Origin of the sequence: Promicromonospora umidemergens, assembly GCF_024171995.1 — a bacterium.
Taxonomy (GTDB): domain Bacteria; phylum Actinomycetota; class Actinomycetes; order Actinomycetales; family Cellulomonadaceae; genus Promicromonospora; species Promicromonospora umidemergens.
On the sequence record NZ_JAMTCT010000005.1, the window covers coordinates 283,898 to 379,103 of the forward strand.

Below are 95,206 nucleotides of genomic sequence, written 5' to 3' on the forward strand. Positions count from 1 at the left end.
GGTGCACTCGGGCGCTCGGTCCGTGCATGGACCTGTCCATGTCAGAACGCGGCACCCTTGTCGGTGCTCTGCCTTGCCAGAGCACGGCAGGTCATATGTAATATATCGCATGCCCATCCCCGCGAACGCGTCCCCGATCGGCCGCCGTCTGCTGCGTGACGACGTCTACGCCCGCCTCCGCGACGCCATCGTCGACGGCAGCTTGGCGCCGGGCGAGCAGCTGCGCGACGGCGACCTCGCGGCCTGGCTCGGTGTGAGCCGCACGCCGGTGCGCGAGGCGCTGCTGCGCCTGGCCGAGGCCGGACTGGTCGTCGCGCGCCCCGGCAGCTCGACGACCGTGAGCTCGCTGGACCTGCGGGACGTGCGCGGCGCGCGCGACGTCGTCGCCGCGATGCACGAGGTCGCCGTACGGGAGGCGGTGCGGAGCCTCACGGAGGCCGACCTCGAGGCGATGCGTGCGGCCAACCGCGAGTTCCGCGCGGCGATCGAGGCGGGCGACGTCGAGGCGGCGCTCCGTGCCGACGACGCGCTGCACGACGTGCCGGTGGCCGTGGCGGCGAACCGGGCCCTGGCGTCCGTGCTCGACCAGTTCACACCGGTGCTGCGCCGCGCGGAACGTCTGCGGTTCTCCTCGCTGGGCGGTCGCGCGTCGTTCGCCCGGCACGACGAGCTGATCCGGCTGTGTGCCGCCGGGGACGCGGACAGGGCGGCGGCCGTCGCCTTCGACACCTGGTACACCCTGCCCACCGACGAGCCCACCGACCCGCCCGCCGACATGCCCGCCGACGAGGAGTAACCATGGCCCTGTCCGACTTCCCCCGCTACCCGCTGACCTTCGGGCCGAGCCCGGTCCACCCGCTGCCGCGGCTCACCGCCCACCTCGGCGGTGCCGCGGTCTGGGCCAAGCGCGAGGACTGCAACGCGGGCCTCGCCTACGGCGGCAACAAGACCCGCAAGCTGGAGTACATCGTCCCCGACGCCCTCGCGCAGGGCGCCGACACGCTCGTGTCGATCGGCGGGTACCAGTCCAACCACACGCGCCAGGTCGCCGCCGTCGCCGCGTCGCTGGGCCTGAAGGCGGTGCTGGTGCAGGAGAACTGGGTCGACTGGCCGGACTCCGTCGCCGACCGCGTCGGCAACATCATGCTCAGCCGGATCATGGGCGCCGAGGTGCGGCTCGACCCGGCCGGCTTCGGCATCGGGTTCAAGGACTCCTGGACGCGCGCGATCGACGAGGTCAAGGAGCGTGGCGGTACGCCGTATGCGATCCCGGCGGGCGCGTCCGACCACCGCCTCGGCGGGCTCGGGTTCGCCCACTGGGCGTACGAGGTCCAGCAGCAGGAGCGCGAGCTGGGCGTCTTCTTCGACACGATCGTCGTCTGCGCGGTCACCGGGTCTACCCACGCGGGCATGATCGCCGGGTTCGCCGCGCTGGAGGAGGCCGGTGGCCGGCCGCGCCGAGTGATCGGGATCGACGCGAGCGCGAAGCTGGACGAGACGCGCGACCAGGTGGCCCGGATCGCGCGTGCAACGGCCGAGCTCATCGGCGTCGAGCGGCTGCTGCGCGACGACGAGATCACCGTGCTGCCCGGCTGGGCCGGGGACAAGTACGGGATTCCGGTGGAGTCGACGCTCGACGCGATCCGGCTCACCGGCCGGCTCGAGGGCGTCATCATCGACCCGGTCTACGAGGGCAAGTCGATGGCTGGCCTGATCGACCTCGTCACCAGCGGTGAGATCCCCGCCGACGCCCAGGTGCTCTACGCGCACCTGGGCGGCCAACCGGCCCTGAACGCCTACAGCGGCCTGTTCACGGAGACCTGGGCCGGCTGATGCTCCTGGGCCGACCTCGGGTCACGCCCTCGCGATGATGCGGCCGGCGACCTCCGCCGCGCGGTCGATCGGCACGGCGAACCCGATCCCGATGTTCCCCGAGTCGCCGACCGTCGCGATGGCGGTGTTGATGCCGACCACCTGACCGCGCAGGTCGACCAACGGCCCGCCCGAGTTGCCCTGGTTGATCGACGCGTCGGTCTGGATCATCGGCCCGGGGTAGTCGCCGGAGCTGCGGTCGACGGCGCTGACGACGCCCGCCGTGACGCTGCCAGTCAGCCCGAGCGGCGAGCCGACGGCGATGACCGGCTGGCCGATCCGCAGCGCGGAGCTGCGGCCAAGGGCCGCGGCCGGAGTGTTGCCGAGGTCGGCCTCGATCACGGCGATGTCGTTGCGCTCGTCGGCGCCGAGCACGCGCCCGGTGACCGAGCGCCCGTCATCGAGCAGCAGCTCGACCGTCGAGGCGCCGACGACGACGTGCCCGTTGGTCACCACGTGGCTGCCGTCGATGATCACGCCCGACCCACCTCGGGACCCGGCCCGGACCTGCACGACGCTCGGCAGGGCACGCTGGGCGGCGCTCGCCGTCGTCGTGCCAGTGCCCTGGCCTACGGCTGCCGGTGGCGCGTGGGCCTGCTCCGGGGCGGTAGCCAGGCCGGTGACAAGGCCCGTCGTGGCCGATCCGAGCAGCGCACCCAGGGCCAGGGCGGTGGCCATGGTCAGCAGAGGCCGCGGACGGCGCAGCCGAACGGCGTCGCGCGGGGGCACGGGATCGGGCGGCAGGCCGAGCGGGTGGACCGGGCCGGACGCAGCAGCGGGCGGGAGCAGCCGGCTGCGGACCGGCTCCGGCTCGGGCGGCCGCGGAGCGACGGGTTCGCCGAGGACGAAGTGGCGCGGCCCGGCGGGCCGACCCAGGTCGACCGGAGCACGGTTGCCGCTCAGGGCACCACGGTCGGCCGGAGAGCCGACGCCGGTCGGGTAGCCGTTGAGGTGGGGGTCGGGGTTCGACAAGGGAACACTCCTTCGAACGGTTCAGACCAGCCGGGAGAACCAACGCAGGGACAGTGCGGTGGCGGTGATCGCGAGCGCGAGGCCGAGCAGGACCAGGGGCGTGGTGACCAGCGTGGTCTCGGTGCGCCAGCCGATCGCGGAGCCGATGTCCTCGTAGACCTGGTCCAGCTCGGCCCCGCTCTCGGCGCTGTAGAAGTGGCCGCCGGTCTCCTCGGCGATCAGGCGCAGGGAGTCGTCGTCGGCGGGTGCGGACTGGGTACGGAAGCCGTTGCCGATGACGCCGTCGGGCGTGCCGTACGCGATGGTGGAGACCGGCATCTGGGCGTCGAGCGCCGCCGGCACGGAGTCGGCGGGGCTGCGTCCGACCGTGTTGAACCCGTCGGAGAGCAGGACCAGCCGGGCCGGGATCAGCTCGTCGGGCCGGGTGTCGCCCCCGTCGTCGCCAGGTGCGCTGCTGCCGCCGTCCGACGGATCGCGGTCCGACGACTCGCTGTTCGCGGCCGCCTGCCGCACCACCTCCTCGGCGGAGGCAAACACGGCCTCGCCGATGGCGGTGCCGCCCCCGGCCTCCAGGCCTTCGATGGCGTTCTCGACGAGCACGCGGTCCGCGGTGACCGGGGCGACCAGCTCGGCCTCCTCGGCGAACGCGACGACGCCCACCTGGACCGTCTCGGGGAGCTCGCGGACGAACCGCACGGCGGCCCCCTTGGCGGCGGTCAGCCGGTCGGGCGGGACGTCCTGCGCCTCCATCGAGCCGGACACGTCGATGGCGACGATGACCGTCGCGCGCTCGTACGGCACGCGGAGCCGCATCTCCGGCCCGGCCGCCGCGGTGGCGAACGCCCCGAGCGCGAGCAGCACGAGGCCCGTCGCGAGGTGCCGTCGCCAGCGTGGGCGGGCGGGGGCGACCCGGTCGAGCATCGGCAGGGTCGCGAAGCGGACGGCGTAGCGGGTGCGGCGCCGCTGCAGCAGGACGTACGCCAGCGCGAGCGCGGCGACGGGCACGAGGGCGAGCAGGATCAGGGGATCGGTGAAGGTCACGGTGTCCTCCGGTGACGGCGGGCGGGGGCGCGACGGCGGTCCTTGACGAACCGGGCGAGCGCTGCCGCCCAGTCGTCGGCGGTGCTCACGCGCAGGTGTTCGGCGCGGGCGGCGCGTACCGCCGCTGCTGTCTCGTCGCGATGCAGGGCGGCGACCGTCGCGTAGGCGAGGCGCAGCTCCGGGTCGGAGGTGGAGACCTCGCGCTGCACGCCCGTCTCGGGGTCGAGGAGCACTACCTCGCCGACGTCGGGCAGCTCGCGCTCACGCGGGTCGTCGACCTCGACGACTATCACGTCGTGCCTCGCGGTCAGCCGCCGGAGCGGCCCCTCCCACTCGAAGGGCCGCTCGATCGCGCCGTCGGGCGCCACCAGGTCGGTGACGACCACGCACAGCCCGCGGCGTCGGGCCCGGGCGCCGAGCCCGCGCAGGGCGTCCGACAGGGAGAGCGCCGGGCTGCCCTGGCGGACTGCCGCGTCGAGCCGGGTGAGCGCTGCCGCGGCGGCGCGCCCGGGGCGCGGCGAGATCCAGCGCAGGCCTGCCTCGTCGATCAGGCCGATGCCCACGCGGTTGCCCGGCCCGGTCGTGAGCAGGCCGACGGCGGCGGCCACCTGCTCGGCGACGTCCACCTTCTCGGTCCGGGCGGTGCCGAAGGTCATGCTGGGGCTGCGGTCCACGAGGAGCCAGGTGTCCAGCTCGTGCTGGGCGCGGGTGCGCCACAGGTGCGGGTCGCCGGTGCGGGCGGTGACGTTCCAGTCGATCCGCCGCACGTCCTGCCCCGGCTGGTACCGGGTCAGCTCCTCCGGCTCGGAGCCGGGACCGAGCGCGTGCCCGTCGACGTCGCCCTGCAGCAGCCCGTCGACCCGGCGTCGGACGGTGAGCTCGAGCCTGCTGAACCTGCCCGCTGAGTCGTTCCGCGCAGAGTCGTTGCGCGCAGAGTCGTTGCGCGCAGAGTCGTTGCGTGGCGGGGCGGTCATCGCACGACCACCTCCTCCTCGGCGGGCGCCACGCGCGGCTGCGGTACGGCGGCCAGGACGGCGTCGACCACCGTGCGCGGGTCGACGCCGTCGGCAGCCGCGTCGAACGTGAGCACGAGCCGGTGGGCGAGGGTGTCGCCCGCGAGGTCGACGAGGTCCGCCGGCAGCACGTAGTCGCGCCCGCGCATGAGGGCCAGCGACCGCCCGGCGGCGATCAGGCCGAGGCTGCCGCGCGCGCTGACGCCGTACTCCAGCACGCCGTCGAGGTTGTGCAGGCCGTACTGGTGGGGCTTACGGGTGGCCATCACGACCGCCACCGCATACTGCGCGACGGCGTGGTGCACGAACACCTGGTCCGCCTCGCGCTGGAGCTGGCGGACCGTCGCGGGGTCGAGCAGCGGTTCCGCGCGCGGGGGTGCGGCGCTCATGCGCTGCACGATCGTCAGCTCCTCCAGCTCGTCGGCATGGTCGACGTCGACCTTGAGCAGGAACCGGTCGCGCTGCGCCTCCGGCAGGGCGTAGACGCCGTCGCTCTCGATCGGGTTCTGGGTGGCCAGGACGAGGAAGGGGTCCGGCAGCGCATAGGTGCGTCCGCCGATGCTGACCTGGCCCTCCGCCATCGCCTCCAGCAGGGCCGACTGCACCTTGGCGGGGGCGCGGTTGATCTCGTCGGCGAGGACGAGGTTGGCGAACACCGGGCCGAGCTCGACGTCGAACTCCTCCCGCGACGGCTTCCAGACACGGGTGCCGACGATGTCGGACGGCATCAGGTCCGGCGTGAACTGCAGGCGGGCGAACGAGCCCCCTGCCACGGTCGCCAGCGTGGGCGCGCACCGTACGGATGCGCCTGGCCCTGACCTACTCGGCGACGCTCTTCGGGATCACCGCCCTCATCCTCGCCGGGATCTACTTCGCGCTGTCCCAGAGCATCGTCGCGGCGCCCCTCGACCCCGTCACCGTCAAACGGTTCGAGAAGAAGTCCGACGGCAGCATCGCCTACAAGGCCGGCGAGCAGTTCCAGGCGGCAGACCTCGACACCGTGCAGCAGGCCGTGAACTACAGCGCGCTGCAGACCCTCCGGGACTACTCCGCGGTGGCGCTCGCGGTGATGTTCCTGCTCAGCGTCGCCGTGGGCTGGTGGGTCTCCGGACGCGCGCTGCGGCCCGTCGAGGCCATCACGCGCACCGCCCAGGAGATCGGGGCGACCGACCTGTCCCGGCGGATCGGCGCGACCGGCCCGCGCGACGAGCTGCGCACCCTCGCCGACACGATCGACGGGATGCTCGACCGCTTGGACCGGGCCTTTACCGCCGAGCGGCGGCTCATCGAGGACGTGTCCCACGAGCTGCGCAACCCCGTGATGGTGGTGCAGGCGAACGTCGAGGCGGTGCTCGGCAACGAGCAGGCCGACCGGGCGCAGCGGGCGGAGGCGACCGCCGTCGTGCTGGGCGCGACCAGCCGGATGTCCCGCCTCCTGGAGGATCTGCTCGCGACGGCGCGGTTCCGATCGGAGGCGTTTGCGGACCGGGAGGTGACCTCGCCGCGTTGGCGGAGTCCGCCGTCCGCGAGAACCGGGCGGTCGCCGAGCGGCGGGGGGTGTCGATCGTCGAACGGAGCCATCCCGGCCCGGTCGCCTACGGCGACGCGAACGCGCTGGGCCGTGCTGTCGACAACCTGCTGTCCAACGCGGTGCGGCTCGCGCCGGTGGGCAGCGCGATCACCGTGGGTGTGGGCAGCAGGCTGGGCTGGGCCTGGATCGCCGTGGCGGACGAGGGGCCGGGGGTGCCGGCCGAGGCGCGGGACCGGATCTTCGACCGGTTCTACCGCGGGGAGGACGGGAACGGGGCTGCTGCCGGGCCGGCCGACGGCGCTGCGCCGGCCGGCCAGGCGGAGCGGCCGGACGGCTCCGGCCTGGGGCTGGCGATCGCCCGCCAGGTCGCCGAGAGCCACGACGGCCACCTGCTGCACACGGACCACGGCACGAGCGGCAGCACGTTCACGGTCTGGCTCCCCGACCGGACGCTGGACCGTGCGACCGAACGCGGTGACACGCCGCCGAGCGGAGACCCGCTCGGTTCGTGACCGCCGGCCCAGGGTGCCGTTCGGCGCGCGGCGACCGGACGGTCATCAGCCGACGACCTCTCGGCCCACCGCCCGCAGCGCGTCCAGCACCGTCCTGACCGCGAGCCGTTCGGCCCGGTCGGGCCGCAGGATCGCGACGATCCACCGCGCGGCGTCCATGCCGTGCACCGGTCGCAGGACGATCCCCGCGCCGGGCGTGGTGCTGTACCGGGGAAGCACGGCGACACGGTCGCCGGCAGCGACGAGCGCCTCGACCAGCCGGTTGTCGCGGATCCGCTGGACCACCCGGACCGGGGTGCCGGTCGCTGTCTCGACGGCGATGCGCAGGTCGTCGAACGGGTAGCCGAGCGGCACGCCGTACCACTCGTGGAGCACGACGTCCCGGGCCGTGACCCGCGCCTTGGTCGCCAGCACGTGATCTGCCCGCATGGCGATGTCGAGCGGCTCGCGGAGCAGGGCCGCGGTGACCAGGTGTTCCGCTCCGGCGGGCACAGGCCCGGTAAAGCTGTGCCCGACGACGACGTCGTGGTCGGCGACCATCCCGGGATACTCCGACTCGGCGATGTCGACGTCGGTGCACTCGAGACCGACCGCCGTGTCCGCGAGCCGGCTCAGGACCTCGGGCAGCAGGACCGCCGCCGCGCTCGGCAGCGCCGCCAGACGCACGGTGCCGGACGCCGACCCCAGGTACGCATCCCATCTGGCCTGCACCTGGGCGATCGTCCGCGCGAGGTCGCGACCGCCGTCGGCCAAGAGCCTGCCCGCCTCGGTGAGCCGCACACCTCGGCCGTGCGGCTCCACCAGCGGGATCCCACCCAGCTCACGCTGCGCCGTGCGGAGCTGCTGCGACACGGCCGACGGCGTCCGATGGGTCGCCTCAGCGACCGCCGTCACGGAGTGCCGGTCGGCGAGCTCGCGGAGCAGGTCGAGGTGACGAGGGTCCATCCGGGACAGGTCGTGACCGCGCCGCCGGGGCTCTGCGTCCATGAAGGCAGCATCCATGAAGGCAACCTACAAGGACCTGTAGAAACTTTCGCTTGTCCTACAGAACCGCCGCCGCACAGACTCAGGCCATGCCGATCTCGCACCGCCTGCTCGCCGTGTCCGTCGCGGCCATGTGGGGTCTCAACTTCATCGCCATCGACGCCTCGCTCGGCCAGTTCCCGCCGTTCCTGCTCGTGGCGCTCCGGTTCGCGATCATCGCCGTACCGACCCTGCTCCTCGTACCGCGTCCGCGGGTGCCGGTGCGCTGGCTGCTCGGGTACGGCATCGGCTTCGGCACCCTGCAGTTCCTGTTCCTGTACTGGGGCATGGCCGTCGGCATGCCGACCGGGCTGGCGTCGCTGGTGCTGCAGTCGTCGGCGCCGTTCACCGTGCTGCTCGGCGCGGTCGCGTTCCGGGACCGGGTGCCCGCACGGCAGCTGGTGGGGCTGGGCGTGGCGACGCTGGGACTGGCAGTGGTGGGCTGGTCCCAGGCGCAGGCCGCCGCGTTCGCACCGTTCCTGCTGGTGCTGGCCGGCGGCTTCGGGTGGGCGATCGGCAACGTGTCCAACGCGCGGGCCAGGGCGGCGAACCCGCTGCACCTCACACTGTGGATGTCGGTGGTGCCGCCCGTGCCGATGTTCGCGCTGTCCCTGGCAGTGGAGGGTCCGGACGCGATCGCCGCGGCGTTCGTCCCCGGACCGCACATGGTCTCGGCACTGGTCGGGCTGGCCTACACGGTGCTGATCGGGACGCTCGTCGGATCCGGGATCTGGACCTGGCTGATGGCCCGGCACCCAGCAGGCGTCGTCGCGCCGTTCTCGATGCTGGTCCCCGTGGTGGGACTCAGCGCTTCGGCGGTGCTGCTGGGCGAGGACATCGAGGCGGCGACCGCGCTCGGCGCCGCGCTGGTGATCGGTGGGGTGCTCTGGGGCGCGTTGCGCAAGGCCAACGCTCCGACCCCGGTCGGAGCGGAGGGTCCTCCTGCCTCGACGCGCGAGAGAGTCGGGTCCTAAGGTGTCGACGAAGAATGAGCGACAGTGCGTCCCCGACTGGAGGAAATCGTGAAGTCAGGTCTGATCGTGCTCGGCGTCGTCCTCGTCCTGATGGGCGCCGTCTTCACCTTCCAGGGGCTCGGCTACCTCGCCGGCAGCGCGATGACGGGCGTGACGCTGTGGGCGGTCGTCGGGCCGATCCTCGCCGTCGTCGGGATCGTACTGATCGTCTGGGCCGCCCGAGCGGGCAGGTCCGGCGACGCCGGCTGACCTGGTCGTCTCCGGGTCTCCGGGTCTCCGGGCACGGCGCCTGTGCCGCGGGACGCGGGTCGTAGCACGTCGTCGAGAAACCGCGCGCGGCGTCCGAGCAAGGAGCTCAAGCCGCGTCGGCGTCGTCGAGATCCTCCGGGTTGGGCAGCCCCGCCAGGAACCGGAACGACACGAGCGCGATCAGCGTCGCGAGGCAGCCGGCCACCAGGAACGGCGCTCGCAGGTCGATCCGGCCCAGCAGCCCGCCCAGCAACGAGCCGAGCGGCATCGTGCCCCAGAGCAGCGTGCGCCAGGTGCCGTGGACCCGGCCGAGCAGGCGGCTCGGGATCGCGGCCTGGCGCAGCGACATGACGAGGATGTTCCACGCCGTCGTGCCGCCGGCTGACAGGAAGTAGCCGAACGCGACCACGCCGAGCACGGGAACCGCTCCCATCAGCACGAGCGCCGCCAGCGACAGGGTTTGTGCCACCGCCATCACGGGCCCCGCGCCGAACCGCACCTTGAGCCGGTCGGCGAGCGCCGCGGCACCGAGCGAACCGACGGCTCCGGCCAGGATGAACGCGCCGTACCAGGCCTCCGGCAGCCCGAGCCGGTTCAGCACGTAGAGCACGATCGTCGCCGTGGCGGCAGAGAAGCACAGGGCGATCGCCACGCTGATGATCCAGAGCCTGCGCAGCATGGGGTTGCTCATGATGTAGCGGAAGCCGTCGGTGAGCTGCCGGTACCAGGCGATGTGTGGTTCGCCGGTCGGGTCGGTGCGGTGGGCACCGGCGGCGGCGTGGGGGAGGAACACGGCCATGACGCCGGCGACCGCGTACGTCAGCACGTTGATCCCGAGCGGCACCACGACCGAGACCGCGAACAGGGCCGAGGTGAGCGGACCGGACAGGAACCGCTCGACGACGATCTCCCCGGCCTCGACCCGCGAGTTCGCCCGTGGCAGGTCGGGCCGGTCGACGATCGAGGGCAGGACGGCGCGGAGCGCGCCGTCGTAGATGGTCTCGAACGCCCCGTAGGCGAACATGACGACGTAGAGCCACCAGATGGTCAGGGTGTCCGTGGCGAACAGCGCCAGCAGCAGGGCCGCGAGCAGCGTCCGGACCCCGTTGGCGAGGGTCATGGCGCGTCGTCGGTCGATCCGGTCCAGCAGGATCCCGGCCGGGATGGAGAAGATCAGCCACGGCAGCATCGAGACCGCTGCGACGCCGGAGACGAGCAGCGGGTCGTCGGTCAGTCGCGCGGCCAGCAGCGGAGCCGCTACCTTCGCGATGCCGTCGCCGAGGCTCGAGCTGACGTTGGCCACGATGACGTTCCTCAGCGCCCGCCCGAGCGGCTGCCTGTTCCTCACCACACGCGGAGCCTATGGGGCGTCTGTGGCCGGGCCTGCGGCAACGACGTCAAGATACGCCGGCGCCCGGCGCCCGACGACCCGCGCCCTGCGCCCTGTCCTGGCCCATGACCCGCCGCCGAACGTAGGCTCCGTCGCTCTACTCGTCGAACGTAGGCATCGTCGCGGCATGAGGGCTGATAGAGCGACCAGCCCTACGTTCGACGCCGGGCGCGGGGCGCCGGAGGGGGCCGGGCGCCCGGGGGCGTCAGGTTGGCGGTTCCTTCGTTAGGCGGGCGGTGATCGTGGCCGTGATGTCGGCGAGCACGTCGAGCTGTTCCGGTGTGAGCGCGTCGATCACCAACCGCCGCGCCGTCGCGATATGCCCGGGGACGGAGTGGATCAGCTCGCGGCGGCCGTCGCCTGTCAGGCGCACGTTGGTGGCGCGGCGGTCCTCGGGGCAGGAGGAACGCTCGATGAGCCCGCGCTTCTCCAGCCGGCCGCAGACGTGGGACAGGCGCGGCAGGGTAGCGACGGTGGCCTCGGCGAGCGCCGTCATGCGCATCGTCGGCTCCTCGCTGAGCTGGAGCCTGGACAGCACGACGAACTCGAAGTGCGTCAGGCCCGAGTCGCGCTGGAGCTGCCGGTCCAACGCGGCCGGCAGGAGCTGGAAGACCGTCGTCAGGCCGAGCCAGGCCGCCGACTCCTGGTCGTTCATCCGGGGAACACGTCGCTTCACGAGCCCATCCTACCGTTTGGTTGACGCAACAAGTAAACGGTGCCACACTCGGGATGTTGGTTGTAGGAACAACTATCTGGGGAGTGCGCATGACCACGGTCACCGTCATCGGTGCAGGAAACTTCGGCAGTGTCGTCGCGGGCGTCGCGGCGAAGGGCGGTACGGGCATCCAGGTGCTTGCCCGTGACCCCGAGAAGGCGCGCGCTGTCGCCGGCCCCCACGGCGGCACGGCAGGCACGGTCGGCGACGAGGTGACGGGCGACGTCGTCGTGCTCGCCGTCCCCTACGGGGCCGTGACGGACGTGCTGGACGCCTACCCGGACCGGTTCGACGGCAAGATCGTTGTGGACGTCACCAACCCCGTCGACTTCAGCACCTTCGACGACCTCATGGTCCCCGCCGACTCGTCGGCCGCGAAGCTGCTGCAGGACGCAGCGCCCGGGGCGAAGGTCGTCAAGGCGTTCAACACCAACTTCGGTGGCACCCTCGCCACCGGCGAGATCGGCGCCGTGCCGACGACGGTGCTCGTCGCCGGCGACGACGCGGCCGCCAAGCAGACCCTCGTCGACCTCGTGACCGCGGCCGGGCTGCGCGGGGTCGACGCCGGCTCGCTCAAGCGGGCGCGGGAGCTGGAGGCGGTCGGGTTCCTGCAGCTGACTCTCGCCGGCGCCGAGAAGATCTCCTGGGCCGGCGGCCTCGCGCTGGTGTCCTGATGGGCGAGCAGCGGACCGTGCCGACGTGGCGGCAGGACAGTGTCGCAACGAAGGGGCTGGCGCCCGACGGCACCCGGATGAACACCGTCGAGCTGCTCGTGCGCGACCTCGACGTGATGACCGACTACTACCAGCAGGCGGTCACGCTCGACGTCCTCGACCACGCAGGCGCCACGACGACGCTGGGCCGCGGTGGGGTGCCGATCATGGTGCTGCGCCAGGAGCGGGACCTGCCGGGCGCCGACCCTCGCGGCGCCGGGCTCTACCACACGGCCATCCTCTTCGAGGACGAGCGGCGGCTGGCCGCGTCGCTGGCGTCCATGGCGCAGCGCGTGCCGCAGTCCTTCACCGGCAGCGCCGACCACCTGGTCAGCGAGGCGTTCTACTTCACCGACCCCGAGGGCAACGGTGTGGAGCTGTACCGCGACCGCCCCCGTGAGGAGTGGACCGTCCACCCGGACGGGACGGTGGCGATGGCCAGCGAGTACCTCGACCCGAACCAGTTCCTGCGGCGCTGGCACGACCCGGAGGTGCCCGACGCCGGCGCCTCCGCCGCGATCGGGCACGTCCACCTCCAGGTGGGCGACCTCGCCTCAGCGCGCCAGTTCTACGTCGACACGCTCGGGTTCGACGTCACCGCGCAGCTGGGGGACTCCGCCCTGTTCGTCTCGGCCGGCGGCTACCACCACCACATCGGCATGAACACCTGGCGCAGCGCCGGCGCCGCACCGCGCGCCGCGTCCCTCGGGCTGGGCGACGTGCGGATCCTCCTCCCCACCCGGACCGACGTCGAGGCCCTCGCCGACCGGCTCCGGTCCCACCGCATCCCGACCGCCGACGACGGGGAGACGCTCCGGTTCGCGGACCCGTGGAACACGCGGCTCGCCGTATCGCCGGAGAGCGAGGGCTGACGCCCCCGAGCGGCCGGGTCGCGCCGGCTGGGCCCGCGCGACCCGGCCCGCGCGGGCCGGCCGCGGTCACTGATGGGGGACCCGCACCCCGGCTGCGCGCAGCCTCGCCTCGACGAGCGCGGTCAGCCGGGCCGACGTCGGCCACTCCTCCTGCCCGTGGGTGTTGACCATCCCGTACCGCGTAGCGGTGTCGGGCTGGGCCCGGAACCCAGCAGGCATCGCGAGCAGCTCGGGCTTGGCCAGCAGGTTGTCGGCAAGTGCGGACGCCAGCTCTTCGACCCGCGGATCGTCCGGGTCCCAGGACAGCGCGTCCCAGCTGCGCTTGGTCAGGTCGACGAACTCCGGGTCGTCCAGCCGGTGCTCCAGCTGGGTCACGAAGCTGTCGAAACCCGCGGACACCAGCGCCCGGAACAGCACCAGGGCCTCGCGCTGGCCGGCGACGTAGTCGGGGCTGAAGCCGAGCCCGCGCATCCGGTCGAGGACCGCGCACGCGCGGTCGGGGAGCAGCGCCCGGTCGTCGGCGAGCCGGTGCAGCGTGTCGCGGCGGGCGATCAGGTCCTCGATCCGGTCGGTGAGCTGCTGCTCGACGTCGGTGAGCGCCACGGCGAACCGCTCGGCGTCGGCGTCGAGCAGCGTGCCGATGTCGGCGAGCTGGACGCCGGCGGCGGCCAGCGTCCGGACCTGGACCAGCCGCAGCAGGTCGTCCGACCCGTACCGGCGGTACCCGGAGCTGTCCCGGTCCGGCTCCTCGACCAGGCCGAGCTTGTGATAGTGCCGCACGGTCTTGATGGTGACCCCGGCGAACGCCGCCGCCTGGCCGATGGTGATGCCACCCGTCGTCCGTCCGCTCATCGCCCCAGTCTGCCCTGCGCTCGCGGTGCGGCGGCGAGCTCGCGCACGGCATCGGCGACGGCGGGGGAGTCCTTGCGCAGGATGCTGCCGTGGTTGCTGGAGACCTTCGCGCTGACCCGCAGGTTCGGGTTGTCGGCCAGCAGCGGGTCGAGGGCTTTGCGCATCTGCTCCTGCAGGTCGTCGCGGCTGCCCACCGCCTCCCCGGAGGCGACGACGTACCGCGTCGGGACGGTCAGGCCCGCCAGGGTCGGGCCGAGGGCGGCGTGCAGGTGGTGGGACTCGATGGCGAGCTCTGCGTGCAGCTCGGCCGAGAACCGCCCGGCCAGGCCGAGCAGGCGGGCCAGCGGCATCATCGGCTTCATCCGGCCGAACACCTTGCGGATCTCGGCGTGCCCGGCCTCGTCGGTCCAGCCGACCGGGTACGGACCGTCGACCCCCACGACGCCCAGGGTGCGCTCCGGGTTGCGGCTCGCCCAGTGCACCGCGAGCAGCGCACCGTAGGACCAGCCCACGAGCAGGGCGCTCTCGACGCCCCGGGCCGCGAGGACCGCGTCGATGTCGCGGACGCACACCTCGAACGAGTAGTCCGCCGACTGCTTCGACCGGCCGCGGCCGCGCTCGTCGAAGGTGATGTGCCGGTAGCCGCCGGCGAGGTCGGCGACCACGCGCCGCCAGTGCCGCTGCGAGGCGTAGGCACCGTTGAGGTAGACGACGGGGATGCCGGGGCCGCCGGAGTCGGTGACGGCCAGCGCCGTGTCGTCGACGGGGACCATGCCGGTCCAGGAGGCGCTGTTCGGACGGGGCGGGCTTGCGTCGAGGTTGCTCATGCGATGAGCCTCCACCTTGACCTCGGGTCAAGGTCAAGGCCCGGATCGGCGGCCGTTCCTGAGGCCTGTTCAGCAGGCTCTGGTGTGCCGGAACCACCGGGCTGGTGGTCGCCCAGAGCCTGTTGAACGGGAGTCAGCTCCGGACCTCGTCAGTCGCCGACGGCGACGGCGGCCGAGCGGGCGGCTGCCAGTGGGCGCCGCGCCGGTCCAGCTCAGCGGCCAGGTCCTCGAACGCAGCCCGGACGCGCTCCTCGTCGGCGGTGACCAGGAGGTCGACGAGCAGCCCGCGCAGCGTCGAGAGCAGCGACGTCGCCAGCGCGGTGGCCTCCGGTTCCGGGCAGCCGTGCCGCACCAGTCCCGCGGCCAGCAGAGCCGTCCGCTGCCGCATCGACCGGGCCACGGCGTCGCGCAGCCTCGGGTTGTCGTGCATGGCATGGCCGGTGATCGCGGTGAACAGCCGGATGTAGCGGCGTCCCGTGTCCGACGTCGCCCGCTGCCAGATCGTCTCCAGCGGTTCCGGGTCGTCGTCGGCCAGGTCTGGCAGCGCGAGCGACCGGGCAAGGACCAGGTCCACGATCTCGGCGACCAGCTCGTCCTTGGTCGAGAAGTGGTGCACCAGCGTCGCGTGGCTGACGCCGACCGTCTGGGCTACCTTGCGAAGCGACAGGCCGGCCAGGCCGTGGTCGAGGGCATGCTCGGTCGCGGCGCGCAGCACCTCGGCGCGGCGGTGCTCGAAGCGCAGCTTGCGGCCGTCCACGTGTTCGTTCACGGTACGACCCTAATCAGTGGGAGTGCATCAATCTCCGGAATGTCTTGACCACTTGGTAGAGCTACTTTATCGTCGGTCCCGTCAGTTGTTGTCTCACCGAACTCAAAGGGGCGATTCATGAGGCATCTGATCCGCAAGGCCGGTGCAGCGCTCGTGTCCGGGCTGCTGCTCGCCGGTACCGCCGTCGTCGGCATGCCGGTCGCGTCCGCCGCCGACAACCCGTACGAACGTGGTCCCGATCCGACCGAGGCGAGCATCGAGGCTCGCCTCGGTTCGTTCGATGTCGCGGAACGCAGCGTTTCGCGCTTGGCGGTCACCGGATTCGGTGGCGGCACCATCTACTACCCGACCAGCACGGCCGAGGGCACGTTCGGAGCGGTGGCGGTCGCCCCCGGCTACACCGCGTCGCAGTCCAGCATGGCCTGGCTCGGGCCGCGTCTGGCCTCGCAGGGGTTCGTCGTCTTCACCATCGACACGAACACCACCTCGGACCAGCCGTCCTCCCGTGGTGACCAGCTGCGGAGCGCGCTGGACTACCTGACGGCGCGCAGCGTGGTCAGCGGCCGGATCGACGCCGACCGGCTGGCCGTCATGGGCCACTCGATGGGCGGCGGGGGAGCGCTGGAGGCGGCGAAGGACGACTCGTCGTTGCAGGCGGCCATCCCGCTGACGCCGTGGAACACGGACAAGACGTGGCCAGAGGTGAGCACGCCGACCCTCATCGTCGGTGCGCAGGACGACTCGATCGCCTCGGTCCGCTTGCATGCGGAGCCCTTCTACGAGTCCCTGCCCGGTTCTGCCGACAAGGCTTACCTGGAGCTCCGCGGCGCCAGCCACTTCGCGCCGAGCACGAACAACACGACCATCGCCAAGTACAGCATCTCCTGGCTCAAGCGCTTCGTCGACGACGACCTGCGCTACGACCAGTTCCTGTGCCCGGCACCGTCCACGAGCACGACGATCAGCGAGTACCGCAGCACCTGCCCGTACTAGACCCGGTGGCTCGCCCTGGACGGGGGCGGGATCCGTCGAACGTAGGCCTGGTCGCTCTATGAACCCTCATAGAGCGACCAGGCCTACGTCGCGGTCCGGGGGGTGAAGAGCCGCGTCCCGCACGACGACGCGATCCGCGCAGCGGGCCGGGGCTGCCTCAGCCGTGGTTCCACGGGAAGTCGGCGTGCCACCAGCGGTGGTAGTGGTCGAGCCGGGCGGGGAACGTCGAGAGGATGCGCTCGTCGATCGCCCGGACAAGGCGCCGCAGCTCTTGAGCAGAACGTCGCGGCAGGCGATGGATCGCTTGCTCGAGGATGTCGCGGTCGTCGCGTGGGGCTCCGCAGCATCCGGAGATATCGCAGCCGTTGGATGGTCGGATCCAGGGATTGGTTCTGCGGGCTTCGCGTTCCCAATTCTGGAGCGAGTCATGGATCTGTCCGGGCCAGTCTTCGACGCGCGCGATGGCGGCGCTGGTCGAACCGGAGAGTCGGCCATCCCTGATCGGCGCCACGCGGAGATAGTGGCGCCGTGCGGCTGCGGATCGTCGCAGCGTGGAGGGACGCCTACGCGGCATGCCCCTTCGTCGTTATCTGCATGGCGCACATCCTGACACACCGGACGGTGGACCGGGGCCTGGCTCGTCCAAGACTGATCCGCCCGAGGAACCGGAGCCCGGGCCCCAGCCCGGTTCCGGTTCCTACCCGAGTCCAGGCCCAGCCCCGGATCCGGGTCCCGGCCTGAGTCAGAACCCAGGCCTCTACCCTGACCGGAGCCTACGTCGGAGGCCGAGATCTTGGCCTGTCCGGAGCAGGTGAAGTCCGGATCAGCCCAGGTGAAGTCCGGATCGGCCTCAGGGGACGCGCAGCGTCGGGCCGTCCACGTCCACCGGCCCGTGGGCGACCGGGTGCTCGATCTGCAGGTTGACGGTGCTGCGCGACGTCGGGATCACGGCGAGCTGGACCTCGTTGCCGCTGGTGTCGATGGCGCGCACGTGCAGGTGCCCGTCCTTGAGGCGGAGCGCGAACTGGTCGGCCCCGGCGACGAAGCGCACCTCGCTGTCGTCGGTGATCACGGTGGGGCTCGAGGGCAAGGTCTTCGGCATGCGTACAGCATGCCTGGCGTCGGGAGGAGCGCCCGTCGACGCCCACCGTCTGACACGAGCGCCCGACGGTCTTTTTGCGGCAGGCAGCTTGGACTACATGCTCGCGGGCGGGAGCGTGTCGAGGATCCCCTCCCACGGAAAGTCGTCCGCTGCGTCATCGCCCGACTCGTGCGGCTCGTTCGGGCCGATCACGACGTTCACGCCCCACTCCTTGAGGGTGGCCAGACTTCCCTGGTAGGTCGGGTGGTTGGCGAACCTGGCGTTGATGTAGGGCCCGACGGTGATGGGAATGTTGCGGCCGACCTGTTCGGCCAGGCGGGTCAGGACATAGGTGTCGGCGATGCCCAGGGCCCACTTCGTGACCGTGTTGTAGGTGGCCGGAGCCACGATCACGGCGTCAGGGTCCGGGAGCGAGTACCCGACCGTGGTGTGGAAGTCGGTCCGTACCGGACGGCCTAGGACCACAGCGATCTGCGCCACCGCCTCGGGGAAGTTGCGCGCCGCCTGATCGGTAGCGAGGACATACACGTCCCAGCCTCGCTCGAGAGCCAGTGGTACAAGCCGCGACGGTACGTGCCGGACCGCGCCGGCACCGGCTACGACGACGTACAGCACACCGGGGCTCATGGTCCGGAGGATACTTTGCCCGACGTCGTGGCCCGGCCCGGCGTGCCAAGTGCGACTCAGCGCCCCGCGATCGACCCGCCTCTGTCTGTCGCCAGAGCGACGTAGGACTCATTGATACTGTTCGTCCGGATGGGTAGATCGTTTCGCTAGGCCGAACAAGGAAGGTCCTTGCAGTGCGAGACTGACGATGGGTTCGGCATGGGCATGTACGGGATTGGTCGTCTCTCAGCCCGAAACAGCGGAGCGCACTTCTAAAGGCTGGTTCGATGAGCAACTCACCTGGTCGTGGCGACCGGTGCCGAATGATAGATCGGATTGATCGCGGGGATACGGTCGTCGCAACGAACTCTCTGCTCGAGCTGACTTATTTCGAGACGGATGTCGCGTGGCTGGAGGAATTCTTATCGCGTCAGGCGAGGGAGAATTCTGATGGAAACGTTCGTCAGCTTGCGGTCACGTGCATCGGGCATTCTGCGCGTATCAATAGGACCGTTTCGAGCGACTCGGTGTATCGCTCGCTGCGTGGCTTTATCATGGACCCGCAACTATGTGAGCGCGCGTTGAATGCGTTAAGTGACATCGATGTATTCACCGGGCGACACTGGGCGTCGGCCCAATGGATAATGCTCCAGGTCGCAGCTATGACGGTGCGGTTGAGAGCGGGCGACACAAGGTTCTGGATGAGTTGAACCTGCCGGGCATCGGAACTTCGGAAAGGTCGCCGGGGGCTCACTGCCGGTTCGGGGGCGGGCTGGTGATCGTGGTATTGGAAACGACGTTGCGAGGTTTGGATGAGTTTGATTGATCACTTTGAACAGCGCCTCGGGAGAATTTCCGGTGGAGTTCGTAAGATGGATGGGCTTCAGATCGCTCATTACGAGAACGGTCGGTTCCATGATGTCGAGTCATGGTCCACCCTCGGGATGAGCCGCCACATTCTCACTGTTCGGGGAACCGGCAATCGCTACGTGCTCGAGGCGTTCCTCGCAGTGCGCAAGATCCCAGAAGAGCTCACCGCTGACATGGGCCGGTGTGTCGAGTGGATTGCGAACGAGATGGTCGGCCGACATGAGGCACGCATCCGGGGCGATGTGCAGCAACTCCCCGGGGTCATCCACCCGCTTTCGGTGCTCGACAGCATATATTTTGCTAATCCAGTCTATTATGATGAAGAGTTCTACAGTGTTGAGCTAGAGCCCAACGGGCAGTCAGCCGGGATTGTTTGGCTGATTCCCGTTGGCCCTCGTGAGGCGAGATATGTTCGCGAACATGGCTGGCAGCGCTTCGAGGAGCAACTGGAACGATCCGACCCTGACCTTCTCGACGTAACGAGAAACGAGATAGTCTAGTTCCTGCGACGTCTTGCTTGGTGAACGGGTTCTTCATGGCCCGGTGGAGGCGAGGGCTGTCCCAATCTTCAAGGGTCCCGCCAGCCCCGTGGTCGACGAACGCGCAGGGGTTTGGAACGCAGGCACGTTGCATAGCCGATTATCCGGTCGGGGTTTCTGAACTGGCTGCCTTCCACGATCTCACCTGCGGGACGCGGCGAAGTCCGTACGGCCGAGCAGCGGGGGAGCGGATGGGGACGGCCAAGAACTGCGCGCAGTACGGCAACGAAGCCGGCGCGCCGGCGAGCTCGCCGCCTACCTGAAGAAGCGCCGCCGGTAGGGCAGCAGGGGCACGCGGTCGGCTGCGCCGAGATCGCGGCACCGTCGTACCGCCAATCGTCATCGGATCGTTCGGATCGTGTCATGACAAGGTAATGAGCGTCCAAGAATTGGCGTTCATGCCCCGGCGACCCGCTAGTGTGCCGCCATTGCCAGTTAGTGACCACACTCACAGGTCGCTTGCTGCCAAGATGCCAGTTGCGCGGTGCTACCGCGGACGCGCTGGTCACCGCTGGTGCGCTTGTCCGAATATTCCTACCCTGGAGTGACTATGAGCTTCGCCGATCGCATCGGCACCGCGAACGAGCTGATCTGGTCGATCCCGCTGATCGCCCTCTGCCTCCTCGCCGGTCTGTACTTCTCCGTCCGCACCGGTTTCCTCCAGGTCCGACACATCCCTGACATGCTCAACCAGCTCAAGAAGGGCGAGAAGTCGGAGGACGGTACTTCCTCCTTCCAGTCGCTGATGATGTCGCTGGCCGGCCGTGTGGGAATGGGCAACATCGGCGGCGTCGCCACGGCGATCGCCTTCGGCGGACCCGGCGCCGTGTTCTGGATGTGGACCTCCGCGTTCCTCGGCGCCGCCACCTCGTTCATCGAGTGCACCCTCGGCCAGATCTACAAGGAGAAGGACCCGGACACCGGTGAGTACCGCGGTGGCCCGGCCTACTACTTCGAGAAGGCGTACAAGCACAAGGCCCGTGGCCTGTCGCTGGCCTACGGGATCCTCTTCGCGATCGTCACCATCATCGCGATGAGCTTCTTCCTGCCGGGCGTGCAGGCCAACGGCATGGCCTCGGCGATCGACAACGCCTGGGGCATCCCCACCTGGGTCACCGCCATCGGCCTGGTGATCCTGCTGGGCTTCATCGTCATCGGCGGGGTCAAGCGCATCGCGCACTTCGCGGTGATCGTCGTCCCCGCGATGGCCCTGCTCTACGTCCTCATCGCGGTCATCGTCTTCTTCGTGAACTTCACCGAGATCCCCCGCGTGTTCGGGCTGATCTTCGGCAGCGCCTTCGGCGTCCAGCCGGTGTTCGGAGCGATCCTCGGCCTCGCCGTCAAGTGGGGCGTGCAGCGCGGCATCTACTCCAACGAGGCCGGCCAGGGCACCGGGCCGCACGCCGCTGCCGCCGCCGAGGTCTCGCACCCGGCCAAGCAAGGCTTCGCGCAGTCCTTCGCGGTGTACATCGACACCCTGTTCGTCTGCTCCGCGACCGCGTTCATCATCATCTCGACCGGCATGTTCAACACCTTCTCCGGGGAGGCCTGGCCGGGCGAGGCGATCTACGAGGGCAACGGCGGCCTGAGCACCGACGTCGAGCCCGGCCCGGGCTTCGTGCAGCAGGGTCTGGACTCGGTGTTCCCCGGGGCCGGCCCGACGTTCATCGCTATCGTCCTCTCGTTCTTCGTGTTCACCACGATCGTGGCGTACTACTACATGGCCGAGACCAACCTGAACTACCTCACCCGCAAGATGGAGAACCGTCTCGCGGCGCGGGCCATGCAGCGGGCGCTGCAGGCGCTGGTGCTGGTCTCGGTGGCCTACGGCGCCGTCACCACCGCCGGCGCAGCCTGGGGGCTCGGCGACATCGGTGTGGGCTCGATGGCCTGGCTGAACATCATCGGCATCCTGTTCCTCCAGGGCCCCGCTCTGAAGGCGCTCAAGGACTACCGCCAGCAGAAGCGGCAGGGCGTGGACCCGCAGTTCGACCCGCGCAAGCTCGGCATCGAGAACGCGACGTTCTGGGAGGTGCGCGCGGACAAGCAGCTCCAGGGCGGGACCGGCGGGGAGCCGTCCGCGAAGCAGCTCGACCGCGACTGACCCGCCCGTCCGACCACCACGCCGCGGAGTGGTGGTCGGACGTCGGCGGTGCGGGACCCGTCGAGCTCGGGTGAGCGGTGTCTCAGAGTTCGGGGGCTCTGCGTCGTCTGGCGACAGAGGCCCGCGCGATTCGCTCAACGGGACCCTCCAGGCCCATACCCACAGAGACAAGGGCACGGAACCCGTCCGGCGGCACGAGCGCTCCAACATGTCGCAACCGGTGCTCGGTGCCCCTGCGGTGCTTCTTCGTCACGACGTCGGAGCGTAGCCCTGGACGGTGGCGTGCCGGAGTGGATCTACCTCGCGCTGCGGCGCGGCGGGTTTCGCCGTGGTGTGATGACCACGTTCGGCAGCTCCGGTGCCGGGAGGCCTGGGAGCCGACGTCGCACGGGCTGCCGAAGTGCCCGGTCCGCGGCAGCTCGAAGGGGGCTGCGTGCGCGCCGCGTACGAAGCGATCGCGGCCGCGGGAGAGCGCGCCGATGCACCGGACGACGCGACGTCCGTCTCGCTTCGCGACGGTGCCGGTGCTGCCGCCGTCGCGGCTCGCGTCGCCGACGAGATCGGGGCAGGGGCGGGCGGAGCTCTGCGCGCCGCTGCCCGAGCGTGGTACCCGTACGCCGTCGAGAGCGAGAGCACCTCGTGGGAAGCCGGCCTGAAGGCCTTCAGCGAGACGTGCGAGAGCAACCACCAGGCCGACCAGGATCTCGTCGTGCGGGCCGTCGAGGCGGCGGGTAAGGCAGCGGGACACGACGACACCGCGACGGGGCGCGCGATACGCGCCTTCTCCGATGAGCTGAAGCGCAGGACCTCGCTCGGAGAGGACCTGCCGACGGCGTGGAGCGGCGCCGTTCGCCACACGGCCGAGGCAGCGCCCGACCCGGTCTTCCATACCGTGGCCGATGCGGTGCGGGGTGTGCTGAGGCCGTAGGACCGGCCCGACGGCGGCTCGGCTCCAGAATGGACGAAGCCCAGGTCGGAAACACCTTCTGACCCGTGCACGAGTTCCCGGTCCTTATGAGTCCCGGCCCCGCTGCGCCGTGAACTGCACGACTCCGACCACCGTGCCTGCCAGGTCCCGAACCTCGCTCAGGGTGGGGGACAGCTCGTAGGCGTGGTGGTGCACGGCACGGGAAAGTCGGGTCCATGCGGACTCCGCGTCGTCGGCGAGGTTCGGCGCGGTCTCGTCGTACAGCGCGCGCAGACAGATGAGGGCTGCCCTGTTGGAGGCGCTGCCGAGGTCCGCACCCTGTGCACCTACGAGTTCGCGGTACGTCTGCTCCAGCACGGACCGCAGCAACCAGCACACCATGCGCAGCGACTGATGGCCTACGGGCCCAGAGCCCTCCATCAGGCGCTGGGCCTGAGCGAGCTCCGCCACCCAAGGATCCGGGCTCATCGAGTGGCTCCGACGAGGTCCTCGATCGTCTTGCGGACGGCCTCCAGTGCGCTTGCCGGAGGGCCTTGCAAGCCGTCGTGCACGCCGGATCCCGCCACGCCGAGCGCCGCTCTGCGGTAGCTGTGTCCCGGCTCCTGGGACCAGGCCGTCGCGTCACCGCCGATGGCGAGCCCGACGCGCTCCCGGGTGCGGTGTGTCTGCTCCCAGGCTCGTTCGACGACAGTGTGCGGGACCCCGCCGGCGAGCGCGGCGGCAAAGTATCTGTCCCGAGCAGCCGCCTCGACCGCCATGCGCAGCAACCCCGGCAGGACCTTGCGAAGTGTCGCATCGGGAAGGCCCTGGTCCCTGCAGAGAGCCTTTGCGTCCTGGAGGAACCGCCTGGACGGCGTATAGGTGTTGACCACCTCCACGGCAGACGACGTACCGCGCGTCACCTCCAGGACGGTTGCCCGGATCGATGACCGGCGCACGGCCGCGGCCAACCGGTCGTCATGGGAGAAGACGACGACCTGGCGGGTCTCTGCGATCTCGGCCAGCACCTCGACCAGCCCGTCTACCTTCGCGGGGTCCATCGCCTGGACCGGGTCGTCCAGCACGACGAAGCGGAAGGGGCTGACGTCCATGGTCGCCCGCGGCAGGAAGAGAGCCAAGGACAGAGCGTGCAGCTCGCCCTGGCTGAGCACGGCGATCCCGGAGGCGTCCTCGCCGTCGACGGTGGCCTCGATCATCACACGCCGGCGAGTCGCGGTGCCGGACAGGGACAGCCCGGCGATCTCGACGTTGCTCTCCTGTCGCAGTCGTTCCCAGATGCGCGCAGCATGCTCGCTGATCGGGGCGAGCCGCTCGTTCTTCAGCGTCTGGTCATTCGCCTTGAGCCAGCTGAGGGCGGCCTTGGCGTTGTCGGCGTCGGGCTTGGCAGCGGCGACGTCGTCGGCCAGGTCGGCGAGGCTCCCGAGCCTGCTGGCCAGGGGAGCCCATGAGTCGTCGCGTGCGGTCAGGGCCGATGCAGCTGCTGCGCGCAGGTGAGCGACGGCGGTAGCGAGCCGTGGCAGGTGAGCTGTGATGTGGTCGGCCAGCGCCAGGTCGTCGCGGGGGGAGTCGGCCCACTCATCCCAGGCGCGGAGCGCGACGACTCGCTTGCTCTCGATGGCTGGGTCCGATGGCGAGGACAGCGCGACCGGCACACGCCGGATCACGGCACCGGCCGCATTGCGGGCCCGCTCGAGCCGCGCCGTCGCCGCGGCCAGTCTGCCGAGGGCAGCGTCGGCGGTGTCGGCCTCGGCGCGTAGGACCGAGGCACGGCCTGCGTCGAGGCTTCCGGTCCCGCACACCGGGCAGGCCATGTCGCCGTCGTGCTGGTGCGCCGTGAGCGCGGCGCGGATCACCGTGAGGCGGCGCTGCAGGGCGACCGAGGCCCCGTCAGCGATCCGTGCGCACGATGCCACGGCGGCGCGCAGCTCGGTCGCGGCCGCTTCAGCTGCGGCAGCGTCGAGACCGTTCAGGGTCGCGAGTGTGCGAAGGATGGTGATGCCTGCCTCGGGCGTGGCCTCCGTGCCGGTCGCCAAGGTGCGGAGGGCGGCAGTGTCAGGGGCGGTGCGCTTCAGCAGGGCGACAGCCTGGGCGATGCGCTGGTCGGCGCCGTCGTCGTGGGTGCGCAGGACGGTGAGCAGGTCGCTGCGAGCCTGCTTCAACGCGCGGGCCGGCTCCTCGAGAGCCTTGCGCTCGGCGTCGAGGCGCTTGATCGCCTCTGCGAGCTGACCGAGGCCCAGGACGGTGGACAGGGCGTCGTAGAGCTCGCTCGGCCGGGCGGCAAGGACCTGGCCGAGCTCCTCGTAGGTCAGCAGCGGGCGGAAGGTCCCCAGCGCGGACTCCCAGAGAGGGCTTCCGATGCCGATGTCGCCGGTCAGGGTCTGGCGCCGTGACTCGAAGTCGTCGTCGGCCCACTCGTTGACGAGTCGCGCCCTGTCACCGCCGTCGACCTGGAGCTGGACCTCGACCCGGGGTGGGGCGGCGCAGTGCAGGTTGCGCCACGGGCCCTGCCATTGGGCACTGCGGTTCCGCCAGCGGTAGGTGGTGCCGGTGAGCGCCACCTCCAGCGCTTCGGCGAACGAGGACTTCCCCGAGCCGTTGCGTCCCGAGACCACCGTCAAGCCGGGCCCGACGGGAATCTTGAGGTGGGTCTCCCTGCCGATGCCGCGGAAGGACCGGACCGTGATCCGGTCGAGGTAGACCCCGCCCGTCGTGTCTGTGCCCGCATCGCCGCCCGCCGACAGGCCGGCGCCGCTCGATGGTTCGCCCATCGGGTCGTCGACGGCGTCCAGCGCCTCCCGGACGCTCGAACGCACGGGTTCGTGCAGGTTGCCGTCCGCATCGAGGCGGCGGGCGACGAGTTCGGTCAGTTCGCTCATGGTGGTGCCTTCCTCTGCCGTGGCCGACCGGTGTCGGCTCCTGGGGCTCATGGAACCGGCGGGTGAAGCGCTTGGCGCGGACGAGCGGGAGAACCGGGGTTATCAGCCGACACCTCGTCATCTGTCGCGCATGTCGATTCGATGAGCGAGTTCGCACCACACCGAATTCGCACCACACCGAAGAGGAGCGCCACCATGTCCATCCCACCCGCATCCGAGCCTCAGGGGCCAGAACCCGTCACCAGGGCCCCCGGCCAGTGGCCCGCCGACCTCGCGTCGACCGCACCGTCGGCCTACCCCGCGCCGGCGTACCCGACCGCAACCGTGCAGCCGACGAACGGAGCGGCGACGGCGAGCCTCGTGCTCGGCATCGTCTCGATCGTCACGAGCCTGCTGTTCCTCCCCGCGATCATCGGCCTGGTCCTGGGCATAGTGGGCGTCGGCCGGTCCCGCCGCTCCAGGCCGCAGGTCGGGAGAGGCAAGGCGATCGCCGGGATCGTGCTGTCCACGATTGGCCTGCTCACAGGGATAGGGATCGTCAGCGCGCTCACGAGCGGCGACGACTCAGGGACGGGCAGCGCGCAGGCTCCCATCGTGCAGCCGCAGGAATCCGAGGACGGCAAGACGGAGGGCGGCGAAGCCACCGAGCCCACGGCAGCGGCAGAGGAACCCGTAGCGGAACCCGAGCTGCCCGGCGTCGGCGACGCCGTCCGCGACGGCAAGTTCGAGTTCACTGTCACCAAGGTCGAGCCCGGGGTGAAGGAGATCGGTGACGAGTTCCTCAGCCAGGAAGCGCAGGGGCAGTTCGTGCTCGTGCACCTCACGGTGGAGAACATCGGCGACGAGTCGCAGTACTTCGATGGCAACAACGTCACGGGCTACGACGCGAAGAACCGGGAGTTCGCGGCAGACACCGAGGCGGCGATCTACCTCGATGACTCCAACTCCTTCCTCAACGAGATCAACCCTGGGAACTCGGTGATGGGAGTCGTGGTCTTCGACGTACCTGCCGACGTCAAGCTGAGCCAGCTGGAGCTGCACGACTCGGCCTTCTCCGGCGGCGTCGAGGTGGCGCTGGGCTGACGCCCATGACGGCGCGGCCTGAGAGCTGGCGGTCCGTCGAACCGGCCGAGGCTGGTGCGGCGGACCGGCCGCTGGTGTGCGATTCACCCGGGTGACATTGCGTCAGCAGCGACGATATCGGATTTGAGCACCTGGACCAGATACCAGGATGAGCGGCGACGAGCTGCTGAACGGTCTGGGACTGGACGCCCGCCCGACGCCCGACCCAGCCGACCAAGAGGGCTGATAACCCGGGTTCACGAGGTCGCGCTCCTGCCCGCGTGGCTTCGGCCGCATCCTGGACGAGTCACACCGCACGGTACGCAACTAGGCTCACTGACCAGCACCTTCGTAGGGGAGGCACCATGCACGGCACGGAGTCCGAGTGGGAGCACCGCGCGCTGGAGTACCTCGGCACCTCCCTCATGTGGGAGCGTCTGCACGGTACGGAGATCGCGCCGGGCGCCACGTCCACGAAGGGCCACCCGCTGTTTGCGGCGTCGGGCGCCGCACTGCCGCAGCGTGAGTCGTGGGACGAGGTGGCGATCCCGTCGCGGCTGCGCGCCGCGATGGGCCGGCTGAACCCCGGCGTGCCCGCGCGGTTCCTCGACCAGGCGCTGCTGGAGATCCTCCGCCCGACGTCGCAGGACGCGATCACCGAGAACCAGCGGATCCACGACATCCTGACCAACGGGTACCCGCTGACGTACATCGAGGACGGGCGCGAGCGCACGCCGTCGGTCCGGCTGATCTCCGACGACGTGTCCGCGAACGAGTACCTCGCGGTGAACCAGGTGACGGTACGGGTCGGGGACGTGGAGCGCCGGTTCGACGTGGTGCTGTACGTGAACGGCATGCCGGTGGTCGTGATCGAGCTGAAGAACGCCGGCGACGAGCACGCAACCGTCGCGACGGCGCACGCCCAGGTCGCCGGGTACGTGCGCGCACTGCCCATAGCGTTCCGGTTCTGCGTGCTCACGCTCGTGTCCGACGGCGTGGACGCTCGCTACGGCACGCCCTTCACGCCCCTGAACCACTTCTCGCCCTGGAACGTGGACGACGACGGCGCGGAGGTCGCGTTCGGCGCGCAGGTGCGCCAGGTCTCGGGCGGGCTGGGCGTTGTGGACGACGACCAGCCGCTGTCCGCGCTGGAGGTGGCGCTGGAAGGCCTGTTCAACCAGCAGCGGTTCGGGCAGCTGCTGCACGGTTTCGTCGCCTTCTCGACCGGGGACGACGGCCTGGTCAAGCGCATCGCCAAGCCCCACCAGTACTTCGCGGTCACCAAGGCGGTCGGCGCCACCGTGCAGGCGGTCGGCGACGACGGCCGGGCCGGCGTCGTCTGGCACACCCAGGGCTCGGGCAAGTCGATGGAGATGGAGCTGTACGCCAACCAGGTGGCGCGGCACCCGGAGCTGCTGAACCCGACGATCGTCGTGGTCACCGACCGGTCCGAGCTCGACGGCCAGCTGCACCAGACGTTCGAGTCCTCCGCGCTGCTCCCCGAGGTCCCGCGCCGCGTGCTGCGACGTGCCGAGCTGCGCCAGGAGCTCGGCGACCGCGCGTCGGGCGGCATCTACTTCACGACCCTGCAGAAGTTCAGCCTCACCGCGGACGAGAAGCGGGCCGGGCACGCGCACCCCGTCCTGTCGGCACGACGCAACATCGTGCTGATCGTCGACGAGGCGCACCGCAGCCACTACGACGACCTCGACGGGTACGCCTGGCACCTGAAGAACGCCCTGCCGAACGCCACCCTCATCGCGTTCACCGGCACCCCGATCTCCGAACGTGACCGCGACACGAAGGCCGTCTTCGGCGACGTCATCGACGTGTACGACCTGACCCGCGCCGTGCGCGACGGCGCCACCGTGCCCGTCTACTTCGAGCAGCGCATGATCCGGGTCGGCCTGGACGGCGCGATCGATCCCGAGGCCATCGACGCCACGGCGGACGAGGCCACCGCAGGCCTGGACGACGCCGAGCGCGACCGGTTGCAGAAGTCGGTGGCCGCGATCAACGCCATCTACGGCGCCCCGGCGCGCCTGGAGGAGCTGGCCCAGGACCTGGTGACCCACTGGGAGGCACGCCGCGACGCGATGGTCGAGCTCGTCCGGGACACGGGCCTAGCGGCCGCACCGGCGGGCGGGTCACCGGTCGTGCTCGCGACGGGGGCGCCCGGCAAGGCGCTCGTGGTGTGCTCCACCCGGGAGATCTGCGCGCGGCTCTACGACCGGATCGTCGCGCTGCGCCCTGACTGGCACTCGCCGGACCTGGCGGCGGGCCGCATCAAGGTCGTCTACTCGGGGGACGCGCGGGACCAGCCGCCGGTCAGCGACCACGTGCGGCGGGACCATGAGAACGCGACGATCCGCCAGCGGCTCAAGGACCCCACCGACCCGCTGGAGATCGTCATCGTCAAGGACATGATGCTCACCGGCTACGACTCGCCGTCCCTGCACACGCTCTACCTCGACCGCCCGATGCGCGGTGCCCTGCTCATGCAGACCCTCGCCCGCGTGAACCGCACGTTCCGTGGCAAGGACGCCGGCCTGCTCGTCGGGTACGCCCCGGTGGCCGACAACCTGCGCGAGGCCCTGGCGGAGTACACCGACGACGACCGCCGGGAGAAGCCCGTCGGGCGGACCGTCGAGGACGCCGAGAAGCTCGCCCGCGAGCTGATCGCGCAGATCGCCGAGCTGGTCGACCCGTCGGGCTGGCGGGCGCGACTCCGGGCCGGCCGGCAGAAGAACCCGCACCTCGCCTGGACGGATACCTTGCTGCGGACCCTCGGCTGGCTGCGTAGCCCGGACACGCCGGGGAACCGCCCACCCACGGGTGCCGTACCCGACGGTGACTACCCGGCGTTCGAGTCCCGCCTGGACCAGTTCCGGCGCAGGGCCGCCATGCTGAACCGGGCATGGGCGCTCGCGGGCCGGGCCGCAGCGCTGCGGGACGTGGCCGAGGACGTGCGGTTCTACGAGGAGCTGCGGATCTGCAACGGCAAGCAGGACGCGCGCGAGCGTCAGGCCACCGGGCAGCCGATCCCCGAGGAGGTGCTGCGCCTGCTCGGCCAGCTCGTCGCGACCTCGGTCGAGTCCGACTCGGTGGTCGACATCTATGAGGAGGCCGGCCTGGCGACGCCGCGCCTGGACCAGCTGGACCGGTCCTACCTGGAGCGGGCGCAGAAGTCGGAGAACCAGCAGCTCGCCGTGGAGGCGCTGCGTGACCTGGTGGCACAGGAGACCGTGCGCCTGACCGACGGCAACATCGTGCGGCGCGAGCTGTTCTCCGAGCGGCTGCAGAAGGTGATGCTGCGCTACACGAACACCAACCTCACCTCGGCGGAGGTGATCGTGGCGCTCTTCGAGCTGGCGCAGGATCTCGCCAAGGAGGAGGGTCGTGCGGCGGAGCTCGACCTCTCCGTGCGGGCCGTGGCGTTCTACGACGTGCTGCGTTCGGCCGGGAGCGTCGGCGACGTGCTGGACGACAGCGCACTGCGCGAGGTCGCGGAGGAGCTCACGCGGATCGTCAATCGCGACACCCGGACCGACTGGACGGTGCGCGACGACGTCAAGGCCAAGCTGTTCACCTCCGTGAACCGCCTCCTTGCCAAGCACCGGTACCCGGCCGACCTGCGCCAGGACGCCGTGGTGCTCGTGCTCAAGCAGATGGCGGTCGTCACCCGCCAGGTGTGGGCGTCGTGACGCCTGACCTGGGTGAGTCCGGCCAGGGGCAGTCCGACCCGGCGCTGAGCGGTCTCACGCTCACGATGCCCGACATCGCGGAGCTTGCGCGAGTGAAGCGGGCGGTGGTGTCCATGTGGCGCAAGCGGTATGCGAACGGCGCACTCCCGTTTCCCGCGCCGGTCGATGCGGAGGCGAAGCAGCCCCGCTTCCACGCCGTCGAGGTGGCGGCCTGGGTCGAGCGGCGCGGCCAGGGCAACAACCCGGATTTTCGCGCGGATGCCGCGGTCGTGGCCGCTCTGACCGACGACGGCGACCCCGCCCGGGCGTTCGACGCGCTGACCGCGCTGCTGGCGCTGGCGCCCTACACGTCAGCGCCGCTCGCCTCCATCGACCCGGACGAGCTGGTGGACCTCGCGGACGAGGTGGACCCGCACGACCGGTTCGCCTACCGCGAGACCGTCGGCCTCGGGTCATACCTGCCTGGTGCGGCTCGGCACGCGGGGGCGGTGGCCTCGGCTGCCTACAACCCGGCGAGTGCGATCGAGCGTCTGCTAGGGGCTCGGCACCGCACCGGTGACCCGCGCCTGACCGGGACGGTGCTGCGGGCACCGGTCCTGAACCTGGTCGCGGACGTGCTCGCCGCTCTGGCGCCGGACGACGAGGAGCTGGTCGTCACCGACCCGAGGCCCGGCTGCGGCGATCTGCTGACCGCGGTGCTCGGACGCCTGGAACGGGTCGAGCCCGTGCTGGCCCACGTGCCCGCCGGGGACGGCGACGCGCTGCGGCTCGCCCGCCGTAGGCTCGCGGCGAACTCGTGGCCGGTCGAGACTTCCTCCGGCGACGTCGACGCGCACCTCGTGACGCAGGTGCCGGCACTCGACGAACCTGACCTCGACCCGGCGGACGTGCTGAGCCGGGTGGACCACGCCGTGCTGGGGCTACCGATCGGCAGAGCGGCGATCGTCGTCGGGCCGGCGTCTGCCCTCGTCGACGAGCTCCGTGACCCTGGGGCGGAGAAGATCCGCGACGACCTGATGAGATCCGGGAGGCTGCGGTCGGTGGTGCTGCTGCCGGCTGGTCTCGTGGTGTCCCGGCCGCGGCAGAAGATGGCGGTCTGGGTGCTGGGTACCGTGCTGCCAGGCGCATCGTTCGGTAAGAAGCACCTGGTCGTGGCCGACCTCAGCGAGCACGCACCCGACGGCGACGAGTTCGATGGTGGCGTGGTCCACGATCTGCTGACCGACCTCATCGCCGCCCAGGGGACCGAGCGTGACGCCGATGCGCACCACTTCCGGTTCGCCAAGTTCCTGGACTCGGGTGCCGTCGTCGCGCGCCGGCAGAGCCTGCTCGGGGCTGCGAAGGCGACCCGGGACCTGGTCTTCCGTGACCCCGCTGGAGCCGAGCAGCACCTGCACGAGCTGATGGCGCACCTGACGGATCCCGTCCGGCCCAGCGAGCTCCCCGTGGTCCGCGGACTGTCTGGTGGGGAGCCGGGCGGGCGCTACACGATAGAGGGACTGGTCGGGCACGGATTCGTCCATCGCAGGTCTGGTCACCGCCTGCACGCCGTCGACGTCGTGCAGGGCGCCGCCGAGGGCACGGTGCCCGTGATCGGCGCCGCGGAGGTTGTCGGAGCTGCCCCGTGGGGCGGTCGCCGGATCGACCGGCTCGGCTTCCTGGCCCGGTACAGCAGCGGACGGCTGACCGAGCCCGGCGACATCGTCTACGTCACGAGCCCGCGGCCGGCGGCCGTCGTGGACGTGGAGGGGTTCTGCGTGGTCGAGACGCCGGCGCGGATCTTCCGGGTCCCGGGGCGGGCGCGAGGCAGGGTCGTGCCGGAGGTGCTCGCCGCGGATATCAACGCGGCCAGCTCCGATGCCCGGGATCCCGAGGCGTGGACCGTTCGGCTTGTACCGCTGGACCAGGGCGCCGCCCTGGCCACGACCCTCACGGTGCTGCGTGAGGAGGAACGCGCGCTCCGAGACCGCCTGCAGACGCTCACCGACCTCCGGGGAGGTCTTCTCGACGGCGTCGCGTCCGGGGTGGTCGGGCTGAGCACGGAGAATGTCAGTGTGCCGCGCGAGGATGTGCGCGGTCGATGAGAGAGGAAGGCACTGTGCCTCCGAGGATGATGGTGTCGGCGCCTGCGGCGTCGACGATGAAGGAACTCAAGGACACGCTCTGGAAGGCCGCGGACAAGCTCCGGGGCTCGATGGACGCGAGCCAGTACAAGGACGTGGTGCTGGGGCTGGTGTTCCTCAAGTACGTGTCCGACGCGTTCGACGAGCGGCGTGAGAACGTGCGCGCGGAGCTCCAGGCCGAGGGTCTGGACGAGGCCACGATTGCTGAGCTGCTCGACGACCCGAACGAGTACCGAGCGGCCGGCGTGTTCTGGGTGCCGCGGCACGCGCGCTGGGCGTATCTCGCACGATTCGCCAAGGGCCGGCCCGCGGGAGCCGACGGTGAGGCGGTGGACCCCGCGACGGTCGGCGAGCTGATCGACGCGGCCATGGAGCACATCATGGGCTCCAACCCGTCTCTCAAGGGCACGCTACCCACGTTGTTCAACCGCGAGTCGGTGGACCAGCGCCGCCTGGGCGAACTTGTCGACCTGCTCAACTCCGCGCGCTTCCGGGGCGACGGTGCACGCCGGGCACGTGACGTGCTCGGTGAGGTGTACGAGTACTTCCTGGGCAATTTCGCCGCAGCCGAGGGCAAGCGGGGCGGGGAGTTCTACACGCCGCCCGGTGTGGTGCGGGTGCTCGTCGAGGTGCTCGAGCCATACCAGGGCAACGTGTACGACCCGGCGTGCGGTTCGGGCGGCATGTTCGTCCAGGCCGAGAAGTTCCTCGAGCGCCACGGTGCCAACCCGCAGGACATCTACGTGTTCGGTCAGGAGCTCAACGAGCGCACCTGGCGCATGGCCAAGATGAACCTGGCCGTCCACGGGCTGACCGGCCAGCTGGGCGCCAAGTGGGAGGACACCTTCGTCCGGGACCTGCACCCGGACACGAAGATGGACTTCGTCATGGCCAACCCGCCCTTCAACATCAAGGACTGGGCACGGTCGGAGGACGACGCGCGCTGGGCCTACGGCGTGCCGCCGACGGGCAACGCGAACTACGCGTGGATCCAGCACATCCTGTCCAAGCTGGGCCCGACGGGTACCGCGGGCGTGGTGATGGCGAACGGGTCGATGTCGTCCAACTCCGGGGGAGAGGGGCAGATCCGGGCGCAGATCGTCGAGGCGGACTTGGTCTCGTGCATGGTCGCGCTGCCGACCCAGCTCTTTCGGTCTACCGGGATTCCGGTGTGCGTGTGGTTCTTCGCGCGGGACAAGGGTGCGCGTGCGGGCGAGGTGCTGTTCATCGACGCGCGCAACCTGGGACATATGGCGGATCGTGTCGAGCGGGCGCTCTCCGACGACGACATCACCAAGATCGCGGACACGTACCACGCGTGGCGGGGGAAGCCTTCGGCTGCCGAGAAGGGACTCGTCTACGAGGACGTGGCCGGATTCAGCCGGTCGGCGACGCTGGCGGAGATCAAGGAGACCGGGTACGCGCTGACGCCTGGCCGGTACGTCGGTGCCGCCGACGTCGAGGAGGACGGCGAGCCGCTGGACGAGAAGATCGCGCGGCTGAAGAAGGAGCTGTACGAGGCGTTTCACGAGTCGGCGCGGCTGGAGGCCGTGGTGCGAGAGCAGCTGGGGAGGGTCGAGTGAACCAATTCGTTGAATATTCGCTGATGGATGCAGTCGAGGCGATCGTCGATAATCGCGGACGTTCCTGCCCAACGGTTCCTAGCGGGATCCCTCTGATTGCAACGAACTGTCTCAAGCTCGGACAGCGAGAGCCCGTTCTTGAGAACGTGCGATTCGTGAGTCAGGAGACGTATGATTCGTGGTTCCGAGCACACCCGGAACCTGATGATGTACTACTCGTGTGCAAGGGTAACGCGGGCAGAGTGGCACTCGTGCCAGATCCAGTGCCCTTCTGCATCGCCCAGGATATGGTTGCGCTACGTGCAAATCGCGAAACGGCTATCGGGCGATACTTGTACTACCGGCTGCTCTGTGCTGATGTTCAAGCGTCTATCGTGAATATGCATGTGGGAACTATGATCCCGCACTTCAAAAAGGGTGATTTCGGCAGACTTCGATTCTCGGTTCACAAGTCTCTCGACCGGCAGTGCGCCATTGCAGATGTCCTAGGTGCCATTGATGACAAGATCGCGGTCAACACCAAGCTCGCGACCACTGCAGACAACTACCTGAGCGTTCTCTTCGAGCACGCCCTGCGGGATGGGGGAGGCGAAGCAACCCTGCGGGACATTGCCGAAGTCAATCCAGAAAAGCGATCACCGTCAAACGGCATGCTGCGCTACATCGACATTGCGTCGGTCGGTGTCGGCTTCTTCGACTTCCCAAAAGAGATGTCCTGGGCCGACGCACCTGGTCGAGCACGTCGCGGGGTTCGTTCGGGAGACATTGTTTGGTCGACGGTCCGGCCGAATCGGCGATCCCACGCGCTCATCCTTGATGGGAACCCCTCATTGGTGGCCTCGACTGGTCTGGCGGTTATCCGATCGGCTGAGTGGCCATGGGTGTACGAGGCCATGCGGCGGCCAGAGTTTACCGCTTACCTTGAGGCTGTTGCTGAGGGGAGTGCCTACCCCGCGGTGCGGGCCGACAAATTCCTCAATGCGAAGTTGCCGGTTGTTGATTCGGCAGCCCGAGAAGTCTTCAACGAACTCGCGGCAGCGGTGCGTAGTGCGGTTTCTCTAAAAATGGTCGAGAACCGCCGCCTCGCAGCGACCCGCGATGCCCTCCTACCCGCTCTCATGTCTGGTCGACTCGCTGTCCGAGACGCGGAGGCTGCCGTCGAGCGTGCCGTTGATAGCGGAGCCATCGAACCCGAACCGGTGGCAAGCGGCGCCCTCTGGTGACCACCCGGCGGCGGGCAAGAGTCCGCCGCCGCCTACCGGGAACCGACCGGCCATGTTGCCTAGCAGCCCTACGAGATTCGTTCGATCGTCTCGAAGATGTCTGCGTCGGTTTCCCGTTGCCAGGCGGGCAGGTCGTTCCAGTCGGCGACGTAGGAGGGCTTGGGGTCGGGGAAGTGCTTGTAGATCTGGCCGATCCAGCACAGAGCGACGAAGCGGCTCTTCTGCTCGCGGGTGAGGCGTCCGGTGGCGCCGTCGGTGGTGTCGATGAAGGCGCGGATCTGCTCGTGGACGGCTGCTGCAGCGGATCGTTCCCAGTCGGGGGTGTCGTTCCAGGGGGCGATGTAGCCGGGCTTGGGTTCGCCGGGGTAGTGGTTGGTGACGCCGGCGATCCAGGCTTCGCGGAAGATGCGGCCGTTCTCGTTGTCCAAGAGGGTTCCCTTCGTGGTCATGCTGCGGTCAGGGCGGTGAGTCGGTCGGCGAGCTCGCGGGCCCGGGGATCCGACATGAGCGGGGCGAGGTGGGGGCGCAGGGTCAGGAGCTTTCGGGTGATCATCGCCGAGCTGCTGCCTTGGGCGTGGGCCAGGGCAGCGTCGGCGTGGACGAGGACCTGGTCGAGGTCGCGGCGTTGTGCACCGACGATGGCGAGGTCGGCCAGAACGCTGTTGCGCCGCCGGGTGGAGGTGGCGTGCTGGAGCGCTTCGGTCAGCGCCGTCTCTGCCAGGTCCGGACGACCGAGGGTCACGTAGCAGGTGCCGCGTTCTTCAGGGAGCCGGGAACCGTCGAAACGCAGCCAGCCGCCGTTGTGGATCGTGCTGGTGAGCCCGGCGACTTCTTGGGCGTGGTCGAGGGCGTGGCGGCAGGCGTTCAGGTCACTGAGCCCGGCGTAGACCTCGCCCTGGACGGCGGAGACCCAGTGGCGCGTGGACAGCTCGCTGTCTCCGCGGGCGGCGACAGCGGCCGCCAGCTCCAGGACGGGCAGGGCGTCGGTGAACTTCTTCTCGTAGACCGACAGGTAGGCGTGCCGGGTCAGGGCGCAGGCCCACTGGTCGTGGGCGCCTGCTTCGCGGCTGGCCTGGGCTGCGAGGTGGTAGCAGTGCGCGGCGTCGGTGTAGGCGTCCGCGTCGAAGTAGATCTCGCCGGCGAGCTGGAACAGGTCCCCGGCCAGGGCGCACAACTGCTGCCGGTCGGCTGGACCGGGGGAACGGTTCAGTCCGTTGGACAGCACTGCGAGCTGGCGGCGGACCAGGGGCAGCACGTCGGCCTTGGCGGGCGTGAGCGCGTACACCTGCCACAGGTGGGTGTTGAACCGGGAGAACTCACCGATCGGTGCAGCAGCCGCAACGGACTGGGGTCCAGCAGGTAGGAGGACAGCGGCGCTGACGACACTGAGCAGGCGCAGCATCTCCCGGCGGTGCACCTCGTTCTCTCCCTCCTGTGCCGGGCTGGTCGTCGTCGACCGGCTGTCGGAGACAATCATGCCCTTGCTGCCTGGCGCGCTGGTGGCGGTGATCACCGCTTTCTCTGCGGCGGACAGGTGCTGCCGGTCGGTGTCGTCGACCAGGTCGGCAAGGGTGCAGCCGTGTCCGAGAGTGAGGGCGAGCCCGGCGAGGGCCTCCAGGCTCGGGCGTGAGCCGCCGAACGGCCAGGACTCCCAGCGTGAGATGCGGCTCTCGTCGATCCGCGCGTCCGGGTTGGCCGTCCGGTACTGCTGGACCAGCTTCCACTGGTCCCACCCTGCCGCGTACCGCCAGGCCGTCCGGGGACGTACTCCGAAGTGCTGTCCCATGAGCCCGGCGACCTCGGTCATCGACTTGCCGGCCTTGATCCACGTCTCGCGGAGTCGTTCGCGTTCTGCCTTCGCGCTGCGTGCCACCCGTGCCACCGTGGCCCCCTCCCGGCGTGGTCTGCGCCCGTGCCAACGGTAGCGGCGCGGGTCCGTATCCGTGCGTGAAACACCCTGGTTCTGGTCCGTCGGTGACAGGAAATTGCATCTGCTGCATGCAAAGGATGCACGAGCCCCTGGGTCGGGCGGCGCCGCTGGCCAGCAGGCTGAACGACGTCAGCAAGCTCCGGCGCAGGGAGATGGCATGAGCACGACCACCGAGGCCCGCCTTGTGGCGTTGGACATCGACGGCACGATCGTGCCGTCCGGCAGCGTGGAGGTGCCACATGACACTGCCCGAGCGGTGCGCGACGTCGTCACGGCAGGGCACCACGTGGTGCTGTGCACCGGGCGGTCTCTCGTGGGTGCGATGCCGATCACGCGAGCGCTCGGCCTGACCACGGGTTTCATGGTCTGCTCCAACGGCGCCGTCACCGTGCGCCTCGACCCTGTCCTCCCCGGCGGGTACGAGGTCACGAAGACGTTCACGTTCGCCGCCGGCCCCGCGATCGCCCTTGTGCGCAAGAGCCTCCTCGGCGTGCAGATCGCTGTCGAAGAGGTCGGCTGGGGCTACCACGTGACTCGCCTGTTCGGGGCGGGCGAAGTGAACGGCGCCCAGCGCATCGCGATGGTCGACCAGATCGTCCGCTACCGCACTCCGCGCATGATCTTGCGCGCTCCCGCGATCCTCGACCTAGCCGGCGACCTACGCCGCCTCGGCCTGACCGCGACACCCGCCGACGGCGACTGGCTCGACGTCACCCTCGGCAACGTGTCCAAGGCGTCCGCACTCGAACACGTCCGCGACACCTTGGGTATCGCGCGGGAGTTCACGATCGGGGTTGGGGACGGGCTGAACGACCTCCCTATGTTCGCCTGGGCCGCCCGAGCCGTGGCCATGGGGCAGGCCCGTGACGTGGTCATCGAGGCCGCCGATCACGTCACCGGGACCATCGACGAGCAAGGCCTGGTGCCCGTACTGCGCGCACTCGTACCTTCCCCAGTCGACCCTCATCTCCCGCCGCCTGCGACGCAGCTCGTGTCGCACGTCGGGTAACGGACTTCGCCGCATCCGCGGCGGGGACGGCCCGGGGATCAGTCACGGGCCGGATGCAACACCCACTGGAAACCCGGAACAACTGGAGGATCAGATGAGCACAACCAGCACCCAGGCCCGCGACGGCGACCTGAACCTGAACGTGCGGATCGTGACCCGCGGCGCAGTGAACGCCGCCCTGCTGGGCGACACCGACGACGGCTGCGACACGCTCAAGAACGGCGACTGCTGACCCAGGACCGTCCCAGCCCTGGGTGCGGTCCCGTGATCGGGGCCGCACCCAGGGCACTACACCCACTCCATTACCTGCCGCATCGCCGAAGGGATGAACCGCACATGGGTTCCTGGGCACCGGACATGAAGACCGCGGTGCTGCGCGCCAGCACCCATCTCATCGACTCCGCCGATCTGGCGAAGTGGCCCGGCGACGATGCCGACTACGACGCCTGGCGGGCCTGGATCGAGGCCGCGTGGTCACAGCCCGGGATCAGCGCCGCGGTCACGTTGGCAAGCCCGTCACTTGCTGACCGCATCGGCGGCCTGTTGACCGGCCGGGTAAGCGGGTCGCGCGTCGCCCGCCGTGCCGCCACGTCGCTAGCCGGATACATCGTCCGGGCACGCGGCCGCGCGACTCCTTTCGGGGCCTTCGCCGGCACCACCACGGCGTCCTTCGCCGCTACGGCGGCCTGGAACTGGAGTCCTGTTCATCGGGCGCGGCTGCGACCCGACGCGCGCTGGCTCTCTGGCGTCGTCCAGCACCTGGAGTCGGATCCCGACGTCCTGCACCGGATCAGTGTCCAGACCAGCAACCTCCTGACGGGACACGTCGGCGACATCGTCGTGCCGTGGCAGCCGCACCTGTCCGCACCGCCCGTCGAGGGGCAGGACGCGGACGTCCACATCCAGCGCCTGGATGTGGTCGACCGCATCCTGCGCCTGGCGGCGATCCCCATCTCGGTCGGCGACCTCGCGACCCAGGTGGCCGATGAGCAGCCGGGCTGCACGGGGGAGACCGTCGTCCGGCTGGTTGCGCAGTTGGTCGGTGTCGGCGCACTGGTCACCGCCTTGCGCCCGCCCGGGACCGTCACCGATCCGCTTGCCCACATCGTGGGCCACCTCATCAGAACGGGCGCTGGCTCGACGTCGACCAGGCAGCAGCTCGCCGACCTAGCAGCTCAGCTGCGAGATCCTCAGGCCAGCACGCTCCAGGACACGGCACGCGCCGCCACAGCCGCAGCGACGACAATGCGGGAGCTCGCTCCCGCGATAGAAGTCCCACCGGTCGCGATCGACCTCCAGGTCGGCGCCCGGGCGGTACTTCCCGACCGGGTCGCGGCCGAGGCCGTCGCCGCGGCCGAGACGCTCGTCAGGGTCGCACCTCCCAGAGACGCGGGATGGAGCACCTGGCGGGCGCAGTTCCTCGACCGGTACGGGCCCGCCACCCCGATACCGGTGACCTGTGTGATCGACCCGATCACCGGGATCGGCCTCCCGGACCACTTCACCACCCCTACCGCCGGGCCCGTCACGCGACGTGACGAGGCGCTACTGGCCCTGGCCGGGCAAGCCATGCTGGATCGCCGCCGCGTGATCGAGCTCGACACCGCGACGCTGGCCACTCTCGGGGGAGAGCCAGGTGCCGAGTTGCTCGACGGCGCGGGAGCTGATCTGTGGTTCGACGTGCGAGCGGCGTCGCTGCGGGCGCTCCAGTCGGGGGAGTTCCGGCTCGGCGTGAGCGGGTTCGGGCGCCGGATGGCGGCTGCGGGCCGTTTTGCGGACTTGCTCGACATCCAGCCGCAGGACGCCCGGGCACCCAAGGATGGCAGCGGGACCCTGGTTGCCCAGATGTCCTTCCCGCCGCGGGACCTGCGGACCGAGAACACTCTGAGGGTGCCACTCGCGCACGACCATGTGATCGCCCTCGGCGAGCACCGAACACCTGACCCGCACGTCATGACGCTGGACGACCTGGCCGTCATGGGGGACTCCACCGGCAGGCTCCACCTGGTCTCGCGACGGCACGAGTCCCGCGTTGAGGTACGCGTCCCGCATGCCGGTGCACGGCACACCATGCCGCCGGTCGCCCGCTTCGTCTACGAGGTGTCCCGCACGGCCAGCCCCGTGATCACCGGGTTCGACTGGGGCGCCGCCACGGCACTGCCTCACCTGCCGCGTGTCACGTGCGGGCGCGCGATCCTGTCCCCGGCGCGCTGGCGGCTACGCCTACCGGCCGACTCCGATCGAGTGGAAGAAGCCCTCGACCGGTATGGCCTACCTCGGCATGTGGATGCCGGCACCGGCGACCAGATCCTGCGCCTTGACCTACACGAGGCGATGGACCGCACCCTGCTGCACGACCGCGCGACATCTGCTGAGGGCTGGGTGACGCTACGCGAGGCACCCGAGCCGAGCCACTACGGCTGGTGCCAGGGCCGAGCCCACGAAGTCGTCCTCGCTATGACCACCCGCGGGCACACCCGGTCCACGCCACTGGTGGTTGCGCCTGCCGAGGCGCACGCCTCTATGCGGCGGGGCGTGACATTCGCGCGCATCGCGGCTCCGTCAGAGACACACGAGGCGATCCTGATCGGCCACCTCTCCGCCCTGACCGAGCCGTGGCCCGCGGGCTCGTGGTGGTACACCCGGGCGCGCGGCGAGCTGCGGTTGCGGGTCCACGACACCGGCCTACCCGCGACCGCCGGTCGAATCGCGGCCTGGTCCGACCAACTCCGCAACCTGGGTCTGGCGCGAAAGGTCACTCTGGACGAGTACATCCCCGAGACCGGGCGCTATGGGACCGGCCAGACGCTGACCGCAGCCGAGGCACTGTTCGCCGCAGACTCCCAGGTCGCCCTCATCCTGCTGAAGCGGTTGCAGACTCGGCCCGATACGCACCGGCGGGCGCTGCTCGCGGCCAGCCTGGCAGACCTCACCGCCGCACTGACCGGCGGGCACGACGCAGGGATGCGATGGCTGATCGACCACCCCCGCCTGTCTGGGACTCCGCAGGCACCCCGGCGGGACGAGCGCGCTCAGGCCCTCGCGCTCGCCGACACCGTCCCAGAGAACCGGCTCGCCGCCGCGTGGCGGGCCCGCGCGACGGCGGCAGGCGTCTACACCGAGCGACTCCACACGGACGGTGTCCGTGCGGCGCCGGTGATTGGGTCGCTGCTGCACATGCACCACGTCCGTGTCGCGGGCATCGACCCTGACGAGGCGGTCACCCACAAGTTGGCTCGCGCCATCGCTCTGAAGCACGCGGCGACCCAGGAGGTTGTCACATGACTGTCCCGGACGTCACGAATGGGGCAGCCGAGCAGGCAGCCCGCCTCATCGAGGGCCTGGCCTTGCCGGTCCGAGTCGACGTCGGCTCCGACCACGGCCCGGCCAGTCCTCGCTGGCAGGACCAGTCCCTGTCTCAGGGCGCCGCCGGGGTCACGCTCGCCCACGGCGTCCTCGCCCGCGCCAACGACCGATCCGAAGACATCGCGCACGACTGGCTCCGGCAGGCCGTCAGGGAAGAGCTCACCGCTGGACCCGGCGCGGGCTTGTGGTTCGGGGTATCCGCCGTCGCGTTCGCCATCCGCTTCATCTGCGGCGCGGACGAGACGGCTGTGGCGCTGGACGCCGCCGCCGCGGACGTAACCGATCGCAAGGTCGAGTCCGCCCACCGGCGCATGGACGCGCGCCAGCGACCCGTGCAGTTCGAGTTCGACATCACCCGCGGCCTGGCCGGCATGGGCGCGTACCTGCTGACTGCCCCGCAGAACCAGGACCTGTTGGAGCGGGTACTGGGCTGCCTGGTGCGGCTGACCGAACCGGTCGCCGTCGACGATGCGGGTGGGCGCGACGTGCCGGGCTGGTGGGTCACCGACCAGCTTCGCAGGGGCGACCGCGCCCAGTTCGTGCACGGGCATGCCGGCCTCGGGATGGCGCACGGCATCACCGGTGTCCTCGCGCTCCTGGCCACCTGCGCGCGCCGTGGAATCCGCGTGGACGGGCAGGCCGCGGCGATCGTGCGGATCCGGGACTGGATCGAAGCCTGGCGCCAGCCCGGCACGGCTGGCACCTGGTGGCCGGAGCGGATCACCCTGCCGGAACACGACACCGGCGTCCTGGTCCAAACCGCTGCCCGCCGCCCCTCCTGGTGCTACGGCACCCCCGGTATCGCCCGCGCCCTGCAGCTCGCCGCCATCGCGCTCGGCGACGAGGGCCGTCAGCGTGACGCGGAGACCACGCTCGCCCGGTGCATCACCGACCCGGCCCAGCTCGACCTCGTGACCGACGCCAGCCTGTGCCACGGCTGGGCCGGGATCGTAGCGACCGTACGTCGCGCGGCCGCCGACGCGATCACCCCGGACCTCGCCCCGACGTTCGGACACCTGACAAGCAGGCTCGTCCTGCACGCGGCCCACCTCGACCCGCGCAGCACGCCCGGACTTATCAACGGGACCGCCGGCGTCGGGCTGGTGCTGCACGAGGCGACGACCACTGAGCAGCCCGACTGGGCGACCTGCCTCCTGATCGACTGAACCGAGACGAGGAACCCTGCCATGACCACCGCACGCGCCTGGCACCAGCTCAACATCACCTTCGAGGCGCCCGACACCGCCGAACAGTGGGCCACCGGGCACGCCCGTGACATCCTGACTACCGCCCGCGAAGAAGGCGTGATCGACGCGTGGTGGTACATCCGCAAGCACCCCCACTGGCGCCTCCGCCTCCACGCTCCCGGAGAGCATCTTCTCGACCAGTTCACCCGCACCCTGACCGCGCACACAGCCGTCAAGGACCACGCCGTGGTCGTCTACGAGCCCGAGACCTACCGCTTCGGCGGCCCCGCCGGCATGGATGTAGCCCACCACCTGTTCGCTGCCGACAGCCGACACCTCATCGACCACCTCGCGGGCCACCATGGCGGCGACGAGGTCCGAGCGGAGCTGGCCGTGCGGCTCGTCACCCGCGTGATGACCGCCGCTGGCCTGGAACTCTTCGAACAGGGGGACACCTGGCAGGCCGTCGCCGACCGCCGCGTCACCGACACCATCCCAGCACCCACACCAGGCACCGTCAGCGCGGTCCAGACCCTCATCACCGCCGCCGACGAAGCCCCCGACAGCCCCCTGGCGCACGCCGACGCCTGGACCGAAGCGTTCGAGGAGGCCGGCCTTCTACTGGCCGACCTGGCCGCAGCCGGACAGCTCAGCCGCGGGCTGCGCGCCATCCTCGCCGACCACGCCATGTTCACCTTTAACAGGTTCGGCATCCCCGCCAGCACCCAGGCCCTCCTGGCCCGCGCGGCCAGCACGTTCATCTTCCACCACACCCACACGACACCAGACCCGACAGCAGGCAGGATGACCCGCATGCCCACCACCGCCACCGACCCGGCACGCCTGCGCGAAGCGCTCGTGGCCAAGATCGACAGCCTCGGCATCTTCCGCACGCCGGCCGTCCGCGAGGCTTTCCTCAAGGTTCCCCGCCATGTCTTCCTGGCCGAGGTCGACGTCGAAGCGGCGTACGTGGCCCGCCAGGTCGTCACCAAGCGCGCCGCCGACGGCACCGCGACGTCCTCGGCGTCCAGCCCAAGCATCGTGGCGATCATGCTCGAACAACTCGACGTCGAGCCCGGGCACAACGTCCTGGAGATCGGCGCCGCCACCGGCATCAACGCCGCCCTGCTGTCTGAACTCGTCGGCGACAGCGGGAAAGTGACGACCATCGAGCTGGACCAGGACCTGGCCGACGGCGCCCACGCGCACCTGAGCGAGGCCGGATACCAACGCGTCGAGGTGATCTGCGGGGACGGCGCCGTCGGTGCACCGGACCGGGCGCCGTTCGACCGGATCATCGTCACGGCCGGCGCGTGGGACATCCCCGAGGCGTGGTGGGCCCAGCTCAAGATCGGCGGACGGCTCGTGGTGCCCCTGAGCCTGCACGGCAGCGGCCTGACCCGCTCCCTCGCCTTCGAACGCACCAGCCAGGACACGATGGTCGCCACGGATGCCGCCACCTGCGGCTTCGTGCCCATGCGCGGAAGCATCGAAGCCGGTGCCGGACACGTCCGCCTGGCCGACGAGGTCATCCTCAAGGCCGAGAGCATCGACGGCACGCTCGAGGAGAGCCTGCCGGAGCTGCTGAACCAGCCCGAGCAGCACACCTGGACCGGCCTGCACGTGCGTCACGACGAACCCGTGGCCCACCTGGACCTGTGGCTCGCGACCCATTGCGAGGGCAAGCGGCTCCGGTTCGGCAAGGTGTCGCTGTCCGAAACAGCCCGCAGTCTCCAGTTCGCCGACCCGGCCCGCCGCTGGTCCGGCGCCACCCTCTATGCCTCCGACGGCACTGCGCTCGTCCACCTGACCACCCGCGCCATCGATGACGACACCGACGAGATCGGCCTGGCCGCACGCGGCCATGCGCCCGTCATCGACGACGTCATGGCGCTGCTGAACGTCTGGAACAAGACACGGCCAGCGCACCCATTTGTCACCGCAGAGCGCTCCGGAACCACGGCCCCGCACGAGAACGGATGGAAGGTCAGCCGTCCTTCCTGCCGCTTAACCATCACCTGGTGAAAGGACACGGGTGCGTGGGAGCCGTCAACCTCCACGCACCCGCCGACGCCAGCTGCCTGGGTCTGCGCGTCATGTCGTGGAACGCGGCCGGCGTGGACGAACATCCCGCACTTTGCGGCAGGCCATCGAAGTACCGAGCGAGCCGACCTGACGTACGTCTGCGGCTCCTCCCTACAGGGTTAACCTTGTACATGGAGGTGGCTCGATGACCCCTGATGAGATGGATGCCCTTCTAGCATCTCCCGAGACAGCCCTCGCCGAGGTGCTCGCGCAGGAAGATCGGAGTCTTCTGCACACGCTCGTGATGCGACGGCGTGCGCTCGGCCTGTCGCAATCAGCGGTGGCGGAGCGAATGGGTGTAAGCCAGGCTGTGGTCAGCCTGTTCGAGCGGGCGGGCAACGACCCGCACCTGTCTACCGTGCGCCGGTACGCTCGAGCCCTCGGTGTCCTGGTGCGGCACCGCGTCGACACGGACAGCACTGAACACATGACGCAGTCGGAGGCGCCGGCCAGTGCGTGCCCAGCACCGCCCAGCCGATGAGCTGGTCGAGCAGATCACTTCGGCTCGGGGAAGGTTTCAGCGGCAGCGCCGCCCGGTCGCCAGGACACGTTCTTGACCGACTCGCCGGCACGGTACTTGTTCCATGCCTTGATGCATACCGCGGCGATCCACCGGGCATTGCGTGCACCGCGCACGCTGACGGAGTTGTCCAGTGCCCGCAGCAGGACGTGGATCGGGTCGCCGTCGGCGAGCGGTGCCCGGTCCTCGATCACCTTGAAGAAGTAGTCCGCGTCGTCACTGTCGATCTGCGAGAACCGGAACCACAGGTAGATGGCCACCGAGGACGGGATACCGCGCCGTGACAGGGGCCCGGTGCGGGGCGCGAACTCGCGTAGCCAGGAGTACTTTTCCAGCGTGCCGAGCGACTGCTGAGTCGTTGGTGTGTAGGACCAGCCGCCCGCGTTGTCACCGACCAGCTCGTAAGCAGTAATGCGCCGCAAGCCGGCCGCCAGAGCGGTGTAATGCGCCTCGCCGCGCAGGTGCAGGACGTCTGACAGCTTGCGCTTGGCGCCGCCATCGATCGTGTCCTGGGCGTCTTTCTCCGCGCCGCGGACAACGAGCATCCGAACTGTCACCTCAGCCTGGACTATGGCAAAGAGGCGGTGCTGTCCGTCCAGCAGGGTGCCGTCCTTCGCGAAGACGATGGCGGCTCCGTTGTCCTTCCATTTGCCTGCGACCATGTCGATCGCGTATCCGTCGATGACGCGCTGGCGAGAATTCCTGTTGTGGGTGTTCTTGGTCAGCCATTGCTCGGCGAGCTCAGGCGTGAGCACGACGAACTCGGCGCTGTAGGTGTCAGCGGCAAGGTTGAAGTTCAAGGGTTCCCTCGGTTCTCATTGATTCGGTCGATCGGGTCCTGGCAGGCCTCGGCCGCTGACAAGGGGTGGCCGCGTAGGTGCACGGCCACCCTTTCCTCTATTGCTTGACCCACGTCCCGCACCGCGCCGACGTGAAGACCTGCCCGTCCTGCACCGTCACCACGGGATAACCGCCGCCGGGGATGTCGTTCTCGATGATGTCCGACCCGTTGGTGCCACCTGCCGTGATTTTCCAGTAGCAGTCCGAGTCCACGGCGTCCGTGGTGCGGTAGGTGCCGGGCTGGACGTCGGAACCGACCGACCAGGTGCCGTCGGTGACCTGCGACGCCTCGATCTTCTTCTCGACGTTCGTGACTGCCTTCTCGCGGGCGGCGACATCCGCTTCGAGGCCGGCCACTGCGTCCTCACGCTCCTCGAGCTCGGTCTCTCGGTCGCCATACGTCTCCACCTCACGCTCCAGAGTGGTGACGCGAGACTCGGCGTCGTCCTTCTGCCCGGTGACGGTTGCGAGGTCGCCGCTGAGCGCGTCGTTCGCGGCGTGCAGGGTGTCGTTGTCCTGCTTGCCATTGACGCCGTACGCGACGGCGCAGGCCAGCAGGATGCCGAGCCCGATCGTGGTGCCGCGGCGGCGGACGAATGATCCGCGGCTCGGACTGGTGGAGGCGGTCGGGGTGATGTCATGGCTCATGATGTGTTCTCCGGGGTTTGGCACAGCGCTACGGGGTCGAGATGACGATGTCGAGGCCCGTGTTCGGGTGGTACGACCAGCTGGCAGTGAAGGAGTCCCACGAGTCGGTGACTCGTCCGTCCAGGGCACGGGTCGAGTCCATGGTTTGTGTGACGCGCTCCGGCGTGTCGAGATGGGCCAGGACGCACACGACAGCCGTGTAGTCGACGCCGGTGGCGTCGTCCTCTCCCTGGGTGTCGAGGATCAGGGTGGTCTGCTCGTCCGCGATCTCACCGCCGGTATCTGCGACGTTGCACAGGTCGTAGGCATCGGCGAGGGGCGCCGACGACCCCGTCGGCGACGGTGATCCTGAGGGTTCGACGCCTCCGCTGCCGGAGCTGGCGACGGGTAGGGCGATGCCGACGACGACGCCCAGGACGAACGTTCCCAGAGCGATCGCCATCGTGGTGGCATGGCGTATGGGGGCTGGCACCGGGGCCGGCTGGACCTCATGACTGACGTCTGGCCCAGCGGGGCCGTCCGGTCCGCCGCCACGGTCGGACTGGTTCGCGGCGGGGAGAGGGAGGGCCTCGGACGAGGGCGGCGGCGGCAGGCTCATGCACGCAGCATCGACCCGGTCAGTCCCTGTGGTCACGGCAGTCATTGAGAACCCGGGGTATCGGCCGGCGTGGTCGTGCGCCGGGCTGGAGCCGGGTGGTAGGTGGCCTGCAGGGCTCATTGCGGTGACGGGTGAAGCATCGATTGCCGCGCAGGGCGCCGGGACGGGCGGACCGCACGGTCCGCCCGCCCCGACGACCTAGGGCCGTAGCCCGAACTACGGGGTGTGGATGTCGGGCCAGGGGTAGCTGCTGACCTCGCTGCCGATGTGGAAGCTCGGGTGCGGCGGCTGGTTGTAGGCGGTGTTCTGCCAGGCGATCGCCACGCGGTACTGCACGTCGTGCATCAGCGTCGCGATGCGCAGGTTCGTCCTGTGCGGCGTGGCATAGATGCGCAGCGCCGACGAGTCACCGGTCCGCCAGACCACCTCTTCGCGCCAGTCGCCGAACAGGTCCGCCGAGAGCGACGGGTTCGACTTGGTGCCGTTGTTCGATGCCACGTTCGAGCCCGTCAGCAGACGCCCGTCCTGGTAGTCGTCGATGTGGGTGCCGTCGAGCAGCTCGCGCTCGCCGTCGCCGTCCCACCAGGCCAGGAAGTTCGCCGAGCTCGGCTTGGCGCCGATCGAGCTTCCTGAGGCATTCCGCAGGCCCGACACGTTCGAGGACCAGAACTCGCCCCCGGGGTTGGCGGTCGTGACGTTCGCGGCCACACCGCGGCCGTTGTCGCCGTCAGGGCTGGTCTGGAACAGGACCGAGCCGTTCGAGCCGATGAGGCTGGAGGACGGGTCGCTGCTGCTCTCGTGCACCATGAACACCTCCTGACCCGCGCGGCTGGGCACGAAGTCCGAGACGTGGAGCGCGTCGCCGTGGCCCATCCGCGAGTTCCACAGCGCGTTGCCGTCCGAGCCGACCACCATCGCCCCGTAGACCACGTCCTGACGGCCGTCGCCGTTCAGGTCGGCGATCGACAGGCTGTGCGCGCCCTGGCCGCGGTACTGCGAGCCCTCGACGTCGGAGTCGAAGATCCAGCGGGTCGACAGGTTCTGGCCGTCGAAGTCCACGGCCCAGATCACCGAGCGCGTGTAGTAGCCGCGCGCGAAGATCATCGACGGCGTGGCCCCGTCCAGGTACGCGGTGCCGGCCAGGAAGCGGTCGACCCGGTTGCCATAGCTGTCGCCCCAGCTCGACACGTTGCCGCGCGGGGGCTGGTAGTCGACGGTGTCGACCGCGCCGCCGGTTCGGCCGTCGAAGATGGTCAGGTACTCCGGTCCCGACAGGATGTAGCCGCCGCTGTTGCGGTGATCGGCGCCGGCGTTGCCGATGACAGTGCCTCGGCCGTCGCGCGTGCCGTCGGCGGTCTTCATGGCGATCTCGGCATCGCCGTCACCGTCGTAGTCGTACACCTGGTACTGCGTGTAGTGCGCCCCGGAGCGGATGTTGCGCCCCAGGTCGATCCGCCACAGCCGGTCTCCCTCGAGGGTGTAGGCATCGATGAGGTGTTGTCCGTGTAGCCGGACTGCGAGTTGTCCTTGGCGTTGGCGGGATACCACTTGACGACGTACTCGTAGTCGCCGTCTCCGTCCAGGTCGCCGACGCTGGCGTCGTTGGCCTCGTAGCTGCTCGAGGGCCGGTCGATCGGGATGTCGAGGTAGCCGCCGGAGCTGAGCTCGGCCTCGGCGCCAGAGCGCGACCCCTCGGAGCCGCCGGTGACGGCCGCGACGGAGTAGTTCCCGTCGCCGCTGGTGTCGAGGTAGTTCGTGGCACCGGTGATCGGCGACGAGTTGAGCTTCTGGCCGTCACGGTAGACGTTGAAGGCCACGTTCTCGTCGTCGGTGCCCAGCAGGCGCCAGCTGACGAGGTTGCCGCCCCCCGAGGGCACGACGGCCACGCCGCGAGTCAGGGCCTCGACCTCGTAGACGCCGTCGCCACCTCCGGGCTCCTCGGAGCCGCCGGTCGTGACGTCCAGGTAGTCGATGTTCGCCAGGCCGTCCGCGCCGGTGGCCTGCAGGCGGACGGTGTTGGAGCCCGGGTCGAGCTGTGCGGTGACGGTCTGGGTCGTCCAGCTCGTCCAGGCGCCGGTGGCGCCGAACTGCGCGGTCCGCACCGAGGCGCCGTTCACGACGACCTCGCCGGGCCTGCTGTCCGTCCCGCCGTTGGCGTAGCCGAACACCAGGGTCATCGTGCCCGCTGCGGCGGCGTCGACCCTGAGCTCGAGCGTGGCCCCGACGGCGTTGTCGGTGTTGCAGAACCCGCTGCCCGAGTGACCGGTGTGGTTGGACTCGATCACGCCGTCGCAGACGGCGCCACTGCCCTCGGCCTCATAGCGGATCGGGTCGGCGTAGGCGGTGTTCAGCGCGAGGGCGCTCGATGCGACGACGGCGAGACCGGAGAGCCCGGCCACGAGCGCCACTCTTGTTCTTCTTCGTATTGACATTGTTTCGCTCCTCAGTGAGGTGGCTCGGCCGTCTCTGGCACGGCCGAGGGTCTGGCGAGGCGCGGCGACGGCAAGCGGGCTCCATCGCCACGATGTCATCGGACACCGATTTGAATCGTTCAAATCGGCGTTATGGACGGTAGGGTAAGCGTTTGCCCGGTGTCAAAGGAATCGCACCTGCTTAAACGGTTCAGGCGACGGATCACAGGTCCCGGGCCGGCGCGCTGGCAAGCCCCGCCGCGGAGCTTTCCTAAGCCTCCAGGTCACCACCCTCGCCGGATACCATCCCCCCATGCCGAGCCGCCTCGACCCGCCGCCGTCGATGCGGCCGCGTGACCCGCGTGCGCGCCGTCTCACGCGGCGGACCGGCTCCCTCGTCGCACTCCTGCGTGAGGAGCGCCGCCACACCGATGAACGGCAGCGCAAGGACCTTGCCGCCTGGCGCCGCGAGCTGAAGTCGGTCATCGCCGTCGAGCTGGTCGCAGGGCTCACGTTCTCGGTGCTCGCCGCCGGCGCGCTCGTCCTGTGGCAGGACCAGCGGGAGAACCAACGGCAGGCAGCCGCAGAAGCCCTCGAGGACGAGCGCGAGGAGCACGCCGAGGTCCTCGCGAACGTCCAGTACATCCGTGACGTGCTCGCCGAGGACAAGCCGAGGGACTTCCGCTACCTGAACCTGCGCGGCGCCGACCTCGGTGGTTTCGACCTGGGCTGCGAGGTCCGGGTGGTCGCCAAGGACGACGAGGACGCCATCCTCTACCCGCTCGATCCCGTGTCGCGCGCGGAGTGCGCGGACTTCTCAGGCTCGGACCTGACGGGAGCCAACCTCTCCGGGACGATGTTGACCGGCGCGCTGATGCACGACGTCACATTCGCCCCGCGACCGTCCGAGGACACCTACCTCGCCGGGGCCTGGATCACCGGGCGGATCGATGCCGACCTGGACGGCGCCGATCTCCGAGGGGCGGTAGTCCGCCTCGAGGAAGAGGCCACGACGGGCCACCTCGCCCTGAGGAACAGCACTGTCGAGGGAGGCAGGCTCATGGACAGTGGGTGGTGGCACAAGGACCGGTCGTTCGTCAGCGCGTACAACGTCTCGGCGACCGGGGCGCACGTTCCCCCCGGTACGGAGTTCGGCTGCATGAACAGCGACGTCGTCCACGCCGAGGTGTGCGACGACGTCGCCTGGGGATGGACCCTCGACCAACGCTACTTCGGCTGGCAGGAGCAGGAGAAGCTCTACGCTCTCCTCGGCTGCACCGTCGAGCCGGACGGTAGGTACCGTGACGTGGAGTGTCCGGACGAGAAACCCGTGCATATCGGTTTCAGCGACCAGCCGTGAGGGGTCGTGCTCACCGAACGGACCGTGACCGAGGCGACGGACCTTGATGCGCTCGCGCGGGACGCTCCCCACGACGGCGCCCCGTGCTCGTCGCGACCTCAGCCCGGGTTCCCCGTGGGAGCGAAGCTCGGTGCTGCCGCTTCCAGTCGTGGAGCGGCGATGCCGAGGCGCTGTGCTTCGGCGAGCGTGTCCCGGCAGACGGCGCGCGGTTCCTCCGCGTCGGGGTCGGTGTGTGCGCGGTGCGAGCGGCCTGCGAGGGGGACACAGGCCGTCGCCCACGTCAAGGCGGCCGCCGTCAGCGAGGCGGGAGCGCGGAAGAGGAGAGTGCTTCGCCGGTGCTGCCGGAGGTCGACGCCCCGTGCTTCCAGCAGCGGCAGGAGCTCTCGGGCGGTCAGCATCGCGTCGCGAAAGGCCCTGGGGGAGCCGATCATCTTGGACAGCGACCCGGCCTTCAGCCCCTGGGAGTGCATCCCGGCGTCGGCCGCGAAGTGGATCCAGAGCCATCCTCGGAAGTCGCGCTGTTCCCGCAGCTTGAACCCGGCGTCGCGGAAGACCTGCCGCACGTCCCGTTCGCGTCGGCTGGGCGGCCGGCCCAAGGTGCCGAAGATGACGGAGGGCAGCAGCGCCCCGCTGAGCGTTCCGTCTGCCCCGAACCCGCCGCCGGCCTGGGGGAAGCCCCACGCGAGCCGGTCGGCCGCGAGGGCGCCGACCGCGTCCAGCGGCTCCGACCAGACGTTGCCGAAGACGAGGACCGTGGCGTTGCCGAGCCGCGGCGCGAGAAAGTCGGCGGCCTCCGCGAGGCGGTGGTGTCCGACGCTGAGCACGATCAGGTCGAAGTCGTGATCCGGCTCCAGCGTCTCGCGGTACCGCACCGGCCACTCCTGAAAGACCTGCTGCCGTCCGACCCGGCGTCGCGCGTCGAGGAGGTCGAGGCTGACCGCATCGCCGTAGGACGCGGCGCGACCGGGCCGGACGTAGAACTCGACCTCGTGCCCTGCTCGCTCGAGAGCCCAGCCGTAGATGGTCGCGATCGTGCCGCGGCCGAACATCAGGACCTTCATGGTGCTCCATCCATCGGCTGAGCGGTACGAAACGGTATCGTACACTTGCGGATGTGCCGAGCAACCACCCGCCCCGTTCAAGGATGTCGTCCGAGCGCCTGTCCGAGGTGTTCAGCACCGTCCACGAGCTGCTTCTCGACGTCGGCTATGAACGGCTCACCCTGGATGCGGTGGCCGCCCGTGCTCGGACGAGCAAAGCGACGCTGTACCGGCAGTGGGGCGGCAAGCCCGGCCTGGTCATGGCAGCCCTGACGCACGACGACGGCGGGCACCCGGCCCTGTTCACCGACGCCGGGGCGACGTCGCTCGACGAGGCGTTCGCACAGCTGGCCCGGACCGACCTCGTGTCGGACCGCGACGTGCGCATGGGGTTCATGCTGCTGCACGCCGCCTCGTCCGACCCCGAGCTCGGCGCTGCGCTCCGCGAGCAGCTCATCACGCCGCGCGTGACTGAGCTGGCCTCCGTCTTCCACGCCGCCGCCGACCGCGGCGAGATCGTGCGCGACCCACCGCTGTTCCGCCGGCTGGCCATCTTGATCCTCACCGACCTCGCCTTCTTCCCCCTGATCAACGGCCACGAGGCAAGCCGGGAGGACCGCGAGGACCTGTTCCGGACCATCGTCCGTCCAGCGCTCAACCGCACGGATCACGACGACCCATCACCTTGATCTGCCGGAGGCGCAGGCCGCCCACGAGATCGGACGGTCGGTCGGCACCGTCAAGGCCACGAGCTCCCGGGCCTCGAACGGCTTCGCTGGCTCCTGACCACCGCCGGCTCCGGCTCCGGCAGCGAGCATCGCGGCTATGCCAGATCGGCTTGCTCTCGGCGGACGCCGGCCTGCGCGAGCTCGTGCGACTCGACCAGAACGTGGCGTGGAACCACTACGCCTATCTGTCCGGGGACACGCTGTTGTTCGAGTCGGGCCAGTGGATCGTGGCGCTCGACACGGACTCGCGCGAGGCCACGGTCGTCCGAGAGGATGCTTCGTGGATGGTCAGCGCGTTCGACGACGTCGTCCTCTGGGCCGACGGCGAGAACATCTACTTCCTGCGGCTCGAACCGCGGGACGGAGTCGCCGCGCCCGCCCTGACCAGGCTCGGGCCCGAGCCGGACGACGACGGGACCGCGTGGCTGGACGTCGCCGGCGCTGTGAACCGGGTCGTCTGGACCGAGCACGACGGCGCGGAGCTGGAACGTCTCCAGAACCGGGACTCGTGGAGCTACGGCGACCTGCAGCAGACCGTGGTGTACGCACGGACGTCGTGGTGACGGCGTCCCGGGAGTACCGGCGGCACGCGCAACACACTCCACCGAGCAGGCGAACCGGGCACGCGCAGCGCTAGCGACGAGGCCTACCGGCCGGTGCCACCTGTTTCGCGGTAGGAGCGAGGCCTCGCGCGGAGACTATGACGTTGCTGAGGACGATCAGCCCGATCCCGGTCCACTCGTGGAGGTCGAGGGACTGGTGGAGCAAGAGCCAGCCGGCAAGAGCGGCCCAGACGGGGTTGATGCTGGTGAAGGTGCCGAACATCTGGGCCGGGACCCGGCGCAGAGCGAGCAGGTCGGCGACATAGGGCGCGATGGAGGACATCAGCCCACAGGCGACCGCCAAGGTGATCGCCATGACGGTGGGGGTGTGGACGGCGAACCACACCACCAGGATCGGGGTCCAGGCGGTGGCGGTGATCAGGCTCGCTACGGCGGTTCCTTCCAGGCCGGGCAGGCGCTGGCCGAGCGTGCGGTTGAGCAGGACGTAGGAACCCCAGGCGACCGCAGCGAGCAGCGCCAAGGAGACGCCGATGACGTCGGTGGTGGGACCAGGGTTGGTCAGGACCACCACGCCGACGCCGGCCAGCACGGCGCAACCGATGTCGAGCAGCCGTCGCGAACTGGCGACGGCGACAGCTAGCGGACCAAGGAATTCGAGCGTGACGGCCAGGCCGAGCCCGATACGGTCGATCGCGGCATACAGGCTCAGGTTCATCGTGCTGAACACGACCACCAGGCCAAGGATCGGCCACCACTGGTCCCGGCTCAGGCCACGCAACCTGGGACGCACGATCGGCGTCAGGACGAGGGCGGTCACGATCTGACGTACCGCGACCACGCCCACGGCGCCGATGGCGGGGAACGCTGTCGCCCCCAGTGCCGCGCCCGTCTGGTTCGACGCCGAGCTGATGAGCATCATCACGATGCCCGCCCCCCGCTGACGGGAGGTCGCCGTCGAGGACGACAGCTGCGGGGCAGCTGCTGTCGATGGGGAACGGCCTTCCGGCGCGTCGAGGACATTCATGCGTCGACCGTAGGAGCGGACTAGCCATGCACCTAGTGCAGGATTCGACGCTGCCATACGCTCAGGTTATGGAGTGGAGTCTTCGAGAGCTGCGGTTCTTCGTTGCTGCCGCGGAGGAGGGTTCTTTTACCGATGCCGCGGCGCGGTTGTACGTCTCGCAAGCCGCGGTGTCGCGCACGGTGGCGGGGCTGGAGAGGACGGTCGGGGACCGGCTGCTGCGCAGGGTGCCGCGAGGATGTGAGCTGACCAGCACCGGGCAGCAGCTGCTTCCTCATGCGCGACGGGTCCTGTCCGAGGCGGCGCGCTTCACAGAGTTCTTGACGTCGCGCCACGGCACCCTGCGGCTCGGGTACGCCTGGGCGGCCCTCGGACGGCACACCGCGCCGTTGCAACGAGCCTGGGCCAAGGAGCACGAAGCAATCGAGCTGGAGCTCGTCCGGCACAACCTGCCGTCGGCAGGTCTGGCCGAGGGCCTCTGCGATGTCGCGGTCGTGAGACGGCCCGTCGACGAGAAGCGCTTCGAATCGATAGTGGTCGGGCTGGAACGACGCCTGGTCGCGTTCGCCTCCGACGACGCGCAATGGTCCAGGCGCCGCCAGGTGAGCATGACCGAGATCGGTGACCGGGTCGTGATCATCGATCCCCGCGTCGGGACGACCAACAGCCAGCTGTGGCTGGGCGACGACCACCAGCCCCAGTTCATCGAGGCCTCCGACGTCGACGGCTGGCTCGACGCCATCGCCGCGGGCCGCGGCGTCGGAACGACGGCCGAGGCCACTGCCCACCATCACCCTCGGCCCGGTGTCACCTACCGGCCGATCAAGGACGGACCGCGGATCGCGGTACGGCTGGCGTGGTGGCGAGACGACCCACCGGCCGGGCTCAACGATCTGATCAGCGCCGTCACCACGGTGTACGCGACCGAACGGTAGAGCGCAGGGCCGTGGAGACCGGGCCGGGTTACCGTCGAGGCTGCGATCTGGGCACGCCCTGGTGGCGCTGCCTCAGATCGTCCCCCTCCGTCGCAGAGGCCGGCTGGGTCAGCCCTGGTGGGGGCGCAAACCGATCTCGGTGAGCCGCCGGCCGCGGCGACGCAGCAGAGACTGGAACGACGAGGCGAGCGCTGATGGTGACCGGTCGGGCCAGCAGGCTCCGATCTGCCTGACTGCCTCGGGGTCGGTGATCGGGATCTCGGCGCACCCTGGAGCGCCGTGGGGGTCGCGTGGGGCGACGCTCACCCCCAGCCCAGCGGAGACAAGACCGCGCAGAGTGGCAAGATCGTCGCCCTCGAACCTGACCTCCGGCGTGAAGCCGGCGGCGGCCGCGAGGTCGTCGAGGTAGGTGCGCATGCCGTAGCCGGGCTTCATGCAGACGAACGTTTCTGAGGCTGTCTCCTCGAAGGTGACCTTGGCCCGGGTGGCGAGGCGGTGACCGCGCGGCACGACCAGCACGAGGGGCTCTGCGTGGAGCCGCAGGGTAGTGAGGTCGGAACGTTCCGCCAGGGGCGAGACGAGGGCGATCTCAGCAAGTCCGTCGTCCAGAGCCTCCAGGCAGCGTGGGCGAGAGGTCTGGATCAGCTCGAAGGTGACACCGGGATGGTCCTGGAGGAACGCCTTGACGAGGGCGGGTACCACTCGCTCACCCAGGGTGCTCTGGAAGGCCAGGGTGAGGGTGCCACGGGCGCCCGCCTCCTGGGAACGGACGGACTCGACACCGGCGGTGGCCGCGGCGATGACGGCCGCAGCGTGCGGCACGAGCGCTCCACCGGCAGGGGTGAGGCGCAGGGAACGGCCGTGTCGTTCCACGACAGGCACGCCGAGCTCCATGCCGAGCCGGGTCAGGATGCGGCTCACGGTCGGCTGCGGCATCTGGAGGATTTCGGCGGCCGCAGTGGCTTGGCCGGTCTCGGCGAGCGCGGCGAGCACCGGCAACATCGGCAGCACTCTGCGGGTCGTGGAATCCATGACCTCAGCCTATGCACCCATGCATACATAGGCGGAGTTAGATGCATTGGACGCACATGTTGGGCGTGCCTAGCGTGGCATGGCATGAGGGAGAAGAGGCGCGGCGACGTGATGCGCGGCCACACCCGGAACGGGTCGTACCGGCGTGTGTTGTTCGCTCTCGGCGCGGTGGGTATGACGACGTTCGCCCAGCTGTACTACCCCCAGGCGCTGATCCCGGCGATCAGCCGGGACCTGGACGTGACGGCGGCGGACGCCGCGCTGACCATCTCCGGCGCGACGGTCGGGCTCGCGTTGGCGGTGCTGGGCTGGTCCTGGGTCGCGGACCGGTTCGGGCGGGGGCCCGTGTTGAAGGTCGCCCTGATCGCCTCGGTCGTTCTCGGTCTGCTGGTGCCGTTCGCTCCGTCGTTCGAGGTACTGATCGGTTTGCGGGTCCTGCAAGGGGTGGCTCTGGGTGGGACGCCGGCGTTGGCGTTGACCTACCTGGCGGAAGAGGTCGATCGGCGCGATGCGATGGCGGCAGCAGGAACGTACATCTCCGGAACGGTGCTCGGCGGGCTCGCCGGACGGTTGATCGCCGCCCCGGTGAGCGGCCTGATCGACTGGCGTGCCGGGGCTCTGGTGGTCGCCGCGCTCACTGCTCTCGGGGCTCTGCTCGCGGTCCTGTTGCTGCCCGCTGCACGAAACTTCCGTCGGCCGGCCAGGTCCGGGCGCGGCTCACTGCGGGCCGGGGTGGCCGCCAGCCTGAAGAATCCGGCATTGCTGGTCCTCTACGCCCAAGCGTTCCTGCTGATGGGCGCACACGTGGCGATGTACAACTACTTGGGCTACCGGCTGGAGCAGCCGCCGTTCGACCTGGCGCCCGCAGTGACCGCGGTGATCTTCCTCGCCGGGCTCTCGGGCGCAGTCTCGGCCCGTGTCACGGGCCGGCTGGCGTCGCGGTACGGACGGCGACCTGTGCTGCTTTGGTCCTCGGCAACGATGGCAGCAGGCGCGGCACTGACGATCCCCGACTGGCTCCCCACCGTGCTGCTCGGCCTGCTGATCTTTACCACCGCCTACTTCTCGGCCCACACGATCGCCTCCGGCTGGGTCGGACCGACCGCGACCACCGGCACCGCTCAGGCCACGTCGCTGTACACGCTGTTCTACTACGCCGGTTCCAGCCTCGTCGGCTGGCTCGGCGGGTTCGCGTTCGATCTCGGTTGGACTGCCACTGCGACGATGCTGACCGCGATCGTGCTGACCGCGTTCGCGTGCGTCTGCATGACCCTGCTCGGACGTCGACGACTGTTCGGAGCAGTGCCCACCGAGATCGCTGCACCGCTCGTCCGCGCGAGGCCATATGGGGCCACCCGTTCACAGGCGGTCCACCTCTGAGGCTGGCGACGCCTCGCTTCTGCCGCCCCTACCGGCCTCATGCTTGTGGGTTCAGGCGTGAGCCGATGCCGGGCGCTTGCCGAAGGCGCGCATGGCGAGGGCGCCCACCACGGGCCCTGGTGCCAGGAGGAGGAAGGCGTACTGCCAGCCGACTGCGTCAGCCGCGATCGGGACCAGATTGATGGTCAGGACCGTGATGAGGAAGCCGATCGCAGTCTGCGCGGTCAGCGCCGTGCCGACATAGCGTTGGTCGACGACCTCGCTCAGTGCTGTCGAGAAGACGCCGGAGTCCGCGATCACTGATGCCCCCCACACCATCAGGAACGCGACCAGGGCGGGCCAGGGAGCCAGGTAGAAGAGGGGCGACAGCAGGCAGCACGATCCGCTGACGACGAGGGCGGTGCCGGCGGTACGCGCCCGGCCGAACCTGTCGGCTGCCCACCCGCCGAGGAGGGAGCCGGCCAGGCCTGCCGCGCCGATCGCCGTGAAGGTGAGGAGCCCGGCGGCCTCCCCGTGGGCCGGCGCAGCGGCGAGGATGAACGCCGCCATCCAGGTCCACAGGGCGTACAGCTCCCACATGTGCCCGAAGTAGCCGAGGTTCGCGTCCCGCGGCTGAGGCCGGCGGAACATCTCCAGGACGTAGCGCGGGTGCGGGCGGCTGCCGGAGGAGGTGTGCGGGCCGGAGCGGACCAGCGCGGTCGCGACGATCGCCGCCGCGACGCCGAGACCTGAGGCCGTCAGGAGCACGTTCTGCCACGGCAAGGTCCCGGACGCGTTGACCAGGTGCGGCAGGGCAGAGCCCACGGTGAGCGCTCCGACGAGCACGCCGAGCGCGAGGCCCCTGCCGGTGGACCCGAACCAGGACGTCATGAGCTTCATGCCGACGGGGTAGACCCCGGCAAGGAAGAACCCCGTGACGAATCGCAGCGCCACCGCGGGCCCGAAGTCGCTGACGAACAGGGCGATCGTCGCAGTAGCGGCAGCAGCGCCGGCTGCGGAAGCCGCCAGCAGATGCTGCGGCGGTAGCCGGTCGGGCAGGTTGAGCACCGCGGACGTGAGCGCACCAACGACGAAACCGAGCTGTACCGCCGCGGTGAGCCAGCCGGCTTGCGCTCCGTCCAGGTGCCAGGTCTCTCGCAGCGTCGGCAGGACGGCGGAGGCGGAGAACCACATGGCCATGGCGAGGACCTGGGTCGTCGCGATCAGTCCTAGCTGGGCGTATGGCCTGCGGTGCATAAGTCCTCCTGTGCGTGCACTCCTTCGTGCAGACAGATCTGTCTGACGCAGGCTATGCGCAGGGTCCCACTTTGTCGAACAGACCTGTCTGTCCGATACTGCGGTGATGGAAGCGAGCGAGGGTTCACCGCAGCCGGTCGAACGGCTGCTCGCCACGGCGGACAGGCTGTTCTATGCGGAGGGGATCCGCGCGGTGGGAATCGACCGGATCCTCGCGGAGAGCCGGGTGGCCAAGTCGACCCTCTACGCCCATTTCCGCACCAAGGAGGATCTGGTCGCGAAGTACCTCCACCGGCGCAGCGACACCACCAGGACGCGAGTGACGCAGGCGGTGGAAGCCCGAGCGGAACAGTCGCCGACGGCTCGGATCCTCGCCGCGTTCGAGGTCTTCGACGAGCTGTTCTCCGAGCCGGGCTTCCGCGGCTGCCCGTTCGCGAACGCCTCGGCCGAGTATCCGCACCATGCGGGGATCCAGGCTGCGATCGCCGACGACCGTGCCTGGCTTCCTGCGTTGTTCTCTCGCGTCCTGGCGCCCGTCGCAGGCGAGGCCGGCAGCGGTCTCGCTGCTGCGCTGGTGCAGCTGTACGACGGCGCGGTCGCCGGCGCGCACCTTGATCGAGCGGCCGACAGCGCCATCACGGCCGCGCGCACCGCGCGAGCTCTGCTGGCGGCCTACGAGATTCCCTGACCGCCCCCGGAGCTCGAGACGCAGAGCTCCTCTCTATTTCCGTACTGCGTCCAGGCGCCGGCACCCATGGGCCGAAACGCGGAGCGCAGGAATCGGTACGACGTCGCGTACCGATTCCTGCTTCTCGCCGAACTGCCTGGGCCTACTTGGTGTCCCGCCCTCGAGCAGCCGACTCGATGAGGTTGTCTCCTGCGAGAGCGTTCTCGGACTTCACGGCTTCGGTCCAGACGCTCGTCGTGGCGACCGCGGCCCAGTTGGAGTTCAGGAGGGCCATGATCGTCTCGTGCACCTGCTTTGCCGGTGCGGAACCGGCGGCGTTCACGATGTCGATGGCGCCGGTCGCATCCGACAGCACCTCGACGGTGATTCCGAGGGGCTCCGCCGCCGCGGCGGAACCGATGACACAGTTGTTCGTCATGTAGCCCACGATGGTGACCGTGTCGATCTGGCGCTCGCGCAGCCACTCCTCGAGGCCGGTGCTCGCGAAGATGCTGGCGAAGGGCTTCGTGAAGCGGTGCGCCGCGTTGTCGGCGCGCTTGGCGATCTCCGGGTGCAGCTCGAAGGTCGGCGATTCCGGGGCGAAGACCGGGAAGCCTGCGGGGGCCTGGTGCTGCACGACGACGGCCGGGATACCGGCCTGCTCGGCTGCGTCCATCGCCTCGGCGATGCGGGCGACCGATTCATCGCGTGCGGGGTACTGGATGGGCAGCAGTCCTTCGAAGTATTCCTGCTGGGCGTCGATGACGACCAGGGCGCGGCGGGGTGCTGGCATGGGATCTCCTTGGTTGGTGCGGCGGGGTGGACTCCGGCGGGTGCCGGAAGGATTCAGGGGTGCGTGGGCATCCCGTAGTGCGCGGCGAGGAGCTTGACGGTGCGCTCGTCGGCGCCGCGGGAGTGGGTGCCGAGCACGACCATGACCTCATCGACGTCGGTCTGCTCGTGAAGATCTTCGAGACGCTGGGCCACGGTCTCAGCCGTTCCGGCGTAGCTGCGGTTCGTGTACATGTCCAGGACCGCCCGCTCCTGCGCTGTCGCGGGATGTGCTGCGACGTCTTCGGGCGAGAGGAGTGTGTACGGTTCCCGCTTGAACATGCGCAGCATCGCCATCGCTGCGGTCGAGGCTTCACGCTTGGCCTCGGCGGCGTCCTCTGCGACCACCGCGCTCACGCTCACCAAGGAGTAGGGGTGGTCGAGCACCTCTGAGGGCGCGAAGTTCTCGCGGTAGACGCGCATGGCCGTGGTGACATCGGCGTCGCCGAACTGCAGTGCGAACGCGTAGGGGCGGCCGAGTCGTGCTGCGAGGTGCGCGGAGTACGGCGAGGACCCGAGGATCCACACCTGCGGGTAGGTCGCCAGGGCCGGCACCAGGTTCTGCGCGTTCTGCCATGGGCCGGGCACCGCGTGCACCTCGTGGTAGGGATGGCCGGCCGGGAAGTCGTCGGTGAGGAAGCCCAGCAGCTCTGCGACCTGCTGCGGGAAGGCGTCGTTCGCCCCGGCTCCGCGGCGCAGTGCCGCGGCGGTCGCGCCGTCGGTTCCCGGAGCCCGCCCCAGCCCGAGGTCGATCCGCCCCGGGGCGAGGGCGTCGAGCATCCCGAACTGTTCCGCGATCACCAGAGGGGCATGGTTCGGCAGCATCACCCCACCCGCGCCGAGTCGGATGTGCTCGGTCTCCGCGGTGAGCCGGGCGATCATCAGCGGCGGAGAAGCGACGGACAGGGCGGGCATCGCGTGGTGCTCCGACATCCAGAACCGGTGATAGCCGGAGCGATCCGCGGCCCTGGCGACGCGAATGGTGTCGGCGAGCCCTTCTTCGGCAGTGCGACCGACGCCGGGGCCGCCCCCGGTGTGTACGGACAGGGCGAACGGAGCGGAACCGAACATCGGAGCGGATCTCAAACCAAACCTCACTTCTCACGGCAATGATCGCAGTTTCGCGTGATGTCGAGCCTAGCAGCGGATCACGGTAAGTCAACGCTGTTACCATGAGAACCATGTTTGAGATGCCTCTTCCACCAAGCCCTGGCGCGCGGGAGCACAGCAGCATCGACCTGGTGAACAGCGAGCTCCACCTGCCCGGCGGGCGGGTCTACGACGCCCTGAGCACCCCCGAGGCGACGACCGCCTGGCTCATCGAGCGCGGCCTCGTTGGCGAAGGGGCGTCGTTGCAGTCGTACTGCCAGAACCGGATGGTCGGCCTCCGCGGCGACGTCCGGGAAGTCTTCGCGGCACGCGTCACGGGTGCCGCCGTCGATCCTCGGGCGCTCGCCGGGATCAACGCCGCCCTCGCCGCCGCCCCCCATGCGTCCCTGCTGCACTACGCCCCGGACGAGGGGTTCTTCCGCTCGATGGAGCACCCGGCCACCCGGCTCGTCGAGCACGCCATGTCCGTGGTCGCGGAAGACGCCGCAGCACTGCTCGCAAGCGACGCTGCTGGGCTGCTGGCGCAGTGCGAAGCGGAACCGTGCTCGCGGTTCCTGCTGAAGACCCACGGCCGCAGGCAGTGGTGCTCGACCCGCTGCGGAGACCGGGTGCGCGCCGCGCGCTCGTACGCGCGCAAGAGAACGCAGATGAACCCGATGCCGAAGTGACGGAAGCCGTGACGGAAGTCCAGGCCAGAAACACTCTCTGACTCGGGCTCCCGCATCCTGAGCGGGCGACGGGAATCGGAGCCGCGCAATGAGCTTGGAAGCCCTGCCGGATGGCGTACTAGGCGTTCGCGGGCGTGAGCGTGTCGAGGACCTCGTCCCACGGGAAGCCGTCCGCGGCGCCCGCACCCGACCTGTGCGGCTCGCGCGGGTCGATCATGACGTTCACGCCCTATTCCTTGAGGGCGCGGCGCGAGCGAAGCCTGCTCAGGTTCTTCGTCTTGTCAGGTCGTCAACGAGAATCGGGCAGGCGGTCGTCGAACGTTCCGAGTGGTCCGAGGTCGGTGCCATCGATCTGGGCGGCGGTCGATCGAGCAAGTCCGACCAGTTCGGCCATGGGTACGACAGCGCGGCTGGTGGCGCCGAGGTCTTCGTGAGCTTCCTTGGTCCAGAGCGGCGGGAAGAAGTTGAGGCCACGGTCACCATTCAGGCTGCGGGTCTCGGCGCCCCATCCTTCCCATCGAAGCCCGTCCGTGAAGTCGGTCAGGCCGCCGTCGAGCACCCAACCGAGCCAGGCGGCATGTCCGCCCTCGAGCCGTTCCCACTGGAGCGTGTCGGGAGCGAGGTAGATCATCTCGCCCGGCCTTCCGGGTCGTGCGACGGCTTCAGGATCGTGCCCGTTGAGGACATAGGTCCCGCCCAGGACGTCGTGAGCAACAACGAGCCCGTGCGCCGGGAACCATGTGTCCCTGGGAGTCGGCGGGAAGCCGTTCACCGCGGCCAGGCTGGGCATTCGGCGAGGTTCACCCAACGACGGACTCCCGTAGACGCGCAACCAACCGTTGTCGATCAGGAGTCCGCCACTATGGACGACGACAGCGCCGAGGTAGGACCTGGTCGTTACCTGGAGCTGTTCGAGCGTGCGACGGCAGGTCGTCTCGTCAGGGGCGAGAACCTCGACAGTTGCCGACGCCTCCCTGGCCAGGCGTTGTAACTCTGGCCAGGCAGGTTCCTGCGTGGCGGTCAGGTTCTCGAACAGTCGCACAGGCTGGATGGTAGTCCCGCAGCGCCGACGCTCCGGGTGCCGAGCGACCTGGAGGCTAGCCTCGGAGAGCCGTCAGTCGTAGTCCCAGGGGAAGTCTGCGTGCCACCAGCGGTGGTAGTGGTCGAGCTGGACTGGGAACTTGGCAAGAATGCGTCGGTCGAGCTCGCGCACGAGGGCTCTCAGTTCCCGTGCGGGGCGGCGTGGCAGGCGGTGGATCGTTCGCTCGAGCAGGTCGCGATCGTCGAGCGGGCTGCCGCGGCACTCCCTTGCTCCGCAGCCGTACGCTCGTCTGCTCCACGGATTGCGGGTGCGGGCCTCGCGGTCCCAGTTCTGGAGTGCGGCGAAGACTTCACCGGGCAGCCTCTCAGCGAGGCTGATCGCCGCGTGGGTGGGGCCTGAAAGTCGACGATCCTTGACGTATCGCAGGAGGAGTTGCGTAGGCCGGTACGTGCGGAGTCGACGTGCGGCGAGTCGCCGCACCTGAACCGGGCGCCTACGCGGCATGCCCTTTCGTGGTGGTCATGGCGCAGATCCTAGCTGGGCCAGCGCGCCAGAATGCGGGCCTGCTCCTCTCGGTGTTAAACGAATCAGTTCGGCGGCAGGGGTGCCACCTCGGACCCTGCCCCGCATACGGTGACGACCTTCCGGCTTTGAAAGCGCTCTCACCGAGGAGTCAGCGTGAAGACAAGACAGCAGCGACGACGTCGTCCGATGGTCGCGGCAGTGGCATCGCTCGCCCTCGTGGGTGTCGTGATGCCGGCCACGGCCCAGGCCGACGACGGCACGGAGATCCTGACCAATGCCACGTTCGACGGCGGCATGGCGCCCTGGTGGGTCGCCGGCGGTGTCGAGCTCGCCGAGACGGAGGCCGGCATGTGCGGCGTCGTGCCTGGTGGCGGCCAGCAGTGGGACGTCATCGTCGGCCAGAGCGACGTCTCCGTCGCGGCCGGCGAGACCTACACGATCGGGGTGACGGCGAGCGCGGCACCCGAGGCGTCCGCCCGCGTTCTCGTGCCCGACCCGGAGACCGAATGGCCTCCCCTGTACTACGCGGACATCACCCTCAGCGCGGACGGGCAAGCGTTCACCGAGGCGTTCGAGCTCGCAGCCGACGCCGAGACCGAGGTCCAGATCCAGCTCGGCGGCAACGTCGAGGACTTTGAGCTCTGCCTCGACGAGGTCTCGCTCCTCACCGGCGGTGAGGTCGAGGAGTACGAGCCCGACACCGGCCCCCGGGTCCGGGTGAACCAGGTCGGCTACCTGCCGGACGGTCCGAAGCGCGCCACGCTCGTGACCGACGCGACCGAGCCGGTCGCCTGGGAGGTCGAGGGGCCGGACGGCGCCGTCGTCGCCTCCGGTGAGTCCACACCCGAGGGGCTCGACGAGTCTGCCGGCCTCGACGTGCACACGATCGACTTCTCCGACGTCACCGCGACCGGCACCGGCTTCACCCTGGCTGCGGACGGCGAGGTGTCCTACCCGTTCGACATCTCCGCCGACCTCTACGACCAGCTGCGTGCCGACTCGCTCGGCATCTACTACACGCAGCGTTCCGGCTACGAGATCGTGCCGGTCGAGGTGGACGGCGAACAGCTGAAGACCGAGTACGTCCGCCCAGCGGGCCACGTGTCCGAGTTCGGTGGCGGCGACGTCAACCAGGGTGACGTGAACGTGCCCTGCCTGCCGCCGAGCGGCGCCGTCGACCACCAGGGCAATCCGCAGCTGGGCGGCGACGACCACTACGGCGAGAACGGCTGGGCCTGCCCGGACGGTTACGCCATCGACGCGTCCGGCGGCTGGTACGACGCCGGAGACCATGGCAAGTACGTCGTGAACTCCGGCATCTCGGTGTACCAGCTGCTGTCCGCCTACGAGCGCACGCAGTACGCCGACACGGTGACCGATGGCGCGCTGGGCGACTCCACGCTGGTGATCCCCGAGCGGGACAACGGCGTGCCGGACATCCTCGACGAGGCCCGCTGGAACCTGGACTGGATGCTCAGCATGCAGGTGGCCGACGGCGTCGAGATGACGATCGACGGACAGCAGGCCGATGCAGGCGGCCTGGTGCACCACAAGCTCCACGACATCGCCTGGACCGGCATGAACACCCTGCCGAGCGAGGACCCGATGCCGCGCTACGTGCACCGGCCCTCGACGGCGGCGACGCTCAACACGGCCGCCGCAGCCGCGCAGGGCGCCCGCCTGTACGCCGAGCACGACGCGGCGTACGCCGACGAGCTGCTCGCCGCCGCGCGGCGCGCCTGGGACGCAGCGGTCGCCCACCCGGAGATCTACGCGCCGGACACGAACAGCCTCGACCCGAATCCGGGCGGTGGCCCGTACAACGACACCACCCTGGGCGACGAGTGGTACTGGGCGGCCGCGCAGCTGTTCCTTGCCACGGGCGAGGCCGAGTTCTCCGACGCCGTGCTCGCCTCGGAGTACCACGTCGGTGGCACCGAGGGCGACATCTGGCGAGCCTCCGGCTTCGACTGGGGCTTCACCGCGGCGGCCGGGCGGCTCGACCTCGCGACGGTGCCGAACGACCTGCCCGGGCGTGCGGACGTGGTCACCTCCGTGATCGAGGGGGCTGACGAGTACGTCGCCGTGCAGCAGGACGAGCCGTTCGGTCACGCCTACCACCCGGGGGACTACGGCTGGGGTTCGAACCACCAGGTGATCAACAACGCGGTGGTCATCGCGACCGCGTACGACCTGACGGGCGAGGACCGCTATCGTGCCGCTGCACTGGAGTCGTTCGACTACGTCCTGGGTCGCAACGCGCTCAACAATTCCTACGTCAAGGGGTACGGGACCAAGTACTCGGAGAACATGCACAACCGCTGGATGGCATCGGCCGGCCGCCTGCCGCCGCACCCCGACGGCATGATGGCGGGCGGTGCGAACTCGGCGATCCAGGACCCGGTCGCCCAGGAGAAGCTGCAGGGCTGCGCCCCGCAGTTCTGCTACATCGACCTCGTCGACTCGTGGTCGACGAACGAGATGACGATCAACTGGAACGCGCCGCTCGGCTGGCTCGCGTCCTGGGCGGACGACATGTCGGACGCCGGCTCCGGTGACCACTGTGGGGGTCACCATGGCGGTGGCCACCACGGCGGGGGCCACCACGGGGGCGGTCACCACGGCGGTCACCCTGGTGGGGGTCACCATGGCGGCGGTCACCGCGGCCGTTAGGGCCGACGCTCGGTAGGACCGCCGAGGCCGGGTACCGGACCATGTGTCCGGTACCCGGCCTCGCTCATGGCGCGTGGATCCAGGGGGTGATCACGTCGTTGACCGGTCGAGTCCGGGTCCATAGCATGGCCGCCAGGCGTTCAGGACCCTGCGGACCGATCCGAGTCGACGGAGACTCCGTGATGCTCGCCCGCGGAGATGACAGCGCTGACATCCGCCGCCGTCGGGCCTGGTCCGGACACCACCGAGTGACCTAGCACCACCGAACGAAGGAGCGAACGATGAGGTTCACCAGAGTTGCCGGTACGGTCGTCGCGCTGGCCTGCGCGCTGGGGGCATCGGCCCCCGCCGGTGCGCAGGACCGCGGTGCCCCCGAGACGTCGCAGCGCACGCAGGTGCAGCGGGCGGTCGCGTCGTACGACGCGATGCAGGAGTACATGGCCGCGGACGACGGCTCCGGCCTGTACCGCGAGCGGTACCCGAGCGGGGCAGAGGACCGCCCCTACTCGTTCGAGTGGCCGCACTCCCAGGCGCACGTCGCGACGCTCGACCTCACCGGGCTGCCCGGGGCTCTGGGGCGGTCGTTCGAGGACGATCTCGCGGACGACGCCCGCGGGCAGGAGCACTTCTGGAACGCCGACGGCGGCACCACAGGGCTGCCCGGCTACGACTCGTACCCGCGCGCCCCGTACGGCGACGGCGGCGACATGTTCTACGACGACAACGAGTGGGTCGCGCTCGCCAAGGTGCAGCAGCATCTGGCGACCGGCGACGAGGCAGCGCTCGAACGTGCGGAGGAGATCTTCGAGCTCGTGGTTTCCGGGTGGGACACCGACGAGTCGCACCCGGCGCCCGGCGGCGTGTTCTGGACCCAGGCCGACTGGAGCACCGACCGCAACACCGTCTCCACGATGCCCGGCGCGCAGCTCGCCACCCGCCTGTACATGATCACCGGGGAACGGCACTACCTCGACTGGGCGCAGCGGATGGTCGGGTGGACCGACGAGCACCTGCTCGCACCGAACGGCCTCTACTGGGACAACATCAAGCTCGACGGGTCCATCGACCGCACGCAGTGGTCGTACAACCAGGGCGTCCCCCTTGGTACCTTCACCCTGCTGTACGAGGCGACGGGCGACGAGCGCTACCTGGAGAAGGCGGAGGCGATCGCGGCGGCGTCCTACCGCTACTACGTCACCGAGGGGCGGCTGGATGGCCAGCCGATGTTCTTCAACTCCATCTGGTTCAAGAACCTCCTCCTTCTGGAGTCCGTGACCGGCGGCACGACGTACCGGGACGCCATGGCGGACTACGCCGACCACCAGTGGCGCACCGAGCGTGAACGCACGACCGGGCTGTTCAACGCCGGGGACGAGCACACCGAGCTCCTGGAGCAGGCGGCGATGGTCCAGATCTACGCCACCCTCGCTTGGCCTCGTGAGCGGGCGTCCATCCTGTACTGAGGGCGGGGGACTTCCGTCCAGAATGCGCGAAGCCCAGGTCAGAAACCATCTCTGACCTGGGCTCCGTGCCTCAGTTGAGCGCGCGCGTCGAGGCCGGGATCACGCCATCGGCGTAGAGGCTCTTCGCCACGTCCTGCAGTGCTGTGAGCGCGACACGCTGCGTGGTCGGCCCGTAGGAGATGCGCGCAACACCGAGGGCTTCGTACTCGCCGGCGGTGAGCGCGCCGGGCAGCCCGATCACGCTGATCTTGCGATCTCCGATGCCCTCGACCAGCTGCCGCGCCACGTCGGCACTGAGCACGCCTGGCACGAAGACGACATCGGCGCCCGCCGCAAGGTAGGCCCGTCCGCGATCGATCGCGTCGGCGATCGACTCCTCGACGGGCCGATCGCCCGCACGCACGAACGCGTCGGTGCGTGCGTTCAGCGCGAAGGGCACTCCCTCGGTCGCGGCCGCGGCGACGATCGCCTCGACGCGCGCAGCAGCTTCCGCGACCGGACGCAGCCGGTCCTCGACATTCGCGCCGACGATACCCACGTCGATCGCGCGGCGCGTGGTCTCGGCCGGATCCTCGTACCCGTCGTCGAGGTCGGCTGAAACCGGCACGTTGCCCGCCGCCGCCACGATGCGCCCGACCATGTCGAGCGTGAGCTCGAGCGGGATAGTCCCGTCCGGATACCCGAAGCTGGCGGCAATCGAGTGACCCGCAGTGGCCAGCGCCTTGGTCTGGGGAAGGGCGAGGACCGCCTTTGCAGACACGACGTCCCACACGTTCACGACCCGGAGGATCTCGGGCGCCGCATGCAGCTCGCGGAGCGTGCGCGCCCGGTCGGCCCGTGACGCCTTGTGCTCGTTCGATGTCTCCGATGTCTCCGATGTCATCGAGTCAGAGTAGCTGGATGAGCGCCGGATCGAGCTGCTGGAGCAGGCGGCGATGGTTCAGATCTATGCCACCCTCGCGTGGCCGCGCGAGCAGGCGTCCATCCTGCACTGAGACCTGGCAGCAAGCGGCCTCGCCGTCGAACCACGACGAGAAGAGCCGAGCTGGTAGGACCAACACATACCTCCCGGCAACGGGGGACGAGGTGCGGTGACGACCAGACCGGCACGCTCGACCTGATCGACGGCGAGGCGCGCCCCAGCTGAGGATTTTCCCGGTCAGTGCTGGGCGTCCACCGTCTCCAGCGCGTTCTTGTACTCCTTGAGGTCGGCCCTCGTCGCGCCCACGTCGAGGCGCACGGCTTCGATGGCGACCAGCAGGTCGCCGACCGTGCCACCCCCGACGATCGGGTCCTCCAGGGAGACCGAGCCCGCCGCGACGTTGAGCCACAGAGCGAGCAGCTGCCGGTCGAAGACGTCGACCCACTCGTCGTGGTTCGCTGCCCACAGCACCTGTTCGGCGTCGTCCAGCGTGGTCAGGTCGACCACCTCGTCGAACACGTCGCTCTGCGCGCGCGTGCTGATGAGGAAGCACAGCAGCTCGTCGGTCGTGTAGTCCGGGTTTCTGACCTGCCGGTACTCCGACGACCAGTACCCGGCGCCGCGAGCCACGGGCTCCGGCGTGGGCTGCTCGCCGCTCGGCGTGCCGTAGACCTCGAGCTCGTAGAGGGAGAAGCCCCACTGCGTCGCACGCTCGGTGGCGTAGAGGCGCACGTACCGGCCCGTGCCCGAGACGCCCAGGTCGTCGAACGAGCCGTCACCGTCGGTGACGGTATGCACCGTGGTCCAGGTCTCGCCGTCCGGTGAGGTCTGGATCTCGTACCCCGACGCGAACGCGGTCTCCCAGTCGATCACGACGCGGCTGAGGTCGTGGCTCGCGCCGAGGTCCACCGCGATCCACTTCGGCTCGCTCCACGCGCTGCCCCACCGGGTGCCGGCGTTGCCGTCCACCGCCAGGTCGCCGGTGCGGGCGGGGTCGTCGATGCTGGACGTCGTCACCGGTCGGCCCAGCGTCAGCGACTCGCCCTCGTCGGTGCACTCGTCGCCGTCGTCCTCGGACAAGTAGCAGCGCAGGTACTGGTAGGACTCCGCAGAGGACTCGAACGACGGCGCGTAGTCCCACTCGTAGGTGTAGTACTCCACGTACGGCTCGGCTGCGGCGATGATCGCCGGAAGGTCGAGGTCACCGTTGCCGAGGGCGACCTGCCTCGGGTCGCCCTCGGCGTCGACGTTCACGGCGTCCTTGATGTGGAGGAGTTCGATGCGGTCCCCGTACTCCTCGATCCACGCCGGGACGTCGATGCCGGCGTCCGCGGCCCAGCCGACGTCGAGCTGGAACGTGACGTAGCGCGGGTCGGTGTTCTCCTCGATGACCTGCCAGGCGCTGACCATCTCACCCGTCTCCGGGTGGGGATACCGCGTGGTGAACTCGCTCTGGTGGTTGTGCAGCACGATCTTGTTCGCGCCGTTCTCGTGCGCGTACTGGCCGAGCCGGTTGACGTACGCCGCGGTCGCGAGCGCTTCCTCGTAGGTGCCGTAGCTGCCCGCCATCCCGCCGGTCCCGATGTAGTCCTGGCCCAGTGCGACGGCGTAGTCGACCGTCTCGGGCCACGTGTTCCAGTCCGTGCTGCCGTGGCTCGAGGACACCTCGAGGCCGTGCGCGTCGAGGATCGACTGGTACTCGTCGACGGGCATCGAGTAGGGCTGGCTGAACGGCTCGATGTTGGTGAAGCCGGCATCGGCCACCTCGCCGAGCACGCGGTCGATCGTCTCCGGGGACGGTGTCCCGGACCCGAGCTCACCGACGTGCGTGTACAGCTGGATGGAGATCTTGGAGTCGGGGAGCCCGTCATCCTCTCCGCATGCTGCGGCCGCCGCGGTGGTCAGTGCGGGGGCTGCGACGGTGGAAGGGGCGGCGACGGCCGGGGCCGCGGCGAGCGCTGGCGCTGCGGCGAGCGTGCCCGCGAGGAGTGCACCGCCCGTCAACGCCGCGCTGAGGCGCCGCGCGCGAGGCGAACGTCGTGAGATCTGCATGGCTGCTCCGATTGACGACTCTGTCGATTTATGGCGACGACCATGCGACTTCTGTCACCATGTGGGCAAAAGCAGTTTGGTGGTCGGCCGATACCGTGTCAAGGGCGGGTGAGCCCGGGCCCTCTCGACGGGTGGTCGAGGAAGGCAGTGCGCCACTGGTGATCGACACCGGCGCCTACCTCCGACCGGACGGCTCGTTCTCCTACTGCTCGACGTCGAGACCGTCAACCCGCCCGCCGACGTCGCCGCCGCTCTGGGCCTTGCCGATGGACAACAGGCGGTTCCCCTGACGATCCCGGCCAGCGCGTCGACTGTCGCATCGTTGTCTCACCTACGTGCGGGACGGCCCTGGACCGGGACGGGACACGGTCTGGGCCATAACCTCGACGGGTGGATGAGACGCGTGAGGACGATGTGACGTTGCGGTCCGGGATGCTGGATCGTATGACGGCGATGTGGGGCCGCCCGCTGGTCGAGGACGTGGCCGGTGCGATGACGGCGGTGCCCCGGCACCTGTTCGTCCCCGAGGTGCCACTCTCGGAGGCGTACGGGCTGGGCGCGGTGGTGACCCACCGGGACGCTCAGGGCGTGCCGACGAGTTCGGCGTCCGCGCCGGGCACTGTTGCGGGGATGCTGGAGCAGGCGCAGGTCCGACCAGGCCAGAGGATGCTGGAGGTCGGCGCCGGGACCGGGTACAACGCCGCGCTTCTGGCGCATCTGGTCGGGCCGTCGGGTTCGGTCACCACCATCGAGTACGACACGGAGGTCGCCGAGGCGGCAAGGAGGCACCTGGCCGCGCACAGCGCGGACCGGGTGCGGGTCGTGACCGGTGACGGCACTCTGGGCGCGTCTGAGGACGGTCCGTTCGACCGGATCCTGGTGACGGCAGGGGCGTGGGACGTGGCGCAGGCGTGGGTCGAACAGCTCGCTCCTGATGGGCGCGTGGTGCTGCCGCTGCGTCTGCGCGGACTCACGCGAGTTGTCGCCTTTGAACGCACAGAGACGGGGTTGCGGAGCCTGTCGGTGGTGGAGGACGGCTTCATTCCGATGAAGGGCATCGGTGCCGTGCCGGAGAAGAACGTCCCACTCGGACCCGGCCCGGACCTGACGCTGCGGATCGACGACGCAAAGCCGGTGGAGAGGGCGTTGCTGAGCGCATTGGACGGCGAGCCGGCGCTGGAGTGGACAGACGTCGTAGCGCCCTGGGCATGGACGCCGGAGCAGGATTTCTGGCTCGCGACTCTGCCCGGCTTCTGCCGGGTGTTCGTCAACGCGGCCGCTGTAGCGGCGGTACGAATTCCTCGCGCGAAGGACCCGTGGGGTGCGTGGGGCGTCTACTCGGGTGGGTCGCTGGCATACATGGCTGCGCGGCAGGTCGGCGGCACCGATGAGATGCCCATGCTGCAGGTCGGTGCGTGTGGGTTCGGGCCTGACGGGGCCGACCTTGCACGGCGGCTCACGGGCCGTGTCCAGTCGTGGCAGGAGCAGACGGCGGGCGGTGTCGCAGTGACAATCGACGCCCGCCCGCCCGCCTCGGCACCACTTCCGGACGAGGACGAGGCTTTGCTGGTCGTCGAGAAGGTGGACCACGTGTTCGTCGTAACCGCGGTCCGTACTCCGACGTCCGTTGAGGTGTAGCACCGCACGGAACACACAACGTCGCGCAGGCCTCGGGCTCATGCGATGAGCAACATGGCGTCCCAAGGAGTGGTGGCAGAGCGGGCGGGAAGCTCGGCGAGTTCGCTGAGGGTCAGTGCCACGCCTGCCGCACCAGTGAGGAATCCCGGGTTGTCGTGGCTATTCCCGTGCTCGACGTGGGTAACAAGGAATGGTCGTTCGCAATCCAGTGACTGCGTGAGTTGGGCCGCCGCGTGCTCAGCCATGTCGTGATCGACGCCGGTTGCGCAGCGCAGGACTCCGGCGTATCCGTGGCAGAGCGTGGGTCCTTCGGTGTCCCACGCCGCCTGCTGAGCGTCGAGCTCCACGAGCTCCACGAGGTCCGCACGGGCTGCTTCGGCCAGGGCATTGTCGTCGAGCGCACGTGCTGCGTGCAGCAGGCTGCGAGCGATCCCCGGTGCGCCGTAGCACCACGCGGTGCGCCGTCCGTGCCGAGTGGGGGTGGCGCCGTCGGCGAGTTCCCGGCCGGTGGCGTGGTCTGGCCAGCCATGGTCGTCGACGCGCCAACAGTCGAGCCAGGCGACAGCGTCCCGGATCGCAGTCTCTTGCCCGGCCGGCGGCATGGGCGATCGAGAGGAGCGCGAGGGGGCCGGCGACACCCAGGATGCGCGCTCCACCCAGCCCAGTCCCGCGCACATCGCGCTTGCCCGCCTGGCCAAGTCCGGTCTTCTGCGGATCTTCGTCACCCTGAACTTCGACCAGCTCATGGAGCGCGCGCTACGGGCGGAGGATGTCGAGCCACCAACCGAGTGCGGTCATCGACTATGGGCCGAGGACCTGCAATCTCGCGCCTGGCGTACTCGCTCACGTGTCGCTGAGGAGACGCGTCGCCAGTTCTGGGTCTAGGTCCCATTGGAGGCTGATCGTCAAGAGTCGATCGAGGTCCATCATGTCGACGGATGAACCCGTTACAGTGCCTGTTGCGATACCGGCGGCCAGAGTGTCGGAGACGCCCACCGGCTCGTCGAACTCTCCTTGAACGCGCTCACCAAGAGCAGCGACGTGGCGGGCGACGGCGTCGACAACCTGACTGTCGTCCAGTTCGGTGATCGAGTGAAATGCCGCTAGGAACCGGGACTGCTCCTGGTCAGCGAACTCCTGCAGGGACGTGACATCCGGCCGCCGTTCAGTGAGTGCGGCGAGACCAGACAGCCCTTGAAGCGCCTGGTGTGCTGCGCTCACCGCGTCGGTGAGTGGCGTGTCGTGGGGCTGGCCGAGCTGTTCGGTCCACGTATCGAAGAGTTCCGGATTGGGCAGAATAGAGAACTGAATCTGGCGTGCGAGGGCGCGCACTGGACGCCCGGCGACAAGTGGGACCAAGAGGATTGGCGGTCGACCGCCGTCAGAGGACTGATCGTACGTCTGGAGTATGGCGGTGAGTTTTGCGAGAGACTCGGCCCACTCGTGTATAGCTGACTGGCGCACGCCGATGGCGATCTGCTCAGGAGGCCATTCGTGGGCCGCAGGTTCGTCCATAGGACGAACCCAGACCTGGATGTCGAGCCCCTCATCGTGTGCGGCGGCCCGCAACTGCTCGATCCTCTTCGTGAGTTGTGCTGCGGCAGAATCCCGAGCACGGTCTGCTACACGGTGCAGGGCAGTCTTGTACGGACCTTCACGGGCTATGGAGACAATTGCTGGGGGAGTGAGATCGCCCCAAGCCAGCTCGGCAAGCACTGCGTGAAGGTCGGCGAGCATCTCGTCCATCTGCTGGAGCTCGAGCGGTGCAGCCTCGTCGATCAGGTCCCAGCGCTCGTCTTCCGTTGTGCGTGCGGCGAGTTTCCGGAGTGTGTCTCCGGTGAACCCGACCAAGCGGGCCCAGCCGGGGTCGAGGGACTGTAGTTCGGGCGTGAGGTTGTCCACGATGCCCTGGATCAGGGTATGCAGGGCATCGTTCCGGGGGGCTGGCGCTGTCCCGTCGGCGGCGACGCTGAACAGGTCGGCACGGTCGATCGGCAGTGTTAACTGTTCGGCTCGCGATCGCAAGGCCTGTCGCTGGGACTCAATCTCAGCTGCCTCCTCAGGGCGACCACGAGACACGCACCAGGCTCGTGTCAATCGGTCCAGGTACCGGCAGGCGTCGGCCACGAGGGTTCGTGCGATCAGTGCCCGTTCTGTCGGTTGCATTGCACCGGAGGTAAGGGCTGTGATCTGGGGTCGCATGCGGTTCCAGGTGACTGCGGTTGTCGCGTGGTCGTAGCGGCGGGAGAGCTGACTGATCCCGCTGGTGAGGTCGCCCATATGAAGGGGGACCTCTCCTGGGAGGAGCGCCTGAACGTCGACGGAGAGGCACTGAGGGAGGCATCGCAGCATGATCCGCGCAAAGGTGCGCACCACCGCATCGATGTCGGGGATAGCGCGGTTTGAAATGTGCATCAGACGGGCGTAGCCAACGAGTTCGTCGGCGCGTTCCACCACGCTGACCTCGACAAGGAACGGTGTGTGGGCCCGTAGCCGATTAAATACGGACTCTTGTCCGCCAGCGGCTTCGTACAGTGCCACGGCAGTCTCCAGCGACACATCCATCGCAGCGGCAAGGATATCGCCGAGCTGTTCCGCTGAGGCCGCAGTGAGCATCACGACAAGCGAGCAATCCTGGGGCCAGGGCCTGATCGCATCGGACAGGCGGAGATTTGTGCCTGCGAGTACCCCGAGGAGTCTCAGCGCGCTCGGTACGTCGCTGCAGGTCGCGAGGACGTCCGAGAGCTCGGCGATGCCGGCGGTGTGGACGAGTTCGTCTCGCAGGGGTGAGGGGCCTGACGAGTCCGGAGCGATCTCGGAGACCGCGGCGGTGATCTCGGGCCTCAGATCGAGGTCGGCCTTGTTCTTGAGGAGTGCAAGCTGGAGAGTCACCGACCGGAGTGCAGGCTGGACACCGTGCTTCTCGAGGATCAATGACCATCGGCTGGCGGTCTGCTGGAAGTCAACTATTCGAAGTGCCTGAAGCGTCGCAGTCCAAGCTTCTGGGGTGTTACGGCGTTCAAGTTCCACAAGGGACCGTGCGACAACGAAGTCGCTGAGCGTGGGAACGTCGCTCAGCACCCCGACGATGAACGACTGCAGTTGCACGTCGTCGAACATTGCCAGGATCGTCTCGACAGAGTCTTGGAGGGCCGGCGGCGGCACGTCGTGGACGGCCACCGACAACGCCGTGGAGCGCAGCTGGTGCAGGCCGGTCAGTTGCGTGCCGTCGATGTGCACGAGGTGCTCCTCGTTGAGACGCGCAAGAGCCTCTCGGAAATCTGAGTCCGGTGCACCGATCTGCCGCTGGACCGCTCGCATAGGCAGGTCGACTGCCCATCGGTGAGCAGTTGCGACCAGTGCGATGATCTTCAGTTCCGTGTCTCGCTGTTCTATGACCCGTCGGTGGACCTGTTCGGTCAGCACGTCCTGTAGCCGCCGACCTCTGGTCAGGAGGTGGGTGTACTCCAGGGTGAGACCGTTTGCCGCGTCGTACGCCTCTCGCCAGTGGGCGGTCGTTGTAGCACCGGAACGCTGGAGACCCGCGTGGATCTGGGCCGCGACCGCCTCGTCGAGCCGGACGTCGATCGTCGTGGACTCTGCAGTGCTACGCAGCAGCAGCAGATCTTCAGTTCGTACGGAACCGAGTAGGACGACATGGGGGACGGTCGCGAGCTCGCCACGCAGATGGTCCCAGGCTTGGAGCGCACCGGCGGCCACACCATCAACGACGAATCCGACCGGTGACCGACTTGACGGGCGGTACGCGCGTGCCAGGCGAACGATCGCGTTGACGTCTGTCTCGCGTAGCCGCCGGACGCGGTACCAGAGGATGTGGCGCGTCGAATAGGCAGCAGCCCACGTCACCGTCGACTTGCCGACTCCGGACGGTCCCGTCACAAGTACGGAAGTATCTCTCTCCAGGGCCGCCACGACTCGCCCGGTGACATCGGGGCGCGGTGTTGGCAAACCTGCTGCGATGTGACCCGGCTGGACAGCCACGCCCTCGTAGAAGCCCGGGCTTGCCAATGGTGAGTCGAAATCCGCTGGTTCGCACAACTCGTTCGTCAGCGCTTCCTGGAGCGCCTGCTGATCCAGGATCCCTATGACCTCGACGCAGACGCGCTCAATGGACGTGCGATCGAGCCCCTCGCGATTTGCGCGAGTGGCAGCAGCGTTGGCATCTGACCTTGCCGCTATCTGGTCCCTCAACGCCAGGACCACGGGCTCGGCTGACATCGGCAACAAACCGTGACGCGATGCGACAGCCCCACGCGCCTGTTCCGCGGCGGCTCGCCACGGAAGGACGAAAACGCTCACCAAGCGAGCGACCGACTCAATCTCGGGATCGGTCAGCCCTCGGCGGGAGCCCAGGCGGCGGAGAGCCACAGAAACGGCGTGGTCGTTCGGCAGCGCGTCAATCGGTGTGCCCCACTGAGCGAAGAGCTCCCCGTCTACGGGGCGTTCCAGCACGAGGACAGGTTGGCCAGAGATACCCGCCGCCTCCCGCCGCGCACGTCGTTCTGCAATATCAAGCAGATGTCCCGCGACCTCGGATGCAGAGAAGTCGCCGATGCGTTCCTGGCGAGACTTGACCTGTACGTCCCAGCTCTGGGGTCCCTCGCATGACAGGTCCTCATCGCCCTCAGGCACGACGCGGTCAAAATCGAGTGAGCCGTCTAGAAGCTGCCCACAAAGCCATGCACCTACAGCATCCTGGTAGTGGAATCCGCGGCCAGCTGTCGCCCCGGAGCGAGACTCTGTCCACAGAGCGGCAGCGGCTTCGCCCCCGACCGATGCGTCACTCCGGGTGCCCTGTTTCGTGACTGAACTCGGGTGCGGGGAGTTCGCCGCCACCGTCGTGCCATGTGCTGGTCCTTTCCGCGGCCGAGCCACAGCCCGCTTCGGGCCGCGCTTCCCGCCCTTTCCCGCCACCAGGGGATCGTCCCAGGTTTCCACGAGGCCGACCAGGCCATCCTCATGCCATCCGAGGGAGCGACTTTGCTGCCGCGCTGTCCGCGTCGGCACGGCGACCACGGAGCCGAGGGCGCCAGGGGGTCGAGCCGATCGTAGTCGCGCTGAACGCAGCCGACGTCGGAATGCGCATTCAGCGGGCTGGAAATGCTCAGACGAAGCCGGGCTCTCCCTCGCCGCCAGCTTCCGACGCAGCACTATGGGCTTACGCTGAGAGTCGACGGGCCAGCCCAATCAGCGCCACGACATCTTGCTTCCACCGTTGGGGACGGCGTCGTCGGGCTGGCGGTGTTTCAGGCCTGGGCTGAGGCGTGCACCAGACGGCGGACCCTAATTCTCCCGGCTCGCGAAGCACACGGGACCGTACCGCGCCGGATGCTCGGCGCACGAGTCAAAGCTGGGCTCTTGAATTAGCGCCGCGTCCCGCTGCTCGGAGACACCATTCCCACCGGCACCGGCAGATCGACACTCGTCCAGCGTTGCGGCTAGCTGCACAGCGGACCAAGGCGGGATGCCCGAACTGCCGTATTCGGGCGGACCTGGCCATACCATCGACGCATGGGGCAATGGCCAGATGACGGAGAGCTGCTGAGCGCGGTAACAAGAGCTGGATGGTTGCTGGAGCACCACGCACTCAGGGTGCTCGCTGCTAACGGAATGGAACCACACATCGGATGGGCGTATCAAGATCCAGATACTCCCACCATATCCCGTGAGCTAGACGTATTTTCCTACAAGGAGCTAATGTGCGACGAGCGTTCCCGAGTCACGGTAACGGCCCGGTTTCTCGTGGAGTGTAAGCAGAGCGCGTTGCCGTTCGCTGGGATCGGCTACGCAATGCCCGAGGCGCGGTTCGAGAAGAATCCAAGGCAGCATGCACTCCCGACCAAGGAGATCTGGTCAGAGAAAATGCAGGGCGATAATATGCTGGTGTCTCATTTCCCTGCTTGGGGGCTGATGGGATTTCGCGCTCTCGCAGTGCAACACGGAGACGACAACTTTAGACTGACTCAGCTGACGCGGCTTGAGCGTGAGCGGCAAGGGGCGTGGGGTGCCTCGAACAGTGGAATTTTTACTGAGCTGGTCTATCCGCTCGCAAAGGCGCTACTGGCATCCCAGGAACCTCTGCGCGGCAGGGTCGCACCACCGACCGGTGGTCAGCGATCTGGATGGGCAGAGTTTGGTCTGCACTTCCCCGTTGTCCTCATTGGAAGTCCCCTGTACGTCGTTGACGCTTCAAGTTCAGAATATAAGGTGCAACAGCGAAGTTGGGCGACGGTGGTCCGGCAACTAAAGAGTAAGAACGTCGACGGGCTCTTTGAATTCGACATTGTCACCGAAGATGGATTCGAGGACTATGTCGTCGATCGTCTGGCATTCGCTGCCGCCCTCGCAAAGCGAGTCGGGGAGGATCCGCTTGCGTATACCACCGAGGGTAGGCATCCGCGACAATGGGTTCCCGACGGGGTTTCTAATGTGCCCCCGTGGCAGCGGGACTGAAACCTCGTTCGGCGACTCGACGGTCTGTGCTCCACCGGGCGTTGCTCGGCGCCACGTTGATCGGCAAGCCGCGCACATATGCTGTACGTACCGCTGACGTCGCGGTCGGCCCGCCGTCGGAGGCGGCGTATTCAGGCTGCCGAGTCGGTGCGCTCCTGGATTGGTGGCCTCTTCACCCGCTCATCGGCTGAGGGTGGCAGCAACGCTCAGTACGCTCGGTAGCGTGACGGCAATCGACGCTGAACTGGAGAGCTGGTCGGACTTGAGTTCGGACGGCAGTTGGCCCACGCTCCTGTTGGGTAACGGTGCGAGCATGAACATTTGGCCAGCCTTCGGGTACGACAGCCTGTTTGAGAAGGCGACCCTCAGTGTCTCAGCACGACATATATTCGGGCCGGTTGGTACCAACTTCGAGACGGCGCTTGAGTACATCCAGCACGCGCGAGTGGTCCTTCAAGCACTGAGAAAGCCGGTTGACGCGGTGGGCGCGCTTTACGACGAGATTCGGGACAGTCTGTTCAACGTCGTCAACGATGCACACATGGAATGGGGGCTCCTTAGTGACGAGTGTGCCACCGTCGTAGCGGATGCATTGAAGTTTCACTCAGCGGTCTTCACGACTAACTACGACCTGCTCATCTACTGGTCCCTGATGAGTGGGGATCGCCAGCATCTGCAGGGTACGACGGATCTGTTCTCGGGCCAGGACGAGCTCAGGTTCAACCCAGGCTTGTTTGCGCGGACAACCTTTTACTACCTCCATGGTGCGATCCACCTGTGGCAGGACGATGACGGGGTAAACGGAAAGTGGGCCAGTCGAGAGGGTCGGAGTCTTCGCCAGATTGCATCTCAATACCGCCCAGATTCTCAGATCAGGCCACTGTTTGTGTCCGAGGGTACATCCGAGGAGAAGTTGCGGACCATTCGCCGTTCTCCGTACTTGAGTCATTGCCTCAATGCACTAACTGCCGACGCCGGCGACATCGTTGTGTTCGGCCACTCACTGTCGATTCAAGACAAGCACATTCGTGACGCGCTCCGCGTCGGGCATACGGCAGGAAGGCGCATTGCCTTTTCTGTCCGCCCTGGGGGAGAAGCGGCGGTGCAGCGGCGCAAGGCGGAACTCTACGATCAGTTCCGTGGGCTCCAGCCCCGGTTCTTCGATGCCACGACGCACCCGCTGGGCAACCCAGCACTAGCTGTGGACGCTCCCACGGCTGATTTCTAGCTTCGAAGTTCTCGGTGTCGGTTCTACGGCTGGGTCGGGTGCAGGGCAAGATCCGAGCGCACGCGCACGCGCCGCTCGTTCGACCGGCGCGCCATCGGGTACTGAACAGTCCTGCGCCAACTCGGAGACGGCTGGCGATCGTCGGCCTGGTTGCCTGCTGGCTCAAGCACTAAGTTCTGAGACATGCCCAACGTGCGGCTTGGCGACCTAAATGGACAGGACGAGCCAGACGACTCCACCAGCCCTGACGAGGACTCCTCCGTCGATGACGGAGAGCTCGTGTGGCACTACCGGGACCGGAAGACCACCGAATCTATCCTGACGCAGCATGCCTTCTGGGGAATGGACGTCGAGGGGTTCTGCGACAAGGGTGAACTCAAGAACGGCAACCAGGTGGTAGCTCGCGCCTGGGCCAAGCTGGTCGACGAGTGGGATCCCCGAGACGAGCCGGGCTACGACTGGGACGAGATCGGAGAGTGGGTCGAGCGGGCGAGCAGCGACCTGTTCGTCGGTAGTGCCTTCGCCTGCTGCTTCTCCCGCAACGGTGACATCAAGAAGCAGTGGGAGGAGTATGGCGGCAAGGACGGCTACTCGATCGGAATCCCGAAAGGCGTGAGGCTGCCCGTCGTGGGGCAGGCGCGCGAAGAGTCATTCACCTTCCACGATGAGCTCCCTTTGAGGTGGCTCTCGATGCACTACGGCGAGGAGCGGCAGCTCACCGCCGCCGAGCGAGGACTGTGGGGCTTCATCCAGGAGTGGGCAGTCGGCCAACCGGGCTGGAGCGACGAAGATTTCGACGGAACGCAGTTCTTGCGTGATCGGCTTAGCAGCATTTACACGAGCGCTGCCGCGACGATCAAGAACGAGATCTTTTCGTTCGAGGACGAGATTCGCTACGCCCTCTCCCGCTCCCACGTCAGCGGTGGGATCCAACAGGTCGGTGAAAGGAAGATCCTCCGTCTGACTGGTGCGACAGGCGCAGATCGCTTCGCGACCGACTGGGATCACCACGAGCCAGCGGTCTTCCAAGCCGGCTACAGCCTGCTGCCGATTCAGGCGGTCTACGTCAGCCCGAGGAACGACTTTGACGAGGCAAGGACGTGGCTCGCGGAAGTGTTGGAGACATCCGGATACGACGGCATCGACATTCGTCAGTCGGACCTGGAGTTGCGGTAGGGAGTCGGGGTTGCCTTTCACGGTGACTCGGCGATCGTCAGTTTGGCGACGAGGACGATAGGCACGATCAGGAGCGCCGCGGTGCTCGCCCTCGATCGCCCAGAGCCTGCGGGCGTCGGGCTGCCGAGCGCGCACCTGCGCCGGGCGTGGATGTAGCACGAGAGATTCAGGTCTTGACCCACCCATCTATTTGGCGCCCGAATGAGTCTGGTACCAACCCGATGGAATCCGGTACGATGTAGTCGGCGAGCAGCCGTTCGCCCTGGTGATTCAGGGCTTCCGCCCGAATCCCACCGACTTATCGTGGCGTCGATTTCTTGGCCGATTAGGTCCAGAGGTTTGCGGTTGTAATTCGGTCCACCCATTGTCCACTCAGGTGGGTGTGCCAGCCCAAATCCCCATAGCCGCTTTGCCTACGAGTCGATGGTCTCTGGGCTGGCTGGCTTAACCTCGGTATGGCGTCTCGCTCAAAGCGACTTCAAGTTTTCGCTCATCGCTTCCAAAGAATCGGCGGGGGTCGCCAGTGCTGTTTTGGTGATGGATGCGAATAGCCGCGGCACTGCGTTTGCCACCCGCGAGCGGGCCTAGTCGCACGGCTTCCACGAGTTCGGGTTCGGCATGGTGGTTTAGGCCGTCATCGTGGACTGGCCGTGCTTCGAGGTAGGTGATCAACCGATTGTCGCCGACGCGTACCTTCAGATTGTCGTCGGTAGAGAAGACCAAGCGCACCTCGCGCTCGTCCTCGTAGGCTGGGTTCTTGATATGCAGGGCCAGGACTTCAAGCGCAAACATCGCGACCAGAGTCTCGTCCGTGTAATCCTCCGGGGCGACAGAGTCCATGATGGAGGCCGCGGCTGCGAGCATCCGGTCGACGTAATCCATCGCGGCGGCGGGACCGTACAAGACCGGTCGCCATCCAGCCATAAGATCCCGTAGCTGTCGGTGGCCGTTGGGGGGACTGGCGTCCCAGGTCCCTCCGGCGAACGCAACCTGACATTGTCCGTAGAGGCGGTACTGGGTGAGGCTGTCCGCGACCATGGAAGCTGAGAGGACGAACGCTTGTGGATACCAATCGCCCGGCTCATCGGCCTGTTCAAGGATCGTCTCCAGCTCGCCGATCGCGTGCGATGATCCCGGCGGTCGGTGGCTGGCGAAGCGCCCACGTATGACATCCCATCCGTAAAGCCGCTCGCTCGGATCGTTCAGGTCCTGCACGGAGGACGCCCATGCAACCTTGGACCCGATGAGCCCGTGTACGCCGGCAAGGCTTGTGTAGTGGTACACGGTGCCCTCGTAGACTGGAGGCAAAGGGTCCTTGAGCCTTGGACTCCTGGGCAGGTGGCGATATACAGCCACAGGCACACCGTCCTGAAGTTGATCCACAGCACCGATGGTAGGCGTGTGCGGCGATCTGGACGTCCCGTAGCCCACGTCAGTGCGCTGGACCGCCGGCGACCGCGGTCATCGAGGCTCGGGTGACGGGTCGGGGAGTGGTCGAAACTGTCCAATCACGCAACGCAACGCAACGCAACGCTGGGCTGGGCTGGGCGGGACTCAGGAGGAGGGCTGGCTGGCTATCCGGTTGCGCCAATACGTGGCGGCATCCTGACTAGATCGCATCGCGGCGGCTTCCGGAGTTAGCGAGGTCAGGGCGGTGCGAGGGTCGACCACCTCGATGTAGGACTCCAGCCCCCGCCAGAGTGCGCTGCTGCTGAGGAAGCTGGCGTATTCCCGCACGGACTTCACCATCGCGAAGCTCGTGGGATTGCCATGGACCAAGCCGTTGCGCACTCGCTTTCGCCTCCCTTCCAGCATCTCGGCCTCAGCCGTGTATTCCTGGACGAGTTCGGCGTAGACGGCGGCGTCCGTGACGCTGCGCAGCATCCGGGTGATCCACGCTCGTTCGTGTTCCACCTGGCAGACCGAGAGCAGTTGGCCGGTGCGGTCGGCGACGAAGAGAACCCAGGGGCGTGACGGGCTTGTCGCGAACCAGTCCCTGCTGAGGTCTTGTGTCAGTTGTGGCTGTGTGCTTCCACCGAGGAGACACATGCCGACCGCGTTCTGCACGTCTACGGTCCATCTGGTGTGCGGCCAGTGCTGCCGCAGCTCCGTGAAGGTGTCGTCAGGACTCATGGCGGCGTGTGCTGCGACGTGCTGCACCACCCGGTCGGCGAGCGGGACGATGCTTCGGATGTCGGCCTCGGACGGCTTGCGGAGGGCCATGTCGCGGCTGAAGGGATGGTCGGCGATCACCTGTACCTCGATCGCGGCGGCTAGGTAGCGGGGGAGTTCGTCCCGGCTAAGGGCTTGTGCGATGCGCGGCCCGTGCCTCTCGACCGCTTCGCCGGTCAGGTGTGCACCGTAGCTGTCGTTTGGGAAGCCGGTCTCCCGACGCGAGATTACGGAACCCCACGCTGCTTGGCGGCCGGACCGCAGGACGGCGTGCTGAACCAGGTTGGGGTGAATACCGCCGGAACTGTGGATCGAGACGTTCAGGATCGTCTCGACCATGTCGGTGGCACGCTTCACCGCGCCGGCCGCCGTTGTCTCTCCGAGGTCAACGCGCACCAGGAGCTCTACGTCGGACTCCTCGTCGACCAGTTTCGCCACCTTGAACTGGTAGCCGTCCTTCACCAGATCCCACAGCTCAGGTTTGTGGTCGAAGCCTTGGCCATCCGGCCGTGCGTTCGGGACGTGCCACTGCGCATCCATGAATGACACGCGTCCAGCACTGAGGGTCAGCCAGGCATGACCCTGGTACCCGAGCCACACCACGGTCGGTTCGACCTCCGCCGGGCTGCTCACCGTGACACGTGCCCGTGCGATCCGGTCTTCGGTCGGGACATCCAGATGGTGAAGCGGGCTTTCCTCTGCTTCCGGCCCGTAGGCGACCAGGGAGGCGAGAGTGTTGAAGATCGACTCGGAGTCGTGTCCGCGTCGCTGCAGTTGGTCGAACAGAAGGTCTGCAATCGGCCGGTACTGGCGCGCCGACAGTGAGCGGTCGCGTGCTGCGGTCACGAGGTCGTCCCAGCTGGCAGTGGTCGCACCGTCGGCCTCGAGCGTGGTCAAGAGGTCCTTCGCGCTGCTGGCCAGGTCCGTCCACACTGCATCGGTACGTGAACCTGGCGCATGAACGAGCACAGTCCTCGGGCTGGTTACCAACTGCGTGAAGGCGGCCTCGAACCGCGACAGGGGTGCCGAGACCACCGCGCGGACAGCCGCACCGAGCGCGCCGGTCGACCTGTCGAGTTCAAGACGCAGGTATCCGTGGTTGGTGCGCTTGGCCCACGCTTCCTCGCCGCTCGCCATGTCGACCCAGGCGGCGATCTCGTCCACGACACTCGTGAGGGGCATGATGCTGCTGGCACCGTGGCGCCGGTCGAGCGAGGAAACGAGGGACTTGATCCACGCGGGGTCGTCGTCCGCCCAGTGGCTGCTGACCTTGTAGTCCCTGAACATTGCGCTCCGATCGTTGATGGGTTGAACACTCCTCGTCTCGACGTCCTGCGGGCGCGGGCCAGACGCAAGCTCGCGAACGACCGGCACAGCACAGGTGCACGTCCACGCAAGAAGGGCGACGGCAACCGATCGATCCGCAGATTGATCACGTGGTCGGAGGGCGACCTCATTCGGACCGAAGAGGCAATTCTGCCCGTCGATCGCAACCGATCTCCACACCCGAAGTTCGACGTCGCCGGTCAGCAGTCACGCTGATCTGCGCCGCAAGCTAGCTCTGCGGCGCCGAGATCCCTGATGGTGGGACGCCAGGGCCTGTCGTGTCAGTCACCGCGGGTAGCGTCGTGCTCGTGATCGACTGGCGGCGGGTAGGCCAAGGGCGGTTCGACATGGCTGTCGAGAGGCTTCTTTGGGCGAAGTGGGGCGCAGTGCCTGGAGCGACTGCGCTCTCGCCCGATGGCCGCGGTGGTGACGCCGGGATCGACTTCCAGGTCACGACGGCGCTGGGGGAGCTGACGATCTACCAGTTCAAGTACTACCCGGACCGCGGGCTGGGGGTGTCGAGCAGGAAGCGGCACATCCGCGATTCCTTCGACCAGGCAGCGCGCCACCGCCCCCAGCGATGGGTCTTGGTCGTGCCCTGCAAGCTGACACCGGGGGACAGGTCGTTCGTCGAGGGGTTGGGCGGTGAGACAGGGCCGCTGATCGAGATTCTCGATCAAGTCGGCCTGGATGTACTGCTTGCTGAGCACGACGACGTGCGGCGTTATCTCGAACGTGACACGGTCCTCGACGCAGCCGGCGAGTACCAGCTGACGACGGCGGTCATCAAGGACGCGGACGACCTCGCCGAGCGCGTCCGGCTGCTGGCAGCTCGCGGCGCCGACATGGACCTGTACTGGGCACCAGACTTTCGCATCGAGAACGGCGTTACGACGATGACGCTCCGGCCGAAGTCCCCGGATGCGTCCGAGAAGAGCCCGATCGTCGCTACGTTCTCCCTCGACCCCGAGACAGCCTCGGAGGAGGACCGGGCGGCCTTTCGGCGGTCGATCGGGTATGGCGTGGGCGAGCCCGTCCAGGTCCCGGTCGTGGTCTCAAAGGTGACCGGGCCCGAGTTCTTCAGCATCGGCGGCCCGAGGATGCTGGCTCTCGCGGCGACGAAGCGCCCGCGGCCCGAGGACCGGTTCTCGATCGAGCTGCGAGCCGCAAACGGTGTGCTCGGAGAGCACGACGGGGTCGTGACCCACGTCGGCGGCGGTTTCGAAGGCGGGACCCTGGAGTTGACTTTCTACGGCGGGCTCACGATCCGCTATCTGCTTCCGCGCCGTGCCGGAGAACCGGGCGGTGCTGAAGTCCATCTGAGCGTGGACGGCCTGATGGTGTCCGACGCCGTCGAGGCGCTGCGACTGCGAAGGTCGATCTGCCGCGACGCCGGGGAAGTCGTCATTCGACGTGATGGTGAGGTCGCCGCGGCGTTCACCATCGACCGATTCGAGGACCCCGACGAAGATGCGCTTGAGGCGATCGATCAGTTCGTCGAAGACCTCGCTGCCATCGAAAGGCACCTGGGAGTGCGCAAGCGCATGCCGGCCTCGTACACGACGTACGACCGGGTTCAGGCGCGCCTGGCCCGCCTGGTGATCGAAGGCACCTGTGTCCTGGTCCCGGAGTGGTTGAGGGTCTCGCTGCGGATCAGCGAGGACGGCAGCTTGCCAGCTGACATGGGGCGTTTCATCGCCACGCAGAACCCCATGCAGATCCTGCAGGAAGAATTCGAGCTGAGTATCTGCGGCTGGCGCGTCGATGTCGGTCCGGCTCAGCTCGTCTCACCACGCGTGGGGTTCGCCGAGCCGGGCCACCTTCTGCGACTGCTGGAGTCGGACAACATCGACGGCGAGCTGGCCGTACTCGCTCCTGCGCCGCACGAACCGTGGAGACTGACCAGGCTCACGGAAGAAGACACGAGTGGTCCAGCCGTGCCTGTTTCTTGGAATGCCGTCGGCGTGGACGAGCATCCCGCTCTTGGCCAGGTCCATGCCATCGAAGTGAGCCGCGAGACGATCTGAGGTACCGCCGTGGCTCCCGGGGCGCGGTGCGACATCCATAGGGTGCAAGGAGGAGGTCCAAGGCCGCGAACTGGCCGGTGCTCACCAGAAACTCACCACTTGAGAGACCGAGAACCCACGAGTTTCCCCGAAGTTCCGCGGTAGTATCGACTCACGAGCAACCGCCAGATTCCGGGATAGTCCGAGGTCAGCGGTGTTTCTCCGAGAGTTGCCGAGGTCTCCCACCGAGTCCCGTGTGCGAGCGCCGCATGCAGGGGGCCGGCGGTTCGAGTAGGTAGTTGAGCTCGTTATCTGGTTTCGGACCAAAGCGCTCCGGCAGCGGCCACTCTTCTCGATCCTGTACGAGGACCGCGGCACCGATGACGGGGTTCTCGTTGGTGATGCCGGGTGCTGCGAAGCTCTGGATCGCCATCCGCTCGGATGGCTTTGGGGTCGACGCTGCAGGACAGGGTGATGACGGCGCGGGCGCTGGACCAGCGTGGGACTCTGTCCTCATGATTCAGCACACCAGCCTCGAATGCCCGTGGGATGCCCACGAGGGTACTTTCGAGGGGTGTCTGTGCAGGTCAGGGCACCTTCCACGGTTTACACCGTGCAAGCGTGGCTCGGTCGGCGCGCTGACGCGGCGACGAACCCGCCGCTCCGATCAGGACCGAGGCTGTTCCGTCAGCGCTGGAGCGAAGTAGCTCGCGAGCATCTCAGAAACCCACGCTGGCTGGTGCGTATCGCCTCGCGGCTCCATCTCCGCGAACCAGGGCTTGATGTCCCGACTCGACGTGGCGATCGAGGGCGAGACCGTGCACGGTCTCTACGACCGCACCATCGCCGCACCCGTCTCCTGGCTGGCCTGGCTCAGGCTCACTTCCGAGCAGCCACGTTGGACCGACAGCGACACCATGTGGGACGGCATTGCCACAGCAACCGGCCCCCCTTCGACGACATCCCGATGCCGCGTCATCTACGCTCCGTCGTCTGGACCGACGGCGGCCTCATCCTCCGCGCCGACCTGCTCACCTACGTCAGCCAGAAGGCGATTGGCACAGGCCTCGTCCTCGACCACTACCCCGACCTGTCCGACTCCTGGTGGCACGCACTCCGCAGCGGTCTGGAGCCACTGAAGCGCGTCACCACTACCAAACGCGTGGCCGCCGACCCCTGCGAAGAATCCTTCCGGAACTACTTCCTGGCCTTGTTCGGCGCGAACATCGATCCCGAGCACGTGGAGATGACCATGTCCCACGGCGACCTGCACTTCGGGAACATCACGGCACCCGAGCTAGTGATCCTGGACTGGGAGAACTTGGGATGGGCACCCGCCGGGTACGACGCTGCACACCTCCTGTGTTCCGCGATCCTCCAGCCCGCAGTCGTTGCCAGGGTGCAGACCGAGTTCGCCGACGTGCTCAGCACCTACACCGGAGCGGTTGCCGTGCTCACCGCCGCGTCCAACTATCTCCACCACGTCGAGAGAGGGGAGTTTCCGGACGTTGCCATCCCGATCCGGCGGTACGCGAAGACGATCATCCGCGATCAACTCGTGGCGTAGCGATCGTCCGTCCAGCCGCCGCTGCGTCGAGGTCGGCATGTGTCGTGCGGGAAGGAGCGACCGTAGGACCCTGTCAGAGACGCTGCTCTCCGAGTTGGCTGCGATAGCACAGGCGGCTCTCGCTTGCGCGGCCAAGCGGATTCCACGACGGAACGCGCTGCTGGTGGGTGCAGGTTCGAGCCGAAGTGGGAGGGCTTTCGCGTAGTCGCTGCGCGCGAGCGGCAGCAGGGCGGGCCGGCGCGTCCCGTCGACCGCAATCTGAGTTGTTGCGCCGGCCGTCCACTGCAGATATTCATCCTGGACCGATCCGCACTGAACCGTGACAGTTTGAGTCATGGTCGCGACCTACCAAGAGATTCGGCTGACCCGCGCATTTGTTGACACTGTCGAGGATCTTCGGGTGCGCACACGGCTCAACGCGCCCGAGTATGACGTGGGGCAGGCCGCAGGTTTGCTTCGGCGGCTCTTGACCGACAGCTCACCCCTGGGGCCAAGGGCGGCGAAGCTCGTGGGATTCTCTCCAGAGTTCCGGTGGTTCGTCGCATACGGGCACGAGGTCAGGGCGTCCGGGAGTTTGCAGTGGGAGCTGGACCCCGTGGCCGTGACAGCGCTCAACCTCGGTGATGAGGCCGAAAAGTTGATCGACGAGTCGTGGACACGTCGAGGATCGCACCACGATCTGCTCGGGACACCACTGTTCTCGTTGGGTTCACCGGAGATCACTCTGAAATGGCTGGTGCGTCATGTCGCCCACGATGAGGGCGGCGTGCATGTTGGGATGAGCAAGGACACGCCTGAGCGATTGAGGCGCGTCTACGAGTCGAAGGACCGCCTCATCCTCGTGTGGACATTGAAGGCATTGGGGCGCGTTGTGGTGCGCGGATATGAACCCCTCGTGATGCGTTTGGTGCGAATGGATCCGCTCTACGGCATCGCGCCCGGTCCCGAGTGATTCAATGCTTTTCTGCGCGCTGTGTGAAGCGGATGCGCCTGCAGCAACCGCACGTGCAAGTCCAGCGGTGTACCCGGAACGCAAGGAGCGGGCATCATGCATCGGTGTCCCGATATATACCGCGGACTCGGCGGGGGCCTCGACCTCGGGCACCGCGGGATGTCGGCGTCGACGACGGTCCAGACAGCTTCCGTGAATGGCACGGCGCGGGGCTGGCGACCATAGCCGACGGCACCCAGGACTCCGGTCAGGACGACACTGCGTCGTTAGAGGTGGCATCGAAAACCTCGCGGCTGGCCCGCCTGGTCGCAGACATCGACCAGTGTGTAACTCCTACTTCGGTGACGAAGCCTGCGACTCTTCAGCATCCTCGTTAAGCCACCGCTGCCACGTGCGGCGGTGCTCGTCGAGGAAGAGACCCCTCTGCAGGCGCATGGCTCCCTCCGGGCCGACCAGCATCGTGTTTCCGCGAGGGAGTCGTCCATCCGGTACCGCTCCTGCGAAGTGTCGCTGGTCTCCTTGAAGCAGCTTCGGCCACTGCTTGGAAGGTTGAGCGATGAGTACAGGGTCGTCGCGGCGGGTCTGCCAGACGTTGACGCAGAGCCTGGTCACCTGGACGGTGAGTCCGTGCAGGTGGTGGAAAATGAAGTTGAGCGTATCGAGGGCATCTTCGGTCAGCATGGCCTCTTCTATTGCCCGCGAATAGGTGATGGCGAGGCTCTCACCTTCGGTCTGAGCTGGGTGGCGGGGCAGTGGGTTCACGATGCCCGTTGCGCGTTTGGGGTCGCGCATCATGAGCGTTGTCCGGGTGGCTCGGTGGACCTGGGTGTTCCGGAAATCAAGCGTCCAGTCGAGCCAATCGCCACCATCGGCCGCAAGAACACGAACCCTCTCCAAGAGGTCGAGCTGAGCCCTGCGCCCGCCGTCGGTGCCCGTGAGTAAGGTCTTGACCTTCTTCTCGTCGGCGCTCTTGCGGACTATGGCCCAGTCGGCGCGCACAAGTGGTGTGGCCAGCCCGGCCGTGCCGACGATGAGTCCGACAAGTGTGTCTAGCACGCTACCGGTTGCACGAAAGAAACCGGACAGGTGCGCATCAATTTCGACCGATCGGTTCTGGTCCTGGTCAGTCAACTGGCTGAGCATCTCGGGCTTTCCCTGACCGGCTCGAATCCGTGCGCCGAGCCTCATGCCTTCAGTGGTCCACGCGGACTTGAGCTTGTCGCGGTGCATGACGGTTTGCTCGAGGTTCGATGCGGTGGAGTGTGTCAGGCCGACCAAGTAGTCCGCGATGAGGATGGATCGCGGTGCGTCCAGGTCCCTCCACCAGGAGATGCCGCCCTGCGGGCCGAGGTCTTCCAGGACCATCGTCGACAGAGCGGCGAGGACGAGCTTGGCCGGGCGGATCTGGTCGGCGTAAACGGGCATATCCCATATCCAACCATCCGCCACCGACAGACAAGCCGAGTCGACCTGAAGGTGCCCGAGTTCTGGCTTTTCGTCGTGCTGGCTGATGACCTGCTGGCCTTGGCTGCACGCGCCGGGCATGACCTCGACAAGTTACGCCGCCATCCTCAGCCCACCCACCTGCGCGGTCAGGAATGGGATGAGCAGGTAGTGGGTCCGCGCCAGGTCGGCGTTGCTCAGGGAGCGGTGTGCGTGGCCGACGCCGCATGTGCGCAGCAGTCCCGGGATGTCCAGCGTCGAGTGAGTTCAGCGGGGTGGCGCGCGAGGACTCGTGCTTGGTATGCCGGGCAAGTGACAGCGCCCGTTCTCAGATAGCCTGCGGATCATCCTGACCACCAAGCCGAAAGCTGAGGCACTGGGATGAGCCCATCAAGCTCGAAGGCGCGACGCGCTGCTCGGGCAGCGAAGGTGACTGCTCGTAGCGTCCAGAGTTCCGGCGTCGTCAAGTGCTACATCGAGCGGTTCGAGAATGCGGTCGGCATCCCTGATCTCCGCCTTCGTGAGAAGTCGACCAAACGGCTCGTGCGGGTTCTGACGGACAAGCAGACGTTCAGGTCAATCGCGCCGCTGTCGAACCTGTTGCAGGACTGCTACGCGCATGGAGGCGGCCTCGTTGAGCCGCGGAGTCGTGCGGAGCACATCGCCGTCTCTGCGCCGATCGTGAGGCAAAGCGATCAAGAGATTGCTGTGGCGTTTGAGAGATTCTCGGTGAAGGTCCACATCGTCACGGCGGACGTCGCATCCCCTCCGACCTCTGTGTGGGCATACATCGAGGAATACTCCACCGAGGATGGGGCCCTTGGCCTGCGTCTTCGGCAGAAGGTCACCGGCCGGAAGATCGAGATGTACGGCAAGAACCAGGACCACCTGCTGACATTCCTCAATAGCCCGCAATTCACAGGCGCCAATACACGCATGGCGAACCTCTATGAGAAGGATCGCTTCGACGACTACGTGCTGGTTTCCGGAGGCGCGGCTACAGACTCATACGACGTGGCGCTCTTCAAAGACGGTGCCGAACTTACCTACTTGCTTGGTCCGACACCCGACACTGCGTACCGGGATGCATTCCGCGTGCTGATAGAAGAGTCCGCGCCCGAGGCGCACGCGCGCACCGCGCAGTCGCACTTCGACAGGAGCCGCTATCGGGAGGCCGTGCTCTCCGCGCGGCTCGCTGTCGAGACGGCGTGTGGCGGACGTGGGCCCGATGTGAAGCGTCGGCTTGATGACGCTCCCGCTGATGTCACGACTGCGGGTGCTGCTCTGTACGGGAAGCGCCATGTCGCCGTCCATGAGGGTGGCACACGAGTTGAGCAGCCCGACGCCATACAGGCGATCCGTGCGATGCACCGCATCCTTGCCTACCTAGAGTCAAATCCTTCTTAGACCTCGCTTAGAACGGTCGGCGTGTCCGCTATGCCTGACCTGCCGGTTCGGGGCAGGCTGCGGGCTCGTGATCGAGGATTTGGTGCCTAACCTGCTGTGGGAGCAGTGGCGCCGTTGCTCCCCGCGCTAGCGCCGCAGCTGGAGTGCACGTGAAAGGCCGTCTCCCGAGAGGGGGACGGCCTTTCGTGGGCGGCGACCGGAAATCATCTGGCGTGGTTGCGCCCACCACCGGCGCCAACGATAGGCGGTCGATCGACATCGCCCATCCCTGCTGCGGTAGGGAGGCCCCGCTCCTCGCGCTCTTGAGCCAAGCGTGGTGAGCCCGCCGGAGCAGTCGCCCGCAGCCTGATGTGTAGTGAAGTCCCAGGTCAGCTGCCAATTCGTGCCACGTTCCCACGTGTTCGAGCAGGTCAGAGAGCTGAACCGTGCCACGTTCCGGGCGTCGGCCCCGAAGGGGGTGATCGCGGCACGCTTATGGCACGTTTTGGTACGCTGAGGGACGTCCAGCGACGTCTGGATACGGGAGCCCGGCGATGCGTCCGGAGCTCTGACCAGCCAGAATGGGTTTGACCAGGTCGGACGATCACCACCCGGAGATCACACAGAGAAGTACTTCGCTTTGGGGTGATGGGAGACGTCTGCCACCATCGTGGTCTGATGGGCGCAACCGATACCAGCCCCGTGGCGACAGGAGCGGACGCTCCGTCACGGTTCCAGCCCGCAGCACGAACGCAAGGCCGCGAGACAGCCGTCTCACTGACTGCAGGTTTAACACTGACGTGGCGCTGCCCTTGAGCAGACGTTCAGTTAGGCCGACCGTGATGGACACCACCCCTGCGAATCAGACCGAGACGCAACGCCTGGTATGTCGGCAGGCTCCGCTCATGACGCTATACGAGCAGAGAATTTGCACTAGCCTGACGGACGTCCTCAATGCCCTCGACCGCACGCTCCCGCATATGACTTCCCTTGGCTTGCCGTTCCCTGAGGGGGATTGGCCCACAAGCATGTGTCAGATTGCGTCAAAGGCCGCAGGGCAATTTCTCGCTGAAATGGGCCATGGCGGTTGGATGCTCGTTATTGGGCAGGACCATAGATTTTACGGCCACGCGTGGCTGGAGCGCGGCGATTCTTTCTACGACCCCACCGCGCATCAGTTCCCAGGAATCGATGTTGTGCTACGTGGCAGGTCACCGAACCCGTTGGGCAATACGCTTACACGCGAGACATTCCGCCAGCCTGTCGGAGGCCTGGACGACGGTGCCCATCGGACGCTGCGTGAGGCACTGCGTCCGATCTTCGACCACCAGCTGGGTTCGCGATGATCGTATGACCTCCGCCTCCTGCCTGGCATCCTTCCTACATGGACCTGGAACTGACCGATCGCCGACACAGCCCCAGCGGCGGACGCCTATGGGTGCCGTTCGAGGGTGACGAACGATTCAACCCTCAGTGGTGGAACGAACTGAAGACTTGGAGCGCCAAGTACACGTACGTCAGCGGCAGTGTGGATGGGGTCGAGGTGGCCCGAGCCGAGCTGGACCATATGGTTGACTTCGGCGAGTACGTTGGTGTGCCGGCACTGGGAATTCGAGCCCTCGAGGTCCAATTCATCGAGGTAGCCACGAGCCATCGAGGTTCTGGGATCGGCACCCAGTTCGTTCGGCAACTCGCGGTGCGGCACACGGACCGCGTCCTGGTGGCATTCAGCGAATCGGCCGACGAGTTCTGGGCGTCGCTCGGATGGACTCGATACGACCATCCGGAGGGATGGCCCTGGTATCGCCCGTTGTTTATTCAGCCGGAGTGACACCGCGCGTTGCAGCCGTCGGAGCCCCAACTTCACTGTCGCCGGTGGTTCCGGCCACAGCAAGCCCAGCCCGATCCAAAATGGCACTCCGATGGGTGGCAACTTCCAGTTCTCAGCCATGGCTCGGCCGCTGCGGGGTCAGTCCTCGGCGACGGTGGTGCAATCTGCGCGATCAGCGGAACGGCGGACGTGCGCCGACGTCCTCCTAGTGCGGTTGGGCCGGACGATGGCCGACCGCCGCCGCGATGCTGCGGGCAACCGGACATAGTGCGGAGCGATCGCCACCACATGAGGGTGGTACAAGTGGTTTGTCTCTACAGCAAGCGGCGGGGGACTCCGCTGGCGCGAAGCGACCGGCCTCATGGCCGCGGCCCATCGCCCACGCACGCTCAGTTAAGACAGGAAGTTCACCCGCGTTGGTCTACCGCGAGCACTGAGCCGCTTCGTAGATTTAACCAGTTCGTGTAGATCGAGCGCTGGGAGACCTATGAGCATCTCGGAGCCGCAAGAGCCGGCGCCTTCACCCGTCGAAACTTCGCGAAGCGGGGTCAAGTCCCGGGTAGTGGTGTAGCGCTCGGTGATCCTTGTGGGGTCAGGCGCTGAGTTCGAGGACGGTGTTGACCTCCGTTCCTGTGGTGGGGTTCTGGCGGCAGCGGGTCAGGACTTCGAGGCCGAGGTAGCGGCGTCCTTCGGCCCATTCGTCGGTCTGCTCGGCGAGCACGGCGCCGACGAGGCGGACGATCGCGTTCCTGTTGGGGAAGATGCCCACTGAGTCGGTGCGGCGACGGATCTCGCGGTTGAGGCGTTCGGTCGGGTTGTTCGACCAGATCTGGGACCACACGTCCTTCGGGAAGCCGGTGAACGCGAGGATGTCCGCGCGGGCGGCATCGAGGTGCTCAGCGACGGCGGGCAGCTTGTCGGTCACGTAGTCCAGCAGGCGGTCGAACTGGGCCTGCACGCTTGCGGCGTCGGGCTGGTCGTAAACGCTGTGCAGCATTGCTTTGACCGCGGGCCACAGGCTCTTGGGCGTGATGCTCATCAGGTTCGCCGCGTAGTGCGTGCGGCAGCGTTGCCAGACCGCGCCGGGCAGGTTCGCTGCGATGGCCTCTACGAGGCCGGCGTGCGCG

Annotated in this window: 76 protein-coding genes and 3 pseudogenes; 42 read left to right on the plus strand and 37 right to left on the minus strand. The window is 68.4% G+C overall.

What is annotated here, in order from left to right; all coding sequences use genetic code 11:
- Positions 1-109: 109 nt before the first annotated feature.
- Positions 110-796, plus strand: coding sequence for a GntR family transcriptional regulator (locus APR04_RS11460; protein WP_253870326.1), 687 nt, complete (start codon positions 110-112; stop codon positions 794-796).
- Between the two features lie 2 nt (positions 797-798).
- Positions 799-1,833, plus strand: coding sequence for a 1-aminocyclopropane-1-carboxylate deaminase (locus APR04_RS11465; RefSeq protein WP_253870329.1), 1,035 nt, complete (start codon positions 799-801; stop codon positions 1,831-1,833).
- Between the two features lie 21 nt (positions 1,834-1,854).
- Here APR04_RS11465 and APR04_RS11470 read toward each other — a convergent pair whose 3' ends face one another.
- From APR04_RS11470 to APR04_RS30495, 5 genes and pseudogenes are all read right to left on the minus strand, one after another.
- Positions 1,855-2,844, minus strand: coding sequence for a S1C family serine protease (locus APR04_RS11470; RefSeq protein WP_253870331.1), 990 nt, complete (start codon positions 2,842-2,844; stop codon positions 1,855-1,857).
- 21 nt (positions 2,845-2,865) lie between these two features.
- Positions 2,866-3,885 (minus strand): VWA domain-containing protein, encoded by a 1,020-nt coding sequence (locus tag APR04_RS11475; protein ID WP_253870333.1) that lies wholly within the window; start codon positions 3,883-3,885, stop codon positions 2,866-2,868.
- Positions 3,882-4,859: a DUF58 domain-containing protein gene (locus APR04_RS11480; RefSeq protein ID WP_253870335.1), complete on the minus strand. Its 978-nt coding sequence runs from the start codon at positions 4,857-4,859 to the stop codon at positions 3,882-3,884. The genes APR04_RS11475 and APR04_RS11480 overlap by 4 nt, the downstream gene beginning before the upstream one ends.
- Positions 4,856-5,287 carry an AAA family ATPase gene (locus APR04_RS30490; protein ID WP_308292344.1) on the minus strand — a complete coding sequence of 144 codons (432 nt, stop codon included), beginning with the start codon at positions 5,285-5,287 and terminating at the stop codon, positions 4,856-4,858. The genes APR04_RS11480 and APR04_RS30490 overlap by 4 nt, the downstream gene beginning before the upstream one ends.
- 66 nt (positions 5,288-5,353) lie before the next feature.
- Positions 5,354-5,686 (minus strand): annotated as a pseudogene (locus APR04_RS30495) (AAA family ATPase); the annotation flags it as partial.
- A gap of 281 nt (positions 5,687-5,967) precedes the next feature.
- Between APR04_RS30495 and APR04_RS31285 the strand changes: the two are divergent.
- Both APR04_RS31285 and APR04_RS11495 read left to right on the plus strand, forming a co-directional pair.
- Positions 5,968-6,309 (plus strand): annotated as a pseudogene (locus tag APR04_RS31285) (HAMP domain-containing protein); the annotation flags it as partial.
- Between the two features lie 95 nt (positions 6,310-6,404).
- Entirely contained in the window at positions 6,405-6,941 is a 537-nt protein-coding gene (locus tag APR04_RS11495) for a sensor histidine kinase (RefSeq protein WP_253870342.1), read from the plus strand.
- A 45-nt stretch (positions 6,942-6,986) separates the two neighbouring features.
- Here APR04_RS11495 and APR04_RS11500 read toward each other — a convergent pair whose 3' ends face one another.
- Complete coding sequence (locus APR04_RS11500) at positions 6,987-7,943, minus strand: LysR family transcriptional regulator (RefSeq protein WP_253870344.1); 957 nt, start codon at positions 7,941-7,943, stop codon at positions 6,987-6,989.
- A gap of 71 nt (positions 7,944-8,014) precedes the next feature.
- On the opposite strand from APR04_RS11500, the gene APR04_RS11505 reads away from it, so the two are divergent.
- Together APR04_RS11505 and APR04_RS11510 are read left to right on the plus strand one after the other, a co-directional pair.
- Positions 8,015-8,938 (plus strand): EamA family transporter, encoded by a 924-nt coding sequence (locus tag APR04_RS11505; protein WP_253870347.1) that lies wholly within the window; start codon positions 8,015-8,017, stop codon positions 8,936-8,938.
- Between the two features lie 48 nt (positions 8,939-8,986).
- Positions 8,987-9,187, plus strand: a complete 201-nt coding sequence (locus APR04_RS11510; RefSeq protein WP_253870350.1) for a hypothetical protein — start codon at positions 8,987-8,989, stop codon at positions 9,185-9,187.
- Positions 9,188-9,293: 106 nt separating this feature from the next.
- Here APR04_RS11510 and APR04_RS11515 read toward each other — a convergent pair whose 3' ends face one another.
- Complete coding sequence (locus APR04_RS11515; protein WP_253870352.1) at positions 9,294-10,538, minus strand: MFS transporter; 1,245 nt, start codon at positions 10,536-10,538, stop codon at positions 9,294-9,296.
- 244 nt (positions 10,539-10,782) lie between these two features.
- Positions 10,783-11,253: a MarR family winged helix-turn-helix transcriptional regulator gene (locus APR04_RS11520; RefSeq protein WP_253870354.1), complete on the minus strand. Its 471-nt coding sequence runs from the start codon at positions 11,251-11,253 to the stop codon at positions 10,783-10,785.
- Positions 11,254-11,342: 89 nt separating this feature from the next.
- On the opposite strand from APR04_RS11520, the gene APR04_RS11525 reads away from it, so the two are divergent.
- Positions 11,343-11,966 carry an NADPH-dependent F420 reductase gene (locus tag APR04_RS11525; RefSeq protein WP_253870356.1) on the plus strand — a complete coding sequence of 208 codons (624 nt, stop codon included), beginning with the start codon at positions 11,343-11,345 and terminating at the stop codon, positions 11,964-11,966.
- Positions 11,966-12,877 (plus strand): VOC family protein, encoded by a 912-nt coding sequence (locus APR04_RS11530; protein WP_253870358.1) that lies wholly within the window; start codon positions 11,966-11,968, stop codon positions 12,875-12,877. Before APR04_RS11525 ends, APR04_RS11530 begins: the two co-directional genes overlap by 1 nt.
- A gap of 66 nt (positions 12,878-12,943) precedes the next feature.
- On the opposite strand, the gene APR04_RS11535 is transcribed toward APR04_RS11530, so the two are convergent.
- The 3 genes from APR04_RS11535 to APR04_RS11545 all read right to left on the minus strand — a co-directional run bounded on the left by APR04_RS11535 (position 12,944) and on the right by APR04_RS11545 (position 15,325).
- Complete coding sequence (locus APR04_RS11535; protein WP_253870360.1) at positions 12,944-13,729, minus strand: MerR family transcriptional regulator; 786 nt, start codon at positions 13,727-13,729, stop codon at positions 12,944-12,946.
- Positions 13,726-14,556 carry an alpha/beta fold hydrolase gene (locus APR04_RS11540; protein WP_253870362.1) on the minus strand — a complete coding sequence of 277 codons (831 nt, stop codon included), beginning with the start codon at positions 14,554-14,556 and terminating at the stop codon, positions 13,726-13,728. Before APR04_RS11540 ends, APR04_RS11535 begins: the two co-directional genes overlap by 4 nt.
- Before the next feature lie 133 nt (positions 14,557-14,689).
- Positions 14,690-15,325: a TetR/AcrR family transcriptional regulator gene (locus tag APR04_RS11545; RefSeq protein WP_253870364.1), complete on the minus strand. Its 636-nt coding sequence runs from the start codon at positions 15,323-15,325 to the stop codon at positions 14,690-14,692.
- Positions 15,326-15,442: 117 nt separating this feature from the next.
- On the opposite strand from APR04_RS11545, the gene APR04_RS11550 reads away from it, so the two are divergent.
- On the plus strand, positions 15,443-16,318 hold the full coding sequence (locus tag APR04_RS11550; protein WP_253870367.1) for an alpha/beta hydrolase family protein: 876 nt from the start codon (positions 15,443-15,445) through the stop codon (positions 16,316-16,318).
- Between the two features lie 157 nt (positions 16,319-16,475).
- Here APR04_RS11550 and APR04_RS11555 read toward each other — a convergent pair whose 3' ends face one another.
- The 3 genes from APR04_RS11555 to APR04_RS11565 form a co-directional block, all read right to left on the minus strand.
- Entirely contained in the window at positions 16,476-16,829 is a 354-nt protein-coding gene (locus APR04_RS11555) for a hypothetical protein (protein WP_253870370.1), read from the minus strand.
- 339 nt (positions 16,830-17,168) lie between these two features.
- Positions 17,169-17,420, minus strand: coding sequence for a hypothetical protein (locus tag APR04_RS11560; RefSeq protein WP_253870373.1), 252 nt, complete (start codon positions 17,418-17,420; stop codon positions 17,169-17,171).
- Positions 17,421-17,513: 93 nt separating this feature from the next.
- Positions 17,514-18,047: a flavoprotein gene (locus APR04_RS11565; RefSeq protein WP_253870375.1), complete on the minus strand. Its 534-nt coding sequence runs from the start codon at positions 18,045-18,047 to the stop codon at positions 17,514-17,516.
- A 266-nt stretch (positions 18,048-18,313) separates the two neighbouring features.
- Here APR04_RS11565 and APR04_RS11570 point away from each other — a divergent pair, with 266 nt between their 5' ends.
- The 4 genes from APR04_RS11570 (at position 18,314) to APR04_RS11585 (ending at position 22,467) form a co-directional block, all read left to right on the plus strand.
- Positions 18,314-18,736 carry a hypothetical protein gene (locus APR04_RS11570; protein WP_253870376.1) on the plus strand — a complete coding sequence of 141 codons (423 nt, stop codon included), beginning with the start codon at positions 18,314-18,316 and terminating at the stop codon, positions 18,734-18,736.
- Between the two features lie 102 nt (positions 18,737-18,838).
- Positions 18,839-19,396 carry a suppressor of fused domain protein gene (locus APR04_RS11575; RefSeq protein ID WP_253870378.1) on the plus strand — a complete coding sequence of 186 codons (558 nt, stop codon included), beginning with the start codon at positions 18,839-18,841 and terminating at the stop codon, positions 19,394-19,396.
- Positions 19,397-19,985: 589 nt separating this feature from the next.
- Positions 19,986-21,539 carry an alanine/glycine:cation symporter family protein gene (locus tag APR04_RS11580; RefSeq protein ID WP_253870379.1) on the plus strand — a complete coding sequence of 518 codons (1,554 nt, stop codon included), beginning with the start codon at positions 19,986-19,988 and terminating at the stop codon, positions 21,537-21,539.
- Positions 21,540-21,972: 433 nt separating this feature from the next.
- The gene (locus APR04_RS11585) at positions 21,973-22,467 is read left to right on the plus strand and encodes a hypothetical protein (RefSeq protein ID WP_253870381.1); all 495 of its coding nucleotides are present in this window, start codon (positions 21,973-21,975) and stop codon (positions 22,465-22,467) included.
- 84 nt (positions 22,468-22,551) lie between these two features.
- Here APR04_RS11585 and APR04_RS11590 read toward each other — a convergent pair whose 3' ends face one another.
- Positions 22,552-22,935, minus strand: a complete 384-nt coding sequence (locus APR04_RS11590; protein WP_253870382.1) for a hypothetical protein — start codon at positions 22,933-22,935, stop codon at positions 22,552-22,554.
- Positions 22,932-25,343, minus strand: coding sequence for an AAA family ATPase (locus APR04_RS11595; protein WP_253870383.1), 2,412 nt, complete (start codon positions 25,341-25,343; stop codon positions 22,932-22,934). Before APR04_RS11595 ends, APR04_RS11590 begins: the two co-directional genes overlap by 4 nt.
- A 195-nt stretch (positions 25,344-25,538) precedes the next feature.
- Here APR04_RS11595 and APR04_RS11600 point away from each other — a divergent pair, with 195 nt between their 5' ends.
- From APR04_RS11600 to APR04_RS11620, 5 genes are all read left to right on the plus strand, one after another.
- Positions 25,539-26,426, plus strand: coding sequence for a DUF4352 domain-containing protein (locus tag APR04_RS11600; protein ID WP_253870385.1), 888 nt, complete (start codon positions 25,539-25,541; stop codon positions 26,424-26,426).
- Between the two features lie 344 nt (positions 26,427-26,770).
- Positions 26,771-30,109, plus strand: a complete 3,339-nt coding sequence (locus APR04_RS11605; RefSeq protein ID WP_253870387.1) for a type I restriction endonuclease subunit R — start codon at positions 26,771-26,773, stop codon at positions 30,107-30,109.
- A complete protein-coding gene (locus APR04_RS11610; RefSeq protein WP_253870389.1) occupies positions 30,106-32,193 on the plus strand; it encodes a helix-turn-helix transcriptional regulator in 2,088 nt (695 codons plus the stop codon). The genes APR04_RS11605 and APR04_RS11610 overlap by 4 nt, the downstream gene beginning before the upstream one ends.
- 56 nt (positions 32,194-32,249) lie before the next feature.
- Entirely contained in the window at positions 32,250-33,815 is a 1,566-nt protein-coding gene (locus APR04_RS11615; RefSeq protein ID WP_253870391.1) for a class I SAM-dependent DNA methyltransferase, read from the plus strand.
- A 251-nt stretch (positions 33,816-34,066) separates the two neighbouring features.
- On the plus strand, positions 34,067-35,038 hold the full coding sequence (locus APR04_RS11620; RefSeq protein WP_253870392.1) for a restriction endonuclease subunit S: 972 nt from the start codon (positions 34,067-34,069) through the stop codon (positions 35,036-35,038).
- A 68-nt stretch (positions 35,039-35,106) separates the two neighbouring features.
- Here APR04_RS11620 and APR04_RS11625 read toward each other — a convergent pair whose 3' ends face one another.
- Positions 35,107-35,487 (minus strand): hypothetical protein, encoded by a 381-nt coding sequence (locus APR04_RS11625; RefSeq protein ID WP_253870393.1) that lies wholly within the window; start codon positions 35,485-35,487, stop codon positions 35,107-35,109.
- A complete protein-coding gene (locus APR04_RS11630) occupies positions 35,484-36,911 on the minus strand; it encodes an NsdA family TPR-like regulatory protein (protein WP_253870394.1) in 1,428 nt (475 codons plus the stop codon). The genes APR04_RS11625 and APR04_RS11630 overlap by 4 nt, the downstream gene beginning before the upstream one ends.
- A 214-nt stretch (positions 36,912-37,125) precedes the next feature.
- Here APR04_RS11630 and APR04_RS11635 point away from each other — a divergent pair, with 214 nt between their 5' ends.
- The 6 genes from APR04_RS11635 to APR04_RS11660 all read left to right on the plus strand — a co-directional run bounded on the left by APR04_RS11635 (position 37,126) and on the right by APR04_RS11660 (position 45,096).
- Positions 37,126-37,977, plus strand: a complete 852-nt coding sequence (locus APR04_RS11635) for an HAD family hydrolase (RefSeq protein WP_253870396.1) — start codon at positions 37,126-37,128, stop codon at positions 37,975-37,977.
- A gap of 94 nt (positions 37,978-38,071) precedes the next feature.
- Positions 38,072-38,209 carry a hypothetical protein gene (locus APR04_RS11640; RefSeq protein WP_253870398.1) on the plus strand — a complete coding sequence of 46 codons (138 nt, stop codon included), beginning with the start codon at positions 38,072-38,074 and terminating at the stop codon, positions 38,207-38,209.
- 104 nt (positions 38,210-38,313) lie between these two features.
- On the plus strand, positions 38,314-41,262 hold the full coding sequence (locus tag APR04_RS11645; RefSeq protein WP_253870400.1) for a lantibiotic dehydratase: 2,949 nt from the start codon (positions 38,314-38,316) through the stop codon (positions 41,260-41,262).
- On the plus strand, positions 41,259-42,509 hold the full coding sequence (locus APR04_RS11650) for a lanthionine synthetase C family protein (protein ID WP_253870402.1): 1,251 nt from the start codon (positions 41,259-41,261) through the stop codon (positions 42,507-42,509). Before APR04_RS11645 ends, APR04_RS11650 begins: the two co-directional genes overlap by 4 nt.
- A gap of 21 nt (positions 42,510-42,530) precedes the next feature.
- Positions 42,531-44,555, plus strand: coding sequence for a methyltransferase, FxLD system (gene fxlM, locus APR04_RS11655; protein ID WP_253870405.1), 2,025 nt, complete (start codon positions 42,531-42,533; stop codon positions 44,553-44,555).
- 205 nt (positions 44,556-44,760) lie between these two features.
- Positions 44,761-45,096 carry a helix-turn-helix domain-containing protein gene (locus APR04_RS11660; protein WP_253870408.1) on the plus strand — a complete coding sequence of 112 codons (336 nt, stop codon included), beginning with the start codon at positions 44,761-44,763 and terminating at the stop codon, positions 45,094-45,096.
- A 14-nt stretch (positions 45,097-45,110) separates the two neighbouring features.
- On the opposite strand, the gene APR04_RS11665 is transcribed toward APR04_RS11660, so the two are convergent.
- The 4 genes and pseudogenes from APR04_RS11665 to APR04_RS31290 form a co-directional block, all read right to left on the minus strand.
- Positions 45,111-45,935 (minus strand): hypothetical protein, encoded by an 825-nt coding sequence (locus APR04_RS11665; protein WP_253870411.1) that lies wholly within the window; start codon positions 45,933-45,935, stop codon positions 45,111-45,113.
- Positions 45,936-46,032: 97 nt separating this feature from the next.
- Positions 46,033-46,623, minus strand: coding sequence for an Rv1352/Rv1906c domain-containing protein (locus tag APR04_RS11670; protein WP_253870413.1), 591 nt, complete (start codon positions 46,621-46,623; stop codon positions 46,033-46,035).
- A 28-nt stretch (positions 46,624-46,651) separates the two neighbouring features.
- Positions 46,652-47,065, minus strand: a complete 414-nt coding sequence (locus APR04_RS11675) for a hypothetical protein (RefSeq protein WP_253870418.1) — start codon at positions 47,063-47,065, stop codon at positions 46,652-46,654.
- Positions 47,066-47,437: 372 nt separating this feature from the next.
- Positions 47,438-49,752, minus strand: a pseudogene (locus tag APR04_RS31290) (rhamnogalacturonan lyase family protein).
- A 193-nt stretch (positions 49,753-49,945) separates the two neighbouring features.
- Between APR04_RS31290 and APR04_RS11690 the strand changes: the two are divergent.
- A complete protein-coding gene (locus APR04_RS11690; protein WP_253870428.1) occupies positions 49,946-50,992 on the plus strand; it encodes a pentapeptide repeat-containing protein in 1,047 nt (348 codons plus the stop codon).
- Positions 50,993-51,090: 98 nt separating this feature from the next.
- Here APR04_RS11690 and APR04_RS11695 read toward each other — a convergent pair whose 3' ends face one another.
- Positions 51,091-52,053, minus strand: a complete 963-nt coding sequence (locus tag APR04_RS11695) for a ketopantoate reductase family protein (RefSeq protein WP_253870430.1) — start codon at positions 52,051-52,053, stop codon at positions 51,091-51,093.
- Positions 52,054-52,106: 53 nt separating this feature from the next.
- On the opposite strand from APR04_RS11695, the gene APR04_RS11700 reads away from it, so the two are divergent.
- Together APR04_RS11700 and APR04_RS11705 are read left to right on the plus strand one after the other, a co-directional pair.
- A complete protein-coding gene (locus tag APR04_RS11700) occupies positions 52,107-52,721 on the plus strand; it encodes a TetR/AcrR family transcriptional regulator (protein ID WP_253870432.1) in 615 nt (204 codons plus the stop codon).
- A 149-nt stretch (positions 52,722-52,870) separates the two neighbouring features.
- Positions 52,871-53,323 carry a hypothetical protein gene (locus APR04_RS11705; protein ID WP_253870434.1) on the plus strand — a complete coding sequence of 151 codons (453 nt, stop codon included), beginning with the start codon at positions 52,871-52,873 and terminating at the stop codon, positions 53,321-53,323.
- Between the two features lie 70 nt (positions 53,324-53,393).
- On the opposite strand, the gene APR04_RS11710 is transcribed toward APR04_RS11705, so the two are convergent.
- Positions 53,394-54,347, minus strand: a complete 954-nt coding sequence (locus tag APR04_RS11710; RefSeq protein WP_253870436.1) for an EamA family transporter — start codon at positions 54,345-54,347, stop codon at positions 53,394-53,396.
- A 68-nt stretch (positions 54,348-54,415) separates the two neighbouring features.
- Between APR04_RS11710 and APR04_RS11715 the strand changes: the two genes are divergently transcribed.
- Positions 54,416-55,279, plus strand: coding sequence for a LysR family transcriptional regulator (locus APR04_RS11715; protein WP_253870438.1), 864 nt, complete (start codon positions 54,416-54,418; stop codon positions 55,277-55,279).
- A 108-nt stretch (positions 55,280-55,387) separates the two neighbouring features.
- Here the strand turns inward: APR04_RS11715 and APR04_RS11720 are convergent, their stop codons facing one another.
- Positions 55,388-56,311: a LysR family transcriptional regulator gene (locus APR04_RS11720; protein ID WP_253870440.1), complete on the minus strand. Its 924-nt coding sequence runs from the start codon at positions 56,309-56,311 to the stop codon at positions 55,388-55,390.
- Between the two features lie 84 nt (positions 56,312-56,395).
- Here APR04_RS11720 and APR04_RS11725 point away from each other — a divergent pair, with 84 nt between their 5' ends.
- On the plus strand, positions 56,396-57,691 hold the full coding sequence (locus APR04_RS11725) for an MFS transporter (protein WP_253870441.1): 1,296 nt from the start codon (positions 56,396-56,398) through the stop codon (positions 57,689-57,691).
- Positions 57,692-57,742: 51 nt separating this feature from the next.
- On the opposite strand, the gene APR04_RS11730 is transcribed toward APR04_RS11725, so the two are convergent.
- Positions 57,743-58,927: an MFS transporter gene (locus APR04_RS11730; protein ID WP_253870443.1), complete on the minus strand. Its 1,185-nt coding sequence runs from the start codon at positions 58,925-58,927 to the stop codon at positions 57,743-57,745.
- Positions 58,928-59,033: 106 nt separating this feature from the next.
- Between APR04_RS11730 and APR04_RS11735 the strand changes: the two genes are divergently transcribed.
- A complete protein-coding gene (locus APR04_RS11735) occupies positions 59,034-59,615 on the plus strand; it encodes a TetR/AcrR family transcriptional regulator (RefSeq protein ID WP_253870445.1) in 582 nt (193 codons plus the stop codon).
- Between the two features lie 142 nt (positions 59,616-59,757).
- On the opposite strand, the gene APR04_RS11740 is transcribed toward APR04_RS11735, so the two are convergent.
- Positions 59,758-60,387, minus strand: coding sequence for a cysteine hydrolase family protein (locus APR04_RS11740; protein ID WP_253870447.1), 630 nt, complete (start codon positions 60,385-60,387; stop codon positions 59,758-59,760).
- 53 nt (positions 60,388-60,440) lie between these two features.
- Positions 60,441-61,496 (minus strand): LLM class flavin-dependent oxidoreductase, encoded by a 1,056-nt coding sequence (locus APR04_RS11745; protein WP_253870449.1) that lies wholly within the window; start codon positions 61,494-61,496, stop codon positions 60,441-60,443.
- A 119-nt stretch (positions 61,497-61,615) separates the two neighbouring features.
- On the opposite strand from APR04_RS11745, the gene APR04_RS11750 reads away from it, so the two are divergent.
- Positions 61,616-62,203, plus strand: coding sequence for an ABATE domain-containing protein (locus APR04_RS11750; protein ID WP_253870452.1), 588 nt, complete (start codon positions 61,616-61,618; stop codon positions 62,201-62,203).
- 289 nt (positions 62,204-62,492) lie between these two features.
- Here APR04_RS11750 and APR04_RS11755 read toward each other — a convergent pair whose 3' ends face one another.
- On the minus strand, positions 62,493-63,245 hold the full coding sequence (locus APR04_RS11755) for a DUF2625 family protein (RefSeq protein WP_253870454.1): 753 nt from the start codon (positions 63,243-63,245) through the stop codon (positions 62,493-62,495).
- 678 nt (positions 63,246-63,923) lie between these two features.
- Here APR04_RS11755 and APR04_RS11760 point away from each other — a divergent pair.
- Both APR04_RS11760 and APR04_RS11765 read left to right on the plus strand, forming a co-directional pair.
- A complete protein-coding gene (locus APR04_RS11760; RefSeq protein ID WP_253870456.1) occupies positions 63,924-66,443 on the plus strand; it encodes a glycoside hydrolase family 9 protein in 2,520 nt (839 codons plus the stop codon).
- Positions 66,444-66,724: 281 nt separating this feature from the next.
- A complete protein-coding gene (locus APR04_RS11765; RefSeq protein WP_253870458.1) occupies positions 66,725-67,906 on the plus strand; it encodes a glycoside hydrolase family 76 protein in 1,182 nt (393 codons plus the stop codon).
- 70 nt (positions 67,907-67,976) lie between these two features.
- Here APR04_RS11765 and APR04_RS11770 read toward each other — a convergent pair whose 3' ends face one another.
- Positions 67,977-68,789: an isocitrate lyase/PEP mutase family protein gene (locus APR04_RS11770; RefSeq protein WP_253870460.1), complete on the minus strand. Its 813-nt coding sequence runs from the start codon at positions 68,787-68,789 to the stop codon at positions 67,977-67,979.
- Positions 68,790-69,065: 276 nt separating this feature from the next.
- Complete coding sequence (locus APR04_RS11775; protein WP_253870462.1) at positions 69,066-70,880, minus strand: galactose-binding domain-containing protein; 1,815 nt, start codon at positions 70,878-70,880, stop codon at positions 69,066-69,068.
- Between the two features lie 390 nt (positions 70,881-71,270).
- Between APR04_RS11775 and fxlM (APR04_RS11780) the strand changes: the two genes are divergently transcribed.
- Positions 71,271-72,518 carry a methyltransferase, FxLD system gene (gene fxlM, locus APR04_RS11780; protein ID WP_253870464.1) on the plus strand — a complete coding sequence of 416 codons (1,248 nt, stop codon included), beginning with the start codon at positions 71,271-71,273 and terminating at the stop codon, positions 72,516-72,518.
- 38 nt (positions 72,519-72,556) lie between these two features.
- Here fxlM (APR04_RS11780) and APR04_RS11785 read toward each other — a convergent pair whose 3' ends face one another.
- Positions 72,557-73,264 (minus strand): lanthionine synthetase LanC family protein, encoded by a 708-nt coding sequence (locus APR04_RS11785; protein WP_253870466.1) that lies wholly within the window; start codon positions 73,262-73,264, stop codon positions 72,557-72,559.
- A gap of 97 nt (positions 73,265-73,361) precedes the next feature.
- Positions 73,362-77,171 (minus strand): hypothetical protein, encoded by a 3,810-nt coding sequence (locus tag APR04_RS11790; protein WP_253870468.1) that lies wholly within the window; start codon positions 77,169-77,171, stop codon positions 73,362-73,364.
- A gap of 879 nt (positions 77,172-78,050) precedes the next feature.
- Here APR04_RS11790 and APR04_RS11795 point away from each other — a divergent pair.
- The 3 genes from APR04_RS11795 (at position 78,051) to APR04_RS11805 (ending at position 81,396) form a co-directional block, all read left to right on the plus strand.
- Positions 78,051-78,992 (plus strand): hypothetical protein, encoded by a 942-nt coding sequence (locus APR04_RS11795; protein WP_253870470.1) that lies wholly within the window; start codon positions 78,051-78,053, stop codon positions 78,990-78,992.
- A 223-nt stretch (positions 78,993-79,215) separates the two neighbouring features.
- Positions 79,216-80,220 (plus strand): DUF4917 family protein, encoded by a 1,005-nt coding sequence (locus APR04_RS11800; protein ID WP_253870472.1) that lies wholly within the window; start codon positions 79,216-79,218, stop codon positions 80,218-80,220.
- A gap of 183 nt (positions 80,221-80,403) precedes the next feature.
- On the plus strand, positions 80,404-81,396 hold the full coding sequence (locus APR04_RS11805) for a hypothetical protein (RefSeq protein WP_253870474.1): 993 nt from the start codon (positions 80,404-80,406) through the stop codon (positions 81,394-81,396).
- Between the two features lie 444 nt (positions 81,397-81,840).
- On the opposite strand, the gene APR04_RS11810 is transcribed toward APR04_RS11805, so the two are convergent.
- Entirely contained in the window at positions 81,841-82,680 is an 840-nt protein-coding gene (locus tag APR04_RS11810; protein WP_253870476.1) for a hypothetical protein, read from the minus strand.
- Positions 82,681-82,950: 270 nt separating this feature from the next.
- Positions 82,951-84,855, minus strand: a complete 1,905-nt coding sequence (locus APR04_RS11815; RefSeq protein ID WP_253870478.1) for a hypothetical protein — start codon at positions 84,853-84,855, stop codon at positions 82,951-82,953.
- Between the two features lie 347 nt (positions 84,856-85,202).
- Between APR04_RS11815 and APR04_RS11820 the strand changes: the two genes are divergently transcribed.
- The 3 genes from APR04_RS11820 (at position 85,203) to APR04_RS11830 (ending at position 89,419) form a co-directional block, all read left to right on the plus strand.
- Positions 85,203-86,921, plus strand: coding sequence for a hypothetical protein (locus APR04_RS11820; RefSeq protein WP_253870479.1), 1,719 nt, complete (start codon positions 85,203-85,205; stop codon positions 86,919-86,921).
- A 946-nt stretch (positions 86,922-87,867) separates the two neighbouring features.
- On the plus strand, positions 87,868-88,467 hold the full coding sequence (locus APR04_RS11825; RefSeq protein ID WP_253870480.1) for a phosphotransferase: 600 nt from the start codon (positions 87,868-87,870) through the stop codon (positions 88,465-88,467).
- A 334-nt stretch (positions 88,468-88,801) separates the two neighbouring features.
- Complete coding sequence (locus tag APR04_RS11830) at positions 88,802-89,419, plus strand: hypothetical protein (RefSeq protein ID WP_253870481.1); 618 nt, start codon at positions 88,802-88,804, stop codon at positions 89,417-89,419.
- A gap of 333 nt (positions 89,420-89,752) precedes the next feature.
- Here the strand turns inward: APR04_RS11830 and APR04_RS11835 are convergent, their stop codons facing one another.
- Positions 89,753-90,964 (minus strand): hypothetical protein, encoded by a 1,212-nt coding sequence (locus APR04_RS11835; protein WP_253870482.1) that lies wholly within the window; start codon positions 90,962-90,964, stop codon positions 89,753-89,755.
- Between the two features lie 327 nt (positions 90,965-91,291).
- Here APR04_RS11835 and APR04_RS11840 point away from each other — a divergent pair, with 327 nt between their 5' ends.
- Positions 91,292-92,269: a hypothetical protein gene (locus APR04_RS11840; protein WP_253870483.1), complete on the plus strand. Its 978-nt coding sequence runs from the start codon at positions 91,292-91,294 to the stop codon at positions 92,267-92,269.
- Between the two features lie 1,363 nt (positions 92,270-93,632).
- A complete protein-coding gene (locus tag APR04_RS11845; protein WP_253870484.1) occupies positions 93,633-94,079 on the plus strand; it encodes a hypothetical protein in 447 nt (148 codons plus the stop codon).
- A gap of 592 nt (positions 94,080-94,671) precedes the next feature.
- Here APR04_RS11845 and APR04_RS11850 read toward each other — a convergent pair.
- Positions 94,672-95,206: transposase (locus tag APR04_RS11850; protein WP_253870485.1), on the minus strand; the 535-nt coding region annotated here is incomplete at its 5' end.

What these genes read in the sequence shown, in the direction of transcription:
- APR04_RS11560 (WP_253870373.1), bottom strand. Translation starts at nt 17,420, where the DNA reads ATGCCGAAGACCTTGCCCTCGAGCCCCACCGTGATCACCGACGACAGC.
- APR04_RS11505 (WP_253870347.1), top strand. Translation starts at nt 8,015, where the DNA reads ATGCCGATCTCGCACCGCCTGCTCGCCGTGTCCGTCGCGGCCATGTGG.
- APR04_RS11770 (WP_253870460.1), bottom strand. Translation starts at nt 68,789, where the DNA reads ATGACATCGGAGACATCGGAGACATCGAACGAGCACAAGGCGTCACGG.
- APR04_RS11635 (WP_253870396.1), top strand. Translation starts at nt 37,126, where the DNA reads ATGAGCACGACCACCGAGGCCCGCCTTGTGGCGTTGGACATCGACGGC.
- APR04_RS11605 (WP_253870387.1), top strand. Translation starts at nt 26,771, where the DNA reads ATGCACGGCACGGAGTCCGAGTGGGAGCACCGCGCGCTGGAGTACCTC.
- APR04_RS11805 (WP_253870474.1), top strand. Translation starts at nt 80,404, where the DNA reads ATGCCCAACGTGCGGCTTGGCGACCTAAATGGACAGGACGAGCCAGAC.
- APR04_RS11660 (WP_253870408.1), top strand. Translation starts at nt 44,761, where the DNA reads ATGACCCCTGATGAGATGGATGCCCTTCTAGCATCTCCCGAGACAGCC.
- APR04_RS11640 (WP_253870398.1), top strand. Translation starts at nt 38,072, where the DNA reads ATGAGCACAACCAGCACCCAGGCCCGCGACGGCGACCTGAACCTGAAC.
- APR04_RS11825 (WP_253870480.1), top strand. Translation starts at nt 87,868, where the DNA reads ATGCCGCGTCATCTACGCTCCGTCGTCTGGACCGACGGCGGCCTCATC.
- APR04_RS11830 (WP_253870481.1), top strand. Translation starts at nt 88,802, where the DNA reads ATGGTCGCGACCTACCAAGAGATTCGGCTGACCCGCGCATTTGTTGAC.
- APR04_RS11730 (WP_253870443.1), bottom strand. Translation starts at nt 58,927, where the DNA reads ATGCACCGCAGGCCATACGCCCAGCTAGGACTGATCGCGACGACCCAG.
- APR04_RS11845 (WP_253870484.1), top strand. Translation starts at nt 93,633, where the DNA reads ATGGACCTGGAACTGACCGATCGCCGACACAGCCCCAGCGGCGGACGC.
- APR04_RS11540 (WP_253870362.1), bottom strand. Translation starts at nt 14,556, where the DNA reads ATGAGCAACCTCGACGCAAGCCCGCCCCGTCCGAACAGCGCCTCCTGG.
- APR04_RS11535 (WP_253870360.1), bottom strand. Translation starts at nt 13,729, where the DNA reads ATGAGCGGACGGACGACGGGTGGCATCACCATCGGCCAGGCGGCGGCG.
- APR04_RS11580 (WP_253870379.1), top strand. Translation starts at nt 19,986, where the DNA reads ATGAGCTTCGCCGATCGCATCGGCACCGCGAACGAGCTGATCTGGTCG.
- APR04_RS11625 (WP_253870393.1), bottom strand. Translation starts at nt 35,487, where the DNA reads ATGACCACGAAGGGAACCCTCTTGGACAACGAGAACGGCCGCATCTTC.
- fxlM (WP_253870405.1), top strand. Translation starts at nt 42,531, where the DNA reads ATGACCACCGCACGCGCCTGGCACCAGCTCAACATCACCTTCGAGGCG.
- APR04_RS11530 (WP_253870358.1), top strand. Translation starts at nt 11,966, where the DNA reads ATGGGCGAGCAGCGGACCGTGCCGACGTGGCGGCAGGACAGTGTCGCA.
- APR04_RS11595 (WP_253870383.1), bottom strand. Translation starts at nt 25,343, where the DNA reads ATGAGCGAACTGACCGAACTCGTCGCCCGCCGCCTCGATGCGGACGGC.
- APR04_RS11500 (WP_253870344.1), bottom strand. Translation starts at nt 7,943, where the DNA reads ATGGATGCTGCCTTCATGGACGCAGAGCCCCGGCGGCGCGGTCACGAC.
- APR04_RS11710 (WP_253870436.1), bottom strand. Translation starts at nt 54,347, where the DNA reads ATGAATGTCCTCGACGCGCCGGAAGGCCGTTCCCCATCGACAGCAGCT.
- APR04_RS11795 (WP_253870470.1), top strand. Translation starts at nt 78,051, where the DNA reads ATGGGGCAATGGCCAGATGACGGAGAGCTGCTGAGCGCGGTAACAAGA.
- APR04_RS11650 (WP_253870402.1), top strand. Translation starts at nt 41,259, where the DNA reads ATGACTGTCCCGGACGTCACGAATGGGGCAGCCGAGCAGGCAGCCCGC.
- APR04_RS11645 (WP_253870400.1), top strand. Translation starts at nt 38,314, where the DNA reads ATGGGTTCCTGGGCACCGGACATGAAGACCGCGGTGCTGCGCGCCAGC.
- APR04_RS11815 (WP_253870478.1), bottom strand. Translation starts at nt 84,855, where the DNA reads ATGTTCAGGGACTACAAGGTCAGCAGCCACTGGGCGGACGACGACCCC.
- APR04_RS11570 (WP_253870376.1), top strand. Translation starts at nt 18,314, where the DNA reads ATGAGCAACTCACCTGGTCGTGGCGACCGGTGCCGAATGATAGATCGG.
- APR04_RS11715 (WP_253870438.1), top strand. Translation starts at nt 54,416, where the DNA reads ATGGAGTGGAGTCTTCGAGAGCTGCGGTTCTTCGTTGCTGCCGCGGAG.
- APR04_RS11525 (WP_253870356.1), top strand. Translation starts at nt 11,343, where the DNA reads ATGACCACGGTCACCGTCATCGGTGCAGGAAACTTCGGCAGTGTCGTC.
- APR04_RS11835 (WP_253870482.1), bottom strand. Translation starts at nt 90,964, where the DNA reads ATGCCCGGCGCGTGCAGCCAAGGCCAGCAGGTCATCAGCCAGCACGAC.
- APR04_RS11565 (WP_253870375.1), bottom strand. Translation starts at nt 18,047, where the DNA reads ATGAGCCCCGGTGTGCTGTACGTCGTCGTAGCCGGTGCCGGCGCGGTC.
- APR04_RS11740 (WP_253870447.1), bottom strand. Translation starts at nt 60,387, where the DNA reads ATGCCAGCACCCCGCCGCGCCCTGGTCGTCATCGACGCCCAGCAGGAA.
- APR04_RS11720 (WP_253870440.1), bottom strand. Translation starts at nt 56,311, where the DNA reads ATGGATTCCACGACCCGCAGAGTGCTGCCGATGTTGCCGGTGCTCGCC.
- APR04_RS11690 (WP_253870428.1), top strand. Translation starts at nt 49,946, where the DNA reads ATGCCGAGCCGCCTCGACCCGCCGCCGTCGATGCGGCCGCGTGACCCG.
- APR04_RS11590 (WP_253870382.1), bottom strand. Translation starts at nt 22,935, where the DNA reads ATGAGCCCGGATCCTTGGGTGGCGGAGCTCGCTCAGGCCCAGCGCCTG.
- APR04_RS11670 (WP_253870413.1), bottom strand. Translation starts at nt 46,623, where the DNA reads ATGAGCCATGACATCACCCCGACCGCCTCCACCAGTCCGAGCCGCGGA.
- APR04_RS11575 (WP_253870378.1), top strand. Translation starts at nt 18,839, where the DNA reads ATGAGTTTGATTGATCACTTTGAACAGCGCCTCGGGAGAATTTCCGGT.
- APR04_RS11725 (WP_253870441.1), top strand. Translation starts at nt 56,396, where the DNA reads ATGAGGGAGAAGAGGCGCGGCGACGTGATGCGCGGCCACACCCGGAAC.
- APR04_RS11775 (WP_253870462.1), bottom strand. Translation starts at nt 70,880, where the DNA reads ATGCAGATCTCACGACGTTCGCCTCGCGCGCGGCGCCTCAGCGCGGCG.
- APR04_RS11675 (WP_253870418.1), bottom strand. Translation starts at nt 47,065, where the DNA reads ATGGCGATCGCTCTGGGAACGTTCGTCCTGGGCGTCGTCGTCGGCATC.
- APR04_RS11550 (WP_253870367.1), top strand. Translation starts at nt 15,443, where the DNA reads ATGAGGCATCTGATCCGCAAGGCCGGTGCAGCGCTCGTGTCCGGGCTG.
- APR04_RS11460 (WP_253870326.1), top strand. Translation starts at nt 110, where the DNA reads ATGCCCATCCCCGCGAACGCGTCCCCGATCGGCCGCCGTCTGCTGCGT.
- APR04_RS11480 (WP_253870335.1), bottom strand. Translation starts at nt 4,859, where the DNA reads ATGACCGCCCCGCCACGCAACGACTCTGCGCGCAACGACTCTGCGCGC.
- APR04_RS11750 (WP_253870452.1), top strand. Translation starts at nt 61,616, where the DNA reads ATGCCTCTTCCACCAAGCCCTGGCGCGCGGGAGCACAGCAGCATCGAC.
- APR04_RS30490 (WP_308292344.1), bottom strand. Translation starts at nt 5,287, where the DNA reads ATGAGCGCCGCACCCCCGCGCGCGGAACCGCTGCTCGACCCCGCGACG.
- APR04_RS11695 (WP_253870430.1), bottom strand. Translation starts at nt 52,053, where the DNA reads ATGAAGGTCCTGATGTTCGGCCGCGGCACGATCGCGACCATCTACGGC.
- APR04_RS11785 (WP_253870466.1), bottom strand. Translation starts at nt 73,264, where the DNA reads ATGAGCTGGTCGAAGTTCAGGGTGACGAAGATCCGCAGAAGACCGGAC.
- APR04_RS11745 (WP_253870449.1), bottom strand. Translation starts at nt 61,496, where the DNA reads ATGTTCGGTTCCGCTCCGTTCGCCCTGTCCGTACACACCGGGGGCGGC.
- APR04_RS11765 (WP_253870458.1), top strand. Translation starts at nt 66,725, where the DNA reads ATGAGGTTCACCAGAGTTGCCGGTACGGTCGTCGCGCTGGCCTGCGCG.
- APR04_RS11615 (WP_253870391.1), top strand. Translation starts at nt 32,250, where the DNA reads ATGAAGGAACTCAAGGACACGCTCTGGAAGGCCGCGGACAAGCTCCGG.
- APR04_RS11600 (WP_253870385.1), top strand. Translation starts at nt 25,539, where the DNA reads ATGTCCATCCCACCCGCATCCGAGCCTCAGGGGCCAGAACCCGTCACC.
- APR04_RS11465 (WP_253870329.1), top strand. Translation starts at nt 799, where the DNA reads ATGGCCCTGTCCGACTTCCCCCGCTACCCGCTGACCTTCGGGCCGAGC.
- APR04_RS11735 (WP_253870445.1), top strand. Translation starts at nt 59,034, where the DNA reads ATGGAAGCGAGCGAGGGTTCACCGCAGCCGGTCGAACGGCTGCTCGCC.